General features: G+C 50.4%; 102 protein-coding genes (2 of these 102 cut by a window edge). 16 read left to right on the forward strand and 86 right to left on the reverse strand.

Going from position 1 to position 115,343, the window contains the following annotated elements; all coding sequences use genetic code 11:
- Positions 1–988: the 5' portion of an amino acid aminotransferase gene (locus KDM87_RS13945; protein ID WP_212679645.1), read on the reverse strand. Its footprint begins 206 nt before the window's first position; the window shows 988 of its 1,194 coding nt (coding positions 1–988); the start codon lies at positions 986–988; its stop codon lies off the left edge, out of view.
- A 475-nt stretch (positions 989–1,463) separates the two neighbouring features.
- Between KDM87_RS13945 and nirK the strand changes: the two genes are divergently transcribed.
- From nirK to KDM87_RS13960, 3 genes are read left to right on the forward strand one after another with little or no spacing between them, the layout of a single operon-like run.
- The gene (gene nirK, locus KDM87_RS13950) at positions 1,464–2,921 is read left to right on the forward strand and encodes a copper-containing nitrite reductase (RefSeq protein WP_408058748.1); all 1,458 of its coding nucleotides are present in this window, start codon (positions 1,464–1,466) and stop codon (positions 2,919–2,921) included.
- Between the two features lie 59 nt (positions 2,922–2,980).
- The gene (locus KDM87_RS13955) at positions 2,981–3,829 is read left to right on the forward strand and encodes a formylglycine-generating enzyme family protein (protein WP_230407793.1); all 849 of its coding nucleotides are present in this window, start codon (positions 2,981–2,983) and stop codon (positions 3,827–3,829) included.
- On the forward strand, positions 3,826–4,482 hold the full coding sequence (locus KDM87_RS13960; RefSeq protein ID WP_212679647.1) for an SCO family protein: 657 nt from the start codon (positions 3,826–3,828) through the stop codon (positions 4,480–4,482). Before KDM87_RS13955 ends, KDM87_RS13960 begins: the two co-directional genes overlap by 4 nt.
- A gap of 101 nt (positions 4,483–4,583) precedes the next feature.
- Here the strand turns inward: KDM87_RS13960 and KDM87_RS13965 are convergent, their stop codons facing one another.
- From KDM87_RS13965 to KDM87_RS13985, 5 genes are all read right to left on the reverse strand, one after another.
- On the reverse strand, positions 4,584–5,198 hold the full coding sequence (locus tag KDM87_RS13965; protein WP_212679648.1) for a hypothetical protein: 615 nt from the start codon (positions 5,196–5,198) through the stop codon (positions 4,584–4,586).
- A gap of 63 nt (positions 5,199–5,261) precedes the next feature.
- Positions 5,262–5,717 (reverse strand): hypothetical protein, encoded by a 456-nt coding sequence (locus KDM87_RS13970; protein ID WP_212679649.1) that lies wholly within the window; start codon positions 5,715–5,717, stop codon positions 5,262–5,264.
- Positions 5,718–5,814: 97 nt separating this feature from the next.
- Positions 5,815–6,132, reverse strand: a complete 318-nt coding sequence (locus tag KDM87_RS13975; RefSeq protein ID WP_212679650.1) for a hypothetical protein — start codon at positions 6,130–6,132, stop codon at positions 5,815–5,817.
- 71 nt (positions 6,133–6,203) lie between these two features.
- Positions 6,204–6,635 (reverse strand): hypothetical protein, encoded by a 432-nt coding sequence (locus tag KDM87_RS13980; RefSeq protein ID WP_212679651.1) that lies wholly within the window; start codon positions 6,633–6,635, stop codon positions 6,204–6,206.
- A gap of 461 nt (positions 6,636–7,096) precedes the next feature.
- Positions 7,097–8,218, reverse strand: a complete 1,122-nt coding sequence (locus tag KDM87_RS13985) for a DUF2855 family protein (protein ID WP_212679652.1) — start codon at positions 8,216–8,218, stop codon at positions 7,097–7,099.
- A gap of 37 nt (positions 8,219–8,255) precedes the next feature.
- On the opposite strand from KDM87_RS13985, the gene KDM87_RS13990 reads away from it, so the two are divergent.
- The 3 genes from KDM87_RS13990 to KDM87_RS14000 all read left to right on the forward strand — a co-directional run bounded on the left by KDM87_RS13990 (position 8,256) and on the right by KDM87_RS14000 (position 10,345).
- Entirely contained in the window at positions 8,256–8,522 is a 267-nt protein-coding gene (locus tag KDM87_RS13990; RefSeq protein WP_212679653.1) for a hypothetical protein, read from the forward strand.
- Positions 8,523–8,958: 436 nt separating this feature from the next.
- Positions 8,959–9,528 (forward strand): outer membrane beta-barrel protein, encoded by a 570-nt coding sequence (locus KDM87_RS13995; protein ID WP_212679654.1) that lies wholly within the window; start codon positions 8,959–8,961, stop codon positions 9,526–9,528.
- 247 nt (positions 9,529–9,775) lie between these two features.
- The gene (locus KDM87_RS14000; protein ID WP_212679655.1) at positions 9,776–10,345 is read left to right on the forward strand and encodes a cytochrome b; all 570 of its coding nucleotides are present in this window, start codon (positions 9,776–9,778) and stop codon (positions 10,343–10,345) included.
- A gap of 110 nt (positions 10,346–10,455) precedes the next feature.
- Here KDM87_RS14000 and KDM87_RS14005 read toward each other — a convergent pair whose 3' ends face one another.
- From KDM87_RS14005 to KDM87_RS14050, 10 genes are all read right to left on the reverse strand, one after another.
- The gene (locus KDM87_RS14005) at positions 10,456–13,773 is read right to left on the reverse strand and encodes an amidohydrolase family protein (protein WP_212679656.1); all 3,318 of its coding nucleotides are present in this window, start codon (positions 13,771–13,773) and stop codon (positions 10,456–10,458) included.
- Between the two features lie 441 nt (positions 13,774–14,214).
- Positions 14,215–15,354 carry a CaiB/BaiF CoA transferase family protein gene (locus KDM87_RS14010; RefSeq protein ID WP_212679657.1) on the reverse strand — a complete coding sequence of 380 codons (1,140 nt, stop codon included), beginning with the start codon at positions 15,352–15,354 and terminating at the stop codon, positions 14,215–14,217.
- Positions 15,355–15,444: 90 nt separating this feature from the next.
- A complete protein-coding gene (locus KDM87_RS14015; protein WP_212679658.1) occupies positions 15,445–16,548 on the reverse strand; it encodes a hypothetical protein in 1,104 nt (367 codons plus the stop codon).
- Positions 16,549–16,701: 153 nt separating this feature from the next.
- Positions 16,702–17,325, reverse strand: coding sequence for a HupE/UreJ family protein (locus KDM87_RS14020; protein ID WP_212679659.1), 624 nt, complete (start codon positions 17,323–17,325; stop codon positions 16,702–16,704).
- Positions 17,326–17,395: 70 nt separating this feature from the next.
- Positions 17,396–18,103 (reverse strand): urease accessory protein UreG, encoded by a 708-nt coding sequence (gene ureG / locus KDM87_RS14025; RefSeq protein WP_408058739.1) that lies wholly within the window; start codon positions 18,101–18,103, stop codon positions 17,396–17,398.
- 64 nt (positions 18,104–18,167) lie between these two features.
- Positions 18,168–18,848 carry an urease accessory protein UreF gene (locus KDM87_RS14030; protein ID WP_212679660.1) on the reverse strand — a complete coding sequence of 227 codons (681 nt, stop codon included), beginning with the start codon at positions 18,846–18,848 and terminating at the stop codon, positions 18,168–18,170.
- Between the two features lie 28 nt (positions 18,849–18,876).
- The gene (gene ureE / locus KDM87_RS14035) at positions 18,877–19,401 is read right to left on the reverse strand and encodes an urease accessory protein UreE (protein WP_212679846.1); all 525 of its coding nucleotides are present in this window, start codon (positions 19,399–19,401) and stop codon (positions 18,877–18,879) included.
- A gap of 4 nt (positions 19,402–19,405) precedes the next feature.
- Positions 19,406–21,103 (reverse strand): urease subunit alpha, encoded by a 1,698-nt coding sequence (ureC, locus tag KDM87_RS14040; RefSeq protein ID WP_212679661.1) that lies wholly within the window; start codon positions 21,101–21,103, stop codon positions 19,406–19,408.
- Entirely contained in the window at positions 21,100–21,426 is a 327-nt protein-coding gene (locus KDM87_RS14045; protein WP_212679662.1) for an urease subunit beta, read from the reverse strand. The genes ureC and KDM87_RS14045 overlap by 4 nt, the downstream gene beginning before the upstream one ends.
- A gap of 8 nt (positions 21,427–21,434) precedes the next feature.
- Positions 21,435–21,737, reverse strand: a complete 303-nt coding sequence (locus KDM87_RS14050) for an urease subunit gamma (protein WP_190480778.1) — start codon at positions 21,735–21,737, stop codon at positions 21,435–21,437.
- A gap of 479 nt (positions 21,738–22,216) precedes the next feature.
- Between KDM87_RS14050 and KDM87_RS14055 the strand changes: the two genes are divergently transcribed.
- From KDM87_RS14055 to KDM87_RS14065, 3 genes are read left to right on the forward strand one after another with little or no spacing between them, the layout of a single operon-like run.
- Positions 22,217–23,539 (forward strand): hypothetical protein, encoded by a 1,323-nt coding sequence (locus KDM87_RS14055; protein ID WP_212679663.1) that lies wholly within the window; start codon positions 22,217–22,219, stop codon positions 23,537–23,539.
- Position 23,540: 1 nt separating this feature from the next.
- Positions 23,541–23,864, forward strand: a complete 324-nt coding sequence (locus KDM87_RS14060; protein WP_212679664.1) for a DUF4325 domain-containing protein — start codon at positions 23,541–23,543, stop codon at positions 23,862–23,864.
- Complete coding sequence (locus KDM87_RS14065; protein ID WP_212679665.1) at positions 23,803–24,555, forward strand: hypothetical protein; 753 nt, start codon at positions 23,803–23,805, stop codon at positions 24,553–24,555. The genes KDM87_RS14060 and KDM87_RS14065 overlap by 62 nt, the downstream gene beginning before the upstream one ends.
- A gap of 425 nt (positions 24,556–24,980) precedes the next feature.
- On the opposite strand, the gene KDM87_RS14070 is transcribed toward KDM87_RS14065, so the two are convergent.
- From KDM87_RS14070 to cyoA, 18 genes are all read right to left on the reverse strand, one after another.
- Positions 24,981–25,907 carry an urease accessory protein UreD gene (locus tag KDM87_RS14070; RefSeq protein ID WP_212679666.1) on the reverse strand — a complete coding sequence of 309 codons (927 nt, stop codon included), beginning with the start codon at positions 25,905–25,907 and terminating at the stop codon, positions 24,981–24,983.
- 30 nt (positions 25,908–25,937) lie between these two features.
- Positions 25,938–26,636 carry an urea ABC transporter ATP-binding subunit UrtE gene (urtE, locus tag KDM87_RS14075; RefSeq protein WP_212679667.1) on the reverse strand — a complete coding sequence of 233 codons (699 nt, stop codon included), beginning with the start codon at positions 26,634–26,636 and terminating at the stop codon, positions 25,938–25,940.
- 69 nt (positions 26,637–26,705) lie between these two features.
- On the reverse strand, positions 26,706–27,548 hold the full coding sequence (gene urtD, locus KDM87_RS14080) for an urea ABC transporter ATP-binding protein UrtD (protein ID WP_230407811.1): 843 nt from the start codon (positions 27,546–27,548) through the stop codon (positions 26,706–26,708).
- 20 nt (positions 27,549–27,568) lie between these two features.
- Positions 27,569–28,651, reverse strand: coding sequence for an urea ABC transporter permease subunit UrtC (gene urtC / locus KDM87_RS14085; protein WP_212679668.1), 1,083 nt, complete (start codon positions 28,649–28,651; stop codon positions 27,569–27,571).
- Complete coding sequence (gene urtB, locus KDM87_RS14090; protein WP_230407795.1) at positions 28,651–30,345, reverse strand: urea ABC transporter permease subunit UrtB; 1,695 nt, start codon at positions 30,343–30,345, stop codon at positions 28,651–28,653. The genes urtC and urtB overlap by 1 nt, the downstream gene beginning before the upstream one ends.
- Before the next feature lie 177 nt (positions 30,346–30,522).
- Entirely contained in the window at positions 30,523–31,776 is a 1,254-nt protein-coding gene (gene urtA, locus KDM87_RS14095; RefSeq protein WP_212679669.1) for an urea ABC transporter substrate-binding protein, read from the reverse strand.
- A 689-nt stretch (positions 31,777–32,465) separates the two neighbouring features.
- On the reverse strand, positions 32,466–33,911 hold the full coding sequence (locus KDM87_RS14100; RefSeq protein WP_212679670.1) for a mannose-1-phosphate guanylyltransferase/mannose-6-phosphate isomerase: 1,446 nt from the start codon (positions 33,909–33,911) through the stop codon (positions 32,466–32,468).
- Between the two features lie 84 nt (positions 33,912–33,995).
- Positions 33,996–34,748 (reverse strand): isoprenyl transferase, encoded by a 753-nt coding sequence (locus KDM87_RS14105; protein WP_212679671.1) that lies wholly within the window; start codon positions 34,746–34,748, stop codon positions 33,996–33,998.
- A gap of 310 nt (positions 34,749–35,058) precedes the next feature.
- Positions 35,059–37,014, reverse strand: a complete 1,956-nt coding sequence (recD, locus tag KDM87_RS14110) for an exodeoxyribonuclease V subunit alpha (RefSeq protein WP_212679672.1) — start codon at positions 37,012–37,014, stop codon at positions 35,059–35,061.
- Positions 37,011–40,685, reverse strand: coding sequence for an exodeoxyribonuclease V subunit beta (gene recB / locus KDM87_RS14115; RefSeq protein ID WP_212679673.1), 3,675 nt, complete (start codon positions 40,683–40,685; stop codon positions 37,011–37,013). Before recB ends, recD begins: the two co-directional genes overlap by 4 nt.
- A complete protein-coding gene (recC, locus tag KDM87_RS14120; RefSeq protein ID WP_212679674.1) occupies positions 40,682–44,110 on the reverse strand; it encodes an exodeoxyribonuclease V subunit gamma in 3,429 nt (1,142 codons plus the stop codon). Before recC ends, recB begins: the two co-directional genes overlap by 4 nt.
- 295 nt (positions 44,111–44,405) lie before the next feature.
- Positions 44,406–44,942 carry a response regulator transcription factor gene (locus KDM87_RS14125; protein WP_212679675.1) on the reverse strand — a complete coding sequence of 179 codons (537 nt, stop codon included), beginning with the start codon at positions 44,940–44,942 and terminating at the stop codon, positions 44,406–44,408.
- Positions 44,943–44,955: 13 nt separating this feature from the next.
- Positions 44,956–46,266 (reverse strand): ATP-binding protein, encoded by a 1,311-nt coding sequence (locus KDM87_RS14130; protein WP_212679676.1) that lies wholly within the window; start codon positions 46,264–46,266, stop codon positions 44,956–44,958.
- On the reverse strand, positions 46,250–47,104 hold the full coding sequence (locus KDM87_RS14135) for an SURF1 family protein (RefSeq protein ID WP_212679677.1): 855 nt from the start codon (positions 47,102–47,104) through the stop codon (positions 46,250–46,252). The genes KDM87_RS14130 and KDM87_RS14135 overlap by 17 nt, the downstream gene beginning before the upstream one ends.
- The gene (gene cyoD / locus KDM87_RS14140; protein ID WP_212679678.1) at positions 47,101–47,559 is read right to left on the reverse strand and encodes a cytochrome o ubiquinol oxidase subunit IV; all 459 of its coding nucleotides are present in this window, start codon (positions 47,557–47,559) and stop codon (positions 47,101–47,103) included. The genes KDM87_RS14135 and cyoD overlap by 4 nt, the downstream gene beginning before the upstream one ends.
- A complete protein-coding gene (gene cyoC / locus KDM87_RS14145) occupies positions 47,556–48,191 on the reverse strand; it encodes a cytochrome o ubiquinol oxidase subunit III (protein ID WP_212679679.1) in 636 nt (211 codons plus the stop codon). Before cyoC ends, cyoD begins: the two co-directional genes overlap by 4 nt.
- On the reverse strand, positions 48,184–50,187 hold the full coding sequence (gene cyoB / locus KDM87_RS14150) for a cytochrome o ubiquinol oxidase subunit I (protein ID WP_212679680.1): 2,004 nt from the start codon (positions 50,185–50,187) through the stop codon (positions 48,184–48,186). Before cyoB ends, cyoC begins: the two co-directional genes overlap by 8 nt.
- 2 nt (positions 50,188–50,189) lie before the next feature.
- The gene (gene cyoA / locus KDM87_RS14155) at positions 50,190–51,212 is read right to left on the reverse strand and encodes a ubiquinol oxidase subunit II (protein WP_186898190.1); all 1,023 of its coding nucleotides are present in this window, start codon (positions 51,210–51,212) and stop codon (positions 50,190–50,192) included.
- Positions 51,213–51,361: 149 nt separating this feature from the next.
- Between cyoA and KDM87_RS14160 the strand changes: the two genes are divergently transcribed.
- A complete protein-coding gene (locus tag KDM87_RS14160) occupies positions 51,362–52,711 on the forward strand; it encodes an MFS transporter (RefSeq protein WP_212679681.1) in 1,350 nt (449 codons plus the stop codon).
- 119 nt (positions 52,712–52,830) lie between these two features.
- On the opposite strand, the gene KDM87_RS14165 is transcribed toward KDM87_RS14160, so the two are convergent.
- A complete protein-coding gene (locus KDM87_RS14165) occupies positions 52,831–54,549 on the reverse strand; it encodes a hypothetical protein (protein WP_212679682.1) in 1,719 nt (572 codons plus the stop codon).
- Positions 54,550–54,679: 130 nt separating this feature from the next.
- Positions 54,680–55,885, reverse strand: coding sequence for an MFS transporter (locus KDM87_RS14170; protein WP_212679683.1), 1,206 nt, complete (start codon positions 55,883–55,885; stop codon positions 54,680–54,682).
- 283 nt (positions 55,886–56,168) lie between these two features.
- Here KDM87_RS14170 and KDM87_RS14175 point away from each other — a divergent pair, with 283 nt between their 5' ends.
- Entirely contained in the window at positions 56,169–57,899 is a 1,731-nt protein-coding gene (locus KDM87_RS14175) for a cytochrome D1 domain-containing protein (RefSeq protein ID WP_212679684.1), read from the forward strand.
- Positions 57,900–57,909: 10 nt separating this feature from the next.
- A complete protein-coding gene (locus KDM87_RS14180; protein WP_186885741.1) occupies positions 57,910–58,245 on the forward strand; it encodes a c-type cytochrome in 336 nt (111 codons plus the stop codon).
- A 61-nt stretch (positions 58,246–58,306) separates the two neighbouring features.
- On the opposite strand, the gene KDM87_RS14185 is transcribed toward KDM87_RS14180, so the two are convergent.
- Entirely contained in the window at positions 58,307–58,765 is a 459-nt protein-coding gene (locus KDM87_RS14185) for an RrF2 family transcriptional regulator (protein ID WP_212679685.1), read from the reverse strand.
- 281 nt (positions 58,766–59,046) lie between these two features.
- On the opposite strand from KDM87_RS14185, the gene KDM87_RS14190 reads away from it, so the two are divergent.
- From KDM87_RS14190 to KDM87_RS14205, 4 genes are all read left to right on the forward strand, one after another.
- Positions 59,047–61,335: a nitric-oxide reductase large subunit gene (locus KDM87_RS14190; RefSeq protein ID WP_212679686.1), complete on the forward strand. Its 2,289-nt coding sequence runs from the start codon at positions 59,047–59,049 to the stop codon at positions 61,333–61,335.
- 88 nt (positions 61,336–61,423) lie between these two features.
- Entirely contained in the window at positions 61,424–61,687 is a 264-nt protein-coding gene (locus tag KDM87_RS14195; protein WP_212679687.1) for a DUF2249 domain-containing protein, read from the forward strand.
- Positions 61,688–61,705: 18 nt separating this feature from the next.
- Positions 61,706–62,086 carry a SirB2 family protein gene (locus KDM87_RS14200; RefSeq protein WP_212679688.1) on the forward strand — a complete coding sequence of 127 codons (381 nt, stop codon included), beginning with the start codon at positions 61,706–61,708 and terminating at the stop codon, positions 62,084–62,086.
- Between the two features lie 47 nt (positions 62,087–62,133).
- Positions 62,134–62,481 (forward strand): cupin domain-containing protein, encoded by a 348-nt coding sequence (locus tag KDM87_RS14205; RefSeq protein WP_212679689.1) that lies wholly within the window; start codon positions 62,134–62,136, stop codon positions 62,479–62,481.
- A 77-nt stretch (positions 62,482–62,558) separates the two neighbouring features.
- Here KDM87_RS14205 and hemN read toward each other — a convergent pair whose 3' ends face one another.
- The 49 genes from hemN to KDM87_RS14450 all read right to left on the reverse strand — a co-directional run.
- The gene (gene hemN, locus KDM87_RS14210; RefSeq protein WP_212679690.1) at positions 62,559–63,950 is read right to left on the reverse strand and encodes an oxygen-independent coproporphyrinogen III oxidase; all 1,392 of its coding nucleotides are present in this window, start codon (positions 63,948–63,950) and stop codon (positions 62,559–62,561) included.
- A gap of 108 nt (positions 63,951–64,058) precedes the next feature.
- Positions 64,059–66,386, reverse strand: a complete 2,328-nt coding sequence (locus KDM87_RS14215; RefSeq protein ID WP_212679691.1) for a TonB-dependent hemoglobin/transferrin/lactoferrin family receptor — start codon at positions 66,384–66,386, stop codon at positions 64,059–64,061.
- A 237-nt stretch (positions 66,387–66,623) separates the two neighbouring features.
- Positions 66,624–67,766: an NnrS family protein gene (locus KDM87_RS14220; RefSeq protein ID WP_212679692.1), complete on the reverse strand. Its 1,143-nt coding sequence runs from the start codon at positions 67,764–67,766 to the stop codon at positions 66,624–66,626.
- Positions 67,767–68,069: 303 nt separating this feature from the next.
- Positions 68,070–68,453, reverse strand: a complete 384-nt coding sequence (locus KDM87_RS14225; protein WP_212679693.1) for a putative zinc-binding protein — start codon at positions 68,451–68,453, stop codon at positions 68,070–68,072.
- On the reverse strand, positions 68,453–68,917 hold the full coding sequence (ubiT, locus tag KDM87_RS14230) for a ubiquinone anaerobic biosynthesis accessory factor UbiT (protein ID WP_230407796.1): 465 nt from the start codon (positions 68,915–68,917) through the stop codon (positions 68,453–68,455). The genes KDM87_RS14225 and ubiT overlap by 1 nt, the downstream gene beginning before the upstream one ends.
- Positions 68,918–68,946: 29 nt before the next feature.
- A complete protein-coding gene (gene ubiV / locus KDM87_RS14235; protein ID WP_212679694.1) occupies positions 68,947–69,849 on the reverse strand; it encodes a ubiquinone anaerobic biosynthesis protein UbiV in 903 nt (300 codons plus the stop codon).
- 13 nt (positions 69,850–69,862) lie between these two features.
- The gene (ubiU, locus tag KDM87_RS14240) at positions 69,863–70,867 is read right to left on the reverse strand and encodes a ubiquinone anaerobic biosynthesis protein UbiU (protein ID WP_212679695.1); all 1,005 of its coding nucleotides are present in this window, start codon (positions 70,865–70,867) and stop codon (positions 69,863–69,865) included.
- Positions 70,868–70,981: 114 nt separating this feature from the next.
- Entirely contained in the window at positions 70,982–71,674 is a 693-nt protein-coding gene (locus KDM87_RS14245; protein WP_212679696.1) for a Crp/Fnr family transcriptional regulator, read from the reverse strand.
- Between the two features lie 295 nt (positions 71,675–71,969).
- On the reverse strand, positions 71,970–72,617 hold the full coding sequence (locus KDM87_RS14250; RefSeq protein WP_186898203.1) for a response regulator: 648 nt from the start codon (positions 72,615–72,617) through the stop codon (positions 71,970–71,972).
- Between the two features lie 38 nt (positions 72,618–72,655).
- A complete protein-coding gene (locus KDM87_RS14255; RefSeq protein ID WP_212679697.1) occupies positions 72,656–74,593 on the reverse strand; it encodes a type IV pili methyl-accepting chemotaxis transducer N-terminal domain-containing protein in 1,938 nt (645 codons plus the stop codon).
- 60 nt (positions 74,594–74,653) lie between these two features.
- Positions 74,654–75,340, reverse strand: a complete 687-nt coding sequence (locus KDM87_RS14260; RefSeq protein WP_212679698.1) for a carbonic anhydrase — start codon at positions 75,338–75,340, stop codon at positions 74,654–74,656.
- A gap of 17 nt (positions 75,341–75,357) precedes the next feature.
- A complete protein-coding gene (gene moaA / locus KDM87_RS14265) occupies positions 75,358–76,374 on the reverse strand; it encodes a GTP 3',8-cyclase MoaA (protein WP_212679699.1) in 1,017 nt (338 codons plus the stop codon).
- Positions 76,375–76,431: 57 nt separating this feature from the next.
- Positions 76,432–77,769, reverse strand: a complete 1,338-nt coding sequence (locus KDM87_RS14270; protein WP_212679700.1) for a hypothetical protein — start codon at positions 77,767–77,769, stop codon at positions 76,432–76,434.
- A 57-nt stretch (positions 77,770–77,826) separates the two neighbouring features.
- On the reverse strand, positions 77,827–78,279 hold the full coding sequence (locus KDM87_RS14275) for a hemerythrin domain-containing protein (RefSeq protein ID WP_212679701.1): 453 nt from the start codon (positions 78,277–78,279) through the stop codon (positions 77,827–77,829).
- Positions 78,280–78,365: 86 nt separating this feature from the next.
- Positions 78,366–79,112, reverse strand: coding sequence for a peptidylprolyl isomerase (locus tag KDM87_RS14280; protein ID WP_212679702.1), 747 nt, complete (start codon positions 79,110–79,112; stop codon positions 78,366–78,368).
- A gap of 13 nt (positions 79,113–79,125) precedes the next feature.
- The gene (gene narI / locus KDM87_RS14285) at positions 79,126–79,809 is read right to left on the reverse strand and encodes a respiratory nitrate reductase subunit gamma (RefSeq protein WP_212679703.1); all 684 of its coding nucleotides are present in this window, start codon (positions 79,807–79,809) and stop codon (positions 79,126–79,128) included.
- Positions 79,810–79,821: 12 nt separating this feature from the next.
- Entirely contained in the window at positions 79,822–80,484 is a 663-nt protein-coding gene (gene narJ / locus KDM87_RS14290; RefSeq protein ID WP_212679704.1) for a nitrate reductase molybdenum cofactor assembly chaperone, read from the reverse strand.
- Positions 80,485–80,535: 51 nt separating this feature from the next.
- Entirely contained in the window at positions 80,536–82,089 is a 1,554-nt protein-coding gene (narH, locus tag KDM87_RS14295; protein WP_212679705.1) for a nitrate reductase subunit beta, read from the reverse strand.
- Positions 82,086–85,814, reverse strand: coding sequence for a nitrate reductase subunit alpha (locus KDM87_RS14300; RefSeq protein WP_212679706.1), 3,729 nt, complete (start codon positions 85,812–85,814; stop codon positions 82,086–82,088). Before KDM87_RS14300 ends, narH begins: the two co-directional genes overlap by 4 nt.
- Before the next feature lie 281 nt (positions 85,815–86,095).
- Entirely contained in the window at positions 86,096–87,478 is a 1,383-nt protein-coding gene (locus tag KDM87_RS14305; RefSeq protein ID WP_212679707.1) for a NarK family nitrate/nitrite MFS transporter, read from the reverse strand.
- A gap of 59 nt (positions 87,479–87,537) precedes the next feature.
- A complete protein-coding gene (locus KDM87_RS14310; RefSeq protein ID WP_186898211.1) occupies positions 87,538–88,782 on the reverse strand; it encodes an MFS transporter in 1,245 nt (414 codons plus the stop codon).
- A 434-nt stretch (positions 88,783–89,216) separates the two neighbouring features.
- The gene (locus KDM87_RS14315; RefSeq protein WP_212679708.1) at positions 89,217–89,438 is read right to left on the reverse strand and encodes a hypothetical protein; all 222 of its coding nucleotides are present in this window, start codon (positions 89,436–89,438) and stop codon (positions 89,217–89,219) included.
- Positions 89,431–91,389 (reverse strand): hypothetical protein, encoded by a 1,959-nt coding sequence (locus KDM87_RS14320; protein ID WP_212679709.1) that lies wholly within the window; start codon positions 91,387–91,389, stop codon positions 89,431–89,433. Before KDM87_RS14320 ends, KDM87_RS14315 begins: the two co-directional genes overlap by 8 nt.
- A 2-nt stretch (positions 91,390–91,391) precedes the next feature.
- Positions 91,392–91,775, reverse strand: coding sequence for a hypothetical protein (locus tag KDM87_RS14325; RefSeq protein ID WP_212679710.1), 384 nt, complete (start codon positions 91,773–91,775; stop codon positions 91,392–91,394).
- Positions 91,772–92,686 carry a LamG domain-containing protein gene (locus KDM87_RS14330; protein WP_212679711.1) on the reverse strand — a complete coding sequence of 305 codons (915 nt, stop codon included), beginning with the start codon at positions 92,684–92,686 and terminating at the stop codon, positions 91,772–91,774. Before KDM87_RS14330 ends, KDM87_RS14325 begins: the two co-directional genes overlap by 4 nt.
- Before the next feature lies 1 nt (position 92,687).
- Positions 92,688–93,872 (reverse strand): hypothetical protein, encoded by a 1,185-nt coding sequence (locus KDM87_RS14335; protein WP_212679712.1) that lies wholly within the window; start codon positions 93,870–93,872, stop codon positions 92,688–92,690.
- A gap of 16 nt (positions 93,873–93,888) precedes the next feature.
- Entirely contained in the window at positions 93,889–97,539 is a 3,651-nt protein-coding gene (locus KDM87_RS14340) for a hypothetical protein (RefSeq protein WP_212679713.1), read from the reverse strand.
- 1 nt (position 97,540) lies between these two features.
- Positions 97,541–97,942: a hypothetical protein gene (locus KDM87_RS14345; protein WP_212679714.1), complete on the reverse strand. Its 402-nt coding sequence runs from the start codon at positions 97,940–97,942 to the stop codon at positions 97,541–97,543.
- Complete coding sequence (locus KDM87_RS14350) at positions 97,939–101,889, reverse strand: hypothetical protein (protein ID WP_212679715.1); 3,951 nt, start codon at positions 101,887–101,889, stop codon at positions 97,939–97,941. The genes KDM87_RS14345 and KDM87_RS14350 overlap by 4 nt, the downstream gene beginning before the upstream one ends.
- Before the next feature lie 149 nt (positions 101,890–102,038).
- Positions 102,039–102,527 (reverse strand): hypothetical protein, encoded by a 489-nt coding sequence (locus KDM87_RS14355; protein WP_212679716.1) that lies wholly within the window; start codon positions 102,525–102,527, stop codon positions 102,039–102,041.
- Between the two features lie 104 nt (positions 102,528–102,631).
- The gene (locus tag KDM87_RS14360; RefSeq protein ID WP_212679717.1) at positions 102,632–103,387 is read right to left on the reverse strand and encodes a phage tail tube protein; all 756 of its coding nucleotides are present in this window, start codon (positions 103,385–103,387) and stop codon (positions 102,632–102,634) included.
- Positions 103,388–103,434: 47 nt separating this feature from the next.
- Entirely contained in the window at positions 103,435–103,611 is a 177-nt protein-coding gene (locus KDM87_RS14365) for a DUF7210 family protein (protein ID WP_212679718.1), read from the reverse strand.
- A complete protein-coding gene (locus KDM87_RS14370) occupies positions 103,608–104,066 on the reverse strand; it encodes a phage tail terminator protein (protein ID WP_212679719.1) in 459 nt (152 codons plus the stop codon). Before KDM87_RS14370 ends, KDM87_RS14365 begins: the two co-directional genes overlap by 4 nt.
- Positions 104,063–104,479 carry a gp436 family protein gene (locus KDM87_RS14375; protein ID WP_212679720.1) on the reverse strand — a complete coding sequence of 139 codons (417 nt, stop codon included), beginning with the start codon at positions 104,477–104,479 and terminating at the stop codon, positions 104,063–104,065. Before KDM87_RS14375 ends, KDM87_RS14370 begins: the two co-directional genes overlap by 4 nt.
- A gap of 17 nt (positions 104,480–104,496) precedes the next feature.
- Positions 104,497–104,739, reverse strand: coding sequence for a hypothetical protein (locus KDM87_RS14380; RefSeq protein WP_212679721.1), 243 nt, complete (start codon positions 104,737–104,739; stop codon positions 104,497–104,499).
- Positions 104,740–104,822: 83 nt separating this feature from the next.
- On the reverse strand, positions 104,823–105,716 hold the full coding sequence (locus tag KDM87_RS14385) for a Mu-like prophage major head subunit gpT family protein (protein ID WP_212679722.1): 894 nt from the start codon (positions 105,714–105,716) through the stop codon (positions 104,823–104,825).
- A gap of 66 nt (positions 105,717–105,782) precedes the next feature.
- Positions 105,783–106,202, reverse strand: a complete 420-nt coding sequence (locus KDM87_RS14390) for a hypothetical protein (protein ID WP_212679723.1) — start codon at positions 106,200–106,202, stop codon at positions 105,783–105,785.
- 72 nt (positions 106,203–106,274) lie between these two features.
- Positions 106,275–107,375 (reverse strand): phage protease, encoded by a 1,101-nt coding sequence (locus KDM87_RS14395; RefSeq protein WP_212679724.1) that lies wholly within the window; start codon positions 107,373–107,375, stop codon positions 106,275–106,277.
- Positions 107,376–107,608: 233 nt separating this feature from the next.
- The gene (locus KDM87_RS14400; protein ID WP_212679725.1) at positions 107,609–108,145 is read right to left on the reverse strand and encodes a phage virion morphogenesis protein; all 537 of its coding nucleotides are present in this window, start codon (positions 108,143–108,145) and stop codon (positions 107,609–107,611) included.
- 121 nt (positions 108,146–108,266) lie between these two features.
- On the reverse strand, positions 108,267–109,346 hold the full coding sequence (locus KDM87_RS14405) for a phage head morphogenesis protein (protein WP_230407797.1): 1,080 nt from the start codon (positions 109,344–109,346) through the stop codon (positions 108,267–108,269).
- A 53-nt stretch (positions 109,347–109,399) separates the two neighbouring features.
- A complete protein-coding gene (locus KDM87_RS14410; RefSeq protein ID WP_212679727.1) occupies positions 109,400–110,944 on the reverse strand; it encodes a DUF935 domain-containing protein in 1,545 nt (514 codons plus the stop codon).
- A gap of 11 nt (positions 110,945–110,955) precedes the next feature.
- Positions 110,956–112,614: a phage terminase large subunit gene (terL, locus tag KDM87_RS14415; RefSeq protein WP_212679728.1), complete on the reverse strand. Its 1,659-nt coding sequence runs from the start codon at positions 112,612–112,614 to the stop codon at positions 110,956–110,958.
- A 3-nt stretch (positions 112,615–112,617) separates the two neighbouring features.
- Positions 112,618–113,118 (reverse strand): DUF1804 family protein, encoded by a 501-nt coding sequence (locus tag KDM87_RS14420; RefSeq protein WP_212679729.1) that lies wholly within the window; start codon positions 113,116–113,118, stop codon positions 112,618–112,620.
- Between the two features lie 3 nt (positions 113,119–113,121).
- Complete coding sequence (locus tag KDM87_RS14425; protein ID WP_212679730.1) at positions 113,122–113,331, reverse strand: hypothetical protein; 210 nt, start codon at positions 113,329–113,331, stop codon at positions 113,122–113,124.
- Complete coding sequence (locus KDM87_RS14430) at positions 113,328–113,630, reverse strand: hypothetical protein (RefSeq protein WP_212679731.1); 303 nt, start codon at positions 113,628–113,630, stop codon at positions 113,328–113,330. The genes KDM87_RS14425 and KDM87_RS14430 overlap by 4 nt, the downstream gene beginning before the upstream one ends.
- Positions 113,627–113,854 carry a TraR/DksA family transcriptional regulator gene (locus KDM87_RS14435; RefSeq protein WP_212679732.1) on the reverse strand — a complete coding sequence of 76 codons (228 nt, stop codon included), beginning with the start codon at positions 113,852–113,854 and terminating at the stop codon, positions 113,627–113,629. The genes KDM87_RS14430 and KDM87_RS14435 overlap by 4 nt, the downstream gene beginning before the upstream one ends.
- Positions 113,847–114,416 (reverse strand): hypothetical protein, encoded by a 570-nt coding sequence (locus KDM87_RS14440; RefSeq protein ID WP_212679733.1) that lies wholly within the window; start codon positions 114,414–114,416, stop codon positions 113,847–113,849. The genes KDM87_RS14435 and KDM87_RS14440 overlap by 8 nt, the downstream gene beginning before the upstream one ends.
- Positions 114,413–115,042 (reverse strand): transglycosylase SLT domain-containing protein, encoded by a 630-nt coding sequence (locus KDM87_RS14445; protein ID WP_212679734.1) that lies wholly within the window; start codon positions 115,040–115,042, stop codon positions 114,413–114,415. Before KDM87_RS14445 ends, KDM87_RS14440 begins: the two co-directional genes overlap by 4 nt.
- Positions 115,043–115,343: the 3' portion of a putative holin gene (locus KDM87_RS14450; protein WP_212679735.1), read on the reverse strand. It continues 53 nt past the right edge of the window; only the last 301 of its 354 coding nucleotides appear in the window; its start codon lies off the right edge, out of view; the stop codon is at positions 115,043–115,045.

Genomic DNA, 115,343 nt, shown 5'->3' on the forward strand with positions numbered 1-115,343 from the left:
TCAGCACATCGTGCAACTGACGGCGCATTAACTGAATACGGTCACGCATCGCAACCACCTCTGCTTCCCACATCGGGCGCAACTCAGGGTCACTCAATACACGTGCCACCAACTGGCCACCATGCAAAGGTGGATTCGAATAATTGCGACGTATCGTCGCCTTCATCTGACCAAGCACATTCACCGCCTGCGCAGCATCCGGGCAAACCACGCTCAACGCGCCGCAACGCTCGCCATACAGGCTCATACTCTTGGAGAAGGAATTAGCGACAAAGAAGCTCAAGCCCTCATCGGCCAGCAAGCGCACTGCATATGCATCTTCCTCTATGCCATCGCCATAGCCCTGATAAGCCAGATCGAGGAAAGCGATCAGCTCGCGCTCTTTCAGCACTGGCACCAAAGCCTGCCATTGCGCCTGCGTCAGATCAACGCCGGTCGGGTTGTGGCAGCAAGCATGTAACAACACAATGCTTTTCTTTTCTGCTGTCTTTAACGCTTCCAGCATCGCATCAAAACGCAAACCACCGGTGGCAGCGTCATAGTAAGGATATGTTTTGACCGTGATTCCCGAGCCCTCAAACACAGCGCGGTGATTGTCCCAGGTCGGGTCACTTACCAGCATTGCAGAACCCGGAAAATAACGATGTATAAAGTCACCACCGACTTTCAGACCGCCACTGGAACCCACCGTCTGCAAGGTCACAATGCGACTAGCCTTGACCGCTGCATGCTCTGCACCAAACAACAAATGCTGAACCGCTGTACGAAAATTCGCCGCGCCTTCCATCGGCAAATAAGGACGTGCCCCCGCCTCCGCCACCACTTTCAACTCCGCCGCACGCACGGATGGCAGCATAGGAATCTTGCCAGCATCATCAAAGTAAATACCGATGGACAGATTAATTTTGTTTGGACGAGGATCTTTACCAAATGCTTCGTTCAAAGAAAGAATAGGATCGCCAGGATAGGCTTCAACGTGCTGAAACATGGTGTGACTCCGGATAGTTATAGATAAGAACAGCGTTGACGTGATGCAGTCTTGCAACACAAAAAAAATGCAGTCGGGCGTCATTTTGACATAAATGCGTCGCAAAACAGGATACACATCGTGTTTTTACGAGGGAAAACTGTATCTGTGAGTATGCATGGTATGCAGTCTGCCATCTGGCCGCATACCATCTGTGAGGCACATCAAAAATATGCGTTATCCCCCGTTCTATCGCACAACATACTCCTAACGGCGTATAGTTACCGCAATCACTTTGCTTTAATCTGAGATTCGGCTGGATCAGACCGGTAACCATTCCAGGCAGTACTTTTTATACCAACACCGATGTCGACACCCGTTTTCCAAAGCAGTACAGAAATGGCGGCTCCCCGGAAAACTTTGCAGCACGTCCCATCATCATTTGAAAGGTATTTCTATGAAGCTCATGATTAAAACGGCTTGTGCATTGCTGGCAATGGCCACCACCCTGATCACCGCTCCTGTTGCCGGTGCTGCAGACAACGTTAAAGCCGGTGCAAAATCCGCCGGTGATTTTGGCGCACCGCAGGGTATGCCGATTCAGGCTATATTAACCAGCCCGCCGAATGTTCCGCCGCCGATTAAAAGAAAATATCCGGCAAAAGTGATTGTCAATCTGGAAGTCATCGAGAAAGAAATGCCCATTTCTGAAGGCGTGAGCTACACCTTCTGGACATTTGGTGGCACGGTTCCGGGGAGCTTTATCCGCGTTCGTCAGGGCGACACCGTAGAATTTCACCTGAAGAATCATCCTGCCAACAAAATGCCGCACAATATTGACCTGCACGGCGTAACAGGCCCCGGCGGCGGCGCAGCGTCCAGCTTCACTGCACCTGGGCATGAATCCCAATTCTCGTTCAAAGCCCTCAACGAAGGCATTTACGTCTATCACTGCGCAACGGCTCCGGTCGGGATGCACATCGGTAACGGCATGTATGGTTTGATCTTAGTAGAACCACCAGAAGGCTTGCCTGCTGTCGATCACGAGTACTACGTCATGCAAGGTGACTTCTACACCACTGGCAAATACCGTGAAAAAGGCCTGCAACCATTCGACATGGAAAAAGCCATCGACGAAAGACCAACTTACGTTCTGTTCAACGGTGCGGAAGGCGCGCTGACTGGCGACAAGGCACTCAAAGCAAAAACCAATGAAAAAATCCGCCTGTTCGTCGGTAATGGTGGCCCGAATCTGGTGTCAAGCTTCCACGTGATCGGTGCGATTTTCGACAAGGTACGTTTTGAAGGCGGTACTAATTTCCAGAAAAATGTACAAACTACGCTGATCCCGGCTGGTGGTGCTGCGGTCGTGGAATACACAACCAAAGTTCCGGGTAGCTTCGTGATGGTGGATCACTCCATCTTCCGTGCATTCAACAAAGGTGCGCTGGCGATTATCAAAGTGGATGGTCCTGAAAATAAAGCGATTTATTCAGGCAAAGAAGTTGACTCAGTTTATTTAGGTGACCGTGCCGGCCCTAATCTGGCTGCCGTCACCAAAGCGACAGCCAACGCAGCCAGTGGCACGCTGACATTGCAAGATCAGGTGCTGGCAGGAAAAGCCCTGTTTGAAGGCACTTGCTCAGTCTGTCATCAATCCAATGGTGCTGGTTTGCCAGGCGTCTTTCCTCCTCTGACAAAATCCGATTACCTGAACGCCGATCATCAGCGTGCGATCAAAGTCGTGCTACAGGGACTCAGTGGCAAAGTCACCGTCAATGGCAGCGAATTTAACTCTGTGATGCCGCCGATGAATCAGTTAAATGATGACGAAGTCGCCAATATCCTGACGTATATCCTCAACAGCTGGGACAACAAAGGCGGCCAGATCAAGAGCGATGATGTCAAAGCCATCCGTGCGAAAAGCCCGGTAAAAGCCTCGGCTGAACACTGATCGCTAATGCGAAGCAGAGACAAATACTGACCTTGATTGACTTTCCACCGGAGAACCCGTTGAGCGCTTTGTCCAGACCAGGTACCACATCAGCTGTGCTGGCAAGCTTACGGGTTTCCTTCGGAATTCCCTTGCTGATCGTGGCATCACTGCTATCAGTCAGCGGGATAGCGCAGGCAGCATCGACAGAAAATTATCAGCTCATTCCGGCAGGCAGCATCGATAGCGTGTTATCTGCCGGACGCGGCCTCAGCAATCTTCCCGTCAAAATCAATGCGTTTTATCTGCGCACGCAGCCAGTCACAACGGCAGAGTTTTTTGCATTTACAAAAACGCACCCTGAATGGGAAAAAGCCAGCATCCCCAGCATTTTTGCGGATGAGAGTTACCTCAGCCAGATACCTGACAGCGGCCCGGACGCCAGTCAGGCGGAGACTCCGGTTACACAGGTCAGCTGGTTTGCCGCCCAGGCGTACTGCGAATCCGAAGGCGGACGACTTCCTTCCTGGTATGAATGGGAATATGTCGCCGCGGCGGACGAAACTCACGCCGATGCGCGCAAAGACCCGAAATGGCGAGCAAAGATTCTGTCCTGGTATTCCCAACCCGGCAGTTCCAGCCCGGCCAAAGTCGGCGGCGTCGCCAACTATTACGGCATTCGCGATATGCATGGCCTGATCTGGGAATGGGTGGACGACTTCAATGCCTTGCTAGTCAGTGCCGACAGCCGTAATCAGGGCGACCCTGATCAATTACAGTACTGCGGCGCCGGAGCAATCAGCCTGCAGGATAGAGATAACTTTGCCGTACTCATGCGCGTTGCCTTACTGTCCGCCATGAATGGCGCCAACACTACGCGACAACTGGGTTTTCGCTGTGCGAAAACCCTGACTCAGGAAAAACCATGAAACAACTCAACTCATTCACTACCGGCCTGCTGTTCTCAGCAAGCTGTCTTTTGCTGGCATCAACCACCTCCGTGCTGGCACAAACAACTGACGGTTCCACATCCAGTACCAGCGCCAGCGTCACCAGCACCTCCACCGCAAATGCCAAACCCCTGCCCGGCAATTCGGTTTATAAAATTGCTGCCACATTGAGCAATCAGAATAACGAATCCTTCACACTGGCAGACAAGCGCGGCAAACCTGTTCTGGTCAGCATGTTTTATAACTCATGTGAATTCGTCTGCCCGATGCTGATCGAATCGATGCGTCTGGTGGAAAAAGACCTGACCGCAGCGGAGCGCGACAATCTGTCCATGATGCTGATCACCTTCGATCCGGCACGTGACGATATCCAGGCACTGCAATCGGTTGCCAGCAAACATGAACTGAATCCAAAATCCTGGACCGTTGCCCGTACCGACCCTGCCAGCGTCCGCAAGATTGCTGCGGCGCTGGGTATTCAATACCGTCTGCTGGAAGATGGGGAATTCAATCACACCACTGCCATGATACTGCTGGATGGCAATGGCAAAATTGTGGGGCGCACACAGAAGATCGGCAAGTCTGATCCGGCTTTCCTGAAGCAAGTCAGAAAAGCCCTGCAAAATCCGTAATGGCACACGCGCTCAACACGCTCAATACACCTCGTAAAAAAACCCTGCATCAGCTGTCTGACGCAGGGCTTTTTTCTTTTGTCGGCAGGCTGACAGATACGTCAGACGACGCTCTTCGGATAGCCAATGTCGTCAGCGTCAGCATAGACTGCACTTAAATCAACATCGGAGTTCAGCGCCAGAATGAGCGCATCATCCAGCGGCTGATGAGAAAACAGCGCCTCTACCGCCGCAAGCGACACAGCAACTTCGTAGTACTCTTCCGCCCATGCTTGATAAGCGGCGGGCGACGACACGATCAGCGCAAGCATGTCATCAGAACCATCATCACTTAAACTGCTGCTGACCTTACTCCAGCCCACGTCGGCCGTTTGTCGCCAGTAGCAAAAAGTTGCGCGCTCCATAGAAAATGCCGGCTCCAGCAAAAATGACGCAAAATCCGCCGGCACCTGCGCTTGGATGTTGTGAGGAAGCCCGGCATCGTCGGCCAGTTCGTGTGCGTACCCCTTGAGCGCCGCACCGGCAGCGTCCAGCAGCAAGAACCAGTCATCGCCGCAGCCATTCCGCATCGAAGCCATTTCTTCACCCTGCCCCCAATGGCGATCAAAGCTGTAATAGCGATATTCCCATTCCGGACAAAGTATCGCATCCAGCATCGCAAGCGATTGCGCGACCCGGCGTATTTCTGGAATGGATGGTAGTAAATCAGGTGACATGTTTGGTATTTAACGTTTGACGTGAGGCCGCCGTAACGGCGAAGGAAATGGTTAGCCGCATTTTCAACGAGCCACGGAGACAAGTGAGCGAGCATCAGAATAGGCTCGTTTGAAATTTTTCTCTAGCTCCGGCGAAAGACCAACCAAGATTGTTGCGCTGCTGTCCCAACATGAGATTTCGAAAAGAGCTCCAGGGAGTTGTGGGTGTCTCTCTCTTCCGTTCCAGTATTCTTGATTTCCCTCAATGTAAGGAATTTTCGTGACCACAGTTCGGAAACCTTTAGGAACGGCGCTGAATACAGCCCAGATAAACTGTACTTCGTTTTGATCGATGAAGTTTTGTAGGGCTTCGCCATCTATCCACTGATCGTCACTTGTGAAGTCGGTACCGTAGTAATTGGTTTCGATATCACTTACAAACCAATCGAAGTCAGCGGCCGAAACGCCTAACGCGGCAAACACCAATCGCATGTTGGTAAAAAAACGAACTTGATCGGTGCGTTCGAGAATAAGGTTCAAAGGGAGACTCTTGAGCGGCTAACGTAAAACTAACAGGCGCTGCATGGCTTTTACGCGCAGCGTCCAGCGACCGAAGGGAGCGGGATTGAGCGCCGGGTTAGGCGATTTCACCGGTGAAAACCTTTCGAATTACTTGCAGGGTTTCCGATTTTGATACGTCGTCAAGGAACAATATCTCGCCGTTTTCGATCGATGCATCGGAGATTGAAATTTCAAGGTCGTACATTTCGAAGTTCATCGATCCAGCGTGTGTGGAGATAGAAAAAAGGAATCTTGACCTAGATGCGAATTTGAAACCAATAGCATCTGTTTTCTCGTTGATTTCTCCAACCCAGCGAAGTTCATCCTCAGAAAAGTTCTCGAGCAGAAAATCTGCTAGCGATTTAATTGAAAAGAAACCTGGTGTCGGATTCATGATCGCCTAACGTTTGAATTAAGGGGCTGGCTTTAGCCAGTCCCGCTTGAATGATGGGTTAGGAGTCTCTTTCACAGGCACATCCATAGCAGCAAAGGCTTGCTTTCCGCCTTAGCTCGCAATGCGAACTCTGCCAGCATGCTGACTACAGGCTGAATGTCCGAGCCAGACCAGCCTTCGAATTTCAGTTCTTCATGCGACGCCCAACGCTCGGCGACGGCGGGGACATCTGCTTCGGGTAGCCGGGAGAGGAGGTCTTTAAGTTGTTCTGGCAGCGCGAACACCCATGGTCCTTCAGGATCGGGGTTGAATACCAGCAACTCTTCACCTTCAAGTTTCTGGGCTGGCTCCTCTGCATCCAGCGCTGAGAGTAGCGCTGACAGCTTTATGTTGTCGAGCCCTTTTAGCTGTAGGCACGGCCATGCCTTGTGATGCGCTAAATCTTGACTGATTGCCTCAGCTTCTGAGGGATGTGCAATGAGTATGTCTGTGAGAAGGGACATAAGACTCCTAACTTGTTTTAAAGTGCAAAATGGCAAAATATCAGCCAGATGAAAAATAAGCAACAAGTTTCAATGCGTGGCAAGTTCTTGTCTGATCTGGTTTTTTCGTTATACTGATTAAAAATACAGTATAACAACAGGAGCCTGCCTGCGTTCGTCTCAGGCTCAAATACGTCGGGACATCACGTCAGTTGGGCGCACAGACGCATGCGCCCAAATCCTTGGGGAAAATGCTCTCATCGTGCATACTCCCCCCTGTTTTTTATAAAACACCCCAAATCTCAGCATAAACATTGGGCTTGTAGATATACCCCGGGGAGTATATTTTCGGGGTTTGAAGGGCTTGAAAAGCGCTTGGAAAGCACCTGAGGCTGCCAGCCAACGCGGTGAGCACAAAAAAATAAGAGGCAGGAAGTCGGGTGACTTGCCTGCACTCTGAAAAGATTAGTTATGAAACTCGTTTAATCCAGTGGACGGCACAGCGACAGCACATGCCCCTGATCCGGCCGGGCGGCACCGTTCAGCATCGCTTCATAGACCTGACGTACATGGTCTTCGCCATAACCGTGGCTGATTTGCATCCACGGTTTTTCAGCCGCCATGACGGGTTGCATGAAGGCTTGCCATGCGTCTGCAAGGCGTTTCTGTACGCCGCCCGGGCCCCAGTCTGTCATGCGTTTTTTGATTTGTGCCGGGGCAAAAAACAGGGTTGGCCTGGCACCCGGCAAACCGGATGCACCGCTGAGTTCGTCCCAGTGCGTGCCGCCAACGGCGCAGCTGTATTTCATGTTGTCACCAAAATGATGATGCAACTGGCTGCGCAACTGCCCGTTGCCCGCCATATCGACATACACCACGGCCTGATCGGCTGCCAGTGTGGCGACCTGGTCATAGCTGATGACCTGATCGTAAATGCCCATATTGCGGACAAATTCCAGATTCGCCGCCGAGGTCAGACCGATCACCTTGCAGGCTTTGTCCTTGCGCTGCGACAGCATGAATGCGAGGCCATACGCCGTTTTGCTGGAGGCGCTGGAAATCAGCACCGATTGCGCACCGAAAAACTGGTTGTCATCCAGAAAATCATCAATCATGAAGGATGTGATAAACAGCGGCCGCAGCAGCACTTGTACGTCTTCCGATTCTTTGGTGTAGCCGGGGTCGGTCGTGGTTCTGACGTAATGGTTATACAAGCCATGCATGGCCTGACGGTGTTCAGCGCCATCCATAAAACCGGCGTCGGAAACGCGGGTCGCATTTACAGTCAGATGCGTCGCCATCGGGTAGTAGCCGTAGAAACGTTCGCCGACTTGCACACCATCGGCTTTGGACGCGATCACGTCGGCAAAGCCCCAGACCGGAATATTGCCCCAGCCATCTTCCGTAGGAAAGAAATTCCAGTATTGCATGGCCTCGCCAAAAGCGGCGTAGGTCACGTTATTGGAGGTGAACGCAAAACGGTCTATTTGCAGCAACACCTGTCCGTCTTGCAGCTCGCCCTGCGTTGGCACACGTAAGGGAATAAATCTGGATTCGGGTAAGTGGCTTTTGTTGACGATGAATTCTTTCGGCTGGATGGTCATGTCTCGTTATCTGTTTTATTAAAAAATGCAGTATTGCATGTTTTTTGACATCTTTTTTTATTGCCCGCCGTTGCGATTCAAAAAAACCGTCTCGCCACTATCGGCGACCGCGTTTGGTCTTATTGGCAACGCAGCCGATGCCATTATTTATCCGGCTCAGGCTACAAAAGGCTTCGTGACGGGCAAATTTGGCGTGTTTCGCAAAAACCAGCACGGTGACAAAAACACCAACAACAAAATAAAAGCACAAAACGCACCAAGATGGACATTGAATATTCCACCCAAACACAAGACAGGAAATTAAAGTCGGAATGCACCAATCTGAACATCACATTGGTGCGCCGCAATAAAAATGAGTCAATCAGAGTTCGATTTCAGGAATTAAATAATCAAACGACGAAAAAAAAGCCCGCATTTGCGGGCTTAAATCCAAAACCTATGAGGTGTTGGAGGAGACAGTTCCAATATACTGCAACGCAGCAAAAATATCTACCTCAATGACAAAAAAAGACCAATATTTTTTCATTTGCGAAAATTAAGGACTCTTTAAGACAAACTAGTTGCTTCAAACATACACATTACAAGCAATGCAATGATTGTGTTTGCGACAACAATATTAAAAATGTAAAATGTTTATTGGCGTTTATTTAACGAAATTAACTTGAGTCAACGTCTGATTCTGGTGCTGCCAGATACGTTCAGGCACATCACTTACTTATTTTTATAAAAAAAATTTACACATGATTAAGAAAAATATTATCGCTGCAGCTCTGCTCGCTACTGGTTTCGCTATGAGCGCAAGCGCATCCGCACAGGCTTATGTTGGCGGCACAGTTGGTCAGGCAAGATGGAATGTAGACTGCCAGGGTGCAGCTCAGTGCGATAAAACAGACACAGCATTTAAATTGCTGGGTGGACTGGATCTGTACCCTAACATCGCGGTAGAAGCCAGCTACTTCTCCCTCGGCAAAGCAACTGCAAGCGCGAGCGGCCTCAAAGGTGAATTCAAAGCAAGCGGCGTTGACCTCGTTGGCGTATTCAAAACTACACCAGTCAATGGTTTCGTTGGTTTCGCTAAATTGGGCGTTGGCTACATCAAAGGCGAAGCAACTGTCTCCGTCGGTGGTCTGTCAGGATCAACTTCCAAAAATTCCGCACAAGCGGTTGCAGGTTTGGGTGTGACATATCAACTCACAAACAATGTCAGCCTGCGCGCTGAATACGAACGTCGCGATGCAAAAGTTGCTGACGTCGACGGCACAAAAGCAACGATCTCTAACTTCTCCGTTGGTGCGCAATACGCATTCTGATGCATTGATTGCCCCGCGCAATCCATCATAAAAAAAGGCATGCTCAGGCATGCCTTTTTTATTGAACAATACACTCACAATATTGAGTCACCCAGACCGTACTCTGACTCAGCGATGATCTTCGCGAGAAAATCGCCATCAGCGATCATTCCTTTCACATCACTTGCTGAAATACGGTGCGGTCTCAGGGCGTAGTAAATTTCAGATATGATCGCCGTTCCGAATCATTATCTGAAAGTACACAAGCATGTCGAATTCCTTTTTATCCAAAGACCAGCCAGACAGATTAAGTAAAACCAGCCGCGCATTGCATTGGCTGATCGCACTAGGCATGGTCGCGCTGCTTTGCGTTGGCATCATCATGACGGAAAATGAGCTATGGAATCTCTACGACCTGCATAAATCGATAGGTTTACTGCTGTCGGTGTTGATTATTTTTCGTGTGATCTGGAGAGCGGTAAATGGCTGGCCGCATCCGGCCGGGCACTATCGTCCGGTTGAAAAATTTTTAGGAAAAATCACGCACTGGGGTTTAATCATTGGCAGCGTTCTTATACCTGTGTTTGGCATGATGCACTCGGGTTTCAGTGGACATGGCTTTGGAATTTTCGGGCTGGAACTGGTCAAAGAAAACCCGGATCCACAACGCGTTAACGAGGTGCTCCCTATCTGGGAAGCCGGATATAAATTCGGTCAGGCAGGTCATCAGTACGTCAGTTATCTGCTGATATGCCTTCTGGTTTTACATATCGCTGGCGCGCTGAAACATCACATTGTCGATAAAGATAAAACCTTGCTGCGTATGCTGGGAAAATAAATCTCAAAAAAAAGCCGGTGTATTGCAACACCGGCTTTTTTCACTTCTTTCGCTGCCTGGAATGCCTTTCATTCACTGCATTCATTTTTTACGGAAGGCAGCCCGGCAGCTTATTCCTCTGCGTGATTATGTGAATAATCATTGGCTTCTACCGGTACGTTCACACCGTTGATACCTTCAAAGAAGAAAGGCTTGCGGGCTTTTTTGCTTGCGCCGGTTTCATTCATGCTGGCGGTATCATATAAGCGGCCATTGATCATCACCTGAGTGATGCGGTCAGACTGGCGAATGTCTTTCAGCACATCGCCATCAATCACCATCAGATCAGCCAGTTTGCCCGGTTCCAGCGAGCCGACATCTTTATCCAGCCCCAGGTAGCGCGCGCCGTTCATCGTCGCACTGCGGATCGCTTCGATCGGTGTCATGCCGCCACGCACCAGCGTCCACATTTCCCAATGTGCCGCCAGGCCTTCACGCTGACCATGCGCCCCCAGATTCACAGGCACGCCCGCTTTTTCGAGTGCCACGGCCGTTTCTGCGGTACGGAACACATTGAAATCTTCTTCCGGCGCAGTGACACGGCGCACGCTGCGCGATTGCAATACCGAACGCGGCACGTATTTAGATAGAAGTGGATGCTTCCAGACATCGGTACGCGCATACCAGTAATGTTCGCCATCCAGACCGCCGTAAGCAACGCCGAGCGTCGGGGTATAACCGACCTTGGTCTGCGACCACAACTGCTTGACGTCGTCGTAGACTTTTTCTACCGGCAGCGCATGTTCAACGCCGGTATGACCATCGACCACCATCGTCATATTGTGCTGGAACAGTGAGCCACCTTCAGGCACCACCATCATGCCGGTCTGCCGTGCGGCTTCCAGTATCTGCTGACGCTGTTCGCGGCGTGGCTGGTTGTAGCTTTTCACCGAGATCGCACCCGCTGCTTTCAGGCGTTTCAGATGCGTCATCGCGTCATCCAGACTATTCACCACAGCGCTGAAATTACCTTTTGCGCCGTACAGAATTGTGCCTGTAGAAAAAATACGCGGCGCCACCACTTCTCCGGCTTTTTGTAATTCGCTGTGCGTGAAAATATCATTGGTGTCATTCGACGGATCATGTATCGTCGTCACACCGAAAGCAAGCGACGCATAATCGATCCAGCTTTGCTGCGGAATAATGCCGCCCTCGCCCATGCCGCCATGCCAATGCACATCCACAATGCCCGGCAATATGGTTTTGCCTTTGGCGTCAATCACGGTTGCACCTGCAGGCGTTACCACCTCTGACGTTTTACCTATCTGCACAATGCGATTGTCTTTGATGACGATGCGGCCGTCTTCTATCACTTCATCGCCTTTCATGGTCGCAATCTTAGCGCCGGAAATCACAGTCACCCCGGTTGGCTTATCGGCCTTTTGTGCAAAGCCTATCTTCATGCCGTTTTCACTGAATTTCGGCAATTCCTTCGGCGCACCGGGCACGAAAGCAAAGGCATCTTTCAGATCGCGGGTGAACAATTCATCGCCCAGCGCAAAATGAATTTTCTTGCTGTCACCCGACCAGTGCAGATACTGACCTGCATTCACATCCAGTTGTTTGACTGGCAGCGCATCCATTTTCTGGCCTATCGTGACCGGTTTGCCCGCCAGCGGCAGCGGCGTCACATACGCATGAAAACGCTCACCGAACGCCAGCCATTCGCCATCCGGCGAAATCGCAAACTCACCGGCAAATTCACTCTTTGCCACCGCCTGCTCCGGCGATTTATCTAAAGGCACACGCACCAGCGATGTTGTCCAGTCGACTTCGCCGGTATATTTGGTGCGGCTCACATATACCGCGCTGCTATCTTTCGCAAACTGCGGTGCGCTGCCGTCTTCTGTCACAAGTACCGGCGCAGATTTACCATCAGTATTGGCGATATACACGCCCGTTTCGACCGCATACCACGGCGTGGTCAGGTAACCGCCTCTGGCTTTGACGAAAACAACTTGCTTACCATCCGGTGAAAAACGTGCCTGCACATATTTACCCGGTGCTTTCGTGATCACAGTGTCTTTGCCTGAGGCGATATCCAGCACTCTGACCGTACCCAGTTTCTGATCATTCCAGGTGGTGTACACCACGCTTTTACCATCGCGGGAAAAGCTGGGGAAATATTCAAAATTCTCGGTTTGTTTCGTCAGGCGACGTGGTGTGCCATTCGGTAAATCGCGGATATATAAATGACCCAGCGCCGAGTAAATCACTTTGTCACCTGCCGGTGCCACATTTACCCAGCGCAGCTGATGCACATCGAACTGATCCGGTGCGACCTCATGCGCGAAGCGTAACGCAGGACGAATTTCACGCGTATCTTTGACATGGAAAGCGATCTCATTTGCTTTGCCTGCAAACGGATCAAGGCGCCATAATTTTCCCTTGGCCCAGACCACAATTTCTTTACTGCCCGGCATCCACGCAAACGCCGGATACACGCCGTGGATCGCCCAGGCTTCCTGCATATCGCGTTCCAGTTCAGGCCAGGCGGCAGTTTCAGCGCCGGTCTCCAGATTTTTCAGGAACAAGGTGGATTGATTGCGGACGCGACGCACAAAGGCGAGGTATTTTCCATCCGGCGAAGGTACAGGACGCACCGCACCGCCGGGACCGCTGACAATGGCTTTGACTTTACCGTCCTGTAAATCTTTACGGAAAATCTGATAAATCTGCCCATTTGAATCTTTGTTATATTCAAACGAAGTGCCACCAGTCGTGTCTTGCGAATAATAGACGTAACGGCCATCCGGCGAGAACGCGGGTTCGCCCAGATCTTTTTGCCAGTTCGGTTTTTCATTCAGTTGTATCCCAGCGCCGCCGCTGGTGTGATACATCCAGATTTCACCCGAGCCCAGCGAACGCGTGCCGCTGTAATGCTTACGGGCGGCGATGTAATTGCCATCCGGATGCCAGACCGGATTATTCAACAGGCGGAAATCTTCTTTCGTCACGGCACGCGCGTTGCTGCCATCGGCATCCATGACCCAGACATTATCGCCACCACCGGCATCCGACATAAATGCAATGTGTTTGCCATCAGGCGAAAAACGCGGCTGCATTTCCCATGCGACAGAATGCGTGAGCGCTTTCGCTTCACCACCGGACACAGACAGGCTGTAAATATCGCCGAGCAAATCAAATACCACTTGATTGCCATCAGGGCTGACATCGACACTCATCCAGGTGCCGCTGCGGATATCGATATTCACCGTTTGTTTTTCACCGGGCGGATTATTCACATCCCATTTTTTCTTATCGGCATCCGCTTTTTTTTCAGCTTTAGCGTCAGCAGCGGCTGGTTTTTCAGCATCGGCTGCAAAAGACACCGCCGGAAAACACATCATGACTGCCAGCGCGCCTGGCAAGAGTCTGGAAACACGCATCAATTTTCTCCCTGTTTCTTTTTTGAATAAACGCTCAGCCGCTTGGTTTTTATTGTATCGAACCCGGCTGAGGCGCAGATGATTATCAGCGTCTGTCGGACATGGGAAAACAAGAAAATAGTTCCCGCGAAAGACGCTTTTACTTGCGACTTCGCTGACCTCAGGTTGATGCCTCATGACACATCGCTCGTGTCTGGCGTAACGCCTGAAAATGACAGCGAAAAACGAAGCCGCAGATTTGGCAGCAGCGAGAGATAAGGTTTAAAAGCAACCGTAAGAAGCGTCAAAAATGCCAAAAAAGAGCTTAAATATACTCCCCCCAGTATATTTTAAAGCCCTTTATTTATAAGGAGATAAAGGCAAAAATGGCGGATACTCCCTATTTTTCTTCATTTTTCGGGTATTTTTGGAGGGCAGACGACAGCCGGATAGTCGTTCAAATCAGCTCGCGCTTGTAGCCGGCGTGTTTGGCGTGACACCCCAGTCGCGTAGTATGTCTTCGCTGTGTTGCCCGGGCTGCGCTGGTGGCTGCGGCACATCCGGCACGCTGCGGCTGAAGCGCGGCGCCGGAGCTGGCTGCGTCACACCATCGACCTCGATAAAATTCTGCCGCGCCTGATTATGCGGATGCTGCGGCGCTTCCGCCATATCAAGCGCAGGCGCAAAACAGATGTCGCTGCCTTCCATGATCGCGCACCATTCGGTTCGGGTTTTGCTACGGAAAATCGCCGCTAATTTTTGTTTCAGATCCGGCCAGGCTGGCGTGTGCATTTGCTGCTGAAATGCAGGATCGCTGATGCCGGTGTGCTGCAGCAATAACTGATAAAACTGCGGCTCTATCGCACCGACCGAAACGAATTTGCCATCCGCGCAGGCATAGGTATCGTAGAAATGCGCGCCGCCATCGAGCATATTGCTGCCACGCTGATCATTCCACGCACCGTAAGCGCGGAAGCCATACAGCATCGCGCCGAGCAAGGCAGAACCATCGACCATCGCCGCATCGACAACCTGTCCGCGCCCGGATGTTTTTGCTTCCAGTAAAGCGCACACCACGCCGAACGCCAGCATCATCGCGCCACCGCCAAAGTCACCGACCAGATTCAGCGGCGGTGCCGGTGGCGTATCGGGGCGGCCCATTGCATGCAGCATCCCGCTCAAGGCGATGTAATTCAGATCGTGCCCTGCCACTTGCGCTAAGGGACCATCTTGTCCCCAGCCTGTCATGCGGCCAAACACCAGACGCGGATTTTTTTGCAGGCAGACATCCGGCCCGAGACCCAGCCGCTCCATCACGCCGGGGCGAAATCCTTCGATCAGCGCATCAGCTTTGCCGACCAGCTCCAGCAAAGTGGCGCGGTCTTGCGCCTGTTTCAGATCGAGTGCCAGCGAACGTCGGCCACGCGCCATCACATCGTATTTTGTGCCCAGCATGGGAAACGGATTGGCTGCACCAGCGACCGGCGGGCGATCTATACGTATCACCTCCGCCCCCATGTCGGCAAACATCATCGCCGCAAATGGGCAAGGCCCCAGCCCCACCATTTCTATGATGCGCAAACCACTTAATGGACCACTCATACTGCCTCCGGAAGCAAAATAGCTTCGTCTGAAATACGTTTCACGCAAACTATGAATAAGAACGGCACATTGATACGAGGCGAAAAAATTTCAGTGCTGCTGTCTGAAATTGCGAATCGCCTCACTATGTTCCCGCAAATCAACCTGATACAGTCCGAAAAAGCCTTGACGAACTCTGACCAAAATCAGATCATCCTCACCTCTGCTGCACCAGTATGGTCTGGCGCGATTCGTATATTCAATCACTGGCAAATTTTTTTCTTCAGGCACAAGTGCATCGCAAAACATATTTCTGTGATATTGAGCCTCCAGCATCACGCCGCCAAACATCTGATTGATCCGTATCCCCCCCACGTAACTCGCCACAGAAAACATCATACTGCTCAGCAGAGTCATGACCACGATCACACGCGAGGGTATGAGTAAACGCCGACTTGAACTGAACAACCACAGAGCTACAACGACACCAGCTGCGACGCCGGTCAGCGCATGCGGTAAGCAGTAACGCGCCGAAAAAAAAGCCCAGGATTCCGTCTGCAGTTTGGCGTCAATAAAAATATAGGCCAGCAAAGCCATCATGAGCACCAGCAGCGCCCGTGTCGCCGGATGTTTTGCTAAGTCAAACATGACGGCATCCAGATTTTTATCCGGAGGAAAACTATCCATCACACCGCGCTCACGAAGCAAATGAATCAGCGCATGTTCTTTGCCGTCAACAGTCAAAGTTGTATCGAAATTTTGTCGTTGCCAGTCTTTGACACGAATCGCCCACGGCAATTTTTTCTGTCCCATGCGTAGTTGTAATATGTCAAAGCGCTCAAGATAAGTCACATTTTCAAGATCACTCCAACACACATTTCTTTGGTAAAAACACAGCCTTGCCAATAAAAATTCTGACGTCTGCTCCAGGCGGATACCATGACCATCAACGATTAGTCTGGCTGTACGGTATGACCACCGCATCAAGCAATACGCAATTAAAAATAGCCCCCACAAACAAAACAGCAGCCAACGTTCAGCATGACGCTGCGAAAACAACATTTTCAACTTTTCGACATCCAGTAAATTCAGATAAAACAACCAGTAAAGGCTGCAAGAGATACTGATAAAAAACGCAAAAAACGCCAGCTTTTCTATCGGTATAAGCTGGCGTTTTTTCCGGGTAAAAATTGTGGTTGTCTGCACTTCTTGCATAGAGCCTTTCCATTTTCAGAGAGGTAGTTTTTCAGCGATCAGTGCGATGATGTCACGAAATTTCCTTAACAACAACATCCTCTGTGTGACTAAAACACAGAAGTGTATTTCTTTGTAAATCAGGCATATGATTGTTATATTTCCTTACAAATTTCAAGTCATCGCTGACACAAAAAACAAGCCGCTCAGCGCAATACCGGCACCGGCGATGCGGCTGAGTTTTGTACTGAGTAAGCGGTTTGCGGTGATCGTCGCCAACAAGCCGCTCAGGTGCAGCAAGGCAGTCGCCACTACAAAACCGGCAGCGAACGACAAGGCTTTACCATCTGCTGGCATTTCAACTCCATGCGCATAACCATGGGCAACCGCGAATACTGCGATCAGCGCGGTGCTGGCGGCCAGCGGCAATTTCACCGCGCCCGCAATCAGCAATCCCAGGATCAGCACAGAAGCCGCAATGCCCGCTTCCACGCCGGGAAGGATGACGCCGCTCATGCCCAGCGCAGCGCCTGCCGTCATCATCAGTGGAAATGCCAGTGGCAGCAACCAGTATGCCGGGCGCTGATGCTGCGCGGCCCAGATGCCCACCGCCAGCATCGCCAGTAAATGATCCGCCCCCATCAACGGATGCAGAAAGCCAGCCAGAAAGCCACTGCCTCCGGCGATGGAATGCATCACGCTGACATGGGCAAACGCTGGCGTTGCTGCGAACAATGTTGCGCTCAGCAAGCTCAACAATCTCAGTAACAGGCGGGATTGAACGGTGATGGATTTCATGGTTTTTCCTTCAGCTTGGGTGAATACGAATGGTACGAATTAATAATTTTCAGAAAAAATACTGCAGGACTTACGATCTGACTTCGTCCAGCATTCCCTGCTCACGGATGAAACTGACGACCGTCTCCAGCCCGTCACCAGTGCGCAGATTCGTGAACACAAACGGGCGTGTGCCACGCATGCGCTTGGCATCCTGCGCCATGATGTCGAGGTTCGCGCCGACGTGCGGAGCCAGATCGGTTTTATTGATGATCAGCAGATCAGAACGGGTGATGCCGGGGCCGCCTTTACGCGGGATTTTTTCACCGCCCGCGACGTCGATCACATAGATCGTCAGATCGGATAATTCCGGGCTGAAGGTTGCTGCCAGATTATCGCCACCGGATTCCACCAGAATCAGATCGAGATCAGGAAAATCGGCACTCATACGCGCAATCGCTTCCAGATTAATTGAGGCATCTTCGCGGATCGCGGTATGCGGGCAGCCACCGGTTTCCACACCCATCAGCCTTTCCGCTGGCAGCGCATCGGCACGCAGCAGAATTTCCATATCTTCTTTAGTGTAAATATCGTTCGTGATGACCGCCATTTCATAGTCATCGCGCATGCGTTTGCACAGCATTTCGCACAAGGCGGTTTTGCCGGAACCCACCGGGCCGCCGATACCGACACGTAAAGGATTCGGTTCGCTGTTACCGGTTGTGGCGCTGATATCTGCTGCTTGTAAATTTGCTGCGTTTAAGTTTTCTGCGTTTAAATTTTCTGTATTCATAGTCATTCTGTTCCTGTTGTTCTGATGTTGACTGATGCGGTAGCGCCGATCCTGAACTTCCGCCTGCAAATCAGGAGCGGTACAAACGGCTGTACTGCACCTCATGCTGCATGGACAACAGCGACAAACCCGGCGACCAGTTCGATAACTGATGGTCTTCCAGATGCTCTGCCATCGTCGCTGCGGCTTCCAGATCTGCACGCAAAGACAGCAATAAACGCTGCCCTGCAACCTGCCCCAACGGTATTGATTTCACACACACCAGCGCCTGATTTTCTGCCCAGGTAAATAACATGCCCAGCAAAGCCGCAGTCGCAGGCACTTCCAGCGCGACGGCGGCGCAAGCCAGCGCCGTCGGCAATGGCAATTCACTTTGCGCCTGCAAGATCGTCAGCAATGCAGGATCAGCGATCTGCAAATCACCGACCAGCTTGCCCAGCGAATATCCCATTTGTATGGTTTCTGCGCGAAACTCTGCAGTATCGCGGGCGGCGATAAATAACTCATTCCAGTACGTTACGGCAGCCAGATCTTTTTGCTGAAACGCGTGTATCAGTCGCCATAAAATCGGCGCTTCAAAGCGGGCAACCACTTCACGCAGATAGTTGGTGATCCACGCCCGCGCGGTCGCTTCATTTTTCACGCTACCGTTTTCTATCGCTGCTTCCAAACCCTGCGAATAGCTGTAAGCCCCGATCGGCAACGATGGGCTGGCGAGCTGCAACAGATGAAGTAAGGCGGCGGATTGCATGTGCTTATTGTTTTTAGTTTTTTGTTGCTTACTGCTTATCCGAAGGGCGATGTATGCGCTGTCGCAACGGTATCGGTGCCAGCGGATTATGCGGATGCATGTCATCGCCACCATGATGATGACCGCCGCCATAAGCGCCGGCCTCAGGTTCAAAACTCGCCATTTCTTCAGTTACAACCGCGTTCAGGCCTTCCAGCATTTCTTTCAGTACCGGGTCTTTACGAATACGCAAAAAACCATCGCCGAGTTGCGCCTGCGTATGCCGGTTTCCCAGATGGAATGCACAACGCAGCAGCGCAAACGCATTCGCACATTCGACCTTATAAGTAGGCTCAGCCGCCGCCAGCACCTGAATAATGCGGCCATCATTTGCCAGCATCAGATCACCATCGCGCATCACGGTGCCGCGCACGGTGAATACCGCCACGTCTTCACCGCTTTGCAAGGTCGCACGCAAACGTGATTTTTCACGTAATTCATACGGCAGGATGAGTTGGCCGTCGATCTGTGCAGCATTTTCACTGCGTTCTATTTTTGTATGGAGTGTCAGCATCATGTCAGAATAAAAAATAGCGCTGTGCCATCGGTAAAATCTTTGCCGGTTCGCACACCAGCAATTCACCGTTCGCACGCACCTCATAGGTTTCAGGGTCCACTTCCATCTTCGGCGTAAGCCCATTCAGGATCATGTCTTGTTTGCGTATCGTGCGCGTGTTCTTTACCGGAATCAGGGTTTTACTGAGTTTCAGTTGCTCCGCCAAACCGGCATCTAATGCCGCCTGCGAAACAAAGGTGAACGACTTTTTCAGGCCGCCACCAAACGCGCCGAACATCATGCGGTAATGCACAGGCTGCGGTGTGGGAATCGACGCATTCGGGTCGCCCATCTGCGCCGCCGCAATCATGCCGCCTTTCAGTATCATCGACGGTTTTACGCCGAAGAACGCGGGTTTCCACAACACGATATCGGCAATTTTGCCGACTTCCAGCGAGCCCACCGCATGCGAAATGCCATGCGTGATCGCCGGATTAATCGTGTATTTAGCGATGTAGCGGCGGGCGCGGAAATTATCGTTATGCCGACTGTCTTCCGGCAATGCACCGCGCTGCTGCTTCATCTTGTCGGCAGTTTGCCAGGTGCGCATAATCACTTCACCGACGCGCCCCATCGCCTGCGAATCTGACGACATCATCGAGATCGCCCCGATGTCATGCAGAATATCTTCGGCAGCAATCGTCTCACGACGTATGCGCGATTCGGCAAACGCGATGTCTTCTGCAATCGCGGGATCAAGGTGATGACAGACCATCAGCATATCCAGATGTTCATCCAGCGTATTGACGGTATAAGGCCGGGTCGGATTGGTCGATGACGGCAGCACATTACCCTCACCGACTGCGGCAATAATATCCGGCGCATGGCCGCCACCCGCGCCCTCGGTGTGGAAAGTATGTATCGTGCGGTCTTTGAATGCGGCCAGTGTGTGCTCTAAAAAACCGCCTTCGTTCAAGGTGTCGCTGTGAATGGCGACCTGCACATCCATGTTGTCGGCCACACTCAGACAATTATCGATGGCCTGCGGCGTTGTGCCCCAGTCCTCATGCAGCTTCAGACCTATCGCACCGGCGCGGATTTGCTCTTCCAGCGGCAACGGCAGGCTGACATTGCCTTTGCCTAAAAACCCTAGATTCATAGGAAATGCATCAGCCGCCATGATCATGGAATGCAGATGCCACGGCCCCGGCGTGCAGGTCGTTGCCGCAGTGCCGACCGCAGGCCCGGTGCCGCCACCCAGCATGGTCGTCACGCCGCTCATCAGTGCTTCTTCTATCTGTTGCGGACAAATGAAATGAATATGCGAATCAATGCCACCGGCAGTGACGATCATGCCTTCGCCCGCAATGATTTCGGTCGCACCGCCGATCGCCATATCCACACCGGGCTGAATATCAGGATTACCCGCCTTGCCTATGCAAGCGATCAGGCCGTTTTTCAAACCGATATCCGCTTTGACGATACCCCAGTGATCGAGGATGACAGCATTCGTAATCACCGTATCCATCACATCCGCATGCGGGCGCTGCGATTGCCCCATGCCATCGCGTATGACTTTTCCACCGCCAAATTTGACTTCTTCGCCATAGATTGCAAAGTCTTTTTCGATTTCAATAAATAAGCCGGTATCGGCTAGACGGATACGGTCACCCGTGGTCGGGCCAAACATTTCGGCATACGCCTGACGCGAAATTTTCATGCGTTTTTCTCCTTCGCATCCAGTGCGCCCATGACCTTACCGCTGAAACCAAACACCCGTCTATCACCCGCCAGCGCGACCAGCTCTATCGTGCGTCGCTGCCCCGGCTCAAAGCGTACCGCGGTGCCCGCAGCAATATTCAGGCGCATGCCATAAGCAGTCTGCCGCTCGAATTGCAGCGCCGGATTGGTTTCAAAAAAATGAAAATGCGAGCCCACCTGAATTGGCCGGTCACCGCTATTGGCGACCGTCAGCGACGTCGTCTGCCGCCCTACATTCAGCTCGATATCGCCGTCAGCGATCAGCATTTCTCCCGGAATCATGTGGCCTCCTATGGAATCGGATGATGAACAGTCACCAGCTTGGTGCCATCCGGAAAAGTCGCCTCGACCTGAATATCCGGAATCATTTCAGGAATCCCCTCCATCACATCGGCGCGGCTTAATATCTGCGTGCCATCGGACATCAGCTCTGCGACGCTTTTACCATCGCGCGCACCTTCCATAATCGCAGCAGTAATCAGCGCGACTGCCTCCGGATAATTCAGTTTCAGTCCACGCGCTTTGCGTCGTTCCGCCAGCAGCGCCGCCGTAAAAATGAGTAGTTTGTCTTTCTCTCTCGGGCTCAGATCCATCGTTCGCTTTCCTCATCTGCATACGCAATGTGTTGTTAGCAGAAACAGCAAGAATCAAACCAGCCGGAATGCACCACGGCCTGTTACCAACGCACTACCGCGAAATGACAGGCGCATCATATAAGTGCGGACTGATTGATTTTGGTGCGATTGGGATACAGGCAGGGATTATATTGAAGTGTTTTATAAGCTAACTTTTAAATATTCCAAATTTAGATTAACGCTCATCAACTCATTATTTGGAGATAGTGAATGAGCAAATGAGCACAGACTCAAGATAGCCCGACTACGTAACATTCATACAATTGAATTTTGGAATCGCGCGCGGAACTCCTTTTGCAGGTTATTAGCTGCATTTTTAAAAATCACATGACAGATCAAGCCAAATATATAATCAACACTTAAAATAAAACCAACATGGACATTCGTCTAAGTTGAACCTGCTTACAATAACTAAAAACAGTTCCGGTGATTTATAAATGCTGCCAATTCAAGTAGATCAACTCTTATCCAACAAACGCTTTAGAAAAACAAAGAGAAGAAGGGACAGAATCCAAATAAAAAAGAGAAAGCAGTCAATTAAAACTCTCGAACACAAGCAGCGTTTTGGTGAACGATCACACATCATTAGAATGCTTGCTAGGTCATTCAAAAAGGATGTAAAAGAAACTGGAAAAGTGTTAATCGTTGACGTACCGAAAGTTTTTTCGATTATTGAAAATCCAATTAGTTCGATCGGGCTTATTCAAAAATTTGCCAAAGTTGTCCGCGAACATAGGGTAAAGTCAATTCGAATAGATCAAACTAAACTTGAGGTGTATGACCTTGCAGCGAATGCTTTGCTAGATTTAGTAGCATCTGAGATTGTTGTAGAGGGGCGTCAAAAACGAATAAAAACGAAATTCTCTGGTTTATATCCAAAAGAAGAATCTGTTAAGCGATTTATTCGATCAATGGGCATTGTGAAACATCTCAATGTGAAGCACGAATTGCCAAACAGGGATGAAACTGCTGAGTTGAGATTATTTGATAAACGTAATCGACATTACACAGCCAAATCAGATCCTCGCAAAGCTGATTTTAAGTCTAAGACAATTCAAGAGTTTTCAGATCATATAGATACTTGTTTGGGAGACCACAACCGAAAATTGACCGCAAGAGCTCGCTTCCATCTTTGTGAATATATAGGTGAAATTTTATGCAATGCTGAAGATCACCCGGGATTTGTTGATTGGACTATTCAAGGGTATCTTGACAACTCACTTGATGACCCGATATGCGAAATAGCGATATTTAATTTTGGTAAATCAATTGGAGAAACGTTAAAAGCACTACCAAAAGATAGTTATACACGCCAGCAAATCGACCCATATTTAAAGCTGCAACATGGAGCAGGATTTTTTTCTAATGTTTGGCGTCAAACAGATTTATTGACATTAATGGCATTACAAGGACACGTAAGCTCAAAAAATACATCAAAAAATGACACAAGAGGACAAGGGACTGGCGACCTGATTGGTTTTTTTCAGAAAGTTTATAAAGAATGCGCAGCTACTAGCAAAATAAAGGCAAAAATGGCTATCGTATCAGGCGGAACATACTTTTTGTTTGACGGCAAGTATGAAATGCGCGAAAGCGCGGGACGTGGTAAAGTGATTGCCTTTAATGCTGCTAATGACTTGTACCAAAAGCCTGATTCAGAATATGTAAAGCCATTGGCGGACTTACATTTTCCGGGCACAATTATTAGCATTCGCTTTCCACTTAGCTCGAAAAGTACCATTACTTTGGCTGAGAACTAAAATGGGTAATACTGTGATTATTGATTTTGGCACTTTAGAAGGACCTGTCTTTACTGGCAGACCGAGAGGTGAACAGTTGCGTGTAAAGTTGCATGTTGATTCTTATGATGAGCAAAATGTAGAAGTAGAAGTTAATATTCCTGATAGTACTTATTCAATTAGCAGCTCGTTTATTTTGGGGTTATTTGGGAAAAGTGTAGTTAAAGCTGGAAGCAAGGACGCGTTTTACAATAAATTTCACTTTAATACTAATGAGTTATTCCATGAAGTTATTGACAGCTGCGTATCTCGAGCTTTGCAAGACAAGGATATTTTTACTAATTAGTTTGTTTTTCATCGTGCCATCAGATAGCTTTGCTGGCACAATAAAAAGCGAATCTGAAGGAAAACCCCAAACAACCCTGTCAATCTCCCCCGCTGAACAATCATCAACATCAGCTGTAATTTTAAATTCAGCTTCCCCATCTCAGCAAACTGAATTTGCTACAGAATCATTGCAAATAATTAAAGGTGATCTATCGAAGATAGTCCCGATCATTTTGTCAATCATCTCGATATTGATGTCCATTGGATTAACAATTTATAACGTTCGTAAGGATAATCGCGCACGCAAGCTTTCGATTGAGGATGATTATTGGATAAGAAAAGTTATTAGCCCAATTGCAATTGAACCTTTACTTAAAATTCTTATTGAAATGACCGCTGCCACGCCCCAGCACTATGGTATGGCAGGTTTTGACAAAACGAAGCTGCGACCATTCCACGACCAATATAAAAGTAAGCTGCTTGATTTGCAGATGAGTCTGTCGTCACTATCTCTTATTGACGGCATGTTAGCGAAGAAGGCTAAAGAAGGGTTAGACTCGATTGACGAACAATTAATTGAATTTTGCTTCTCAAATGAGCGAGGTGTGACTGGAAAACATACCACACGCACCGAATTTCAAGCACTGATTCGAGAGGAAATGATGAAAATACTTAAATTAATTAAAGACTACCAATCTCACCTAAAATAAATACACATAATAATTAGCCGCCTTTGTAGACAAAGTCAAAGAACCACGTCGTCTTACTTTTGCATTTTTATTGCTTCATTATTTTTTATACAGCGTCGCCTGAAAATAAAAAATATGCCTGATTCCTTAATACTGTAACTTCAACACACTTCTTGGTGTATTGATATCTTATTTATTGGCGACCGATCACCTAACGCTTCGCCTATTTTATTCTTCACACTTCAACAACTAACTTTAGATTTAAAGCTAAGCACAGACCATGATGGCAGCTCTGTCAAATTCAGTTCCAAATAAGTCTTATATGTTACGTATACGTCCTTAACACCTAGATATTTCCCAATATTTTTGACGAGATTGACGCTAACTTTAATGCTCAAATTAAAAGGGAGTCATATAGGTAGTGTGACAAACAAAATCTTAAAAAATCAGGTATTCCAGATGCGCGGTATACGTGCAGGTTGTCTGGCGACGACGGGGCGCAGGTGTTGCCAGACCAGTTGCATCCATGTGCGGGCGACTTCGCTGGAATTGCCGAGATAACGTGCGACAAGCACTGACTTCATTTGCGTGACGCCGCATAAAGCCTGGGGTTCGCGAGCATCCAGCAAGGCGCAGCTTTCTTCACGTAATTGCAGAAGCTGTGCGCTGCTGAGCATAGCTCCGGCTGCCAGCACCATGCCGCTGACGGAGCGACCAGCGAGTGCCAGCGGACTTTGCATGGACTCACCATCGCCCTCCAGGCAACCTTGCTCAAACCAGATCAGTTTGCCGTCGCGATAGATTTTACTGTGTTGCCAGATGCTGCCGCTGGTATAGGTTTCACCAGCAGCGGTGCGGCCAAAACACAGAATGTCGGACGCAATGACGGCGGCATTGCCACTGAGGTGAATATCCTGATGCAAGGATACGCAGGCATCATCAAAAAATATGGTTTCCTGCGGCAGCCATTCCATGACTGCACCGTCAGCGACATGCAGCACCACAGCTTGCTTAGAGGTGTAACCGTTGCCGCGATACCATTTGGCGGCGCCGGGTGTGGTGATCAGGACGTGGGTTCCAGCACCCAGCGTTGCGCTAATCTGCAATTCATCTCCACCGACCACGCCACCGGGAGGATGAATAATGATCGCGTGGCAAATCTCTGCACCTTCGGGATACAAAGGTTTTTGCACTCGCAGCGGGCCGCTGTGCTGACGTTCAGTCAGGCGTGTGGTTGCCGCATCTTTGGTGAACCCCAGTTGCAAACGTGCCTGCCAGTGTTTTTTTTCTGGCGCGGATGGTGCTGACAATGCTGATGAAGCTGATGATGCTGATTCAGGGTCAGACGCACTAACAATGATGGGCAAGCTCATGCAGACTCAATACAAAAAACAAGAACCACACTATACCGCCAGATGGCGTTTGATATCGTCGCCATCCATTAAATCCTGTGTGCCGGACGCCACGACTTCGCCGCGCGACAAGACCACAAACTGATCGGCCAGTTCACGTGCAAAATCAAAATACTGCTCGCACAGCAAAATGCCCATATCGCCGCGTTCACGTAAAAGCCGGATCACGCGGCCAATGTCCTTGATAATCGATGGCTGTATGCCTTCGGTGGGTTCATCCAGAATAATCAGCTTCGGTTCCGCCAGCAAAGCACGGGCAATCGCGAGTTGCTGTTGCTGACCGCCAGACAAATCGCCACCGCGCCGGTGCAGCATTTCCTTCAGCACGGGAAATAATTCATACACTTCGCCTTTGATCGTTTTGGCGCGTTTCGCTGGCAGCGTGGCCATGCCCATCAGCAAATTATCTTCCACTGTCAGACGGGCAAATATCTCGCGCCCTTGCGGCACATAGGCAATACCAGCTTTCGCCCGCTCATGCGGCGTCAGCTTCTTAATATTGCGTCCTTCAAATATCACTTCACCCTGTGATGCAGGCAACACACCCATCAGGCATTTGAGCAAGGTGGTTTTACCGACGCCGTTACGCCCCAGCAAGGTCAGGCATTCACCTTTATTCAAGGATAGGGAAATGCCGCGCAGCGTATGACTGGAGCCGTAATATTGATGGAGTTGAATAACTTCTAGCATAACTTTCCTGAGTGAAAACGAGCACGACCTGAATCCGGCGCTAGCAAGGAAGCGCAAAACTGATCCGCATCAGCGCCCCAGATAAACTTCGATCACACGTTCATCGGCCTGCACCTGTTGCATCGTTCCCTCTGCCAGCACGGCACCTTCATGTAAGACGGTCACTTTGCCTTGTTGTGCGATCTCGGTCACAAATCCCATGTCATGTTCCACCACCATGATCGAATGTTTGCCGCGCAGCTCGTTGAGCAGTTCAGCGGTACGCGCGGTCTCAGCGTCGGACATGCCTGCCACTGGCTCATCGAGCAAAATGAGTTGCGGCTCCTGTATCAGCAACATGCCGATTTCCAGCCATTGTTTCTGCCCGTGCGACAGCAAACCTGCGAGGCGTTTTTCTTCGCCCTGCAAACGTATCAGTTGCAGTATCGCTGCAATCTTGTCGCGCTGCTCGCCATTCAATCTGGCAAATAAAGTCGTCTTGACCCGCTTATCCATTTTCATGGCGAGTTCCAGATTGTCGAATACGGTGTGCTGCTCAAACACCGTGGGGCGCTGAAATTTACGACCAATACCGGCATGCGCAATTTCGACTTCATTCATTTTGCTCAGATCCATGGTCTGACCAAAAAATGCGGTGCCCGATGCAGGCCGGGTTTTGCCGGTAATCACATCCATCATCGTCGTTTTACCGGCACCGTTCGGGCCGATGATGCAACGTAATTCACCGACAGAAATATCCAGCGTCAGATGATTAATCGCTTTAAAACCATCAAAGGAGACAACGATATCTTCCAGATACAGAATCGCGCCATGCGTGGTATCGACACCTTGCTGCCGGACTCTGCCATAAGAAACACCCTGATCGCCGGTCGCCGATGCGTATTGCTGGCCGGGACGCAATACGCCGCTCATCACGCCGTTCATCAAGTAAGTCATGCGGCCTCCCCGCGTTTTCTGAATTTACCCGCCAAGCCTAAAATGCCTTGCTGCATAAACAGGGTCACCAGTATGAATAACAAACCCAGCGCATACAGCCAGAGATCAGGAAAAGCTGCCGTAAACCAGCTCTTCAGACCATTCACAGTGAACGCGCCGATAATCGGGCCAAGCAAAGTGCCGCGTCCGCCAACGGCTGCCCAGATCACCATCTCGATGGAATTTCCCGGTGACATTTCAGACGGATTAATAATACCAACCTGCGGCACATACAAGGCACCCGCGATGCCGCACAAGACCGCCGACAAAGTCCAGATAAACAGCTTGAACCATAGTGGATCGTAGCCGATGAACATCAGGCGGGATTCGGAATCTCTGACCGCCTGCAACACCCGCCCGAGTTTGGATTGCACGATCCAGCGACACAAAAATAAGGCGGCCAGCAGAATCACTAAGGTGGTCAGATACAGCACCGCTTTCGTGCCGGGCGCGGTAATGCTGAAACCGAGGATGCGCTTAAAATCGGTAAAGCCGTTATTGCCACCAAAGCCTGTGTTATTGCGGAAAAACAGCAGCATGAAAGCAAAGGTCATCGCTTGCGTGATGATGGAAAAATACACGCCTTTGATTCTGGAACGGAAAGCGAAATAGCCAAAAATGAACGCCAGCACACCGGGCACCAGCACCACCAGCGCCATGCAATACCAGAAATGATCCGTCAGCGACCAGTACCACGGGTAGGTTTTCCAGTCGAGGAACACCATGAAATCGGGTAAATCGCTTTGATACACACCATCACGCCCAATCGCACGCATCAGATACATGCCATGCGCATAAGCACCGAGCGCAAAAAAGACGCCGTGGCCCAAAGACAAAATACCAGTGTAACCCCACACCAGATCCAGCGCCATCGCCGCCAGCGCATAACACATGAACTTCGCAACGATACCGATCACATACGCTGACACATGCAAGGCATGCCCTGCCGGGAACAGCAGATGCAACACAGGCAGTAAGGCGGCGATCAGCGCCAGTATGATGATGCCCGCCCATGCCGGACGTGAAAATAAATGGCGCATCAGTCAACACTCCTTCCCTTGAGTGCAAACAAGCCCTGCGGTCTGCGTTGAATGAAGATAATGATAAACACCAGAATCACAATTTTTGCCATCACAGCACCTGCCACCGGTTCCAGAAATTTATTCACTTCACCGAGACCAAACGCGGCGATCACCGTACCTGCAAGCTGTCCGACGCCGCCCAGCACCACCACCATAAACGAATCAACGATATAGCTCTGCCCAAGATCAGGGCCGACATTCCCCAGCTGAGACAAGGCAACGCCGCCCAGACCCGCGATACCCGAGCCGAGGCCAAATGTCAGCATATCGATCTTGCCGGTGGCGACGCCGACGCAATCGGCCATGCGGCGATTTTGCGTGACGGCCCGCACAAATAAGCCCATGCGGGTTTTATTCAGTATCAGCCAGACCGCCAGTACAACTGCCAGCGAAAAGAAAATGATGATGATGCGGTTATAAGACAGCACCAGCGAGCCCATCACCGTGACACCGCCAGACATCCAGGCAGGATTAGCGACCTCGACATTTTGCGCACCGAACAATGAACGCACACCCTGCATCAGCATCAGACTGATACCCCAGGTACAAAGCAGGGTTTCCAAAGGGCGGCCATAGAGCCAGCGAATCACCGTGCGCTCCAGCACGATACCAACCATGCCCGACACCAGAAAAGCCGCTGGCACAGCCAGCAATAAATACGCATCAATCGCTTCCGGAAAAAAATGCCGGAACAGTGACTGACAAACGTAAGTGGTATAGGCTCCTATCATCAGTAATTCACCATGCGCCATATTGATGATGCCCATCAGCCCGAACGTGATCGCCAACCCCAGCGCTGCCAGTAACAACACGCTGCCGAGCGAGATGCCGTAAAACAGATTGCCGACGAATTCGGTGCGGGCTATGCGACTGTCGATGGCATTCAGGGTCGTCACTGCGGCAACGCGTATACTTTCATCCGGCTCGGCGTAGCTGCCATCAGCACGCTGCGCAATCATTTCCTGCAATGCCGGTCGCAGATTGGCATTCGCACTATTGACCAGCGTCTTCAGCGCCGCTTTGCGGATGGCCGGGTCTTCTGCGTGCAGATTGACGGTGGCAATCAGCATTTGCAGCAATGCGCCGATCTCAGGATCTTTTTCTTTGACATATGCCTTATTCAGCAAAGGCAATTGTTCCGGCGTCGCTTCTTTTTGCAGCGCCTGCGCCGCTGCCAGACGAACGGCGCGCTCTGGCGCAAACAGCTTCAGACCGGATAAGGCACTATCAACTGCCGCCCGCAGCCGATTGTTAATCGCAATGACATCCGCACCATCGGGTAAGACGACTTTTTTACCATCGGCCAGAGAAATAAACTGTTCACCATCAGGCAGAAAAACCTGATCGTCTTTGAAATACAATTCTTCATTTTTCAGTGCGCTCAGCACTTTGCCAGCTTCGTCATTCGCCAGCGCGGCTATCGCATTCACCGCAACGATGCGGGCATCCGGATCATCACCCGCCAGCGCCTTGAGCTGACTCGCGTCGATCGCCGCATGCGCTGTCGCTGGCAGCAATATTGCTGTCGCGATGCTGAACAAGAGGCTGCATAATCCGCCACGTAATCTGCTACGTAATCTGCTACGTGATGTTCCACCTAATGTGGCGGACATCGTGACTAGCAGGCGAGCCAACATTTTCTGGAATGTCATAGTTCTGCAGACGTGTTCATTAATCGAATTTTCGTGCAATCTGGTTGTGTACGAGAGCGGGAAAATACCGCCGCCGCAAATGAAAACCAGCCAGATTCCCCACACGCGCAAGCAACAACCTGGTCAGTCGGGAAAACACCAGGAAGTGCTCACGCAAGGAGGAAACTGCCGCGCTGCTTACAGCTTTTGCTTAGCTTCATTGCCCTGGATATACGGGCTCCAAGGTTGCGCACGGATAGGCGCTTTGGTTTTGTAGACGACGCTGAACTGACCATCCGCCTTGATTTCGCCGATCATGACGGGTTTATGCAAATGGTGATTTGTCGCATCCATCGTCAGTTCAAAACCGGATGGTGCTTTGAAAGTCTGCCCACCCATCGCTGCGATTACTTTATCGGTATCAGTGGATTTGGCTTTTTCCACTGCTTGCTTCCACATATAAATGCCGACGTAGGTTGCTTCCATAGGATCGTTCGTCACCACGGTCGCAGCATTCGGCAATTTTTTGGCAGCCGCATACGCTTTCCATTTTTTGATGAACTCGGCATTCACCGGATTTTTGACCGACTGGAAGTAATTCCATGCCGCCAGATGGCCGACCAGAGGTTTGGTATCAACACCGCGCAATTCTTCTTCACCGACTGAGAACGCCACGACAGGCACATCAGTCGCTTTCAGACCGGCATTGCCGAGTTCTTTATAGAAAGGGACATTGGAGTCACCATTGATCGTCGAGATCACTGCCGTTTTGCCACCGGCAGAAAATTTCTTGATATTCGCAACGATGGTCTGATAATCCGAGTGACCAAACGGTGTGTAGACTTCATCGATGTCGCTGTCTTTCACGCCTTTGCTATGCAGGAAAGCGCGCAGGATTTTATTGGTTGTGCGTGGATAGACATAATCCGTACCCAGCAGCACGAAACGTTTTGCCGCGCCGCCCTCTTTCGACATCAGATATTCTGTCGCCGGGATCGCTTGCTGATTCGGTGCGGCACCGGTGTAAAACACGTTTTTCTCCAGCTCTTCTCCCTCATATTGCACAGGGTAAAACAGCAGGCTGTTCAACTCTTTAAACACTGGCAGCACTGATTTACGTGACACCGACGTCCAGCAACCAAACACGACTGAGACTTTATCCTGCGAGACTAACTGTCGTGCTTTCTCGGCAAACAAGGGCCAGTTCGATGCCGGATCAACGACGACGGCTTCCAGTTTTTTCCCCATCACGCCGCCTTTGGCATTGATTTCGTCAATCGTCATCAGCGCCACGTCTTTCAGCGAGGTTTCAGAAATCGCCATCGTTCCCGACAAGGAATGCAAGATGCCAACTTTGATCGTCTCTGCTGCGAATGCCTGAGCCATCCAGCCCGATGCGGCGAGCGCTATTGCGCCTATTGCTGTTGCTTTCAAAACCGTACGACGTGTCATGATTTCTCCTGAAGGTGGTGGGTAACAAAGAAACTGCAAGCTTCACCAGCCTATGAGCAGATAGCGTGCCACGTTCGCGAAAAGCGGCAAAAATGTGCTTCCGCTATTCTTAAATAAGAAAAATCGGGGGAGTATATGCAGAAAACAGCCTTATCTCCTTATGAATATTGGGCTGTTTTACATACTGGGGGGGGTATATTTAGCGCTTGCGGAGGCTTTTTTTCAGCCTGGCGAGGCTCCGTCGCTGTGCGGGGTGCGCCAGGTTGAGATAATTTGCGGCGCGAATGCCCCGCAATGTCTCAGTGCGGACGCCGTTGCGATTGCAGATCTGAGCGTGATTCGGGCAGACAGGCATCTGCCTGAACCAGAACGGGGCGAGAAGTATCTGAATCTGAACAGCAAGGCGCTTTCTGTCATTTTCAGTGCAGCCCTGCATTCACATTGTGCGCAACGAATAAAAGCAACGCGCAAAAAAAATACGGAGACTGTCTGTTCAGTCTCCGTACCCTTGTTCTGGACGGTGGCCAATCCGCTATCTGCTGATCCGGCACACCTTGTTACCGTCATACATATCAGTTGTATGTACAGTAACTGAGATGAATCATACCAAGAAATTGTGTCATTGCCATGACATACATCAAAAGAAATGCGCTTGCTTGCTAACGCACTTTTTTTATACCTTACCGCATTTACTTCGTACGGCCATAGGTGTCTTCAAAGCGGACAATATCATCCTCACCCAGATAACTTCCGGACTGCACCTCGATGATTTCCAGCGGTATCGCACCCGGATTCGCCAGCCGGTGCACCTCACCCAAAGGAATATAAGTCGATTGATTTTCCGTCAGCAGCATGACTTTATCGCCGCAAGTAACTTCGGCCGTTCCTCTGACCACGACCCAGTGTTCCGCGCGGTGATGATGTTTTTGCAGACTCAGGCTGGCACCGGGCTTGACCTGTATGCGCTTGACCTTGAAGCGTTCTTCTTCATCAATGCTGTCATACCAGCCCCAGGGACGATACACCTTGCGATGTAATGTATGTTCCTGCCGCCCCTGCTGCGTTAATTGCGCCACAATCGCCTTCACATCCTGACTCTGACGCCTATCAGCCACTAACACTGCGTCCGGCGTTTCCACCACCACCAGATGATCAATGCCGACGGTGCTGACCAGGCGGCTGGAAGAATAAATCAGGCTATTGCTGGAATTGGTCTGTATCACATCGCCGTAAGTCACATTGGCCTGCGCGTCCTGTTTGCCAACCTGCCAGACCGCATCCCACGCACCCAGATCGTTCCAACCGGCGGCCAGCGGAATCATGCGTATGTCAAAAGCTGACCCCGGGCATTTTTCCATCACGGCGTAATCGATAGAGTCTGCCGGAATGTTGGCAAAAGCAGCCGCGCCGGGACGGATGAATTGAGCGTCACTGGATTTTTCCGACCAGGCAAGTCTGGCAGACTCCGCAATATCCGGCCGGAATTGCGCCAGCGCTTTGAGCCAGGTGCTGGCTCTGAGCACAAACATGCCGCTGTTCCAGAGATATTCGCCGCTGTCCAGATATTGCTGCGCCGTCACGACATCGGGCTTTTCGGCAAATTGCGCGACCGCAGATTCACCGAACGATGCCGCCTGCCCTGTCCGCCGGATATAACCATAACCCGTTTCCGGACGATCAGGCGTAATGCCTAAAATAATAATGGCACCATCGCTGGCGGCACGCACGCTCTGCTGCAATGCGTTGGTGAACGCGGCGTCATCCTGTATGGTCTGATCTGCCGGTGTCACCACCAGAACCGGATCATCGCCATTGGCCGTGGCTTCGAGCGCCGCCAGCGTCAACGCCGGTGCCGTGTTTTTTCCGGCGGGTTCCAGCAACAGACTGGCAGCGACGGATTTCATTTCACGTAACTGGTCGAGCGCCAGAAAACGGTGCTCTTCATTGGTCACGATCAGCGTAGGACTAAGCTGAATATCGCTGTCTGCAATCGCATTCACGCGCTGCACCGCTTGCTGAAACAGACTGGTGGTGCCAGACAGCACCAGAAACTGCTTAGGAAAACCCGCGCGTGACAATGGCCACAGGCGGGTGCCTGAGCCACCACATAAAATTACCGGAACAATTTTGGTCATGGATAATTCCCGCCTGCATCACTTCTATCATTAGCGCTAGTCAGCGCTTTGTCCTGAACCTTATTCTGGAACTCGCCTGCTGATTTACTCAGAGGATTCCAGCAATTGTTCGCTGGTTCTGCCAAAGCGACGTTCGCGCTTCTGGAACGAAGCGATCGCCTCATCCAGCGATTTACCATCGAAATCCGGCCAGTAGGTATCGGTAAAGAAAAACTCTGAATACGCCATTTGCCACAACAAGAAATTCGATATGCGTGCTTCGCCGCCGGTGCGTATCAGCATGTCTGGCGGCGGCGCGTAGGCCATCGATAATTTTGACGACAACATCTCTTCGGTAATGCTGTCCTGATCCAGCCCATCGCGAATCAATTCATTGCAGGCATTAACGATATCCCAGCGGCCACCGTAATTGGCGCAGATCGTCAGCGTCAGCCCGGTATTGGCCGCCGTTTTTTCTTCAGCGTTTTGAATCAGTTGCTTGAGTTCGGTATCGAATTTGCTCAGATCACCAATGATTTTCAGACGGATATTGTTCTGGCACATGTTGTTGATTTCAAGTACCAGCACTTTCCGGAACAATTTCATGAGCAGTGAGACTTCCTCCGGTGGACGACGCCAGTTTTCTGAACTGAACGCAAACAAGGTCAGATAACGGACACCACGGTTACAACATGCTTCCACCACTTTATTGACAGCATTCACCCCTTTGGTGTGGCCGGCAAAACGGGGCAACAAACGTTGTTTTGCCCAACGGCCGTTACCATCCATAATGATTGCGATATGTTCGGGGATGTTTCCTGATTCAGCCCTGGCAGGCTTATCTAAGTCTTTACTCATACAATTTACATTCTTTATTAGAACTGACGCAAAACCGCCCCAGCAGCGTTATGGCTCCTGGCCGTACATTTGTACTGTCTTCGTCGCCATGCCTTGCCGGAGCGGTTTTGCGTAAGTCCTGTTTTTAAATACGTCTATCCAAGATAACAACCTCCAAGAATGTCACAACGTTGATACGAGCACATCAATTTCGAAGGTATCAGTCATCAGTCCACGTTCCGGGCGACTTATCTGGTACGCGGGGGATTATAAAAGACTTCACCGGAAGCCGACGGAATAATCTGCAATCTCGTGTTAAATTTATTTTCTTTTAATTAACATTCAGCGCTGCCTGCAAGCCGCTTGCCCGCAGCGTCAGGCGCCCGATTGCATGGCTCAGTACAGCGGAAACCGGTGTCAGTAAGCTGAAATTCTGTTTTGCTCTGGTAATACCGGTATAAATCAGCTCACGGGTAATTACCGGCGATGCCTCGGCTGGCAATACCATCACCGTATGCTGAAATTCAGACCCTTGCGATTTATGCACGGTCATCGCAAATGCGGTTTCAACATGGCGCAGGCGTGATGTCAGTACGTGGCGCAATTGATCGCCATCCAGAAAATAGACTCTTTGCACCTTGTCTTTACTGAAGTCAGGCAAGGTCATACCGATATCGCCGTTAAAAACCCCGATGCCGTAGTCATTGCGGGTAATCATCACCGGCCGGCCGCTATACCATTCGGTACGGCTGTTGATGTGCCCGAGTTGATGCAGATGTTTTTCGATAGACTGATTCAAGCCACTGACACCCCAATCCCCTTCCCTGACGGCACACAGAATACGGAATGACTCAAAGGCTCTGAGAACGGCGATCACCCATTGCTGAAACTGCGCCTCATCGCTACCCTGCGGTCTTTGCGCCAGTAATTGCAGGTAAGCGAAATAACCACCTTCTGCACCAGCCCTGCCATGCAAGGCCATTTGCAATAGCGTTTTTTGCTGCGCGGTTTCTGCCCAGTACAAAACGTGCTCATCCGCGCGGCGCAAACAATCGATCGCCAGCTCGGTCTGCCCGCTATTGACTGCCAGCGCCAGCGTACCAATGGCGCCACTGAAACGGCGGCTCTTTCTGAGCATCACGGTCTGCTGCGCAATCACATTGCCATCGGCAATAAACTCAGCCGGAATCTCTTTGCCACAGGCACTGGCGATATAACGCGCCGTATCGGAAGAATAATTGCCGGATTCCGCACGATCACACAGATCGCCCAGTACTGCTCCTGCTTCTACCGATGCCAGCTGATCTTTATCGCCGAGCAAAATCAGCATCGTGGATTCGGGCAGTGCCGCTAACAGCGCCGCCATCATTTCCAGGTGCACCATCGATGCCTCGTCGACGATCAGCACGTCGATATCCAGCAAATTTCCCGCATGATGGCGGAATGCCCGTGTATCAGGGCGAGCGCCCAGCAGACTATGCAAGGTGCGCGCCGCACCGATACGATTCGTCAGCTCCGCCAGCGGCAGCGCCGGACCAATTTTCTGTGCGAGTTCAGATAAAGCATGATCAATCGCCTGTTTCAGGCGCGCTGCGGCTTTACCGGTTGGGGCAGCCAATGCGATACGCAGGCGTTCTGGCTGTGCAGACAAGGCAAACAACAACGCCAGCAGCCGCGCTACGGTGTACGTCTTACCCGTTCCCGGACCGCCGGTAATCACCGAAAAATGGCTGCGTACAGCAATCGCACAGGCCATCTTCTGCCAGTCGATCTCGTCTGAAGCATTAAATAACACATCCAGCCAGCGCGACACGGCGGCCACATCGACAGGCATCAAAGCCGACGCCCGTTGTCTGGCAGCAGTCGCTATCGCCATTTCATGTCGCCAGTAACGACGCAGATACAGGCTCTGTCTGTGCAACACCAGCGGCTCTTGTTGATCATCCTGATCCGCTTTATCAGCAGCATAAATCTGCGCAGAACTGCTAAGCAAATGCAACCAGCCTTCAACGTCGGCAGGTAAATCCATCTCCGCAACCAGCGCTTCCCACAGCGCTGCATCCCAGCCTGACAAAGCGCAAGGGTCAGCCACTAATGCATCGAGTTTGATACAACTATGGCCCAGCGCTTCGAGCTCACATAACAAGCCAACGATCAGCAGTTGCCGCTGATCATGCATGCCAAGGCTGTGCATAAAACGCATAAAAGCGACAGAAAGAAGGCGGACTTGCCCCTGCTCTGCATATTGTTTGAATCTTTCCAGCACTGGCGGTGTCGCTACCATCATGATGGGATGTCCTTTGTATCGTTCACAGACTTACCAGCAGCCGACGCTTCATCGTGGCGCATCATCTGATCGAGCCTGGCGAGAAATTCCGGGTCTGCTTCAAGTTGGTAACAACCATGCGTCTCGTCGTTAGCAATGCCGCGCATGAAGAAAAAAATCGCACCGCCAAGATGCATGGCAGGGTCATAAGTCTCGCCTAAGCGCAACTGCAACAAGCGGTGTAAGGCCAGCATATAAATCGCCCCCTGCACATCGTAACGGTGCGCAGCCATAGCAGATGCCAGAGCGGCGCGGTGATATCCCGCATCGTCCGCAGCAACAACATTTGATTTGTAATCCAGCACCCAGTATTTGCCTTGATGCTCAAACACCAGATCGGCGAAGCCCATCAGCAAACCGTGCAGATCGCGCTCAGCCAGATTATCGCGTGGCGTGCCGTCGAGAAAAAATTCCTGGCATAAGCGATCAATCTGTTGCGCGTTCACGCGCTCACACGGAAACCAGAATTCCATCTCAGGCAGAAATGTTGACAGTTCCAGCAGGCGTACATTCGCTGGCAACAAAGGCGTTGCGGCGATGCGCTTCAGCCAGAGCAGAATATCGTCGAAATGATTATCCCAACCCGCGCGCTGACAACGCGCTGCCAGTCTGGCATCGAAAGTATCGGACTCGGCGGAAACAAAGCCCTCGCCCGCCATCCATTCGAGCTGTTCATGTAAAAACAGACCCGGCATCGCACCGCGCGGAAAACGATGCCACGCGCTGTTACCCGCGGCAGGCGCCGGTGTGCCGGTGTCGTCTTCCAGCAGCTTACTGTCCTGCACCCGGGTCATATTGCCGGTGGTCGCGATACTGCGCGTCAGCGAAGTGAAGCTGCCGACAGTCCAGTCGCGCTCAAACTCGTGTTTGTACTCAGGCATTTCCACCAGGCTTTGTTTCGTCTCCTGGCGCTTGTAGATATTAACGCCCGGTAACTTTGCAACGTCAATGATGGCAATGTCGTTGCAATCATTGCGCATTTTTTGCAAAGCATCGCTCAACGCCGCAGCCTCCAGTGCCGTTTCGCCAGCCAGCAGATAACCGAACGCAGACTCGTGTATCTTGTTCTGATTCGAGGAAACACCCAGCCACAAGGCATGTACGGCGCGTGTGACCGCCACATAAAACAAACGAATGTCTTCTTCTTTTCTGACGCGGTTCACCGCATCCAAAGCTTCCTGCGACAACGCAAAATCAATTTTCCGTTCACCGGATTCATCGACATAATCAAAGAAACTGCGGTTCATCCGTGTCGTCACCCGGGTCGACACGGCGAATGGCAGATACACCAACGGATATTGCAAACCTTTGGATTTATGTATCGTAATCACCTTGACCAGTTTCGCATCGCTTTCAAGTCGCAAAATGTGTTCATCGCTGAGCTGGCTGTCATCCGCCATTTGCTCTGCCAGCCAGCGCACCAACGATTGCTCGCCATCGAGTTGCATACTGGCCGTTTCGAGTAATTCCGCCAGATGCAGGATATTCGTCAAACTGCGCTCGCCGCCAACCTCGCTGAGTAATTTCGCCGGTAATTCCAGCATATGTATAAAGCGCCGGATAGCAGCAAGGACACCCTGCCTTTGCCATATCAGGTGCAACTCTTTTAATTGCGCGGTACAGTTTTCCCACGCTTCATCATCCGATGCCAGCGTGATCAGGTGCGCGATGCTGAGTTTCGCTGTTTTGGTAGCGAACGCAGCGCGACCGGCAGTGTCATCCAGCGGATTCGCAAATGCATGCAGCCAGCGCAAAACATCGCTGGCCTCGTCGCTGTTGAGCACTGAATCTTTATCTGACAAATACACACTGGCAACATGTCGCTTTTGCAGCGCACTGCGTATCGCTTCGGCTTCAAATTTATCCCTGACCAGAATCGCGATATCTGCTGCCTGCAATGGCTGAAATCGCTGCATATCCCCGGTGTGCTGAAAGCCAGTCTGCGGGCTATTCAGTTGCGTCACAATATGCTCAGCGCAGTGTTCTGCAAAAAACGAAAGATACTCGTCTTTTTTCATGTCAGGATTTGCCGATGCCCACAGATTCAGCGCACTGACTTCGCCATCGGCATTAACAAATTTTTCTGCGCGACCATGTGCCGTGACGGCTTCAAATGGCACAGGATCAGTTTCAGCACGCCGGAACCGGAAAGCACCGGCAGAAAATGCCGCATCTTCATTTGTTTCCGCATGCAGAAACAAATGATTCACGGCACCGACCAGTGCATGCGTCGAGCGGAAATTAGTGCCAAGCATATAGTGCCGGCCCGTGGTCGCTTCGCGGGCGGCCAAATAACTTTGTATATCTGCACCGCGAAAACCATAAATCGATTGCTTAGGGTCACCGATCAGAAACAAACCTTGCGTCGCGGCGTTCTCTTGAACCCGATAAATCGCGTCAAAAATCGCATACTGATCCGGCGAGGTATCCTGAAACTCATCCACCATCGCCACCGGATATTGTTGACGGATACGCAGATTCAGTGCGGCAGCATTCGGCCCGCTGACGGCGGCACGCAGCCTTTGCAACATATCGTTGAAACCAAACTGGCGACTGCTGCGCTTGAGTGTATCAGCACGCGCGACGATCACAGAAACGGCATGGCGGTAAAGCACGTGTTTGATCGGTTCTATCTCACCCAGTTTCTGCGCGAGTGGCGCAATATCATCGAAGACCTCAGGAATCTGCGGCTCGTATCCTTTATTGCATGCACTCCGTAAGCCATCCGCTGTCAGCTTTTCTGCCGCCTTATCAAAACCGTCTGGCCAGACCAGCGAAGGCGTCTGCGCCCAGACTTTGAGTGCAGTCAGCCATTTATCCAGAGTGGCGGGCTTTAATTTCGTTGCACTGAATTGTTTGGGCGCGGCCTCTTTTTGTTCCGCGAACCATTGCGCCATCCGTTCAGCTTTATCCGCCCAACCTGCTTTTAACGTGACCAGAATTTTTTCCTGCTCAGCCAATGTCTGTGCAATCAATGCAGACAAAGGCCGGGTCATACGTGGACCAAGCAAACCGGCAAATGGCACCAGTTTCAGCACCGCGGCTGACAATGCATGCGCATCACTCCAGAACGAGGTAACCAGCGAAAACCCATTGCTATCGAGCGGATACACCTGCTGCCGCCAGTAATCCAGCGCTGCGTTTTCCAGCAAAGAAGACTCGCTGGCGATCAGCTCTTCATCAAACAGACAACCGCTATCAAATGCATGTTCTTTCAGCATGCGCTGACACCAGGCATCAATCGTAAAAATCGCCGCTTCATCCATGGCCTGCGCCGCCATACTGAGGCGATACGCCGTCTGCTGTTGTAACTCATGGGTAGGATAAGCCGACATCAGTTCGCGGATGAAATGGTCATGTGCAGGCACATCACCAGAGCGGAAATAGTCCGCAGCTTCCGTCAATCGTTGACGTATGCGATCGGATAATTCTCTGGTTGCCGCACGTGTGAATGTCATCACCAGAATTTCTGATGGATGCAAAGCGCGTTGAAATGCATTTTCATCGCCGTGCCCGAGCACCAGTCGTAAATACAGGGCAGCAATGGTCCAGGTTTTTCCCGTTCCGGCGCTGGCTTCAATCAGACGACTACCATACAGCGGAAAACTTATTGGATTCAGCAGGTGGCTCATTGCGCTTCCTCCGTTTCGGCGGCCGCATTCAGAGACGTGACCTGAATCTGACGCGCCCAATCGAATAAAGGTTCATAGAGTGTTCTGGCAACGTTCTCCCAATCAGGCTCTGCACGCAAGGCAGAAAAATCAGGCCACATTCTGGCCAGATAAGGGCTCTCCACCTCGCCGCTCATGTTATACCCGCCATCATAAATTTGTTGTGGATTATCACCGGCAATCAGCGCCAGCGCGGTCTTGCAGGCGACCGGCAAAATACCATCCTGCCCCGCCCGCCATAAACCTAGCAGGGTTTCAAGCGTCGCCGTTGCAGCAGCCGGCTCCAGCGGCGGCATGCACAGGCTGGCATCGCGCGCAACCAGATAGAAAGTCACGGAGTAATTCTGACTCGCTGCAACTAATTGCCGTATCCAGATATCGATGACTTTATCCGCTCGCACTTCATCCTTGGCATTACATACTTTGCTGGCGCTCTGCATGATAGAAACGATTTGCTCACCATCGGTACGCAGGTTTTCCAGCCAATCCGAGAGCGTGATATTCTGAAACTGAAATTGCAACGGCAGCTTCGCCGCAGGCTCGGGGAACTGGCCACATAATGTCAGCCATGCCGTCTGCACCGGCATCATTTCCGCGACCAGCAAACGCTGCCATTTTTGTCCCATGAAACCGACTGGCAGCAACCCTTCGCGTGACAGCTGCGCCGCTTTTGCACTCAATGTTGTTTCAAGGTCAGCGATACTACCCGGCACATCTCCGCTATTAATTAGCCTGTCATTCAGAAAATATTCTTGCAAAGCATCAAGATTAAAAGGCTCTTCAGTACCGGTCATTTGCTCGTCATCAGCAAATTGCACGCCCAGGCGCTGCTGAAAAAAACTGGCGACAGGTTGCCTGACAAAACGACTCAGCTGACTCAGCTTCAGAGTCAGATTTACATTAGCGTCGTCGGCCGCAAACGATGTGCTGTGTTCGTCCGCGGCATGCTGTTCTTGCGCCTGTGTCTGCAGATATGCTGCGCCCCATTCCCTCGCATAAGTCAGCGGCCTTTGTGGCCCCTCAAAAAAATAGGCGCGACTGAATGCCTGCATCGGATATTCATGTATGTGTTTTTGCAGATCAATATCCCAGCCAGCTTGCAAATAATCCTGCAGCTGCGAAACCAGCACCGACGGCGGCTGCGCGGAATTATCACGGATATTTTTTCCCGCCCAGCTGATGTACAGCCTCGATCGTGCCGCCAGAATCGCTTCCAGCATCAGATACCTGTCATCGTCACGCCGCGAACGGTCACCGGGGCGCGCCATTCCCTGCACCGCCAGCAAATCAAAATCCACCTGACTTGTCCTGCGCGGAAAATCGCCTTCATTCATACCAAGCAGACAAACCAGTTGAAATGGCATTGAGCGCATCGGCATGAAGGTACAGAAAGTCACACCGCCGGAAATAAAACGATGATTCAGCGTTGCCTCATCTATTGATGCGAGCCAGGGCTCACGAAAAACTGCCAACGGAATCGCTTCGTCAAAGCTTGCCTGTTCGCAGGCATTCAGATAATGATCGAGTGACTCATGCAGCCGTGCCAGCAACACTCTGTCGTTCTCACCGGAGGCGGCAAAGAATGTCGTCAACAATTGTCGCGCCTGTTCAGCCCAGACCAGCGGTGTTTGTGGTAAGACCAGCCTGCGCTGCCATTCGATCAGCGCCTCAACAAACTCTGCCAGACTTCCTGCCAGCGCCGATGAGAGTCCACCAACTTCCGCATACGGCTCTATGCCCTGATAATGTTGCTGAGCGCCATTCGCATAGCCAAGTAACATGCGCCGGATGCCGAAAATCCAGGAATTCTGTTCACCAGTCGCGCCCAGCCCCAGACCATCTCTGTGCTGCTGATTCAGGCCCCAGCGAATTCCGGCACCATTGATCCAGGTTTTCAGCACAGGCAAATCATCTTCATCCAGACCAAAGCGTGCCGCAATCGCGGGAACCTCCAGCAAATCCACAACCTCATTCTGCTGACAGCGTTGTTGCGGCAAGCGTAATAACCAATCCAGCGCCACCATGACCGGATTCGTTTTACGATCCGAAACGTCGCCAATCTCATACGGAATATAACGTTGATCCGTCCGTTTATATTGTCCAAATACTGCCCGGATTGATGGCGTGAACTGGGCAATATCCGGCACCATGACCACCACATCACGCGGACGTATTGTATTGTCTGTCTCTGCAAAAATCCCTAACAAACGATCATGCAAAATCTCGACTTCCCTCTGAACACTATGCGCCAGATGAAACTCTATGGACGTATCTGTCGCTGCCACCGGCAGGCGCGGATGCTCGGCCAGCGGCAGCAAATCCCGTATCGCAGCCTGCACCTGTGCCAGCAAGGTAGATCCGGCATCTTCAGAAAATAAATCAATTTTTAAGCCGGAAAAACCGGATCGCGCCAATTCAGCCTGATCAAACTCATCCAGCATACGGACGAAGTCGCGTCCCAGACGCCCCCACGCGGCCAGCAAAGGATGTGCGTGGGCATGCAGCGCCTCAAGCGGAACCTCAGATAAATCGCTTTGGTTCCGTAACTGTTGCCGCTTGAACTGCGCTTTGAACAACTCACGTCCTTCAATAATATCGCCCCAGAAATACTGGCAGGGATTGGGCACCGCGAGTATGACTTGCGTGTGATGCGCCAACGCGGATAAGGCTTCCAGCGTTTGTCTGGGCAGAGCAGACACACCGAATAACACCACCCGGCGCGGTAATGGTGCTGCGGGTGCGTTGCCGCCAGAGGCCGCCTCAACAAAGCGCCGGTGTACATTCACGCGCCCCAGCAAACGCTCAGCCTCAGGCAAATCGGCAAGAATCGCTCGCCACAATTTCGCCTGCCAGCGTTGGTCTGCAGGTATTGGCACCAGCTCGCCGTTCGCGCGACGTAACTGATCATGTCCCTGACTCCAGTCCTGCAACCAGTCAGTCCGGTACACCTGATATAAATCGATCAGGTCCGCCAGCCGGGAAACCAGTTGGTAACGCCGTTCAGCGTCACCATCGGCCAGAAATTGTTTTAGCGGAGAAAAATCACTGTCCTGCAACAACGCGGGGATCAGGCGCATCAGCCGCCAGGTCAGCGGCATTTTATCAAGTGATGATGTCGATGGTATCTCAGCTTTACCGAGCATGGAACGATAGATCGTCCACAAAAAACGCCCCGGCAATTCAATCCGGTTCGCAGCACTGATATCGAAATTTTCTGCCAGCGATATTTTCAGCCACTCTGCGACGCCGTTCGACTGCACCAGAAAAATCTCTTTCTCCAGCGGAGACAAGGGATTGCGCCTTATCCACTCGAATACGGCCGAACTCAACTGCTCCAACTGATTACTGTGCAAAATAATCAGCCCTGGCTTGATCACTGAAGACATAAAAATAGGCGAAAACTGTTATGGAATAGCAGAAACAGGAATGTCCGGCTCAATTTTCTGCTGCATTATTTTCTGCTGTATTAAAAACAGCAGATGTGAATGAACCGGACTAGCCTGTGCTGTCTGGTATTTTCACATAAGTTACTCTGTGAGATATTAAAAATTTAATGCTGGCACACATGTCCAGCAGCGGATCAACGATCAGCAATATCAAGCTAAATAGTGAGCGGAACAAAGGCCTTAATGGAACAGTATGAATGCGAAGTCACGAGTACCCTGACGCCTCATCCGCATATCATTTGACACGCTGCTTACTGAGCTTACGTGCCAATGTGCGTCTGTGCATTCCCAGACGTCGTGCGGCTTCGGAGATATTGAACTCGGACTCCACCAACACTTCGTGTATGCGTTCCCACTCCAGAGTTTTAATCGAGGTCGGACGATTCGTCAGCTCCAGATCCGTGACACCGGCAACATGGCCGAAGGCCGCCTCAATATCATCCGTATTCGATGGCTTTGCTAAATACTGACACGCTCCCAGTTTCACAGCTTCGACCGCGGTCGCGATACTGGCGAAGCCGGTCAGCACCACAATCTGCATGGCCGGCACTTGCTGGTGCAACATCTGCACACAGGCAAGCCCGGAAGCATTGCCATTTAATTTTAGATCCACCACCGCAAACTGCGGCGCATGCGACCCGAGTATTTCTTCTGCCGCTTCCAGACTTTCTGCATGCAACACGGTATAAGCACGTCGCTCAAATGAACGACACAGGGTACGTGCGAATGCAGTATCGTCCTCGACAATCAGCAACAGACGACTTTCTGACATATTCAAACCTTTTTTATAGCATTAACGCTGACAATGGCAGCTCTATCCTGACCAGGGCACCACCGTCCTGCTGGTTACTGGCAATCACCGAGCCGCCTAATTTACGTACAAAATTCACCACAAAGTAAATACCCAGACCACTACCGGGACGCCCTTTGGTCGATTGATAAGCCTGCCCCAGATTTTCCAGTATCGAAGGTAAAAAACCCGGACCGGTATCAGTCACGATGATGACCAGTACGTCCGCGTCTCTGGATACGGTCAGAGCAAGCCAGGTTGGTGAAGCTTCAAGCGCATTATCTAACACATTGCATATCATCTGCTTGAGAGCAGAATCAAACACGACAGGAACGTCCTGCTGTATTTGATTTTCAAAGATAAAAGTCTGTACCGGCCGCGTCGCGCGAAAATCGTCGACCAGTTGTTTGAGAAAGGTATTGATGGTTGTTTTGACAGAAGATTCGCCGCGCGCCTCTCCGGCGGACAATAAAATACTGCTGAGTGTCGTTTTACAGCGTTGCAACTGCCTTTCCATTTCACTCAGGTCTTCGAGTAAATCAGGATTTTTACTGAATTCAGGCATCCTGCGCCAGTCACCGAGAATGACGGACATCGTTGCTAAAGGTGTCCCCAATTCATGCGCCGCGCCAGATGCCAGCAAGCCCATTTTCACTATGTGCTCTTCTTCTGTGGATCGCTGGCGGACATCTGCCAGCTGCGCATCACGCGCTTTTAAATTACCGCTGATGCGCGTCAGAAAAAACACCAGCAAACCTGCATTCAGTAAAAAACAAATGATCATGCCATCGATATAAAGCTCAGGCATACCACCGTTGTTATCCGCAGGTAAAAGCAAGGGATGGGAAAATTTCGATAATCCAAGCAGGCAGCAACCACTGATCACGACTATCGACCAGGTTGACCATACTTCCAGCAAAACAGCGCTGAGGATGACCTGCAACAGATATAAAAAAATGAAGGGATTGGCAGTACCGCCACTCAGATACAGTTGCGCGGTCAGAATAGCGACATCGACCAGCAGTGCAAAAAACAATGCCCGATTGGATACTTTTGTTTCTTCGTGCCAGCGCAGATGGCTGGCAATATTGAAGGCAATTAACACCGCCAGCACAAACGCCATCGACAATACCGGCAAACGTATGCCGAATCCGCCGACAACCAGCGCGATCGTTGCAATCTGTCCAAATACGGCAAGCCACCGCAGATGAATCAGTTGCAACATATTTTTGTGACCAGCCGAACTCTCATATTCTTCGGCGATGCCAGCTACGATATCCCGCTGATTTTCAGTCTTGCCGAACATCCTGATGTCTCCCATTTTCACTATGATCCGGCCTCTTATTCAGACGCCAGCGGTCTTCGCGGACAACCAGATAGTATCCGCCCGCCACCATCAAAGCGAGAGCATACCAAGTAAGTGCATAGACCAAGTGATTGTTATGAAATGAGATAACGGTTAAACCGCCGACCGGTGCCGGTTCTTCGTTTGCCAGCTGGGATTTGTAGCCTGTATCAGACTGACTTTCGGTGGCATCGGCATCAATAAAATACGGCGCTACCGGCGACAAGTTATGTTTTTTGGCGATGGCAGCAACATCGCGCGAATACCAGCGGTCAGCCGCCGCATCGTTTTTACGCAAGAATCCGCCACCGGGTTCAGGCATGCGCAGCAGACCTGTGATACTCACGATTGGCGAACGCTCCTGCTGTGTTGCGGCTTTCATTTTATTCAGCGTGGGGACAAATCCCCGGTTCAGCAGTACAACGCTGCCATCCGTCTGGCGCAACGGCGTGATGACCCAGTAACCACTACCCAGCACCGTCGAAGCCTGCACATAACTAGTCTGCTCAGACAATAATTGCCCCCTGACCTGCACGTGCCGGTATTCGTCATTCGCGGCATTCACACCCGACCAAAGATGTTGATCAGGCGCGGCGATTGCCGTCGCATGTACTCGTTGCTCGACGCGGGCGATCAGATCGAGTTTCCATTGCAAGCGATAGATCTGCCATGTACCGAGAAAAATAAAGCACAAAAAAAACACCCCCGCGCACATCGCAAGAGCACGTCTTACGAATAATGAACGGGGGAAGTCTGTTACTGCAACCGGGGGCTGCGCCCCGGCATTCAGATCACTCATGGCATATTGCGCATGTTGTGCATTTCATTTGGATTCTCAGTATGTTTCAGAGATTCTGGCGTTGTTTCATGCTGCATGCCTGGCATCATATTGTTATTCAGATGATACATAACCCACAGCGAGCCGCTCATCAGAATCACCACCACCATACCGGTAAACACCAATGCCAGCATGTTCCAGCCACCTTCTGAACGTGCATTCATGTGCAGGAAATACACCATGTGAACCACCACCTGCACTGCGGCCAGCGCCAGCAAGACAAAACCTGTCGTACCTGAATTGCTGAATACTTTACCCATGACCAGCCAGAATGGAATCACCGTCAGAATGACTGCCAGCACAAAACCGATGACATAGGTTTTCAGGCTGCCATGATCCGCGTGATCGTCATGAGCGTGATGGCCATGATGACCGTGGCCCGCATCATGCGTTGTATGTTCGTGATGTGCACTCATGGCAAAACTCCCATCAGGTAAACAAAGGTAAATACACCGATCCAGATCACATCCAGGAAATGCCAGAACATGGACAGGCACATCAGGCGACGATTGTTTTCAGTCGTCAGACCATGACGTTTTAATTGGAACAGCAAAGTGATCAGCCAGACGATACCGAAAGTCACGTGCAGACCATGCGTTGCCACCAGCGCAAAGAACGAGGTCAAAAAGCCACTGCGTTGAGGACCGGCACCTTCATGAATCAGATGGATGAACTCATATAATTCGAGGCCGATAAAACAAGCACCCAGCAAGCCAGTGACCACCAGCCAGATCAGCGTGTTGTTCAGACGTTTTTTCTGCGCTTCCAGCATCGCAAAACCATAGGTAATCGATGACAGCAACAGTAAAGACGTGTTGATTGCCACCAACGGCAGATCAAACAATTCAGCACCGGTCGGGCCGCCTGCGTAGTTACGACCGAGTACGGCGTATGCGGCAAACAGACACGCAAAAATCAGACAGTCGCTCATCAGATACAGCCAGAAGCCAAGCAGCGTGCCGTTTTCCGGATGATGTTCGAGAACGAAATAGCGTGAACCAGAAGCCTGGCTCATCGCATCATGAGTAGAAATAGATTTATCAGACATGGCTAGCTAACAAACGTGTGCGTTCATTTTCGGTACGGACAACTTCGTCCGCAGGAATGTAGTAATCGCGGTTGTAATTAAAAGTATGGATGATGATGGCGGCCATCATGACGATGAAGCCCAGCCCTGCCAACAACCACATTTGCCAGATCAGCGCAAAGCCACAAACCGCGCTGAGACCAGCGATGATGATGCCAGCCGCCGTATTTTTCGGCATATGAATCGCCAGGAATCCGGAAGTCGGACGAACATAGTTGTTCGCTTTCATATCAACCCATGCATCGTTATCGTGGATGCGAGGCGTGAAGGCGAAATTGTATGCAGGCGGCGGAGACGAGGTTGCCCACTCCAGTGTGCGTCCACCCCATGGATCACCAGTCACATCACGCAATTCCGCACGGCGCAGATAGCTGACAACCAATTGAATGACGAAACAGGCAATACCGATCGCGATCAGAACTGCACCAGCGGCAGCGATCTGGAACCATATCTGCAACGATGGATCTTCAAAATGGCTCAGACGACGTGTCACCCCCATCAGACCTAATACATACAATGGCATGAACGCGAAGTAGAAACCGATAGTCCAGAACCAGAATGAGCATTTACCCCAGAAACTGTCGAGCTTATAGCCGAATGCTTTAGGGAACCAGTAGTTAATCGCCGCAAACACACCGAATACGACGCCACCAATAATCACGTTATGGAAGTGCGCAATCAGGAACAAACTATTGTGTAAAACAAAGTCAGCAGGTGGAACTGCCAGCAATACGCCCGTCATACCACCGATGACAAATGTCACCATGAAACCCATAGTCCATAACATCGGCACTTCAAAACGGATACGTCCGCGATACATCGTAAACAACCAGTTAAACATCTTCGCACCGGTTGGAATCGAAATAATCATCGTGGTGATACCGAAGAACGAGTTGACGCTCGCACCGGAACCCATCGTGAAAAAGTGATGCAACCAGACCAGATAAGACAAGATCGTGATCACGACAGTTGCGTACACCATGGAGGTGTAGCCAAACAAACGTTTGGAACAGAAAGTCGAGACGATTTCGGAATACACACCGAAGCAAGGCAGAATCAGGATATAAACCTCAGGATGACCCCAGATCCAGATCAGATTCACGTACATCATGGAATTGCCGCCCATGTCGTTCGTGAAGAAGTTGGTACCGAAAACGCGATCCAGCGACAACATTGCCAACACCGCGGTCAACACTGGGAAAGCGGCAACGATCAGCACGTTAGTGCACAACGCAGTCCAGGTGAAGACTGGCATTTTCATCATCGTCATGCCTGGTGCACGCATCTTGACGATCGTCACAATCAGGTTCACGCCTGAGAGCAAGGTGCCGACACCGGCAATCTGTAGCGACCAGATGTAGTAATCCACCCCGACATCCGGGCTACCTAAAATACCTGACAGCGGCGGATAAGCCAGCCAGCCGGTACGCGCAAATTCACCAACGAACAAAGACGCCATCACCAGCAAGGCACCGAAAGTCGTCATCCAGAAGCTGAAGTTATTCAGGAACGGGAAAGCAACGTCACGGGCACCGATTTGCAGCGGCACAACGTAGTTCATCAAACCAGTAACGAAAGGCATCGCCACGAAGAAAATCATGATCACGCCATGCGCAGTGAACACCTGGTCATAGTGGTGCGGTGGCAAAAAGCCGGCCGAGTCACCGAATGCCATCGCCTGCTGAGCACGCATCATTAAGGCGTCGGCAAAGCCACGTAACAGCATGACCAGACCGAGGATCATGTACATGATACCGATACGCTTGTGGTCAATACTTGTCAGCCATTCACGCCACAAGGTTCCCCAGACGCGGAAGTAAGTCAATGCACCCAGCAATGCCAGGCCACCGAAAACGACACCAGCGAAGGTAGCAAGAAGAATCGGCTCATGCAAAGGAATCGCTTCCCAGCTGAGACGGCCGAATATCAGCTTAGTCAAATCAATTTGGTCTAACATCTTTATTTTCCAATAGTAACTGGTGGTGTGGTACACACTTCAGCATCCGACCCGCGTGCAGCCTGCTGATTCTGAGCGAGCATAGAAACAACTTTTTCGTTCGCTTTTGATACTGGCTTCACATTCACATCCATAGACATCAATTTATCCATGCAAATCTGATCAGCACCGACACAACGATTGAGAATGGCATGAAACAGATCGGCGTCGACTGAACCATAACGACGCACCGGATCTTTGATACTTGGTTTTTCAACCTCGAGATAAGCCGCGCGATTCAGGTTCAGTTTTTCAGCTTTGGTGGTCTGCACCCACTGATTGAAATTTTCCTGCGTCATCCCATGGAATTTGAAACGCATGTCAGAAAAGCCTGCGCCGCTATAGTTAGCAGAAAAGCCATCATATGTACCAGCCTTATTGATCACGGCATTCAATTGTGTTTCCATCCCTGGCATCGCATAGATCTGACCGGCCAGCGCTGGAACATAAAATGAATTCATGACGGTGGATGCAGTGATTCGGAAATGAACCGGCACATCGACTGGCGCAATCAATTCATTCACCGTTGCCACACCTTGTTCTGGATAAATAAACAACCATTTCCAGTCCAAAGCGACGACTTCCACGACCAGCGGCTTGACGTTGGCAGAAAGCGGACGATTTTCATCTAATCGCGACAACTTTCGATATGGATCAAGAGTATGTGTAGAAATCCATGTCAACATTCCCAAAACGATGATAATCAACAGAGGGGCTCCCCAGATAATTAATTCGAGTTTGGTTGAATGATCCCACTCAGGGTCGTACTTTGCACTGGTATTACTCTGTCTGTAGCGCCATGCAAAAAACAAGGTCAGGAAAATGACAGGAATAATGATGATTAACATCAGGAGAGTAGAAATGACAATCAGCTTGCTCTGCTGAGCGGCGATATCGCCTGAAGGATTTAACACAATAGTGTCACATCCAGCCAACAGTGCAACGCATAGGAGTATTAGTCCGCGCCGAGCTAGTAGGGAAATCATGCAGGAAAGTCCAAGGTAAAGGATAAATCGTGGTAATGTACACGGACTGACTAGCATTAGCGATTGGACGTTTTGTCCCACCCTGCCATAGCTATATCGGGCAGGGCTTCAGGCGTCCGTCGATAAAAACACTACTAAGAGAGACGACTATGCCAAGTATCAGCCACAATGGTGAGCAACTCACCAGTATTCCTGTACGTCCTGACCTCCTCCCTGCCCCCAGAAACAGTCACGCTGACCATACCTCGATTTCCCCCGGAGAAATCGCCATTGGCGTCGTCATCGGTCGCGCTTCTGAATATTTTGATTTTTTTGTGTACGCCATTGCATCAGTATTAGTGTTTCCGGCAGTTTTCTTTCCTTTCGAACAAAGACTGGAAGCAACGCTGTATTCATTTGTCATTTTTTCTTTTGCCTTCATCGCGCGACCAATAGGCACAGTGGCATTTATGGCGATTCAACGTCATCTGGGGCGAGAGGCAAAACTCACGATTGCTTTGGTTCTGCTTGGCATATCCACCGCCGGCATCGCATTCCTGCCTACGTTTTCACATCTCGGTTACGCAGCTATCGTTATTCTTGCGTCGTTGCGCATAGGCCAGGGACTTGCGATGGGCGGCTCGTGGGATGGACTCCCCTCTCTGCTGGCATTGAATGCGCCACAACATAAGCGCGGCTGGTATGCGATGCTGGGGCAGCTCGGCGCCCCGGTCGGCTTCATGATCGCTGGCAGCCTGTTTGCTTATTTACTATCCAACCTGTCTCCGGAAGATTTTCTGGATTGGGGCTGGCGCTATCCTTTCTATGTCGCCTTCGCTATAAATGTCGTTGCTTTGTTTGCCCGCCTGCGCCTGGTTTCCACCAATGAATATGCGCGTCTGCTGGACGAGCGTGAACTGGAGCCGACCAAGATTGTAGAGATGAGCGGATCACAAGGGCGAAATGTATTGATCGGCGCATTGGCCGCGTTAGCCAGCTACGCCTTATTCCATCTGGTCACCGTATTTCCTCTGTCATGGCTGACGTTGTACTCAACACGCTCGCTAACGGATGTGCTTTATATACAAGTGACTGGCGCAGGATTAATGACCTTAGGCGTGATCGCGTCTGGTCTAATCGCAGATCGCTACGGTCGCCGCAATACACTGGGAACATTCGCACTATTCATTGCGATTCTGAGTGTATTTGTACCAAGCCTGCTTGGCGGTGGCGAGTCTGCTCAGAACACATTTATTCTGGTCGGGTTTGCTTTACTGGGCTTATCTTATGGTCAGGCGGCAGGAGCTGTGACCGCCAATTTTTCAGCGAAATACCGTTATACCGGCGCAGCTTTGACGTCTGATCTTTCATGGCTGGTCGGTGCCGGTTTTGCGCCGTTGGTCGCATTGGGACTATCAGCCCATTTTGGCCTTGCCTATGTCAGCCTATATCTGCTCTCAGGCGCAGCTTGCTCAATCGCGGCATTAAGCCTGAACCGGGCACTGGAAATCAAAGACTAACGCTTTTCGATATAAAAACGAAGCTCTGCAACAAGATAAGAAATTGCTTGCTGCAGAGCTTTTTTACATCCCACCTCATTTTTAAACGCTGGTAGCCCCGCCTCCTGACTGAGAACAAATCAGACGTTGACGTCAATATTGCCAGCAGTTTGAGGATTCATGGATGCACCCGTCGGATCTTCAACATTTTTTGCTTGTACGTGTTTTTTATTTCCCGCAGCTTCATTGGCGCCTTGCTGACTGGCGTGCTGCTTTAAATCCATAGCCACAGGCGGGATTTCATTACCGAACACAATTTCATCCATTTCCCCCTGATCATCGCCGGATCGCTGATGCTCAATTGCATCACTCACCTTATAAGCAGCGACGGCAGCAGAAATAGCGGGATTCACGCCACCAGGCAAAGACAATAATGCAGCAGCAACTCCGCTCAAGGTGTTTGTTGCAGCGTTTGCAATGGTCGCAAGCGCTGCGGATGAATTTGAACCCGTAGATGCCGCAGGCTCAGATACCGCCGGGGCGACCATCTCAAGCGGAGTGCTCAACCCACTGAGATTATTCAGACTGTAGCTCAAATCCGTCACCACAACAGTCGGATTCACTGACGCTTGATGAGTGATTGCCGCTTCGCTAATGGCAGCATTGATCTGATCTGTAACCGCATCGGTAGCCGCTTGCGAGGAACTCACTGAGCTCAGCACATGATCAACTGATGCGGAAGTTAAAGAATTTGCTGTCACGCCATAGCCGCCAATTTCTGCAATATCTGCCAACCCGGTCTGGATAAAACTGGCGTCGCTCGCAAGCAAAGCCCCCAGAACTTCGTCCGACAATAAAGTCTGCGCTTGCGCTGCGATCGTGGAGGCGTTATCAGAGGCAATCACTGTATTCATCGCCAACGAATCAATAACCGGATGATCAAGCGCAGGATTGATCTGAGCCGCAGCGATACTTACCGGATTCAATTCAGAAGGCGAAATATTAACAGCCGCAGATGGCGCAGACATGGGTTGATCTGCGGAAATATTGGAAATGTTGGTCGTGCTGTTTTCCCTCACCGCACTCGATTGTCCAGCAACTGTATCAGCTGTCTTTGCGGCCACGGTTTCCCGCACGGGCAAATTAGTAGAGGCGATAGGTTCCGCAACAGAAGTGATCACACCAGCCGCCGTTGTCGCCCCATTTGCAAACGAAGTGCTGCTACCGAAATTATCCGCGACAGCATTGCTGACCTCTGGATTAGTCAGATTTTGGCTCTGCGCAATCAGCGTGGTCTCGATTTGCGCCAATGCCTGTAAAGCCTGGGTCAGCAAGGTCGCCGTGGTCAGCGGTGCACTGGCGTATGCTTTTTGCAAAACAACCGGATCCAACTTGAACTGACTGTTTTCAGCGCCAACAGATGTGTCCAGAGTAATGCCTATCTGCGACAGACTTTCGAGTAAATTGTTGCCGCTATCCGCCAGCACACCGCCCATTGCATCCAGCAGACTGTTATCCAGAAAAGATGCCAAAGGATCCTGAATACTGTTGACATTACCGTTTTGAAAAGTATTGAATGCCTTGACAAACATATTCGCCAGAGATGCCGTTGTCGCGAAATTTGTTGCAGCATCACCAATTGGAGCGGCGCTGCCATTTGTCGCAATCACCTTCATTTGCTGTCCAAGTAAAGCGATTGTCGTCGCCAATGTCTGACTCAGTGAAGAAACATCGACCACACTTGCCGCACCACTGACATTACCTGCGACCGCTGTTTCGACCGATACAGAACTGACTGCCGACAAGGCCGAGAGTCTGACGGGAACGACAGCAGCAATCGCATCCGTTGAAATCACCATGATCAGTTCACTTTCCTGATAAATATCGACAACGGTTTCAGTTTAGGACGAATGAAAAACACTGCCAGTGTTTTTACAAAAACGGATTAAACTCCTGACCCAATTTAAGGGAAAAGCCCAAAGGTGTAATTTATTGATCGTGCCGCGAATTTTCAACGCGACCATGCTGATGCAATACCACAAAAACGAGGATAGCAAACAGGGAAAACGCTGCCGCAAGGACGAACACCATCTCTGGCGCGATAATCCACAAAGCACCAGCGACCAGCGAGGCAGGCAGATATAACACTCCGGTGACGAAATTATACAAACCAACTGCTGTCGCCCTGCGCTCAGGTTCAAGATCGGCGATGAAGGCCTTACTCTGCGATTCGTCTATCGCATAAAAAAGACCATAGATCGCAAATATCGCTACGACTTCCCATTGGCTGGCGGCGAAAATCAACCAAAAATTAATCAAAGCATAGATAGCATAGCCAAGCACGATGATGCGCGCACGCCCCACCTTATCGCCAAATCTGCCGATCAGGGGAGCCGCAAATACACAAGTTACGTTGAACAAGGCATACAGTAATACTGCGTTGGTGACGCTGAATCCAAGCAAATGCGCCTTCAACAAAATAAAGCCGAGACTGAAATACGCGAGTGCAAATACACCTGCCGGAATCAGAAATCGCTTGAATCCCTGGCTCAGTTGCTGCCAGTTTTTCTGTAAATTTTCACGTTCATGCGCAACACCTTGCTGATCAGGAATGCGGGTCAGCACCAGTACACCGATTACTGCCGGTATAAACGCAAGCAGGAACAGTGTTGCGTATGTGCTGCGGGACTCGCCCAGCCACGAGAGTAAACCATAAGCGACCAGTGGGCCCAGTACTGCGCCAGCCTTATCTAGCGCCTTATGTACGCCAAACGCATAACCGCGTGACTCTCTGAATGCAATCGACGAGAGCCAGGCATCTCTCGGTGGTCCGCGAAACCCCTTACCCAGACGCTCAATCACACGAAAAATACTCAAACCTGTAACTGAAGTCGAGATCAGTAATATCAGTTTCGCGATGGTCGAAAAAGCATAGCCAACAGTGGCAAACCACTTTCGCCGTCCGCTGCGATCCGACAGCCAACCCGCGAGATAATTCAGTGAGGATGCAGAGAAATCTGCCAAGCCCTCAATTAAACCCAGCAGAGCACTGGAGGCACCAGCCACGGTGGTGAAAAAAATCGCAAACACGGAAAAAATCATTTCCGAACTGAGATCAGTAAGAAAACTCACTAAACCAAGCTTGAGTATATCGGGGTGAAGTCGCCGCTTTTTATTTGCGTCTGCTTGAGCCATGAAAATTCATCTTCCGGTAAAAATTATCAGCAACATTTGAAATAAGTTTCTCGCCTAAAAAATCGATAACACAAATTCTGTTCTCACGCGCAAAACAACTGGTACAGACACCACAAAATCAACAATAAAGCTGCTGCCTTTTGATGTAACACAAACCCCGATGGGCTTCCGTAACTTCTTGACAGTGGTCAAGGATTTCAGATGGGTGGTGGCGTAGCCTCTGATCCAACAATTCAGTTCAGATTCTTCATCAGTATTCCTCACTTAATAAAAGGAAATAAAAATGAAATCATCCCGTCGCAACACCACGATACGGCCAGTTCTTGCACTGCTGGCGATCCTTCCCCTGAGCATCTCCCTCGCATTCGCGCAGGATGATAAAACCCACAGTGCTGCAGAATTGAAGTATCAGGCTGGTGGATCTCCTCTGGCAAGTGAGCCTATGCATCAGAATATCAATCCGAAAGCGCCGCCGATGACGAAAGCGGAATTCGAAGCAGGCAAGCAGATCTACTTCCAGCGCTGTGCCGGTTGCCACGGGGTATTACGTAAAGGGGCGACAGGTAAGGCTTTGACACCGGATATCACTCTGGATAAGGGTACGGATTATTTAAAAGTCTTCATCAATTACGGCTCACCTGCGGGGATGCCTAACTGGGGTACTTCCGGTGATCTGTCGGATAAAGAAGTCGATCTGATGGCGCGCTATATTCAGCAGGAACCACCGGTTCCTCCCGAGTTCAGTCTGAAGGACATGGAAGCGACCTGGAAAGAAGTGATTCCTGTCGCCAAACGTCCGACGAAAAAAATGAACAACTACAATATCGCCAATATTTTCTCCACCACATTGCGCGATTCCGGCGAAGTAGCACTGATTGATGGCGACACCAAAAAAATCATTAATATCGTGAAGACTGGTTATGCCGTGCACATTTCGCGCACATCTGCATCGGGTCGCTACCTGTTCGTGATCGGCCGTGACGCCCGCATCAACCTGATTGACTTGTGGATGGAAAAACCAGATACCGTTGCTGAAATGAAGGTAGGTCTGGAAGCCCGTTCTGTGGAAACTTCCAAATTTAAAGGTTACGAAGATAAATACGCGATTGCTGGCGACTACTGGCCACCTCAGTTCGTGATCATGGAAGGTGACACACTGAAACCGCTGAAAATTGTTTCTACCCGCGGTATGACGGTTGACAATGAATACCATCCGGAACCGCGTGTTGCGTCGATTGTCGCTTCCCACTATCGCCCCGAATTTGTTGTCAGCGCAAAAGAAACCGGCAAAATCATGCTGGTGGACTACAAAGACATCAACAACCTGAAAACCACCACGCTGGACGCAGCCAAATTCCTGCATGACGGTGGACTGGATTCCACTGGTCGTTATTTCCTCGTTGCTGCCAACGCATCGAATAAGATCGCGGTAGTCGATACCAAAGAAGACAAAATGGCCGCTATCGTTAATGTTGGAAAAACACCGCATCCAGGTCGTGGCGCTAACTTCATTCACCCTAAATTCGGTCCGGTATGGGCAACCAGCCATCTGGGTGATGAAACGATTTCCATGATCGGTACCGACCCTGTCAAACATAAAGCGCAGGCATGGAAAGTGGTCGATAGCATCAAAGGCCAAGGTGGCGGTTCACTGTTTATCAAAACTCATCCAAAATCGAGAAACCTGTGGGTGGACACGCCACTGAACCCTGATACTAAGTTAAGCCAATCTATCGCTGTGTTTGATATTGATCACTTCGAAAAAGGCTATATCACTTTACCGATCGCAGAATGGGCCGGTCTGGGTGAAGGCGCTAAACGTATCGTACAGCCTGAATATAACAAAGCTGGCGATGAAGTCTGGTTCTCGGTCTGGAGTGCAAAAGACAAAGAATCAGCAATCGTGGTCGTTGACGATAAAACACGCAAACTGAAAGCCGTGATTAAAGATCCGAAACTGATAACACCAACCGGTAAATTCAACATCAACAATACTCAGCACGACATTTATTAAGGAAAATAAGATGAAACATCAAGTCACCTTATCACTTCTCAGTGCATTGGGAATTGCGGCTCTCGCCTTCTCAGCGACCAGCTCTTACGCCGCCACCGGCGCTGAACTTGCACAAAAAAATGGTTGCATGGCATGTCATGGTGTCGACAAGAAAATCCTTGGCCCGGCCTTTAAAGATATCGCGCAAAAGTACAAAGGAAATGCCGATGCCGTCGCCAGCTTGTCCAAGAAAATCAAAGACGGTGGCAGCGGTGTATGGGGAGCAATTCCTATGCCGCCGAACGGCCCTAAAGTCAACGATGCCGACATCAAAACCCTGGCTGAGTATGTGCTGAGCACACATTAAACAGGATGCTATCAGCACCAAAAAGCCGGTTTAAAACCGGCTTTTTATTTTTGAAAATGACTTATTTTGTTTTCTTTCCCGGCACTGGCTTCATGAAATGAATTTTCCCTACCACCTCTTTTTTTGAAATCAGATCTTCCAGACTGACATCATCCAGCACCGCCAGATAAGCGCTGGTGGCACGATTCAGAACTCCTTTGAGGTGGCAGCCCAGCGAATACACGCAGGTATTACTCGCGCCATCAAAACATTCAGCCATGAAAAAATCGGTTTCCGTCGCCCGCACGACCTCACCGATATTGATCTCTGCCGGTTCCATATTCAGCTTCAGTCCACCATTTCGCCCACGCACAGTTTCCACCATATTGGACATTCCCAGTTGGTGCACCACCTTGGTCAGATGATTCTTTGAAATTGAGTGCAACTCTGCGACCTCCTGTATCGTAACAAGCCGATCTCTATGTATCGCCAGATAAATCAGGGTGCGTAAAGTGTAATCAGTGTAAGCAGTTAATCTCATGACTTATGTATTCCGGAAAATAGGCGTGAAGCTGTCACCGCATTGCAACTGACATCTTCCCTGCACAGTATATCCCCTTCGTCCACAAAGCAGATTCAGATACAAGCTCAGATCGCAGTTCAGGCTCAGGGATAAAAATAAAAAACACAAAACATACATTTAATTTGCATCTTATTATACATGCATATAAAATGCATCTTATTGAAGCGGTAAATCAGTTTTATTTTTCCCACTTCTTTAAGCAATGCACTCTTTTAACTCTACCAATAAGGAATCACGCCATGCACTCCACGCGTAAACTCTGGACCTGGCTCGCTGTGATCTGTGTCTTATCTTTTACCGTTCTCGGTTGGGTAGGTACAGAAATTTATCTCACAGCTCCACCTATCCCCAATCAGGTTGTCAGCACCCAAGGCAAGGTTTTATTTTCTGAAGGACAAGTCCAGCGAGGGCAGGAAGCATGGCTCGCCGCCGGCGGTCAGCAATTAGGTACGGTGTGGGGCCACGGCAGTTATGTCGCGCCAGACTGGTCAGCCGACTGGCTGCACCGCGAGTCGCTCGCCTTACTGGAAATCTGGGCGCAGAAAGAAAACAAACTGTCCTTTGAACAGTTAAGCACACCGCGTCAGGGCGAACTTAAAGCGCGCCTGAAAGAGGAAATGCGCGGTAATACCTACGATCAGAAAAATGGTGTTATCACCCTTTCCCCTGAACGTGCCGCTGCAGTACAACTGGTCACGCAACATTACGTCGCTTTGTTTGGTAATGATCCATCTCTGGAAAAACTGCGCGAACAGTATGCAATGAATAAAGGTTCACTGCCGGATCAGGCGGACTTACAAGCCTTGCCAGCGTTCTTTTTCTGGTCTTCGTGGGCAGCAGCAGCAGATCGTCCTGGCGAAGAAGGTCTGAGCTACACCAGCAACTGGCCGCATGAACCACTGGTTGAAAATACACCGACTGCCGGTGCCGGTATCTGGTCTATCGCCAGCGTGATTCTGATGATCGCTGCGATTGCCGGTATGATTTTCTACCATTCTGCAAGCAAAGAAGAAAGTGATCCTGTTCCTCCAAAAACAGATCCTTTATTCGACATGAAGCCAACACCTTCGATGCTGGCGACAAAAAAATACTTTTTTGTTGTGATCGGTCTGATTCTGGCGCAAGTAGGTATGGGTGTGATCACCGCTCACTACGCCGTTGAAGGACATAGCTTCTTTGGTTTCCCTTTAGCTGAGATCCTGCCGTTCACGGTCAGCCGCACGATACATACGCAATTTGCGGTGTTGTGGATCGCTACTGCATGGCTGGCAACTGGTCTGTACATCGCCCCTGCGATCTCTGGCTATGAACCTAAATTCCAGAAACTCGGTGTGAATGTCCTGTTTTATGCCTTGCTGTTCATCGTTGTCGGTTCGACCGCGATGGGATGGCTGGGCAGCCTGCAACATAAAGGCAATGAATTTGCATTCTGGATCGGTAATCAGGGTCTGGAATTCACCAGCATGGGACGCGTCTGGCAAATTCTGTTGTTTATCGGCTTGCTGTTCTGGGTGACTTTATTGGGTCGTGGATTATTACCTGCACTCAAAAAACCATCTGAAAGCCGCGGTCTGATTGCCATGGTATTCCTGGCTGCGATGTGTATCGGCGGTTTCTATGCGACATCGCTGACCTGGGGTCCACATACACATTACTCCATGATCGAATACTGGCGCTGGTGGTTGGTCCATTTGTGGGTAGAAGGCTTCTTCGAAGTGTTCGCAACCGCTGTGATCGCCCTGCTCTTCACTCGCCTGGGTCTGATCCATGCAGCAACCGCAAACAGCGCGATTATTCTGGAAACTATCGTCTTCCTGTTCGGCGGTATTCTGGGTACCTTGCATCACCTGTATTTCACTGGCACACCAACTTTTGTAATCGCCATCGGCGCCATGTTCTCAGCACTGGAAGTTGTGCCTCTGGCGATGATAGGCGTGGAAGCGTATCGCAATTATCAACGCTCGAAAGCAGCAGCGTGGGTGCAGTCTTACAAATGGTCCATTCTCTGCTTCATCGCTGTCGGTTTCTGGAACACTGTCGGTGCGGGTTTGTTGGGCTTCTCCATCAACACCCCGATTGCGCTGTACTACATGCAAGGTCTGAACATGACGGCTGCACATGGACATGCTGCTTTGTTCGGCGTGTACGGCATGCTGGGTATAGGCTTGCTGCTGTTCTGCCTGCGTGGTTTGTCTGCACGCGCTGCATGGTCTGACAAATTGCTGCAAGCGATGTTCTGGATGCTCAATATCGGTCTGGCAATGATGGTGTTCATCTCTTTGGTACCTGCCGGTATTTATCAGGCAATCGCCAGCATCACGAAAGGGATGTGGTTTGCCCGCTCACCTGAAGTCATACACTCGCACCTGATGGAAACACTGGTCTGGCTGCGCGTACCTGGCGACGTCGTGTTCGCGATCGGCACCGTCTGTCTGGCCTTGTTCGCCTTCCGTTTGCTGACGGCGAAAAAGACAGCCGACGTCAGCCTGAACAGCGCAATCCCTGCAAAAAAAACGAAACAAGCTTAATGAGATCAGAGGCCGTCGGGAAATAGTTTTTGCCGGCCTCTGCTTCACCATTCAATAGCATCAACATTATCTATTAAGGAGTTTTACTATGTCCCACGATTGCTCTATGCCCGTTATTGCTGAAGGTATTTACACATTTGATGCGCGTGGCATTGCCAAGCGTTTTCGTCATGCAGCGATCTTCGGTGCTCTGTCTGCTTTAGAACGTGGAGAAACCATGCGCTTTTGCAACGACCATAATCCCTTGCCTTTACTATCGCAGATAGAGCATCATTTCGGCTCCAGCGTCAAAATCAGTTATGTGTCGCAGGAACCGGGCGCAATTGTGATTGATTTTCTTATCTGTGATTAAGAAATAAAGGAATAAATAATGGACTACCTGACAGTCAGGCACATTCATATCACCTGTGCGATCCTGAGCGGTAGTCTGTTTTTTTTGCGCGGTATCTGGATGTGGCAAGGTTCAGCCATGCTGCAAAAAAAATGGATCAGAATCGCCCCGCATCTGATCGATACATTACTGCTGGCGAGTGCACTGACGATGGTGTTCTGGAGCAGCCAATACCCTTTCGTCGAAGCCTGGCTGACGGCCAAAGTTCTGGCGCTGTTACTGTACATAGGCTTAGGAACCGTTGCGCTGAAGCGTGGCAAAACAAAAGCTGTCAGAATCCGTACCTGGATCGCCGCCTTAGCGGTATTCTCTTATATCGTTGCAGTCGCACTGACGAAACAAGCTTTGCCGCACTGGTAACTGATCGCCGTGTGCGTATCCACCAATGAGTTTTTGGGAGACAGACAATGGCACAAAAACACTTATCCTCCGGTGACAGCATTCATATTTTGTCTTCCGGCAATAATGACACCATCCCCGCGCAAGCATTATTTAAAGATAAGCATATGGAAGTCATGCGCTTATATTTACCGGCCGCAAAGCATATCGCCGCACATCAGGTCGATGGCCCGATCACTATTTTTTGCATAGAAGGTCAGGTTGAAATACAAACCGACCACGCGAGTAAAATCTTACATACCGGCGACTTAATGTATCTGGCGGCATCAGCATCGCACGCGCTGAAAGCAATTGATGATTCCTCATTACTGGTCACTATCGCACTGCAAGGTTCTGCGCATCACGCGAATGCCTGACATAACGGCCATCGCCGGAAGCAAGAAAAAAGGAAATAAAAAAGCCCGGAATCATCCGGGCTTTTTTTCAGAAAAAATCAGATCAGCTTCGAATACGTCGCTGTCGTTACTTTCTTCAGATACTTATCGAACGTCATCGCCACCGCGCGGACAAACAACCGGCCTTTGGGGGTAACACGAATAGCATCCGCATCGATCGTGATAAAACCAACCTCTTCATACTGACGCAATTGCGCAATTTCTTCTGCGAAGTAAGTGGTGAAATCAATCCCGTAAGCAGCATTCGTCTTTGCGATAGACAAAGGCATACTGCACATCAAAGTCATGATGACATCACGTCGCAATAAATCATCCTTATCTAAGGCGATTCCCTTCTCTACCGGCAACATTCCTTCATCGAGCAACTGATAATACTCTTTGATCGTGCGCACTGACTGGCTGTACGAATCACCAACTTTACCAATCGCAGAAACACCAAAGCCGATCAGATCGCATTCAGCGCGGGTTGTGTAGCCCTGAAAATTTCTGTGCAAAGACTGATCCTGACGCGCCTTATTCAATTCATCGTCAGGGCGGGAAAAGTGATCCAGACCGATGTAAATATAACCGGCATCCAGCAAGCGGCGGGTAGACATCAGGAAAATCTGCAAGCGTTCTTCAGCCGATGGCAAATCTGCCTCAATAATCTGGCGCTGTGCCTTGAAACGGCTAGGTAAATGCGCATAGTTGTACAGCGCAATGCGGTCCGGTGCCAATGCAATCAGGCTATCGAGCGTGCGGCCAAAGCTTTCAATATTCTGTTTAGGTAAGCCATAAATCAGATCGGCATTCACCGATTGGAAATGCGCTTTGCGGCTTTCCTTGACTGCCGCTTCTACCATGCTGAACGGCTGTATCCGGTTCACCGCCTGTTGTACAGCAGGGTCAAAATCCTGCACACCAAAACTATTACGGTTAAACCCCAGCTCGGCCAATACCGCCAGCGTTTCCGGCTTCACAGTGCGCGGATCAATTTCCACACCCAGTTCAGCATCCTCCGTAAAGGTGAAATGCTGACGTATCATCGCCATTAACTGGCGCAGCTCGTCTGAACTGAAAAACGTCGGCGTACCGCCACCCAGATGCAACTGCGCAGTCAGGCGATCAGGGCCGATTCTAGCCGCCACCAGCGCCATTTCTTTTTCGAGATAACGCAAATATTCTGTCGTGCGGCTATGGTCTTTGGTAATGATCTTATTGCACGCACAGAAATAGCATAGTGACTCACAAAACGGCAAATGCAGATACAAGGACAAAGGCGGGTTATTCGTGCGTCCCGCTCTTTGTTCAAGGTAAGTGATATAAGTTTGCTCGGTGAAGCCGGTATTGAAGCGATCTGCCGTCGGATACGAGGTATAACGTGGGCCGGACTTGTCGAATTTCCGTATCAGCTCTTCAGACAGCTCAATATCGTCGATTGGTGTGGTCATTATGTTCTTTCGGTGCGTCTTGCATACAAGATTGCTATTGTATGCACGCAAAGCCAGTCTATGTCGATTTACATCAATTTATTTAGCAGAATCTGCGGGGTTCAACAGTTAAAAATCGTAGGAAACAGACATATCATAGTGGCGTCCCGGCTGGGTGTAGGCATCGATTACGGCTGAGTTTGCTGCAACACCCTGCACATCAGACCAGTTCCAGTATTTCTTATTTGTCAGATTACGTACTGCTGCATTGAGCCGCAGATTTTTCTGCAAACGCAATTGCCCCGATAAATCCAAAGTCATAGCGGAAGGAATGGTCAGCTGCGCGACCCGTGGCGGCGTCGCTGGCTTGGGCAGATACGGGCTATCCAGATCTGCCGCCATTTTCGCATCCTGATGCAGCGCCTGCAGCCTGACTTCCCAGGCGGGTTTGCCGTAGCTGACGCCAATACTGATTTTCGCCGGATCGATTGCATTCAACGGTAAGCCAGTCGTATCATCGCTGCCATGCGTGACACCGTAAGCGAATGGCATTGCCAGCTTACCACCGGCGATTTCACCCCACTGCACCTGCCCTTTAATTTCAAAGCCGCTGATCGTCGCTTTATCGACATTGACGGTCTGAAAAATCGCCGGATCACCAATCACACCTTTACCACCCAAAGGTTTTTTATCGACGATGAGGTTATCGTATTTTCCTCTGAACACAGCGATATCCAGGCTCAGTCTGTCGAGCATTGCACGTAAGCCGATTTCAATGTTGTGGCTTTTTTCTGGTTTCAGATCGGGATTCGACAATAACACTGCAGGGATCGTCGCACTATCGAACACGCCATTGATTTGTTGCGCATTCGGTGCACGGAAACCACTCGCATAGTTAGCAAAGGCACTCCATTCCGGCGTCAAGCGGTACAGAAAGCCCAGCTTAGGCGAGACCGCGGAACCGGAAAGTGATTTGGCGGGCGTTTTTGCCGGTGGCGCAAAACCAGCCTGACTGATCACATCCAGATCAAAATGATCAAAGCGCACACCGGGTGTGATAATCCATTTGCCGGCAAATATTTCATCCTGCACAAAGACAGCACGGCTGGAATCACGGGTATCCGGGAAATATTTACGCGGTACAAAATCCGCATTCCCCGGATCGACGCCATCAAACATGTTTTTAATATCGGCACGGCTGTAGTCTAAGCCGTAACTGAGGCGTTGCGACCAGCCCGCGGCCATTCTGAATAATTTATCAGTCTGAATATGGAATTGCGCACTGCGCTCGCTGTAGCTGACATCGCGTACGCGGTCGGCCAGCGTATTTCTGTGTGTCACACCGAATTCGCGTGAACTGGCATCCTGAAAACTGAGCGCCGTCTGTACATGATCGACATATGCGCTATTAAGCGTATACCGACTTTGCACACTCAGACGGTCGCGTGTCATATTGCTCGTGGCATTTTCGCCCGTGACCGCAGAGGCTGTCGTCAATGGCAGCTTTGCACGACTCGATAGCAATTCGTAGTCAGCATCTTTATTCACATGCTCAGCGCTGACGGTGTGTTTCTGATCAGCTGTTGGCTGATACACCAGTTTCACCAATACCGACTGCCCTTCATTCTTCTGCGGATTCGGGGTGGTGCGATCGACATTCGCCACATCTTTGCTGCCCATATTCTGCATGCCACCAGCATGATTCACTGCGGCACTCACCAACCACGTCAGCGCAGGGTTGATGCGCCCGGCCAGACTGGCTGACAGCGTCCGCGAATGATCGTCACCGTTATACGACAGCGATACTTTGCCGCCAACATCTTTCTGCTGATCGCCGCGCCGCTGCAGGAAATCGGCCGGTTCCAGCGTGATGAAATTCACGAGACCCGCAAGGCCATCAGAACCATACAATACCGATGCCGGGCCACGCACAATTTCCACCTGGCGGATCAGATCCAGCGATAAGGAATCCCTGCCAAATGCGTTGCTGCCATTGATGTAACTGCGCGGCAGACGCACACCGTCCACCAGCATCAGCACACGATTACCATCCTGCCCGCGGATATTGAAACCGGCATTTGTATCACGCCCGGTTGCATTGCCGACGCCAGTCACAGTAAATCTGGCGGGCGCGCGTTTGACAGAAATATTGGGTAAGTTTTTAACCAGATCATGAATATCGGCAACGTGCCCGCTTTCCATTTCCTGCCAACCAATGATGTCCATCGACAAGGGCAAATCTTCGACGAATTGCTCGTAACGGGCACCACTGATGACAACGATCTGCACTGGCACCGTGGCGTTCGCCAATAAGGTGGCGGGTACCTGCGGCGCGGTCTGCGCCTGCACATACGCTGTCAGACCCGTAGAAAAAAGACCGGCCAGCAGCAATCTCAGGGTGTGGGTTTTGATCCGGAAGCCATTCCCGGACAAGCGCGTTGCGTCTGATTTTTTCATGGTGAATACCAGCAAAGAAGAATAGCTAGCAGTCTAAACTTCCATCAACACGGGTCAATACGCATTCCGGTCAGACGACTAGGCATTCCGAACTAGACCACGGCGACATATTGCGACAGGACAAGGTCACGGAATCATCATCACCGAATCAGCAACGAATCAACACTGAATTATCACTGAATTATCACTGAATTATCACTGGCGAAACCAGTGCCGACCTAAGTATCCGTCGCAGTATCAGCCCGGCTGCCCATCTGCGCGCGCTTTCAGATAGACCGGCAACATCATGGCGATCCAGATCGTGATCAGTAACAACCAGACCGTGGCCGAGACAGTCAGTAAAGAAGGTATCACCAGCAAGCTGGCAACGATGCGCAGCATGGCAGCCAGATGCAACCCGAGATACACCATCCACAAGCTGTTCGAGACCTGCAATGGTCTGCCGCTGTGACCATAAGAAACACGGCTGACAAAAGCGACCAGCATGGTTCCCATGAACCCCAACCCAAGCGCATGAACGGATGCGGAGCCAACGGCCACACCGAGTGCGCCCGCCGCCTGCAATCCAAACACCACCGCCAGCCAGGCAAATGACAAATGTAGCATGGCCAGCATACGGTTTTGCAGGCTGCGGAAAATTCCCCAACGCCACGAAGTCAGCACAAAACTCAGGCTAAGCACGCTTGCGCTGAAGGCTTCCAGATAACGCCACCCGGTAATGCCTGCGAGTATCAGCAACCAGCATCCGCCCAGCCAGACGCCCAGCAACCAATACGGCCGCCATGCCACGTAGGGTTTCAGCACATTGCTGCTGAAAAAAGGCAGCATTCTATGACACACCGTCAGAAAAACCGGCAGCAAAAAACCAAAAAAAGAAAATTCGCGGGCGACCTGCCATGCGTCGGTGTCACCTGCACTCCAGAAAACAGCCGCCAGCAATGCCAGCATGCCGCCCAGCATTGCGATCAGGATAGAGACGGGATGTTTTTTATCGAGTGCCTTGCTGCGCCGGATCAAATCACCCCAGCGCCAGGTCACAGCAAGCCATGCCGCCAGCATCAGCACAAACCCCGAAGTGCGCAAGGGATACCAGCCTAAGCCCGCCGCAACTAAAACGAGCAGCAAGCCGCAAAAATAGGTGCCGCCGTGTAACAGAAAATAATGATCCGCCGATTCCACCGACAACCAGCGCGGTCCGGCGGTAAAAGTGAAGCCAAGAATAAACAAGGGAAATATGCCGAGCGGCATCACCAGTGCATGCAAAGGAACCGCCATTGTCTGCGATACCACTTGCCGCCACCACCAGACAAACAGTATTAGCGCCGCCAGTGCGCCAAGAAAAAAATACAAACGGTGAGGAGCAATCGCAAGACGTTTCATGAGGGTTCACCATGAGTGAAAAAGACATCAACAATAATCACAGGCAAGTGGCGATCCTGCGGAGGTAAAACGAAAAATCAGCAAACACAGCCGCAAGCAGCTGATCTGAGGCAAAAATGCGGGGAAATATACTCCCCCCAGTATGTTTTGAAGCCCTTATTTCATAAGGAGATGAAGGTGTTTTTCTCTAAAATGAGGGGGAGTATGCATCTATACCACTTAATAAACGACTGAATAACGCCCCACTATAACGTCCCACTAAACGACTTTCCAGCAATTCATCAACAACGGCTAGCAAGAAGGCTACAGTATCGCGGGTGTGAGCTGAGCTAATTCCTTCTCCACTATTTGCCACGCCAGCTGCGTTTCATCTTCCGAGGCATCCGCATGAAAACGCTTGCGTACGCCTTCCTGATTCAGAATCAGATGGCGATCAGCGCGCACACCGGCCTGCTGTAAACAAGCTTTTACACACGCCAGCGCACAGCCATCCAACGCCAGCACCGGTCGCCCCGATTGTGCGAGCCGCACCAACGAAGCGACACCGCCACCAACCCCGGCGATGCACGACATCTGCGCCCGCCCTTCCCTGTCTAGCCGGACGGCGCAAGTATTCGCAAGCTGCGCCACACTGGAACAGCCGGAACAGGCATAGACCAGAGGCAGTGGCACAGGCTCAGCAGACATCAGACGCTTTCAGGCTGTCGTAAAAACCGCTCAGCAAACCGGCTCAGCCACGCCGGACGCTCGCTGGCATCAATCCAGTATTTTACTGCGACACCTAATTCCGTATTGCCTTCGATGCGCAGACGGCGGCGGAAAAACAGGGTATCGGCATCTTCCATACCAGACGCCATCTGAAAAAAATCTGCCGAACTGGCCGACAGGCTGACATCTGCTTCGGTTTCTCTGGCGTTTTTATAGACTGGTCGGAACTTCCCCTGATCACAGTAAAAACACAGCGACAAACCTAGATCTTCCACCTGAATCCGAAAGGTTTTGCCATAAAGGGTATCGGGCGCCACCAGCAATTCCTTGCGGCGTGCAATTTCCAGCGCCAGCATCAGCGGCGCCGTTGCCAGCGGCGTCGGCATCCACTTACCTACTTGCTGAAACGGTGCGGGAAAACGAAATTGTGATAAGTCCATCATGCATACTTTCAGAAATAACGAAGCGCAACTTATTCCACCGTCAGCCATTGCATACCTGGCTTTGCCTGCCAGTAGCCATTGCTGCGTTGGGCATGTGGCGGCAGATACTGACTGCCGACTTGTGCCGCACTCAGAGACTGACGCGCGCGATCAAATGCAGCAACCACTTCTGCCATGCCTTGTGACTGCGGTTGCAAACGCAAAATATCGACCTGCATGGCAGCTAATTCAGGTACCTGCGCTCCCAGATCAAGGCAAGTCGAACTCTGCGTCTGAATACCGTTAATCGTCAGAAAATCCTTACCGTCGCGCGTCGCCAGCGGCAATCCATCAGGATATTGTTCGCAACGGAATTCGCAACTGTCTTTACGTAAGCGATGATGGCGCGCGGTGAAACAGCGCGACGAAAACGCCAGCGCCAGCCGACCCCAGACCTGCACTTCGGTTTCCATCCCGGCCGGACGTTGCGCTTGTATCGCAGCCAGATCTTCGTGTCCGAGTTCTATCGGTGGCGTAAAGCGACGAGCACCGAGTCCGGCTAGCCACTGCAAAGTATCCGCGTGATACACATTCAGATGCGGCCCGGCGACAAAGGGTCTGCCCTGCATGGCACGTACCGCACTGAAATCATTCGCCTCAATCAGCAAGCCCTGCTCCGAGGCTTTATCCACCAGCCGGTGCATATTACGGCGATCGGCTTCACTATCGATCAGGGTGAGACTGGAAAGCACAACTTCTTTGCCTGCGTTGCGTAATTCTGTAGCGACCGCCAGCCAGTCATCGAACTTCATCAGATGCCGGCGTGAGCAAGTGACTTCGCCGAGATACACAATATCGACCGGCCATTGCATTGCATCAACATAAAAACGCAGGGTCTCTTCTTTTGACCAGTAATAGGCAAGCGGTGCGAGTGAGATTTTTAATGCTGTCATGGTATGTTCAGTCTTATTTCCAGGGACGCTCAAACGCACCTTGCGTCACCTGTGCGCCTTCGGCGTGACGCGCCAGCATCGCCTGCCATTCTGGCCGGGCGGAATAACGTTCAGGATCGCGTTGTGCCGCATCAAGTGCCGCGCGCAAAGTGCCAACCACTTGCGTCACATAGCTGGGGCTGCGCTGACGGCCTTCGATCTTGATCGCTGCCACACCCATATTGATCAGTTGCGGCAATAAGCCGATCGCATTCAGACTGGTCGGTTCTTCCAGCGCATAATCAATTTCACCTTCGACTTCGAAGCGGCCTTTACACAAGGTCGGATAACCAGCGGCTTCATCCGGTGCATAGCGATCAATCAGCGTGCCGCTCAGGCGAGCATACATTGTGCGGTCTTTCTCTTCCCAGCTGACTGCATGCGCAGGCGAACATACGCCTTTATTGTTCGGCGAGTCACCAGTCACATAACTGGATAAGAGGCAACGCCCTTCAGCCATGACGCAAAGACTGCCAAAGCCAAAGACTTCAATTTCCACCTTGGTCTGACGAATGATTTTTTCGATTTCGGTCAGCGTCAGCACACGCGGCAACACCGCACGCTTGATCGCAAATTGCTCGCGCATGAGTTCAATCGCATCGAGCGTCGTTGCTGAACCTTGCACCGATAAATGTAAGCGCAGATCGGGATGGCGATCGCGTGCATACGCCATCAGACCGGGATCAGCCAGAATGACTGCATCGGCGCCCATCTGCACTGCCGTATCAATCGCGGCGCGCCATTCACCGACCGCGCGCGCCTGCGGATACGTATTGATGGCAAACAGAATTTGCCGGCCACGGCTGTGGGCATAAGCGACACCCTGTCGGATATCGTTATCGCCAAAATTGAGTCCGCCGAAATTGCGGGCGTTTGTGGCATTGCGTAAGCCGAGATAAACTGCATTTGCCCCTTTGTCTATCGCTGCTTTCAAAGCAACCAGACTACCGGCAGGAGCCACCAGATCAATAGGATTCATGACGCAAGATGGTAATGAAAATTATTTTCAAGGTCATTGTCCTGGGTCAATAAAATTTCAATAGACATCCATCGACATCAAACGCACGCCACCAAACACCTTACAGCCTGATGTTCAATGCAGGGTAACAACGCTGTGCTGATAGGTTTTCAGTGCGTCTGGCGAACCAATATGGATGGTCGAGCCACACACACGTATCAATTGCTCGTCCATTAACTGATGCAATACCCGCGATAACGTTTCCGGCGATAGATTCAGCAAAGACGCCAACAAATGCTTCTTTAATTCCAGCCGTACTTCATTGGTACTTTGCATCGCAGACGTTTGCAACAGATAGTCAATCACACGTTGGGTCGCATTCTGTAATGAATAGCGTTCCACATTGCGGATAAAACCCAGCAGACGGTAAGACAGGCCGGCCATCATCTGACGTGAAATCACGGGTGAGCGATCTAACAAACGCATCAATGCCGGACGTGGAATTTTCAGCAGCAAGGTATTTTCCAGTGCTTCCGCATAAAACGGATACGGCTCATCCAGAAACATCATCGCCTCACCCAGACTCTGACCCGGGCGGATCAATTCCAACACTTTATCGTTGCCTTGCGACGATGGGATACTGAGCTTCACCAACCCATACACGACGATGAAACAAGCATCCGCCTGATCCCCCTTGCGGAACAGCATCGTGTTTTTTTCTAATTCAGTCTTTACCACTTCTCTTTGCAATGTATGCAAATCCACTGCGGAAATATTCCGAAACAAGGCATGATTTTCCAGCAAACCAAGCAAATTAATTTTCGTCATGTTATCTCTCATGTTATTTCTCCAGCTTCTTTGACAGAAATCAAGTGTAGAAGCAGAGAAAAATACTGACTATCCGCCGAGAGAACTAGAAACGAAAAGCAAATGGAGAGAACACATGGACGAATGACGGAGAAACTCCGTCGGGATTACCGAATACGCCAATGCCGTTGATGCAACATAGAGGGAAAATGACAGAAAACACAGGTGGCAATCGGCGTCATTATTGCCACCGGGAACACGACTAAGACTGAGTAGCCATGTGGCAGCGCAACAACGCGGGGGAGTTCAGGCAGTCTTAGGACTTATCCAGACCGTGCTCAACGGCATACACGGCGATCTGCACGCGACTGCTGAGACTGAGTTTTTTCAGAATATTCTGCACATGGATTTTGACGGTGCTTTCCGCCACGTTCAGATTGCGGGCGATTTCCTTGTTACTCTCGCCGCGTGCGAGGCAGATCATGGTTTCACGTTCGCGCGGCGTGAGCTTCTCTCGTTCCGGTGTGGTGCTGAGATTATTTCCGGTGCGGAATTGCATCACCAGTTTAGCCGTCATAGATTCGGCGATCACAGGTTCACCGGCAGCCGCACGGCGGATTGCCTGCATCAGGTAATCTGCTTCAATATTTTTCAGCAAATAGCCACGCGCGCCATTTTTCAAGGCCTTCGTCAGATCTTCCGCTTCCTCAGACACCGTCAGCATCAGCACGGCCGTATCCGGCAAATCCTCAACGATCAATTGCATCGCTTCCAGCCCGGAAAGACCGGCCATATTCAGATCCATCAACACCACGTCTGGTCGCAATTGCTTTGCGCGCTTCACGCCTTCCAGTCCATCGGATGCTTCGCCGACGATCTCAAATTCGGGATTGCGCTGTAACAGCAAACGAATACCGCTACGAAAAAGCGTGTGATCATCCACCAGCAAAATCTTAATAGGCATATTTTTCAGACTCTCATTTAAAGTGATCAATGCGGGGCTCAGGCAACGAGCCGCTCCTGACGCGCTAATTGCAAGGTAATCGTCGTTCCTGCACCAGGCTGGCTTTGAATACCAAAGCTGGCTGATAAGCGCTCCGCACGCTCCCGCATGATACGCAAGCCAACATGGGCATCGCCTTTTTCATGTACGCGATCAAGATTAAACCCGGCGCCATCGTCGGTGACTGTCAGGGAAAAGTCGCGCTCATTCGCCACCACCACTTTCACATTGCTGGCGTGCGCATGCTTACGCACGTTCGACAGTGCCTCCTGCAAAATAAACAATACTTGTAATTGCTGCTCGGGTGCCAGCGGCGCCCCGCTGCCAGCTAATTGTATCTCGCCATGTACGCCAGTCTGGCGCTGAAATTTATTGACGACATTACGCATTTCCGACTCAAGATTACTGTCTTGCAAGCGGGTACGGAAATTCAGCAGCAACTCACGCACATCTTCGTAACTTTCCTCAACACCGGCGCGCAGCAGCGGCGCGATATCTTTGATTTCTTCCACGTCATTGCGCCGCAACGAGTCTTCCAGCATCTGCACCTGGAGATTTAAAAAATTCAGACCCTGCGCAATACTGTCATGCAAACCTTGCGCCAGCAGATTACGTTCCTGTGATACCGCGAATTCTTTTTCTTTGGCAATCAGGCGCTGGTTTTCTATCGCTGAACCAAGGTTCTTACCCAATGTTTCCAGCAAACGGCGTTCCTCACCTGAAATCACCCGCTCGTTCGCAAAGTGCAAAGAGAAACTGCCGATCACTTGTTCCCGCGCCAGAATCTGAAAGACTGCCAGAGAGAAAAAGCCCTCTTCCTGACAGCGATAGCGCCGCTGCTGATTCAGTTGGCGGAAATCCCTGACCAGCACGATGCCGCTGTGCGTAGCCGCACCACATAAACAGTCATGGGTTTTAATGCAGTGTTCTTCTTCTATCATCTGTTCCGAAATACCTTCGTGCACAGTGATATGCAGATGATCGCTCTTATTATCAAGAATACGCACAGTACCGCCATCGGCGTGAATTCTCAGCATGATCCTTTGCAGGAATCCACGACATAACTCTTCAATCGCATTTGGGCGCGCCAGAAATCCGGCTGTTTCGTACAGCGTGCTGATCTCGTGATTTTGCGCCTGCAATTTCGCCGTCTTTTCAGAAACCCGGTCTTCCAGCGTACGATGCACAGTTTGTACGCGATCAGCCATCTGGTTAAACGCCTGTGCCAGAACACCAAATTCATCTTCAGTTTCTATCGGCAGGCGCACACTCAGATCATCTTTGGACATGCGCGCAATGCCAGCCTGCATGCGGGTGACCGGCCCGACTATCCACAAATACAAGAGGTAAAGCAAGGCCACGCTGGCCGCCAGCGACATGAAAATCAGCGCCGTCTGACATAAGCGCAACCAGGTTGTTTTTTCCGCCAGCTCAACTTCTACCAACGACACCAGTTGGTTGATGCTTTCCACAAAATCCGGCAGTTTCTGTACATACTGTGCCAGCACGGCCTGTTGTCGTACCGGGTCGGTTTCCTGCATGACGTTCTGTGCGCCGACACGGATGTGCTGCTGCCAATCTTTCTGCACCTCGCGCATCTGCTTACGAATATTAGCCGTGACCGGCAGGAATAAGGGGCGTTTTGCGTCGCCCGCCTGCAAATCGGCCAGCGTGCGGTCATATTCAGCCAGCGACTGCGCGACTTTACTTTCAGCTGGCTTCCCTATGCTCTGTTCCAGCTCAATCGCCAGACGATAAGAACGCATGCGCAGGCTGCCAGCCTCATTGATTGCGGCTCCGCCGCCTTCCAGTTGCCACGACAACAGCAAGGTATAGGCAATCGCGGCCAGCGTTAGCGCCAGCCCGATCAGCGTCGTCAGTAATATCCGGAATGTCAGGCGTTTGCCTATCGGCAGACTTTGCGATGCATTCATCATTGGTACCTGTGGGTAGAAATATCGTACAAAGCAAGGCCTTTCACACTAAACAAGCCGGTATTATCCGCTGATATCCTGCTGTGTGTCGGGATGAGGGATACCCAACGGGCACACCATCGGTAAAAAAGTATCCGAGCGTGGCGAATAGGCGAGCAAAGCACCGTTACTCATATCGAAATACCAGCCATGCAAGGCAATTTCACCACTCGCTTCTCGCTCGGCTATCCACGGAAAACTACGTAAATTATTCAACGACATGATGATCGCACCCAATTCACAGGCACGGTTTTGTTCAGACTCAGATGACAAATTTAATTGTTGTAACACCTGTTGCTTCACCGGTTCAACAATTCTCATCCACTGCCCGATGAAATCAATTTTACGGCTAGGCTGATAACCTTGCATCAGCGCACGGATACCGCCACATTTTTCATGCCCCATAACGATGATACGTTTGACATTCAGTGATTCGACCGCAAATTGTATGGCAGCGCTGACACCATGCTGATGCTCGGATTCGTTGCAAGGCGGCACCAGATTTGCCACATTTCTCACGACAAAAATATCACCGGGATCGCAATCCAGCAATAAAGCGGGATCGACTCTGGAATCACAGCAACCGATCAGTAATGTTGTCGGGTTCTGACCATGATTCAGTTTTGCATATAAAGGATCGTCGCCGTTAAAGTATTTACTCTGGAATCGCTGAAAGCCTTCAATGAACTGGTGAATATTACGTACTTCCATTCCTTACTCCATCTATCTTAGCCGCCGGTTTGCGACATGAAACGAATGATTTTATGTGGTTGTTCGATAAATTCATGTCGTTCAGGCTTCAATTCTATCGCAGTACGAATCGCTGCATCCAGGTCGCTGTCGCTGATCCCCGCGCGCAGCAAGGGGCGCAACTCAAATCGTTCTTCCTGCCCAAGGCACATGTAAAGCGTGCCATCAACTGATAAACGCACCCGGTTGCAGGTAGCGCAAAAATGCTGACTGATAGGAGAAATGAAACCGATGGTTCCCTTGCTATCGGCGCTGGTCCAGTAACGTGCAGGACCGCCGCCCAGCTCGGTTGCCGCCGGCAGTAAATTAAAGTGTTGAACCAACTGATCCCGTATCGGGCCAATGTCGAGATACTGACTATTGCGCCCGGTTGCGCCCATGGGCATCGCTTCGATCAGCCTAAGAATAAAGCCTTCGTCAAAGCAAAACTGTGCCATACGCAGTATTTCATGGTCATTCACGCCCTGCATGACGACCATATTAAGTTTAATCGGATCAAACCCAGCCTGTTTTCCAGCCTGCAAACCCGCCATGATGCTGGCAAAGCTGTCGCGACCGGTAATTTTTTCCATACAGGCTTTGTCGAGACTGTCGAGACTGACATTGATACGATGCACACCGGCTTCACGCAAGGTCTGTGCATGTTTATGCAGTTGCGTCGCATTCGTCGAAAGAGAAATGTCGTCAAGACCGGGAATTTCGGATAACTGCGACACCAGTCGTGGCAAGCCACGGCGTAACAAAGGTTCGCCACCAGTCAACCGGACCCGGCCAACACCCATACGGGCGAAGGCCGCAACCACACGACTTATCTCGTCAAAACGCAGCCAGTTTTCCGGTTCTTCAAATCCGGAAAAACCCTTGGGCATGCAATAACTGCAGCGTAAATCACAACGATCAGTGACCGACAGACGTAAATAATTGACACGACGCCCGAAACGATCGGTCAGCGTATTGGCGGCATTAGCAGGATTGGCGGGGGCAGGAGTTTCCATGTCTGCATTGTGGCTGCAGGTGCCCGCAGGCACAATTCGCCGCCAGACCAGAATGCGCTAGTTCTTTTGGGGGATATGCGGAATATTATTGGCTTCCGGGCGCATAAGCACAGTATGCAATTCGCGACGATAACGAAACAAGGTCATCAGCATCAGCGCGCCAAATAAACCTTGCGAAGCGGCAAACACCAGGCCAGCAAAAGTTGTCAACGCCGTCGGTGCCAACGGCAACAGCAATAACAACAGCAGCGCGAGTAAGACCAGACGTGCCTGCCATAACAAGCGCTGAGGCGGCAAGATCACCTGCATGGCGGGCACACGCCGCCCGGCAGGCGTTTGTCGTCGCAGGTGCAGAAAAACAAGAAACGGAATAATTTTCCCCATCATCGCATTCACCGGCAACACGGCGCCACCAACCAGCACCAGCACACCTATCCACCAGGGAAATACCTGCACAAGCCACGCTGGCAAGGCTGCAAGAATGCTGTTGGCAGAGTCGCCAGCGTTGTACACCCCAGTCAGTAAAGCTGCTGTCGCCCAACTGATGGCCGACACCAGCCATAACTGCCAGGCCGGATCAAATCTGCGCCGCGCCCGCCAGATGGCACGCAATGCAATACTGGCAAACATCAGCATGAAAACGCAGCCAGTAAGCAAGGCCCACTGCCAGAAAAATACCGGCGTCGCCAACACTAAGGGTATCCACAAAGCTGTGGGAACAACCCGCTGCCAGCGCGCAGAAGGACGCGCACTTTGCCAGAACATGGGAACTGTCGTCGAACCAACGCCCAGCACTAGTGTCGCGATCAGACCAACCAGCCCCCAAGCAACATGCAAATTCAGCCAATGGAGAACATCAACACTCCACCAGCCCGCGAAATTACCTGCCAGCGCAATGCCGATAGCAACCACCATAGCGATGGCGACTCCGGCCCAGCGCAAAGTACGGGTAGTTGCATCCACCACCTGAATACGCCACGCGGTATGCAGCAAAGCGCACACCACCGAGCCATATAATAAAAAAGCAAGGCCCGCGGCCAACTTGAATCCGCAGATATAGCCGTATAAAAATCCGCTGGCCAGACCGGCAGCGATCAGTGCCGAACCTATCGCAACGAATGGAGAAATAAAACGCGCGGCAGCCACGGTTTGCCCGGCCACCACCGGCATCAGTTGAAATAAAGCGCCGATCATGACTGGCATTAACATGCCCAGCACCAGACTATGAGTGACGGCGAGCGTTAGTGGCGCAAACCGGTCCGGCAAACCTGAAGCGGGGCCAAATGCCAGCAATAAGCCAGCAAGCAAGCCCAACCAGGGTGCCGGTAACAGACAACCGAAGATCGTCGCTGGCGATGGCGCCAGCTCATAATTGAGGATATTGACACCGGACAAAACTGATCCTGTCTTTACAGAGAAACAGCCGTCAGGACAGACAGATCAGCCACAGGATCAGCCACAAGAACAGGCGCCGCAACAAGGGCTGCCCATACCCAGTTTATCTTCCAGATCCGGAATACTGCCACCACACATCGGGTACAAAATATTCTCTTCTTTTACATTGTGTTGCTGAATCAGTACGTTCAGCGTATCGATTGCTGCCAACGCAGCTTCAGGTTGATTTGCCTCGATCGCTGCATACGCCTCGTCGCGCAGATTACGTATCTCTGCATGCTCGCTACGCATAACGCTGGTCGGGCCATTCACCATGCCAGTTGCCTGCTCCAGCGCGGGAAAAAGTTTGTTTTCTTCCAGCGTAAAATGTCCGTTCAGCTGTTCGTTAAACAAACGGAAATTGCGTCCGGCTGAAGCCATATCACCTTTATGCAAAGCGGCTTCGCAACGGTTCAGTTGATCATCACATTCCTGATGCTGACGCACCAGTTCTTTCATTGCTTTAGACATGTTCTCACCTTAGTTGTGACAGGAATATGCAAGCACATTCCTTCGTATTTTTTTTGCAATCGCAGCCGGCTGCATGCCGGCCTGCTTTATTGCACCAGAGGGCTATCAGCACCTTGCATATCGATGCCGGAAATCTGTGCGCGCCCCACCAGTAGTTGCAGATACTGGCGCAACGCATGGTCATGACTGGCCTGATGCATCGCGTTCGCAATATCTTTTTCTACCTTATCGAACGGCAGCATCTGTCCTTCGACCTTACGCCCCACCTGTATGATGTGCAGGCCAAAGCGGGTTTCGACCAGCTTAGGAATAATGCGACCAGCTTCGGCCGCAAACAATGCCTGCTCAAACTCCGGCACGGTTGCACCACGAGCTATCTGCCCCAGGCTGCCACCGACTTCACCTGATGGACAATTAGAATTGGCCTTTGCACATTCACCAAACTGGGTCGGATTTTCCAACACATCCTCCAATACCACCGTGGCGTGTTTGCGCAAGGCATCCAGATCCACCCCCGGCGTCACCTGAAACAGGATATGGCTGGCTTCTGCCAACTCACCCACCCGGAAGTGGTCAGGGTGAGCCTGATACTGGCGCATACACTCATCACGTCCAGGTGTGGGCACGCTGACTTCCTGTTGCAACAAGGCGTCGATCAGCGCTTCTTCATCATCATTCTGCAAACCTGACTGCTGCGCCTCTTGCAGCAGAATACGGCGCAGAACCAGTGCCGTCATCGCACTTTTTACCGGGTCGGCAGCATCCTGATGTTCAGGCAACTCCCGCTCCATATCCACATCGGTGAACTCATAACCATTGACTACGACAGGCATGTTAATCTCCAAATCAGCGTGGACGAACCAGCTGCCATGCGCGGCTGATATAGGTTACAGAAGCAAAACCGCTCCAGACATGCACCAGACGGGTGAAAGGGAAAATCACAAACAAGCTCAGTCCCATGAACAAATGCAGCTTGAACAGTAATGGCGCAGCAACGATAAATTCAGCAGCATCCCCCTTGAAAGTCACGATGTGCTGTGCCCATGTCATCAGCAACACCATCATGTGACCATCGCTATGATTCGCTGATTCAAAAATCGTCGATAAGCCCAAGCCCAGCGTGATGAAAATCCACAGCAACAATACTTTGTCACCAGTTTTCGTCACAGCAGAAACCCGTGCGTCAGAGAAACGGCGATGCAACAGTATCAGCAGACCAAGCATGCATAAGGTACCGAAAATACCACCGGCAACCATCGCAATCATCTGTTTAAAACTGTGCGTGATTCCCAGCGTGTCCCAGACAACGACCGGTGTCAGCAAACCAACCAGATGGCCGAAAAACAATCCGAGAATTCCGAGGTGGAACAAAATATTGCCGGTTCTCAGATTGCCTGTATGCAGCATTTGCGACGAGTCGCTTTTCCAGGTGTATTGTTCCCGTTCAAAACGTGCGAGACTACCGAACAGAAAAATAGCCAGCGCGATGTAAGGATAAATCCCGTAAATAAATTGATGTAGATAAGTCATGATGGTATCTCCTCATTGACAAGAAGTAGCGCCGTTCGCTTTGGGCTGCTTAGGATAAAAATTGACCGGATGCGTGCCTGACAGATTCGGTTTCAGCAAAGGTTCAACACCATCGGCACCAGGGCCGAAAGTTTCCATTGCATCATCCATATCCCTTACTGGCGGTTCACCCTGTTCTTGCGGCACGACATCCGTAAACGACGTCAGCATCAAAAATGCATTCGCATAAGGGCTTTCACGACGCTGCAGACGAACACCGATGGCCGCAATCACGTGTATCGCTTCACCCAGAAGTTTTTCAGCCTCTTCATCACTGACCAGACTCAAAAATTCCAGGAACAAAGGAACATAATCCGGTAACTCACTTGCTTCCGGTTCAAATCCATGGCGACGATATTCTTCAATCAGATCCACCATGGCCTGACCACGATCACGGCTCTCACCATGGATATGTTCAAACAGGTGCAGGGCCACTGAAGGGGTCCGGTCAAACGTGCCGACATAGTTTTCCTGCAAAGGGATCAATGCCGTTGTGCTCAGATAATCCAGCAATGGTTCCAGCGATTCCAGGCTGTCCGGGTCATCAGCCAGCGCCAGCCGTATCTCAGGAACCGCCGCCTGCAATTCAGCCTGGGGATAACTCAGGAGCACAGATAAAATACGATAAATTTGCATACAATTTCCTTTAGGGCAGATCAGGTGCGACGCGCGCACCTGAAACGGCTTTTATTCAACGCTGGACATTTTTTTGCGTGATTTCGGCATTTCGACAAAAATCACACTACCCTGCGGCTTCTTGCCGAACAAAGCGCCATCGGAAACACCACCCGAGCAGCCATTACCGAATGTAAATCCGCAACTGCCTTTTTCATTGAAGCTGTCTTCGACCATTTCCTTGTGCGATGAAGGAATCACGAAACGATCTTCGTAGTTCGCAATCGCCATGGTCTGATACATGTCCTCAACCTGCGCTTCGGTTAAACCGACCTGCGCCAACACTGCTGTATCTTTCTGACCGTGCACAACTTCAGAACGTTTAAAGGCACGCATTGCCAGCATACGATCCAGGGCTCTCAAGACAGGCTCTTCTTTACCGGCTGTCAGCAAATTTGCCAGATAACGGACTGGAATACGCAGCGATTTCACATCAGGAATAATGCCGTTCATGCCCATGTGCCCTGCTTCTGCTGCCTTTTGAATCGGTGACAGAGGCGGTACATACCAGACCATAGGCAGCGTGCGGTATTCTGGATGCAGCGGGAAAGCAATCTTCCATTCCATCGCCATTTTGTAGACCGGCGATTTCTGTGCGGATTGAATCCAGCTCTCAGGAATGCCATGCTTACGTGCTTCGGCAATGACTTCCGGATCATGCGGGTTCAGGAAGCAACCGAGTTGCGCCTCGTACAAGTCTTTCTCATCCGGTACTGAAGCGGCTGCTTCTATCTTGTCAGCGTCATACAGCAAGACGCCAAGATAACGAATACGGCCTACGCAAGTTTCGGAACAGACTGTTGGCTGACCTGCTTCGATACGTGGGTAGCAGAATGTGCATTTCTCTGCTTTGCCTGAGCTCCAGTTGTAGTAAATCTTTTTGTAAGGGCAACCGGAGATACACATACGCCAGCCGCGGCACTTGTCCTGATCGACCAGAACGATACCGTCATCTTCCCGTTTGTAGATCGAGCCGGATGGGCAAGATGCTACGCACGCAGGATTCAGACAGTGTTCGCACAGACGTGGCAAGTACATCATGAAGGTTGATTCAAAGGTGCTGTACATTTCTTTTTGTACGCCTTCGAATAACTGATCACGACTACGTGAGCTGAATTCGCCACCTAAGTCGTCTTCCCAGTTCGGGCCCCAGACGATCTTGTCCATCTTTTTGCCAGTGATGACAGAAACAGGACGTGCAGTCGGTGGTGTCTGCGACAGTGGTGCATTTTGCAGGCGCTCATAATCGTAAGTGAACGGCTCGTAGTAATCGTCAATCTGCGGCAGATTCGGATTCGCAAAAATGTTTGCCAGGATGCGCAGTTTGCCACCTTGCTTAGGCTCTAATTTGCCTGCCTCATTCCGATGCCAGCCACCTTTCCACTTGGACTGGTTTTCCCATTCTTTAGGATAGCCAATACCAGGTTTGGTTTCGACGTTATTAAACCAGGCATACTCAACGCCGTCGCGGCTGGTCCAGACATTTTTACAGGTCACGGAACAGGTGTGGCAGCCAATACATTTATCCAGGTTCAGCACCATGCCAACTTGTGCGCGAATTTTCATGATGCAGACTCCTCTTCCAATTTACCCTCTAACCAATCTACTTTTCTCATCTTACGAAGAACCACAAATTCATCGCGGTTACTACCGACCGTGCCGTAGTAATTGAAGCCATATGCCAGTTGCGCATAGCCACCAATCATATGGGTAGGTTTCAAGACCGCACGTGTCACTGAGTTATGAATACCACCGCGCATACCTGACAATTCAGCACCCGGCGTGTTCACGATTTTTTCCTGAGCGTGATACATCAGACACATGCCTTTTGGCACACGCTGACTCACCACGACACGTGCTGTCAACGTACCGTTACTGTTGAATACCTCAACCCAGTCGTTATCCACCAGACCTGCTTCTTTTGCCTCGATCTCAGAGACCCAGACGTGTGGGCCGCCGCGACTCAGGGTCAGCATGCGCAAGTTGTCAGAATAGGTTGAGTGAATGCCCCATTTCTGATGCGGTGTAATCCAGTTCAGCACGATCTCTTTTTCACCGTTCGGATGTTTGTTCAACATCGGCGCAACCGTCTTGGTATCGATCGCTGGTTTGTAGACGCAGAGACCTTCACCAAAATCGAGCATCCAGCGGTGATCCTGGTAGAACTGCTGACGACCGGTCAGTGTGCGCCATGGGATCAATTCATGTACGTTGGTATAACCGGCGTTGTAGCTGACTTCTTCCGATTCCAGACCAGACCAGGTCGGAGCCGAAATAATCTTGCGTGGCTGTGCCTGTACATCTCGGAAACGGATCTTGTCATGTTCACGACCAACCGCCAGATGCGTATGATCGCGGCCAGTGATTTTCGATAAAGCATCCCATGCCTTGACGGAGACATGGCCATTGGTTTCTGGTGCGAATGTCAAAATCATTTCGCAGGCATCAATCGCGGTATCCAGACGTGGACGTCCTTTCGATACGCCCTCTTCGGTCACCACCTTGGTGATGCCCCCGATTTCATGCACTTCGTGTTCGGTGTTCCAGTTAATCCCTTTACCACCATTGCCGAGTTTGTCTAACAAAGGCCCGATCGAAGTGAACTTTTTGTAGATTTCTTTGTAGTTACGTTCCACCACAACGAAGCTAGGTGCAGTCTTACCAGGAATCAGATCGCACTCGCCTTTTTTCCAGTCTTTTGGTTCAAACGCCTGACCGAGTTCGCCCGGTGTATCGTGCATCAAAGGTTGCAAGACGATGTCTTTGCGTGTGCCCAGATAGTCACCACCGATTTCAGTGAATTTTTTAGCGATACCTTTGTAAATTTCCCAGTCGGTTTTACTTTCCCACAAAGGTTGCACGGCTTCACTCAACGGATGAATGAAAGGATGCATATCAGAGGTATTCAGATCGTCTTTTTCATACCATGTCGCTGTTGGCAACACGATGTCGCCGTACAGACAGGTCGTGCTCATGCGGAAATCCAGCACAGTCAGCAAATCCAGCTTGCCTTCGGCGGCTTTTTCACGATACTTAACCTCAGATGGCTTGACCGCTTCATCAGGATCATCAAACAGCGCATTCTGTGTCCCAAGTAAATACTTCAGGAAATACTCATGGCCTTTGCCTGAACTACCGAGAATATTCGAGCGCCAGACAAACATATTGCGCGGGAAGTTTTTAGGATTATCCGGATCATCGCAACTCATGTTCACGTGACCAGATTTCAGACTTTGTTTCAGGTATTCTGCTGGCTCCAGACCTGCAGCCACGGCCGCGTCACATACGTCCAACGGATTGGTTTCTAACTGAGGAACCGATGGCAGCCAACCGAGACGTTCTGACTTCGCATTCATATCGATCATGCTCATGTGGCTGACTTTGGATTTGTCTGCCGTTGGCGCAAGAATCTCATCGATATGCAATTTCTCATGACGCCACTGACTGGTGTGCGCATAGAAGAAACTGGTGCCATTCATCTGACGTGGTGGACGTGTCCAGTCAGACGCAAATGCTAACGGTGCCCAACCAAATTGTGGACGGAGTTTTTCCTGACCCACATAATGCGCCCAACCACCGCCGGATTGACCGACGCAACCACACATCATCAGCATATTGATGATGCCGCGATAAATCATATCGTTGTGGTACCAGTGATTCAAAGCTGCACCAACGATGACCATGCTCTTACCATGTGTTTCGTGGGCGTTTTGTGCGAATTCACGTGCGACCTGAATGACCAGTTCACGTTTAACGCTGGTGTGTTTTTCCTGCCATGCTGGCGTGTAAGGTACGTCGTCATCGTAAGAATGAGCAACCGCGCCGCCCAGACCCTGATCTACACCGTAGTTAGCCATCGAGAGGTCATACACAGTGGCGACTAAGATTTCTGTACCGTCAGCTAAGGTCACTTTGCGTGCTGGCACATTGCGCAAGACCATGTCATTCGCATCGGCACCACCGAAGTAGTTAAAGCCTACGCTCACGACTTCGTCATGCTTGGCGACTAAGCTCAATTGCGGATCGATCTCACGACCGGAACCACCATCTTTTGGCTCCAGATTCCAGCGACCGACTTTTTCACCGTTATTGACTTTACCTTCGCCCCAGCGATAACCAATAGAACCGTTTGGTGCAACGATATCGCCAGTTTTCTCATCAATCGCCAGTGTCTTCCAATCGCCATTGTTTTCTTCGTTCAAACCACCTGGCAATTGTGATGCTCGCAGCATCTGATCTGGTACGAAACTACCATTGCGCTCAACCAGACGTACCAACATAGGCATGTCGGTATATTGTTTGACATAGCTGCGGAAATAATCAGACTTGCCGCCAAGGTGGAATTCTTTCAGAATCACGTGGCCCATCGCCATTGCCAACGCGGCATCCGTACCCTGCTTAGGTGCCATCCAGATGTCACCGAATTTCACCATCTCACCGAAGTCAGAAGAGACAGCAACGGTCTTGGTACCTTTGTAACGCACTTCAGTATAGAAGTGGGCATCCGGTGTCCGTGTTTGCGGTACGTTAGAACCCCAGACCATCAGGTAAGTGGAGTTGTACCAGTCAGCAGATTCTGGCACGTCGGTTTGTTCGCCCCAGATTTGCGGACTTGCTGGCGGCAAATCGCAATACCAATCGTAGAAAGACAAGCATGCACCACCAATCAAAGACAGGTAGCGCGCGCCAGCGGCGTAAGACACCATCGACATCGCAGGAATCGGAGAAAAACCGACGACGCGATCAGGGCCGAATTTTTTGACAGTGAACGCATTCGCTGCCGCGATGATTTCCTGTGCGGTATCCCAGTCAGCGCGCACAAAGCCGCCAAGACCGCGAACCGATTTATAACGTTGCGCCTTGACCGGATCCTGACTGATCGATTCCCATGCCTGCACTGGCCCCATGGTCTTGCGCGCTTCTTGCCACATTTCCATCAGACGACCACGGATCATCGGATATTTAACACGTTGGGCAGAATAGACATACCAGCTGTACGAAGCACCGCGAGGGCAACCGCGTGGCTCATGATTCGGTAAATCAGGACGGGTACGCGGATAGTCTGTCTGCTGGGTTTCCCAGGTAATCAAGCCATTCTTGACATACACCTTCCAGGAACAGGAACCCGTACAGTTCACACCATGGGTGGAACGCACAATCTTGTCGTGCTGCCAACGGCTGCGGTAAGCGTTTTCCCACTTACGATCCTCTTCAACTACAGCACCATGACCATCGGAGAAGGTGGACTTCACCCGCGACATGAACTTCAATCTATCCAGAAAATGACTCATCGTAACTCTCCATATCAGGTGGGCGATGTACCCACAAGTTTCTTTACTTGCACACTGAGAGTGTAGAGAGTCGGCGTCAGCACGCCCATTCTTCGGTGCGGTGTGTCAGCTCAAGCATTGGCACTAGGCTGACTACTCCTTTAGAACTAGTCGCTTTTCAGGAAAAATGATTTGTATCAACAGCACGAAAAAGACATCCGGCTTCGCCAATAAAAAAGCCTCTGATCGCTATCAGAGGCTTAATTTTCAGGCTAATACCTGAGCAAAAGACGACAACTGCATCAACATGGCATCTCTGCGCCCTTACGTGAGTAGTACCACCAGGTTACCGCCATACATGTGACGTAGAATCCGATGAAGACATACAAAGCCATATCAGGCGCACCCGTCATCTTGATCGAAGTACCAAAACCCTGAGGAATAAAGAAGCCGCCATACGCACCGATCGCACCGGAAAACCCCAGTACAGCAGCAGATTCCTTGGCCGCATCCAGACGCGCCTGCTTCAGCAGCGCTTCGCCCTTACCGGCAACCGCACGCTCTCTCTCAGTCTGAAAAATGATAGGAATCATGCAGAACGTCGAGCCGTTGCCGAGTCCGGTCAGAATAAACATCAGAATAAACGAACCCAGAAACATCATGAACTGATGTGAATGCAAGGCTGGCAGAATACCAGTTGCAATCGTCAGTGCCATTGCCGCAAACACCCAGAACGTCAGACGGGCACCACCGATTTTATCTGAAATCATACCGCCGACAGGACGTGCCAACGCACCAGCCAAGGGTCCGAGGAACGCGAACTTAGCAACATCAATTTCAGGAAACTGCGCTTTGATCAGCATCGCAAAACCTGCAGAAAAGCCGATAAACGAACCGAACGTACCAATGTAGAGAAAACACATCAGCCAGTTATGTTTGCGCTTGAAAATCACCGCCTGATCTGCAAATGAAGCTTTCGCAGAAGCAATATCATTCATCCCAAACCAGGCAGCGATCGTCGCGGCAATAATCAGGGGAACCCAGACGAATCCGGCATTTCCCAGCCAATACATTTTATCGACGCCTGTTTTGGCATTGTGGAATAAAAATCCGTCACCAGAGATAGCAACGCCAAACATCGCGGACGAAATCACCAGCGGGGTCAGAAATTGCACCACAGACACGCCCAGATTACCGATACCCGCATTCATACCGGTCGCATAACCTTTGCGTGATTTAGGGAAAAAGAAACTGATATTCGCCATACTGGAACTGAAATTACCGCCACCCAATCCGCACAACAAAGCCAATACCAGCAGTGTTGAATAATTGGTGGTCGGATCTTGCAACGCAAAACCCATACCGATGGCGGGAATCAGCAGACTTGCAGTTGAAATCGCAGTCCATTTGCGGCCACCAAACACCGGCACCAGGAATGAATAGAATATCCGCAAAGTCGCACCGGATAAGGCTGGCAGCGCGGTCAGAAAGAATAACTGATCTTTCGTGAATTTAAATCCGGCCTTATCCAGATTCGCCGCCACCACGCTCCATAACATCCAGACCGAGAATGCCAGCATCAGACTAGGAATCGAAATCCATAGATTCCGGTTGGCAATCGCACTACCTTCTTTTTGCCAGAACTCCGGATTTTCCGGTTCCCAGCGTTTTAAAACATGGCTCATTATCTGCTCCTGATTTTCCAAAAAACGTTCATTACATTGAGGTGTATTCGCACCGGAATTTATGCAGGTAACGATGCCTGTGCCGCCAGCATGCCTTCACGGCGGAACTGGAAGTGCATCCAAACCAGAGAAACACAGACGGTGCCGTACAACAGCATGAAACACGAGCTGCGAATACCGGTCACATCAACGATCGCGCCAAACATGATCGGCAAAATAAATCCACCCAGACCACCGGCCAGACCAACCACACCGGATACCGCGCCGATGTTGCTGCTGTAATCATCCGAAATAAACTTGAATACCGATGCTTTACCTACCGCCATCGCAATACCGACAACAAATAAAATCATGGTGAACAGCACTGGGGTCAGACCAATATGGAATGTCTGCATGCCATTGATTGTTTTGATCGTGAAATCAGTTTGTGGGTAGGACAGCAAAAAGAATGCAACCCAGCAAACCCACATCACCCACCAGGTGACTTTGTAAGCGCCGTATTTATCTGAAAGCCAGCCACCGAAAGCGCGCAACACGCCGCCAGGTAAAGAGAAACAGGCGGCGAGCAAAGCGGCACTCTTGATATCAAAGCCGTATTCGGTGACGTAATATTTGACCATCCACAAACTCAGGCCGACGTAGCCGCCGAACACCACTGAGTAATACTGGCAATAACGCCAGACTTTGGGATCTTTCAGCATTTTGAGCTGCGCCATAAAGCTGACACTCGATTTCACGTTATGACTGGGATTTGTGGCGGAAAAAACCCAGAATATCAACGCCGCGGCCAACATCATGCCTGCGTAGACTTTTGGAACCAGAGTCCAGCCAGCTGCCGCAATCAGCACAGGAGCAATAAATTTATTGACGGCAGCACCCGAATTACCGGCGCCGAAAATGCCCATTGCCAAACCTTGGCGCTCTTTTTTAAACCAGCGCGCAACGTACGGTGTACCGACTGAAAATGAACCACCAGCCAGACCAACAAACAAACCCAGTACAAGAAAATGCCAGTAAGCCGTTGCGTAACTGATCAGGTAAATCGGAATGACTGTCGACAACATCAGGAGGAACAACACGATACGACCACCGAAACGATCAGTCCAGATACCCAACGGCACCCGTATCAATGAACCAGTCAGAACTGGCATGGCAGTCAATAAGCCAAATTCGGTCTCATTTAAATGCAAGGCCGTTTTGATCGGAATACCGATCACACCAAACATCATCCAGATCGTAAAACACACAGTAAATGCCAAAGTACTGGAAGCCAGTACTGAATAGGCTTTGCCTTCATTCGCCATGACAGCTCCTTTTGCTTTTTTAGGTGATATAAGCTTAAGGAGTGTGGGGTTATTTAGAAATTCCCCTGACGGTAGTCAATCTGACTGCAAAAGGATGGGGTCACTGGCTGAAAGAACTAGACCGGACTAGGTCGTTTCGTCATTTTCGATGCGCAAGAATCATAGGAAACGATCCGCCGCGGTTTACGACAGAAACCGAGGCGTCAAAGTGATGCCTCTGTGTAACGTCGCAGCGGATTTGTCACCGATTTGCAAAATAATTGTCTCGAACAAATAACGCTATTTGCGAGATAATTGTCACTAAAACGTTAAAGGCTAGATCCCTAGCCGTAAGCCACCGCACAATTTTGCGCATGTTTGCACGTAACTTTGAATATTACAAAACGCTAAATACCAGATACTCAGAATTATTTAACACTGCTATTGATGAGGCCTCAGACCTCAATCACCTGCACCGTTAAATTCGGTGCCTGTCCTTCAATCACGCCATCACGGATAAATACCTTTTGTCCGACTACGCCATTACCACGTACCGTTAAATACGCGCCGCCAGGCAACTGAACGACGCACTTTCCAGTTTCGACACTAACAACTGTTCCGACAAAAAGCGGGTAATCCGGTATCAGGTCTTTGAATACCTTAAATAAGTTAGCCATGAGTAAGTACCTCTATCGTTTGCCGAACCTTGGCATCATTACCTGACGCATTGATGGACACGCCTTTAACGATTCCCATCACCGAATGTGAGTCGACGTAGCGGACAAAGCTACCTGGTTCAATAATTCCTGTTTCTGCCAGAACAGGTAGGCTTAACGAGTAGAGTGTGTTCCGTCCGGTTTCGGCCAACGTAACAATTCCTCGCTGTCTTGCGGCAATTGGGCTGGTAATCAAAGCATCTGTGATCATCGGTGCTAACTTATCACCGGCTGTACCTTGGCGTTTAACGTAGCCCAGAATGCCGGCGCTGTTCGATCCACTGACATAGACAGAGTTATAAACAGGGTTATCTATCCAACTGATTGCTTCTTTAGCCACAACGGCAGATGGCAGTTCAATGTCGGGCGTCGTTCCGCCCCAGTTCCAGGGTGCACTCGGATACTTAGCGCGAACTCTCAATATTTGAGCGACAGGATCCGGCTGAATGAATGCTCCTGCGGCAGCGGCTATTTCATTAACAGCGGACATATACGTACCATAGTGGCTCCAAGCACCGGCGGGAACTACCCAATCGTAAATACGCCAGTCAACTTCCCAACCCAGTGATATGCCATTGAGTTTTAACGCATCATTCATGAGTTGCTGCGCGGTTCTATCCGTACTATTGGCAAATGTTAAAGTCGGACTATATTTTTCCGACAGCTGCGCTGATATCCCACGGCCAGACACGGAAATCGTTGCTTGGCCAAACTGCCTGTCACTTTGAATATCCTCTGCAATCAATCGATAATACTGACCATTGACCATAGCTTCCAAAATGACTGTGTCGCCGTCTACACCTGGCTCAATTAAGGAAATAGCGGATCGTGGCAACGATGCAGAAAACGACCATGTCCAGCTATCCCAGTCGATTTTGAGCTGCAAAGAGGTGGCAGGCAAGATATGATTGCCGTCGACGCGGCGCAGCTGTACGTTGTTTAACACGATATAAGTTCTCCTGACAGGAACAACAATCATTGAACCAGGGGTGACATAGGTATTACCAAAGACCAGATTACTACTTGTTGTTACAGGTTCTGCAAATACTAGATTAGCATCGCCTACATAAACGATAGGTGGTTTAACACCCGGCACATAACTGATGCCAATCGGCGGAACTATTGCCGTCTGAAATCGTTCAGTTTCGCGCACTCGGTATGCAGTTCCTGAACTGAATTTGTCAGATGTAGTTAAACGCATGGGTAGAGCTGACCGCCAGTGGCTTGGGACGGTCAACCGCTGACGTTGGCGATCTGCGAACTGAATATGTCCCATCATTTGCACGGGCCTAGCGTTGCTGAATGCAGACTTGTTTGTCGCTGCGTTTTTGTCCAAGTCACGAAAACGACTTTGTATGCGTGTACATAACGGGACGGCGTTCATCCATGTCATCGTAGCAGCACGACGCAATCGGTTTAGTTGGCGAATATCGTGCTTTGCACCAAATCGAAAACTCGTTGCGAGTGACCATTCGGTAGTTGCTCCGGATGATGCATGCCGTAGAGGCTTAACAATTGAACTATGGACTACTGCCAAAGTGGTTGCTGTGTTAAATTTTGTCTGCAATCGACTTACCAATGGCCTTGCTGTATCTGAATCATACACACCAGTTGCTACGATATTTAACGCTGGGAACGAAGACTGAAGTTCTATTTCAAGCAATGACCCGACATGTGCATCCAGCGTCAATGCCGGAAAACTACCATCGATTACAGCAGTCACATCCTGGACAACTACGATAATGGCCTGACCAGCAAACAGCAAATTACCATCAGTTGCCGCATTGTCGTTAAACAGCAAATTTCCATCATTGACAATCGTCGGACTGATTTTTACAGATACATCATCAACAAAGAGCAAATCGCCACTGGTTGACGATACCTCTGTAAATAGCAATTCAGACTGGTTCATGCTTAACTCAGGATAGCTGACAACAATACTGCTTTACCGCCCTTGTACAGCGTTGTACTCAACAACTTCAAATCACCTGTCCCAGCGTTGTCGCTGACGGTTAGATCAAATGCGACATCTCCCATACCAGTCACGACACGCGCCCAGGAGGCTATGCCGGAGTTGGAAACCAGGGCAATTGTCGATGCAGCGAGTATTAACGTTCCATTACTTACGATACCAGATGGCTTATCCAGTTTAATTTCGACCAGCATCGTCGATGTAATTACTCCAGTTATCGGCGGCGTGCCATCGTAGATCCTGATCCGGGCGTTTGCAGTTCCTGAATCCAGGTGTGTCAGCGATCCATAATGCCGAGCTTCCTGATGTGATTGAGATATCCTCATAAGACATCCGCCGTTAAATTGTCAGCGATGACAGCCTTAAACTGGTGGTTATAGTCGTAGGCGATAACGGTGTATTTTATTGCTGAACTGATGTTATTGAATGTATATGCTCCTGTGACTGGATCGCTCCATGTTTCACGCACAATCCTGCCATCGATGTCGCGTAATAATCGTACACGGCGATGGACTGCATAGTCAGGTGTTCCCTTAACTTTAGTCGTCCCAGTGATTTTTCCATTTCCACCGAAATATAAATCGTTTTCTGAGCGAATAGCATTCACGATTTTGGCGTTAGGAACAGGCTTCTCGATATCAATGTCCGGCGCGGGTGTAAAGTCGCCGGTGTATCGCGCCATCGTCGAGATACGAATATTATCGATATAACCAATAAATCCAAGACCATTGGCACTCCCGATAGCCGTAATGCTTGCAGCATTAGGTTGACTGAATGGTACCCCTATCAATGTGCCATTCACATACAGCGATATGGCACCAGATAACCGGACCATTGCAATATGGAACCACTGGTTGAGCGGTAGTGTCACATCAAAGTTATATTCACTAAAAAAATACAGCATCACTTTTTGGCCTTTGACATAAATTCCAAAATTGGATGGTAGCCCGATAGCGATGACAGCATAGCTGGATGGGTATGCCGTCATGTATGCCCATGTTTCGACTGTGAAGTCCGCAGGTAATGACACGCCCGTCGTTGACGTTAATGCGTCATTTCCACCATTCAGTTTTAAACTGGCAGTTCCTGTTTTATTTAACGTTGTTGATACAGCTGCAGTACCGATTAACGTTGAAAATAAATTACTGGCCGCAGTCCCATAGTTGATTGGCACTGAGTTATCAATACCGTTAAATGGCAACATGACTGGCGTTGAATAATAAAATGCGTCTGACATGTTATCTCCACGGTCCAGTGATCTCTATAAACACAACGCCTGCCGTGTTGTAAGTCGTGTTGTAATGGGGGATCGCTTTCGCAATACGTCCTGCCAGATTTCCGACCGTCGGTACTTTATCCAGATGGGAGAACGCAGCTCCGCCAGCGTTTTGCGGAACCGCATACATACCAGGGTATATTCCCCTGAATGATTTATTAGCGACTTCGCACAAATTGAAATTCGTCATATACAGCCCGTTATCAACTGCATTCGGAAACGGCACACCATCAGTCACATTGCCCGAATAGAAACTGGTCAATGCAGTAGTTAGCGTCTGAAATGAACGCAACAATTGCTGGGATGTTCCCAGACCAGTGTATGAACGTGCCGCATATACCGCTGCAGGACTGGGGTCTGAATAAAAATTATTGGATAGCGCCGGAATATTCCCAGACGATGCATCAGAAGCTGAACCGCTGATTACACTAGAAAATGCATCCCCTGATTTTGCTGCGACCAAATCACCAAACGTCGACAATTCGCTATGCGTCAACATATTACCGATGGGATAGCGATTAAAAATAATCGTTTTACTATCAGCGAACAAACTCCATATCCGTGGTGCGCTATCCGCAGTGCTACTTTTTGTCCAATATAAGCCTCCTGCCTGCTGTGTCTCAGTTGGAAACTTATTTGTGCCGGTGTTCACATCTGTCATGACTTCATAGCCGACGACACGAGCGAATTTTGCATTCGTATCATCGACTCGTAAAATCATCCCGGTGGCTTCGACATTCGCAGATTTAAATGCAGCGAGATTCACGTCGCTAAATATCTTTGACCAGCCAGCCGGTGCTAACTTCATGCTGATGCTGCCTGTCGCAGATTGGTCGGCCAGACCAGATGTTTTAAAGCTGATCGAATTCGCTGTGATCGCTGTAACTTTCTGCTCACCATTTAACGCTGCTGGTGATGCACCATCGATAATGACGACTACATCGACTTCAGCACTGTGTGGGCTGCTAAAATTGATGGTGGCCACATTAGCTGTAATCGTCAGTGAGTCCGCAGACTTCAGACCAAAACCGTCAACGAGACAGGCTTGTAATAGGATGAGCATAGAACCTGCCGTGCCATTCAACGGTGGAGCACTCAGCATCCCGGAGTGAAAAAACTTAACACTTGTATCAACAACTGATGCCATAAAAGCCTCTCATTAATTAGTTTGGGTTATCGATATCGCCGCGAACGAGCAACGTGAACTGATCGCTAGCAACGCTAGCCGCACCCTGCAAAATTGTCCGCACTACCCAGACTGGCGGCGAAGCTCCGATGGTGTTAAATCGTAATACGTTACCAACTTCCCATCCCAGTCCCCAGCCTAGCGCTTTGAGCGTGAAGTAAGGCACTCCACCAGAAGGATTCAGAGGAGAACAGTCAGCATTGATACTACCGGTGGCGATGATGCCGACGTGCTCACCGATGACATTGAATGTGCTTGATGATTGAAATACGACTGCCCATCGTTCTGTCAGCGCGCCTTTATTTGTTACGAGAATTGGGGCTAAAACATTGTTGTATGTCGCAACGGCATCACTACCTATTGGAGAATCAGACCAGACGTTAGTCCATGTCCCCTGGTCAAAAGTAATCGATACTCGCGCGCGCAAGTCGCCTAGAACAAGCGCACTGGACACCGTTGTTCCTGACACCGGATAGTCATGTGTCAATGGGCGTGTCAGTGCGATGGTGCCATCGATATTGACTGATCGTATTAGCGCCATATCTTCAACGCGGTTCTCTATTGAAATTGGTTGTTCATAGCCGGAAACATCGCTAAATGTAACCGTACCTGCCTCTAGGTCAGCCGTTAAACCAGTCGTGATCAGCACATTGTTTTTATCCGTGACTTTGACGCGAGATAGACGCACACGACCGGCGTTGTACACCTGGCCGTTGCTGACGATCACAGGCCCACTGGTGTGCGTATGCCCGACTACAGCGAAACTACCGGCTCTGAAAATAGGCACACGACCGTCTGATGGCAGACGTACAGGATTGAGGCCAAGAATGTTCTGATCCAGCGGCAGATAGGAATAGCCGACCGCGTTGTACCGGAATGAATCGGCCTTTGCGAATTTGGCGGCAACATACTTTAAGCCAGCAATACCGAGATAGCTAAGATCGATAACGCCCGGCAGGGTTGCTGATGTATCTGGCACTTTTACACCAAATCGCAGTGTCGCAACGCCGGTGGTATAGCGGACTGTTCCATAAATGCCGAGTGCGTCGTTGATGATATTGCCATCAGCGTTTGGTGTGACACTGAATGTCGTATCATCCTGCAGTGTACCGTTCAGTGTAAAGCCACCGTTGAACAATGGTGCGATAGCTGTTCTGAACGTGATCGCATCCACCAGCGACGATGTTCCCACAGTTCTGACACCGAGGATATTAGAAACGACTGGCGATGTGTTTGCATCCCACGTGGTCAATACCATGCCGTAACGCTTACCGACGATACCCATCGTGCCGCAAGTTGTCCCCACGCCGGTTGACGGTGAAATGTCTTTAACTATGGTGGCATCGGCTTTGACCATGTGACGCTTGCCATTGAGTATGAACCCATCCGGCACATAGTCAGATTGCAGAAACAGTTTATTAAATGGGAAAGTGATGGTCGCTGCAGATCCAGTACTTCCGGAATAACTATATTTCGCAACGCAAATATCGCTTGTCGTCCACCAGGGGGTTTTGAAATTATTAAAATTCTCGGGATTTGCCACGATAGCTATTGGTACACTAACTGTCTTATAACCTAATGGGGTATATGTTGTTACCGAACTTGTTCCATCAGTGGACTGAATATCACCAATCTTAGTGGGTGCTATTGATAAACCCAGTATTTCATACCCCGTCGTGATTTTGCTCAGCGTAACGATACCCGTTGAGTAATTGATAGAACCGACGGTGACGAATGCCGTACTATTGATGGAGGGAGTACGAATATGACCATTTCCGTCGTCAGTCAATATTGCACCTGTTTTATACCCATGCATCGCTGAGTCACCAATGTATACATCCAGATCACCAACCATACAATACACTGCCAGCATCAGCGTGGCTGGCGTTACTGCGCCTGGCAGTGCGATAGTCCAGTAGTCACCGCCGTCCGTCATCCCAGCAACATCACCCTGTACTGCGACAGTTTCCGTATTGGACAAAGTGATTACGGTGTCTGCTGGCGGCAAGATATTCGGAGAAAACTCTACCCGTCCAGTTGCATAGTCAACTTGTCCAGCGGCGTCCCCCGTCAGCTTTCCATCAAGATCCACCGACGATTTATTGACGCCACCGACAGCCCACGTCAAATGAACTGTACCCGGCTTCATTGCCGTGGCGAGTTCAACCACGCGAGAAAACCGTTTTTCTGTTGCCATCGCCCCTGTTGGCACCAGTTCGGCAATGCTGGTATCCCCATTACTCACCCACTGCACAATCAACTCACTGCCAACATCGGGCAGTACACCCAATGTCGCTGCAACACTACCTGTCGCATAATTCACCTGGCCAGCACCGACAGAACTATCGAAACCACGTAACGCGCCGGTACCATCATCAGTCAACACATACCAGTGATCCAGCGCCCGGTAGCTGACGGACACCGACCCTGCAGCGGGTACGGCATCAATCGACATGACGTAATTCAGGCGTTGACCAGCTTTTGTAACGGGAATACCAACCGACATCGTTACTTTTTCAGTCGATGACGCTGGTGTGTAGGTGTAGTTGATCTGTGTTGCGCCAGTACCGAATACATCACTCGACAGCGATAAAATACCGTTGTCGTAATCGACAGTACCCATCGACACAGTGCCGTTTTTTAACGTCCCGCCTGCATCTTTTAATGTGACCGGGCCCTGTGTGACCCGCAATGAACCTGGTAGGATTTTCCCACCGATATAAAGCTGATTGGCTGATGAAAAAACAGTAGTACGGGTTTCTGTGATATCAGATCCGGACTGTGCCAATGTTGTTTTACGTTGATTCATGCGTGAATCAACAATCGGCACTTCGATTTTTGCGCTAGGTACTAACTGTGTGAAAATAGTTGATGCATTAATGACAGAGTCACCAACGCTCACTGCACTGGTTAATAACGCTGTTCCATAGTATCTGGCAGCATCAGCGACAATCGTAGAATAGATCTTTGTTGCCGTTAAATATGCCGTTTTGTCTGGCCCTCTGCGGCTTGCTTCAAAACCGATGTAATCACTTGTCAGCGCATCGCTGATTGTCATCAGCACTTCCGCTTTTTTATAAACACCCTCTGAATCTGCGAATGTACGAATACGTGAAGTAACGTCAGTCACACGTACAAACTGTTCATATGTGTTGGTGCTACCTTCGCGCATCGTCAAACAGAATGTATCTCCAACAACAGGTAGAGGCGTATCAACGTCTTGCAATACCGTGATGGTCTGCTGGCCACCGATATGATCGCCAAAAAGGTATCCCGCCAACGCCTGAGCTTTTGATAAATACGATTCAATCCTACTTTTGGCACTTGTACGAGTATCGAACATATCCCCGGTTGAAAACAAACTCACCGATATACGTGGATCTGCCGGTGGTTCTGCGACAATGATATTTGCGCCAAAAAAACCATCCGTGTTGTCAGTCCTGACAGATGGGAAAATTTTACGCATGCTGACGCGGCCACCGGCTCTGTCCAGCTCTGAAATATCTGCAAATATGCCGTTACTTGTTCCGTCATGAATCACGACTGCCGTTGGCGAACCGCCACCCTCTGAAACATCATCCATAACTTGCGATGCAAGTAACGCTATATCACCTGAAAGAATTGTCATATTAAATTTCCATCATCTTTAAATTCACTACCCACCAACTATCCATGTCATAGCTCGCCATTTCCGTTACCGGCGTTGCCTCTAATGCAGGCGGCTCATCGTGTCGAAAAACGACGTTAAATACCCGTTCATCATCTAATGTCAGTCGCAATTGCAATCCCGGAATTGCTGCCCATGTATGCAACTTTTCAACGGTTGCTCTGGTAATCCATGCCATCTCGGCGCTGGGCGGTTGTAACGTGATTGGCCGTCCTGCTTGGCGTACTGCGTTATCAATAATCAGCGCACCTGTTAAGCTGTACTCTTTGCTTGATGAGACTGGCGACCAGGAGTGTTCATCTATCCATCGCATGTCGTGCGACAGCGTTAAACTTTCATTGGCCGTTAAATTTTTCAGGATCATGATGCAACCCCTTTGGCTTTTTTCAGTAAATCCAGAAACGCTTGCTCGTTCCCAGCCTCTGTCGTCATCGGAATATGCTTACCGTTACCGTCCGTGAAGTTGACTTGAATTGTTTTAGTCGGGGTGGTCGATCCTTTCGCAACCATCTGCTCTGATATCCTGGGCGAAATACTTGTGCTGCTGATTTGCTGAATCAACTGCCGGGATAAATCAGAAACAGAAGGGGCGCGGCGATATTGATCTGCCTCTTTTGCTGTCAGGACTTTTTCGTCTTCATGCAGCTCCGCGACATAACCGTCATATGGGACACGATCTAACCCTGTTTTATGTGACCCGATGATTTTCATGCCAAAGCCATAGCGAGTACCGCCACCGAAGCCACCAGTACCACCACTGCCATCATTGAGACCACCACCTTGCATCTTGTCTAATAACACTCTGGCGCGGTTATATGCACGCATGATTGAATCGGCACCAGCGTTGGAAAAAACACCGGAATTCATCTGGTACATCTGCAAGTTGGCAGAGGCTGCTTCATACGCTGTTTGTGCGCGTTTCAGGTTTTCCGCATTGACGGGGATATTGACGCCGTGGTCAGAGTCCCAAAGCAAGGTGGCAATATCGTTATCTGTTACGCCTGCAGTGTGATTAATTGCGTCATTTTTGCTTTGTTGAGCCTGCGTCTCACTTGTAATCCGGTTATTCCGTTGTGATACCGATTCGTACGGCTCAACATCTCTGACACCATCGACACCACCTGTTTCGCGCCCATTTCCTCCGACAGTCGTTACTCCCTTCGATACACCTTGTGCGGAATCTAATCTGTCTTGCGCTGCACGAACTCCCTGCAGAGCTTGCTCTGTTCGCTTCGCTTGGGCAGCAAATTCAGCCGCTGCTGCAGCAGCCCTCTTTTGTTCTTCAGTCATACCAGCAAACTTTTTTGTCAGTTCGTCTGCTGATTTATTCGCATCGTTCAATGATGTAACTAATGGTTTAATTGCATCTGATGCCGTACGTGCGCCGTTTGAAACATCACCTGTATTTTTTGCCAGATCCTTGGCCTGCTCAGAAGCGACTTTCACGGTATCGACAACCAGCTTTTGCTGAACTACTTGCTCTTCGACACTGAGTGTTATTTTTTGTTGTTCTGATAGCGCTTGACGCGCCCAGTTGACTGAGTTCTCTGATTCTCTAACTTGGTCAGCCAGTGCTTGCGCTTTTTGCTTTGCCTCTTCAGCGCCTTCTTTGCCAATTTGCAATTCCAACTCTTTTTCAGCATTCAACTTTTGCTGCAACGAAATCAGCAACTTATGCGATGCGATGGCGACATCGTATGTCGCCTTGGCTTCCCTAGCTTTTTCAGTAGCTAAGTCTTTATTGAGCTGTGCCAGCTTCAATTCTTCTTTTGCTAATGCTGTCCCTTCTTTCGCGTAACTTATCTGCTTTACCATCACATCCAGTGAGGCTCTGCCTAAATCTGCTTGCGCTTTGATCATATCCAGGTGGGAACGTGCAAGATCGACTTCTGACCTGGCGATCTCTGCTGCCCGTTTTGCCAAGCGCGACAGCGCCGCCTCAGCGCCATTGGCTTTTTCTTCTATTTCACGCAATGCGCGTGACATTGCATCGCCAGAGATCACGCCAGCTTTTCCCAGGCGCTGCACTTCCGCGATCAGGTCTGCATAGTCTTTATCTGTCTTTGCGACTTTTAAGGATTTCTCAAACAGCTCATCAAATTTGATGCCTGCTTCGATCAGCGCAGGCTTAATGTCACCGGTGACTTTTTTAACGTCTCCCAGCGAATCACCGATCTGCTTGAGTTCGGCTAGTGTCTTGGCGGCATCAATGCCTTTTGAAAATGCATCGCTCATGACTGATGCCGTCGTTTTCGTGCTGCTGCCCAGGGCAATGACGCTGGCTTTTGCAACGTCAAATTCTTTATTTAAGGGTGCAAGGCGATCCTGACCAGCCAGCTCGACTAGTTTCAAACCTGCATCATTGATTGCCTTGGTAAAGTTGGCAGCATCATCACTGGCCAGCCGCTGTAATTTGGCTTGCAGTTGCCCCAGTTGCGCTGTACTGAGTTGGCCAGCGGCCTGCATATCCTTTAACTTGCCATTGAGAATTTCAGATTGATCAGCGAAGTCTTTGGTATAGGAGCCGTTTTTTCTGACGGCTTCGGCCATTTTTAACACTTCTGCTTCGGCTTTACTGAAGTCAGTCACTTGCTTTAACTGTTGTGTGTACAGCTCTGCTTCACGTAAGGATTTTCTGTATTTACCAACAGCACTTTCGCCACGGGCGAATTGATCCACCGTCGTGTCTGCGAAGCCGATCATATTTTTACCAGTCTCTTGCAGACTATCGCCCACGCCCTGGATCGTTTTACCCCAATCTTTATTGATGTAGGAAACCATCTTGCCGAACGCAGAAATGATTTTCCCAACGATATCGATAGCAGCGCCGCCAAGACCGAAGATCGTCGCTGTGATAATGTCGATGCCATCTTTTAATCCGGCCAGCACTAACGCAACCGTGCCGATCAGCAATTTGATTGTTTGGCCAAGCACTGTAAATTTGTTACCGGCTTCATCGGTGTAATGACCGAGCGTTAAAATCTCAGTGGCCACGTTGATGATGTAACCAAGTAAATCCAGAAACCCTTTACCCAGCGCAGACAGAGTGGGGTAAATTTCACCAATCATGCTTAGCACTGTATTAAGTGCATTCCCCATAGATGAGCCAAACGTCGTCACACCCTCAGCAAATAAACGTGACGCTGCACCAGATCGGTCAATGCCCTGAGCTGTTGTATCGGCCACTTTCAGGAAGTTGGTGGCTGAATCAACTAATGCTCCATACGCAGGAAGTAGTTTTGAGCCGATATCGTTAGCCAACTCTTCTTGGTAACGCTTCAATGACTGAACTTTTTTACCGACGGAATCCATTGAGGCTTCATACGCGCCATTCAACTTCTCGGCTTGTCGCAATGATTCATCCATCACTGCTTGCGCTTTTTGCTTCTGTGTCAGTTGGTCAACCGTTTTACCGATTGAAATAGCGAATTGCTGTTCTGCGGCCTCAACATTGACCGTTAAACCCATGTACCGCAGGCCGACTGTATCGAGTTGCGATATGTTGGTGATCAGTCGTGTCAATGTCGCTGATGAGTTTTCACCGGTAACCACAGCCAGATCCTGTGCAGCCCGTGCCAGTTTGGCCACCTGAGATACCTGACCTTCAGCAGTCGGCCCGATCTCTAACCCAGCCTGGATCATTTGGGTAATGGATTCGCGGGTGCCCTGGGTCGTAATGCCTAAGCCTTTGACCTCTTTTTCGTATTTCCCTATCTCTTCTGCGCCGTAGCCTGCGTTTTTGGCGACAACGTTCATTGTGATGCCGAGTGTCTCGGTGCGGGCGGCATACTCTGCGGACTCTTTCAATCCATAAGCGACAGCCAGCGCTGTAAATGCTCCGATCAATGCGCCGACGTTATCCTTCACAAAACTCAATCCAGTCGATACTGCAGCTGCCTGCGGCCCCATGAGGCCGAGCGCTTTATTGAGTACGTCGCCACTTCCGGCCGCATCCGTGTTCTTTTCAGCGATACCGCGCAACTCGGCATTGAGTCCGGCTAATTTCGTCCTGGTGGCATCGGTGACGGATTGCTGCTCTTTTGCAGATAATGTCCCTGCATTCGTCAGTTGCTGATGTGCTGCCGTGACCTTGGCAATTTCCGCCCGAACCTCTGCGAATGAGCGAACACCTATCGTTTTATAGGCATCGGCTTCAGTTCGCAGCTCGGTGAATCCGGCTTTGCCAGCTGACGCACTTTTGCCTGCCGCCTGCGCAGATTCCCCGACCTGACCAAGCTCTTTAGCGAGAGCGGTGACGTTTTCCAGCCCTTCAACAAAGCTCTTGATCTTGAGTTCAAGTACAGATGGCATTTAATCTTCCAGATTGTTCAAGACTTGTTTAACACCGTCTTCTGTACCGCGATTGGCAATCAGCATGAACAGAAGCGACTCTTTACTTTTCCTGGTCGCCAGCCGGTCAGTAGCATCGGCAAACGCAATGAATTGCGACCAGGTGTAGTTCAGGATGTCGTCGTAGCGGTGCCCGGCACTGATGAGTTGCTGGAATTTATCCGACCAAGCATGCTGGTCAGCAGTGTGTTTTCTTTGATCGTCTTGCCTGTTGTGTTTAACGCTTCGATCAGTTTTGGCAAGACGCGTTGGACGAAAAAATCCAGATTGACCTCTAATAGCATCGTCAGTAGTGCAACGGCATCGTCGATATCCAGTTGATCGATCCAGGCACGCGGTCTGTCAGCTAGCACGGCCATGAGCTTCAGACAATCATCCGAGTACAGCATCAGCATGCTGCTGATATCTAATGGAGAGTTCTTATCGCGGTTCAGCAGCATGTGCGCCATCGGCTGCACAGCGTCTAACACTAAGGGCAATTTGCCGATTTTGAATTGCTGGATGTGAATTTCTTCACCGTTAATAACGATGACATTCTTCTGTGGAATGACTTTTTGCAAGTCATCAGTAGATTCTTGCTGGGTGGGTGTCGTTGACATCTTCGCTCCTGGTGTATCGCTGAATGGATGTCACCCAGTGTACGGAGCGCATAAAAAAAGCCCCAGTTGAGGGGCTTCAGTGGGATGAGTATATGTAGGCGCGTTTATGTTTGTGCGACTTGGATGATCCGTCCAAACTGGCCGAGTTCGCCGTCAGCTGGTTTGCTGGAGTCAATCAAGACAGAGGATGAGATCGCCATGTCTGCAAACTTATCAGTGATCAGAGCAAAGTCTTTCAGCGGCTCTGGATTAACTTTATAGAGTTCAAGCACAACAGGCACGCCATCCTCGCCAAGATTAATGCCTTCGTAACGAATAAATATGTCCTCAAGCTGTTTAGTGAACATCGATACGCTCGCCAATGCGGCATGTGTATAGGCGGCCTTTAACGGCTGCGTCACACCAGTTATATCTTTAAACGTGATGGTACCGAAATCAGTATCTACATCATATTTGGCAGTATCCAGCGTCGCTGGTGTAGCTGCTGAATCAGTGATGACGACGGTCGATACCTTCGGATATTTCAGCGATACACGATCACCTGCAACGAGTTCAAGAGGCAAGGCTTCTCCGGTGACTGACCCGCTGGCAAGGATAGTCGATTTACCAGACAATGCCAGAGACAGATTTTCTTTGCTGATTTCTAAGAGCGTCAGATCCAGCGTCGCTTCTTTTCCGATAACGATACTTTTAACGGTAGATCGTTGACCCGAATATGATTCTTTTTGCTCGGCCTTGGTTACCTTCAGACCGAGTTTAGCTGCAGAGACATCGCCCAGCCAGCGCTGCGCTTTCGGCTTTCCTGCCGCGTCGCGGGATGCGATATACACTTTGCCTTGCCCTAAAAAATACTGTGTCATGTTGACTCCTGTGTTGAGTTACTGAGTGCTGCTGTAAAAAAGCCGAATTACGCTTTCTTACCTTCGCGCTTGGTTTCCGGTACCTGATCAGCCTGCAGATCAGCAATTTTGTTATCGACCAGCCAGTCGGCATCTGCCTGGGAGACGCTCAATACACTGTCGACTTTGTATTTAACGCCTTCGTGCGTATGTTCTTTTTTCAGTTTGACGTTTTGATTGCTCATGATTTTCCTATCACAAAGGTTGTTTTAAAGGCGAATGGATAATAGGCAAAGCCGTTGTCATAGCCGACTTTGGGCGCGTTGATACGACGTAGTGTTGAAAAACTCTTGTTCGGTGGTTGCCATCCACTGAGCGATTTCAGCAACTGAGTGATCAGTGGTCCTGCGATCTTGCGATTGCCTTTTCCGGTCGTCGGTGTTCCTGCAAATTTAACGACCAGCACTACCATCCAGTGTTGTGTCACGACCTGGGATGCGCCCGTGCTGCCCTGACTCTGACTGCCTTCACCGATCTGGTCACCGATATAAATCACATGCGCTGCTGGTGCGACTTGCCGAGCATCCTGGACACTGGCCAAGTCTGTGGCGGTCATAACGGCACGTAAGCCAGTCATGTCGGTTTTCAGGCGATCAACCAGTACGTCTTCCAGTTGCAGATAATCAGTAGAATCAATCACCATCTGCTCCTGTCGCCAAAATCGTTACGCCCCTGACTGATCTGCACGGTGTCGACCGCTGTCGTTTTCACGCCTGCGCTATCGAGGCCTAGCGATGCCTGGCCTCGACTGATCGAGCGTAATAGTTTTGTTTGCTCAGCATAGCGACGTGCAACAGGATGATCGTTGTTGACATCGCCACAAAGGTAATAGCGGGTGATATCCATCGCGATCCGGCGCAACACCTCAGGAACAGAAGACAACGGTAGTGGGTAGCGCCCCTCGAGCCAGATGTTGATCTCTGCTTGTGCCGTTGTGATTGCGGTATTTAATACTGCATCGTCAATCACCCCGGTATTTGCACGATCAGTGACCTGGATAAGCTCAGGTTCACCGAAGGTCGTGATCATGTCATTTTTAGTGCAATACATCATGGCTCAGGGGCTTCCGCTTATTTTTTACCGGAGGATGCTGGTTTCTTTGCGTTGTTTTGCGTGTCGTCGGTTTCAGTACTGACCACTTCGTCGACTTCCGCTTCATAGCTCACCAGCGCTGATTCGCCCTGGATCGCGTCGCGCACTTCTTTTTTAATCCCATCCAGCGGAATATCTGTGGGGTCAGAAGTGAATTGATAACCGGCGCGACGAAACGAGCCGGACTTGGCTACGACGCGCAGAACTTTGATTTTTGCCATTTGAAAACTCCTGATCAATAAAGGTGGCGATAACAACTCGTAGTGGGTGAAGCGCTGGGCTTCACCCGGATACAGCTAGCGGCTTAGGAGAGCCAAGGGGTGCAGAGAATCTGCGCGGTGTTTTGGTAAATGTTGCTTGAACCGTTGGCGTTTTTCTCAGCCTGCAGGATCTGCAGAGCAGTGCCTTCCAGATTTGGCGGTACCACCAGCGTGGTTGGGCGTACGCCAAGCGGTTTGCCGTTGTCACCTTTCAAAGACATCATGGCTGCACGCGCTGCACCGTATGTCGCTGGCGTTAATTCCTGTTTGGATGCATACGCCAGCTGCCACAAACCAAAGCCAACATTGCTGCGGGCGTCCACTCCGTAGATGTACTCTTTAGCGTTAAAGACGTTGTCGTCCGTTTCTTTATCCATGGCGACAAAGTTGTAATCCTTGCGCACCTGGTAGATGATCGGTTTAACGACTTTGCTGGTATCGAGCAAATACCATGCTGCACCAGAACCACCGCCGAAGTTGGATACCGAAGACGTGGAGCCATCTGCATTTAACACTGGATGATCGGTATCGAAGAAATACTGATTGTCGTAGCATAAGGACGCGAAGCCTTGCGCCAACAATGTAAAAATCATTTCGTCTGGGTGTTGCTTGGCATCTTGTGCCAGTTGCGCAAACAATGGCTTGAACAGGCCGTAGGTGTCGTCTTCAATCGTTTCCTTGGGAACGCCTACCGTGTTTTCCCAGGACAGGTTCTTGATTGAAAAATCATGCGTCATCAGGTTTTGGACGACACGGTCACCGATCCACTGACGGAAACGGGTGTTTTGACCCAGCCAAGGATAGACCTCTTTCGCCGTTGACGATGGCACCATCATGGCGATCTTGTCCCAGTCGATCTGGGTGTTATTGAACGTTTGCTGAAAAATCAGCTTGTATGCCTGAAACAGCGCATTTAAATTGCCTTGAGTAATAATCATGGATCACTCCGATATGGTTTGTTTGTAATGAACTGAATGCGTGAAACCGCGTTAAATCAATTCGTCTTAGAACTCGACCCAGACGCCACCGACGTCGACATCGCGGATTTTCCCGGCGACGGAACGTGTGTTCGTACCGCTGGTCTTAGCGACAGTAGAGTCGTCAACGATGTAGCAGTCGGACTGGATATCGCCCAGGGTGATCAGGTCAGCACCACCGGAATTAGAAAAGCGATAGACGTTTTCAGGGCCACGGAAAACACGCACCCGGATATCACCATCTGCACCGGCGGTGTTATCGGTGAATGCCTGTGCTACGCCAGCTGCCTTGAGACCGACAGCAGTTTTGCCTGCAATGGCCAGATTATTGGCAGGGTCGATAGCGACGATGGTGCCGCCGTAAATTTTTGCACCAGCCTTTACTGGGTGCTCATATACCGAGCCATCGCGACGGACGGTATTGCGGTCTGACATTGCTGCTGTCATGGGAAACTCCTTTATTGATAGAAATAAAAACTACTGTGCGTCCGCGTTTGAAACAGTCGCTTCGTCGGTTGCTTATTCAGCCAATGATTTTTTGTAGTCTTCTTTAGATAAACCGAGGGATTTACAGATAGCGATTTGCTCATCACTCAGCTCGGCATCAGGATCACTCACAGGCGCTTTGCCTTGCGTCTGCGTTTGTTTTAACGCGGCGATGGCTGGTGCACTGGCAACGAAGGCTTTCAGCGACGCCAAGTCTTTATTACCCAATTCACGCGCCCAGGATTCTTGTGCTGGCAGGAGGCGACCTTCTTTTAATGCTACCGTGACCACGTCATTGACTTCACCATTCTGGAACTTTGCGGTCAGTGCAGCGATCTGACTCTGCATCGCCGTCATCGCTTCAATCGGTACAAATTTGGCAGGGTCTGGATTACCTGCATTGGTAGCGTTGGCTGCTTTGAGGGAGACGATCTCGGCATCTTTTGCGGTCAGCTGGTCAGCCTTTGCTTTCAAACCCACGATCTCTGCATCTTTGGCATCGATCTGATCAGCTTTAGCTTTGAGTGCAGTGACTGCAGTCATGGCGTCGGTTTCAGAAGTTGTTTCTGGCAGGCCGAGTTTGGCCAGTAAGGCTTTCAATACAGGATTCATAGTTTCCTCGTTAGGTAGTTGCAGGGAGGTTTCGAGATTTTTCAGCGCAACTGCTTGCATGCCGTCCAGCGCTGGCGTATTGGTTAATGCGACATGCAGCATCTTGATGACTTCACCCGTGGTTTTGCTGTAAGAGAAAACCGGGCTGATGTATTTGTATTCTTTAGCGGCAATGAACGCTTTGGCTTTCTCTGTCCATTCGACGTTGATAGCAAACAAGCCAACACCTTCGCGCCATTCCATGTTTTTAAACCAGCCAGCAGCGGGCGCTGGCTGGCCATTGGCTTCGGCATTCAGCGTCTGATGTTCATAGTCGATGACCAGGCTATTGGCTGCGGATGAAGCGAGTTGGATTACTCTGGCGGCGACATCTGCGTTAATGAACCAGGCAGCTACGTCAGTCGGGCGACCATCCCTGGCGCGAAAGGCACCGGATGGCGTCAGCTGCAAACCTGCCGAGCTATCAGTTGATAACTCAAACGACAGTGCAGCGATAGCGATATGGGTAGATGGATTAGGCATGCCATCACTTTGCCGACTAAATCAGGTGGCAACGAGTGGATGCACTTCAGTGGGGTCGTGATGCTTCTGGCACCAGTAATATGCGTAAATCTGATCTGGCGAATCAGATCATCATCAGACTATGCGCTTTGCAGGTAATTTAACGCCTATTTAACGCTATCAATCATTGAACGATGCCCGAATCTATATGCATGGCAAATTAAATGGCGTGGCGGCGCTGATTTTATGATTGATTATCCGCTGATAATATCGTCCAGATAGTCTTGCATGACCTGAACAATTTCAGCCTCGGCTTGTTGCATCATACTGCCATCTGTTGCAACGGGCATAAAAGGCCGCGCAGGGATATTTCCCCATAAATGTGGAAACTGCTGCTTCGTCCCACCAAACTGCTGCATCGCTGCATAGACCATGCTGTTGCTAATCGTCACGGAATCAGCTGTAGCGACGTAACTGAATTGTCGTTGTAAGTCTCTGGACTGTCCGATCAGTGGCCGTTTATTGATTGCGCGAGTTTGCCCTTTCTTTGACAGTGTTCCATCTTTTTTATAGTTTCCACCTATCTTTTCTAGATACTGCAGTATCGTGGCTTCGCTGTTCGCGGCCCACGGTGTGCCATCAGGCGAAGCAGAATTGTCAAAGCTGCGCTTGCTTATCTCCGTAACGACTTCACCAATGGCTCGCATCGCTGGCTCGGTGTTGCCAGCCGCTGCCATGATGCGTTTTAGCATCGTTTGGATATTGCCGTCGTTGTAGGTGATTTCTAACATGACTTGCCTATTATTTGTGCTATATTGTCTATTAAGGGTGAATGATCGTCAGGCTGACTTAGCCTTGCGCAAGCATGATGAGCTAATACGGGTAGCCAACCGTGGATCAGTTACCCCACCTTTATTTAACACGTACAGCATTAACAGGAACTTGTTTTCTGTCATTCCTGAACAACGTTAAAAAATAATTCTTTAACTTGTCGTTGGTTCGCTTCAATACCGCCCTGTACTGAACGTCATTAAAGTATAAGTACATCAACCGTGTATCGCCTTGTTTATAAATTTCCGTCTCTTCGCTATCGATAATCTGTTGAACCTTCAGATAATCATCCAGCGTTATTTCTGGATGTTTAGCAATATGATCTGCAATTGAGACATCAGAAATAAGTACCGTCGCATTGTCTGATTGAATTAAATCCTGATCTGCTTTACTTAACACAGCAAACGGGAATTCTCCTTTGATTTCTCCGTTAAAGAAGCGCTTAAATAAGTTGCTGCGAATCAGATACTGCACATTCTCTTTAGCAATTTCCCTATCCCAGTTTTCTAACTTGTTACGCTGTACTCGCAAAAGTTGCGTTGCAGATGACTCTCCTGGTGCATACTCAAACCCGACATCGATGCCTTCAGTGTCTCCAGCTGGCGGCGCATTGGCAGGGCCACGACCATTGGCGACGGCACGCATAAATGCTGCTTTGGTTACTGGAATGACACGGCACTGACAGCCCCAGCCATTGGGCGGATAGTGTTGTTTCCAGAATGAATGATCTGGTGGTAGCGTTAAACCGTCCCAGCTTTGATGCAGCGGTCGGGGATAAACCACGCTGTCGCTATGCTTGTACTGCCAGTACGGCATGGCTTTTAACAGTTCCGGATCATTCAACTGCTGCCAGCGGCCAGCGGCGTAACTGGTGGACATATTGGTTTGGTAGATCACTTTGGTCCGCCATGCGGTACGTGCTGCCGATTCTTCACCAGTCCAACCCGTCCAACCATGTTTGGCGACGATCTGCTTAAAGTCTTTTCTGAATGCTTCTATGCCTGTGCCAGATTCAATCGCTTTGGTGATTGCGCCTCGTAGGTCTACCAACAAATCGGCACTTTGCGCACCGGCAACCATAAACGCCTTATCGTGCGCCTGGCGCATGATGTCATCCCACGCTTCACTCGGCAGATTCAGTTTGCGTTTAAAAAAAGCCAATTGCTCTGCAAACGGCTTATTCCAAGGTGGCAGTGCTTCGTAGACTGGCATGGCTACTGACCAGTTTTAACATCAAACATGCCTGCCAGCTGTGCCAGAGCGAAGCCCTGCGCCATCACTGACTGCAGATCGTCCAATGGCAAACCACTATACGCAGCCAATAGTTGATTTTGCAGCGTTGGCAGGTCTGGTGCCTCAGCAACCAGCTGCTGTACGTGGTCGACAACCTGCGACCAGGCATCATCATTTTCTTGTTCGGTGCGTTGTTGCAGCTGATCTTGTGGATTATCTTGCGCTTTTAACGCCACACGATTCACAGCGATGGCATCTGTTTTGATTGGTGTTTTCGTTGCTACCAGCACCGGCTCACCGTTTTGCGCAGCAGGAATAGAGAGCTTGCGCTGCGCCCAGGAAACTGGGATAGACATGCCGACATTCACGAGGTTAGGCAATGCTGCGGCAATTTGCTGGAAGTCTTCCTCTTCACGCACATCAAAAAAGAAATGCGGCATGCGGCGTGGGTCGTTGACTTGCTTACCGTTGAGCATTGCCAATGGATACAACAGATCACGTGTCAACGTTGCGGCCAATTGGCGTGCATCCGATGCCAGGATCTCGCGGCGCACCTCGTTATGTATTTTGCCGAGGGCATTAGTAGATGATTTACCATCGGCTTGACTAGTCAATGTCGCACCCAGAATCGCTTTAGACTCGGATTGCTCTGCCCAGGTGATCATCGCCTGGAAAGGATCATGCGTACCGACTGCTGCGTTTTGGAAGTCGATAGACATGCTGTCTGGGATGATGCCTGCTGCGGCGTGGCCTAACATCGTCACAGCGCGGAGCAGTGTCGCCTTTTCAGCATCGCCGGTTCCTGGTGGATATTTACCCAGGCGAATCGGCAGACCATGAATCTCCAGCAGCTCGGCCAAGTCTCTGACGGCATAGTTCTTAAACAAAAACGGCCATGCCAGCATTCGATGCAGGCCAGTCCGCGCCAATGGACCCGTTCTGGCGCGGTGTTTATGCACGATCCAGCCGAAAGGATTCAACGCTGCACCGTCAGATGAGTTATCGCGCAGGCGTAGCTCATTCTGATTAAAGCGACTAACGTTAAACCAACTCGGTGGACGATGAGTGATTTCTTTTGGTAGCCATTCACTTCCCAATATCTGCCACTCTATCTCCTGACATGAATAGCCATGGCCGATGCCATCCAGCGCATCAATCAGGATCGTATCCAGTGATGCAATATCCTGCACCATCTCCGTTAAATAGGCCGTGAGGCTCTTTTCTTCTGCACTGGGATTACGTGGTGGCCGTATTTCATAGTCGATAGACAGTATCGCGCCTTTACGCTTGCTCATTTCCGCATAGATATGAGCATCTTTTTCTTCCATATCTGCAAACAGCTCGGCCTGCGCTGTCAGGTTACCTTGTTCGGCCTGCTGCATGATCGATGCCAGACGTACTGGCGTTAAACCACGACTCGGATGATTGGCATACTCCATGTGCAGCTGCTGCAACTTTGCTGTTTGCGGTTCATGCAGGATCTCGCTTTGAATCGGCTTACCCCATTGATCAACTATATTTGCCATATTATTTCTCTCTACCAGGCACCATCGCCTGAATCTATGTCGTCATCATCTTGACTGCCTGATGCCTCATTGCGACCACGCTTACCAGCTGCCTCAAATTCAAATGACGCAAATCCAGTCGTCGCCAGCATCCACAGCATTTGCAGGGCATCTGGTCCATCATCGTGATCTGCTTTAGGAAAATGTCTAAGCTGATCAATCAGCGTCGATTGGCTGGTGTGTAAGCGAATCAGTCCATTGGCCATGTGCGGCTGCATTGATTCAATCCGGAGTATCTTGTCTGTTGATGGGATCAATGCCCGTGCTGGTACGGGTATCTTTCGCGCTGCAGAGCGCTTGACCAGTTCCGTTCGCATGAATTCCTGGAACTGGACGGATTCGACACCCCAGATCAAGCACCGATAGATTTTCTGATAGGCGATCACGTCTTCTATGATCTTGTCCGGTAGGCGCTTCTTGATGCTAGCTTCGACCACATCCAGCACGCCCGTCTCGCGGTTCATACCGCCGACCAGGATAGCGGAAGGGTCACGGCTGCGGCCTTGTTTGCCCAGTGATGGATCACATGCTCCAAAGAACAGCCATTCGGCAAGGCGATTTACCCAAAAGTGAATACAGTTGGCAAACGGTGCATCTTCGCCTGATACCGGGTCATTCTGTTGCTCAGAGTCGAATGCCTCTTTACCATCCCGCGCCCGTTTGATCATCAGCTTGTAAAAGCTGGTGCCACCCGGCCAACAAATCTTGGCACCTTTGTCCATGCCTGGATTCGCCCGGTAGAAGTCCAGCGCCTCTTGTTCGCCGTCGTTTAACAGTATTTCTGTCCACGTATCCCAAATGGCCATGTTCTCTGGCCACTGCTCAACTGCGCGAAATTTCTTGCCGCGCCAGAGCTTGTTATTGATCAGTCTGGACAGTACCGAGTCGTAGTGAAGAATGGTACCGATGATGAATACGTCCAAACTGTCATCGGCATAACCGAGCGACAGCAGACTTTTTAACACCCACGTCATCAGCTTGTCGCGCTGTTCCGGAGAGCGCACGTTTTCGTCATTCTCGAGATCGTCACCGATCACCAGATCCGGACGATATGGTCCATGACGGCGACCCCGTATCTTTTTACCTGAGCCGAATACTTCAACCTTAATATCGTTCCTGGTAACGATCACACCTACTTGCCATACACGGCCTTGGCCTGTCGCCTCCGGAAAGTCAATCAGTAGGCGCGGGTTAAACTCCAGCTCGGCTTTGATTGCTTCCAGCATTGGCAATGCCTGGTCAAGCGCATCCATGACGATCAGCGGGTATTTCTTGCGGCCTGTGACGATGCACCAGAGCGTTCCGATCTGAGTAATCAGCGTTGATTTAGCATGGCCACGCGGTGCAGCGACTGCATCGTGATCACCAATCTCGTTATCTACGACCTCCTGAAAGCGGTCGTACAGGTATTCATGTACCGTTGCTGGGGAATGCTTGATGTAGTGAGGGAAGTAAGTTTGCGCAAAGAAGCGAAAGGAACCCATTGCCTGCAGGCGTCGCTCACTAATTCTGGCCGGATCAGGATCAAAGCCATCACACTGCGATTCAATCGCCAGACGCATGCCTGCAGCCAGATCAGCGACCTGGTTGCGGAATTCCTTTTTTGTGAGCGCCGGGGTTTTCTTTGCCATACTTTACCCGTATGTTTTCGCCAATTCATCACCGAAAGGCTCCAGCACCTCCGTGAAGGCATTGGCATGTTGTGGGTAGTGGGTACGAATGAAACTAGCCAGCTTTTGCACGACTTCCATTGCTGTTGCCAGCTCAGATGTCTCAGGCAAGATGCGCTTGCTGGCACTGATCGTTTTATTGAATGCATCAGCAAGGCTGGCAAGTAATTGCACTTTTAACGCAGGTGCTATTTTGTCGTTACGCGTCAGCTCATCCATTGACGCCTGGTACTGCGTGACCAGTCCTGCCAGCATCTGACGACCAATGTCTTCAATGCTGCCGCCTGAGAGCAACTGCGCTGACTGTGCTTTGTCCCAGTTGTCACCACTCTCCGCAGACTGATTTTTCCAGCGGCTGGCCGTCCCATACGAAACACCACATTTCATCGCCGCCACTTCCAGTGACAGACGATCAAAGACGTAGGCACGTCGTACCTTATCGCGGGTTTCTTGTGGGTGTGCCATGTGTTACAGACCCAGCTTGATTTTTGCGAACGAGATACCGGCGGCAACGATACCGCCGGAAATTCCGCCAGCAACCGCGCCATGCACGGCAGCAGTCTTTTTCATCGTATCGATGCGCCCATCGAGAGCATCAACTTTCTTGTCGATTTTACGCAGCAGACGCAGCTCTTCACTGACTTCAGTATCGACGGTTTTGTTTTCTGGTGGAGTCATGGCTTATCTGCTTTCATATCAAGTTTGTCAAAAAGACGATCTACTTTTGCGGCAACAACATGGATGGCTTCCATCATCTCTGTGCGGCCATTGGTGACATCGGAACGTTGTGCAAAGTCACGCGCACACTGCAACTGGTAATCGTGGAGTTCCTTGGTCAGTGAGGATATCTTTGCCGCAGCAGCATCGATGTCCGCTTGCTGCCGCGTCATCCACTGCCGGATAAAAAACGCCAGGCAAATCAGTAGCAAGTTCAGAACGATCGAAAATATCTGTGCGCCGGTTAAATCAATTGTCATCGTTTCCCCCTACGTTCTTGACGAGACTGACAACTGATGCAGCGAACAAAACCCGGCATAGCCTTGCGACGTTTTAACGGTATGTTGTCACCACAGTCATCACAAAACTCAGCACTATCTGCGAGAGTTTTACCCGTTAAATTTGCCCGTCGCGCTTGTTCATTTAACGCACGTTCACGCTCTTGCTGCTCTAATTCTGCTGCGTGGTCAAAAACATCAGTCATGTTGTCCAGCTCCAGATGGCAGATGCCAGGCGATTAATGCGTCGAGCCTGGCTTTACAGGTGCTGTATTGGGTGATGACGATGTTTGCCCAGGTGGCGATGTCAGTGTCGGTGGCTGCTTCGTCTTCGATGTTGGTATCGCTGGCAATGGTTCCACTGGCCGCAACAGGCTCGCTGACGGGCGTGGGCATGCTTGCAGTTGTACTTCTTTCGGCGGTACGGTTGTTGAGCATGCTGACAGTGCGCTGATTAAGACAAGCGCGGCCAGTCGTGTTGCGGTGGATTTCACGTTGCATCTCCGATTGTGTGATGGTTAAACGTTGTGCCGTTATATCCAGCTTTGTCTGCAATGCATCAGACCTGGCATTGGCTATCTGAATGCGGTTCAGAGCTGCTGCATTGGTTGATTCGATGTCAGTGCTACGCTGCAGTTCTAACGACTTGATTGTGGTTCGTGCATCTGCAAGCTCAGCGACATAAAACCCGTGCGTCATTAAAATTCCTATGACGAGGCCGATCAGCATGAAAATCGTTGCGGCGACTTTGTCGAATACGGAGATCATTGTTCACTCACTGTTCTGCCCCACGTTGCATATCGCTGTTGCAGGCGATTGAGGATGCGTTGTGGATAGCCTACGTTTTCAGGGCAATGGATTTTGCTGCGCCGGGCATTGCCGCAGGCGGTATCGATGGCGGCGTGATTTAACGCTGGCGTGACAGTAGCCGCTTCTTTTTGCCAATGCCCCAGACCGCCGTTGTAAGAGCGTAAGGTCGCCCACCACTTGTCGTACTCAGTATTGCCAGCAACCCGCTGGTATAGCCAGTAGTCATACCCGACCAGGGCGCGTAGTGACCATATTGGGTTGGTTGGCTGGCAATCGACAGCAGATAGTTTATTGAGGCTGCACCACCACTGTGCCGTTGCTGGCATAAATTGCGCCATACCTTTGGCTCCGACAGGCGACATTGCAGTGGGATTCCAGCCGCTCTCCTGGTGTAACTGGGCTGCAAAGACAGGAACCGGTGCATCCAGCCCAAACGTCTGCCGTGCAATACGCGTTAAATCGCCCCGGTGTTGATGCGCCGCCGTTGGTATATCGGCTGCTTTTGCAACGCTACACACGATTGCAAGCACCGCAAGGACAATAGCGATGATAGGCAGCAAATACGCTGTCAGGAGGTGCTTCATTTACGCACCCAGGCCAACAGCAATCATAGCCGCCGCCACGATGACAGCACGTCGTAGCATTGATGCAGCGAGCAGCAGATCGTTTTGCAGGAACGTTTCTAACTCGAATTGCAGCGGTGCGTCTTCTACTTCGACGGTGTTTTCAATCTCTTCCAGATCTGTGGCCATGAATGAGTCAGGGCGAGCATACGGAAACAAACTACGATCCAGCCAGTAACCAACCACACCAGCAATGGCGATCAGGTTGATTTTGTAAAGTGAGACGGGGATTTGTTGCGGTGACAGCGCTAAGATCAGCAGC

The sequence above is a fragment of the Cognatundibacterium rivi genome, from assembly GCF_018139565.1.
In the GTDB taxonomy this organism is placed as follows: Bacteria; Pseudomonadota; Gammaproteobacteria; order Burkholderiales; family Burkholderiaceae_D; genus Undibacterium; species Undibacterium rivi.

Coding starts and splice junctions, on each gene's coding strand:
- ubiV (WP_212679694.1), bottom strand. CDS start 69,849: ATGACAGCATTAAAAATCTCACTCGCACCGCTTGCCTATTACTGGTCA.
- KDM87_RS14410 (WP_212679727.1), bottom strand. CDS start 110,944: ATGGCAAATATAGTTGATCAATGGGGTAAGCCGATTCAAAGCGAGATC.
- KDM87_RS14220 (WP_212679692.1), bottom strand. CDS start 67,766: ATGAAACGTCTTGCGATTGCTCCTCACCGTTTGTATTTTTTTCTTGGC.
- urtE (WP_212679667.1), bottom strand. CDS start 26,636: ATGCTAGAAGTTATTCAACTCCATCAATATTACGGCTCCAGTCATACG.
- KDM87_RS14365 (WP_212679718.1), bottom strand. CDS start 103,611: ATGAGCAATCAAAACGTCAAACTGAAAAAAGAACATACGCACGAAGGC.
- KDM87_RS14330 (WP_212679711.1), bottom strand. CDS start 92,686: ATGTCAGACGCATTTTATTATTCAACGCCAGTCATGTTGCCATTTAAC.
- KDM87_RS14165 (WP_212679682.1), bottom strand. CDS start 54,549: ATGGTGATTTCAACGGATGCGATTGCTGCTGTCGTTCCCGTCAGACTC.
- KDM87_RS14170 (WP_212679683.1), bottom strand. CDS start 55,885: ATGGCTCAAGCAGACGCAAATAAAAAGCGGCGACTTCACCCCGATATA.
- KDM87_RS14250 (WP_186898203.1), bottom strand. CDS start 72,617: ATGCCTATTAAGATTTTGCTGGTGGATGATCACACGCTTTTTCGTAGC.
- KDM87_RS14360 (WP_212679717.1), bottom strand. CDS start 103,387: ATGACACAGTATTTTTTAGGGCAAGGCAAAGTGTATATCGCATCCCGC.
- urtD (WP_230407811.1), bottom strand. CDS start 27,548: ATGAGCGGCGTATTGCGTCCCGGCCAGCAATACGCATCGGCGACCGGC.
- KDM87_RS13985 (WP_212679652.1), bottom strand. CDS start 8,218: ATGACCATCCAGCCGAAAGAATTCATCGTCAACAAAAGCCACTTACCC.
- KDM87_RS14180 (WP_186885741.1), top strand. CDS start 57,910: ATGAAACATCAAGTCACCTTATCACTTCTCAGTGCATTGGGAATTGCG.
- KDM87_RS14355 (WP_212679716.1), bottom strand. CDS start 102,527: ATGTCAACGACACCCACCCAGCAAGAATCTACTGATGACTTGCAAAAA.
- KDM87_RS14065 (WP_212679665.1), top strand. CDS start 23,803: ATGAAGTTATTGACAGCTGCGTATCTCGAGCTTTGCAAGACAAGGATA.
- KDM87_RS13990 (WP_212679653.1), top strand. CDS start 8,256: ATGTTTTTTGACATCTTTTTTTATTGCCCGCCGTTGCGATTCAAAAAA.
- hemN (WP_212679690.1), bottom strand. CDS start 63,950: ATGACCACACCAATCGACGATATTGAGCTGTCTGAAGAGCTGATACGG.
- KDM87_RS14385 (WP_212679722.1), bottom strand. CDS start 105,716: ATGATTATTACTCAAGGCAATTTAAATGCGCTGTTTCAGGCATACAAG.
- KDM87_RS14225 (WP_212679693.1), bottom strand. CDS start 68,453: ATGTCTGCTGAGCCTGTGCCACTGCCTCTGGTCTATGCCTGTTCCGGC.
- KDM87_RS14395 (WP_212679724.1), bottom strand. CDS start 107,375: ATGCCTAATCCATCTACCCATATCGCTATCGCTGCACTGTCGTTTGAG.
- nirK (WP_408058748.1), top strand. CDS start 1,464: ATGGCCACCACCCTGATCACCGCTCCTGTTGCCGGTGCTGCAGACAAC.
- ubiT (WP_230407796.1), bottom strand. CDS start 68,917: ATGATGGACTTATCACAATTTCGTTTTCCCGCACCGTTTCAGCAAGTA.
- ureE (WP_212679846.1), bottom strand. CDS start 19,401: ATGCTGACACTCCATACAAAAATAGAACGCAGTGAAAATGCTGCACAG.
- KDM87_RS14000 (WP_212679655.1), top strand. CDS start 9,776: ATGTCGAATTCCTTTTTATCCAAAGACCAGCCAGACAGATTAAGTAAA.
- KDM87_RS14245 (WP_212679696.1), bottom strand. CDS start 71,674: ATGACGAAAATTAATTTGCTTGGTTTGCTGGAAAATCATGCCTTGTTT.
- KDM87_RS14175 (WP_212679684.1), top strand. CDS start 56,169: ATGAAATCATCCCGTCGCAACACCACGATACGGCCAGTTCTTGCACTG.
- recC (WP_212679674.1), bottom strand. CDS start 44,110: ATGTCTTCAGTGATCAAGCCAGGGCTGATTATTTTGCACAGTAATCAG.
- ureG (WP_408058739.1), bottom strand. CDS start 18,103: ATGACTATGAATACAGAAAATTTAAACGCAGAAAACTTAAACGCAGCA.
- urtC (WP_212679668.1), bottom strand. CDS start 28,651: ATGCGCCATTTATTTTCACGTCCGGCATGGGCGGGCATCATCATACTG.
- KDM87_RS14345 (WP_212679714.1), bottom strand. CDS start 97,942: ATGATCCTGAAAAATTTAACGGCCAATGAAAGTTTAACGCTGTCGCAC.
- cyoC (WP_212679679.1), bottom strand. CDS start 48,191: ATGTCTGATAAATCTATTTCTACTCATGATGCGATGAGCCAGGCTTCT.
- KDM87_RS14060 (WP_212679664.1), top strand. CDS start 23,541: ATGGGTAATACTGTGATTATTGATTTTGGCACTTTAGAAGGACCTGTC.
- KDM87_RS14310 (WP_186898211.1), bottom strand. CDS start 88,782: ATGGCGAATGAAGGCAAAGCCTATTCAGTACTGGCTTCCAGTACTTTG.
- KDM87_RS14380 (WP_212679721.1), bottom strand. CDS start 104,739: ATGGCAAAAATCAAAGTTCTGCGCGTCGTAGCCAAGTCCGGCTCGTTT.
- KDM87_RS13980 (WP_212679651.1), bottom strand. CDS start 6,635: ATGTCCCTTCTCACAGACATACTCATTGCACATCCCTCAGAAGCTGAG.
- KDM87_RS14105 (WP_212679671.1), bottom strand. CDS start 34,748: ATGAGTAAAGACTTAGATAAGCCTGCCAGGGCTGAATCAGGAAACATC.
- KDM87_RS14015 (WP_212679658.1), bottom strand. CDS start 16,548: ATGCAAGAAGTGCAGACAACCACAATTTTTACCCGGAAAAAACGCCAG.
- KDM87_RS14205 (WP_212679689.1), top strand. CDS start 62,134: ATGGCACAAAAACACTTATCCTCCGGTGACAGCATTCATATTTTGTCT.
- KDM87_RS14215 (WP_212679691.1), bottom strand. CDS start 66,386: ATGAAAAAATCAGACGCAACGCGCTTGTCCGGGAATGGCTTCCGGATC.
- KDM87_RS14305 (WP_212679707.1), bottom strand. CDS start 87,478: ATGAGCCATGTTTTAAAACGCTGGGAACCGGAAAATCCGGAGTTCTGG.
- KDM87_RS14300 (WP_212679706.1), bottom strand. CDS start 85,814: ATGAGTCATTTTCTGGATAGATTGAAGTTCATGTCGCGGGTGAAGTCC.
- KDM87_RS13965 (WP_212679648.1), bottom strand. CDS start 5,198: ATGTCACCTGATTTACTACCATCCATTCCAGAAATACGCCGGGTCGCG.
- cyoB (WP_212679680.1), bottom strand. CDS start 50,187: ATGTTAGACCAAATTGATTTGACTAAGCTGATATTCGGCCGTCTCAGC.
- KDM87_RS14425 (WP_212679730.1), bottom strand. CDS start 113,331: ATGACTCCACCAGAAAACAAAACCGTCGATACTGAAGTCAGTGAAGAG.
- KDM87_RS14440 (WP_212679733.1), bottom strand. CDS start 114,416: ATGATCTCCGTATTCGACAAAGTCGCCGCAACGATTTTCATGCTGATC.
- KDM87_RS14320 (WP_212679709.1), bottom strand. CDS start 91,389: ATGAACCAGTCTGAATTGCTATTTACAGAGGTATCGTCAACCAGTGGC.
- KDM87_RS14010 (WP_212679657.1), bottom strand. CDS start 15,354: ATGAGTGGTCCATTAAGTGGTTTGCGCATCATAGAAATGGTGGGGCTG.
- ubiU (WP_212679695.1), bottom strand. CDS start 70,867: ATGAATCCTATTGATCTGGTGGCTCCTGCCGGTAGTCTGGTTGCTTTG.
- KDM87_RS14275 (WP_212679701.1), bottom strand. CDS start 78,279: ATGTCTAAAGCAATGAAAGAACTGGTGCGTCAGCATCAGGAATGTGAT.
- KDM87_RS14005 (WP_212679656.1), bottom strand. CDS start 13,773: ATGCGTGTTTCCAGACTCTTGCCAGGCGCGCTGGCAGTCATGATGTGT.
- KDM87_RS13960 (WP_212679647.1), top strand. CDS start 3,826: ATGAAACAACTCAACTCATTCACTACCGGCCTGCTGTTCTCAGCAAGC.
- KDM87_RS14030 (WP_212679660.1), bottom strand. CDS start 18,848: ATGCAATCCGCCGCCTTACTTCATCTGTTGCAGCTCGCCAGCCCATCG.
- cyoA (WP_186898190.1), bottom strand. CDS start 51,212: ATGATTTCCCTACTAGCTCGGCGCGGACTAATACTCCTATGCGTTGCA.
- KDM87_RS14130 (WP_212679676.1), bottom strand. CDS start 46,266: ATGTTCGGCAAGACTGAAAATCAGCGGGATATCGTAGCTGGCATCGCC.
- KDM87_RS14255 (WP_212679697.1), bottom strand. CDS start 74,593: ATGATGAATGCATCGCAAAGTCTGCCGATAGGCAAACGCCTGACATTC.
- cyoD (WP_212679678.1), bottom strand. CDS start 47,559: ATGAGTGCACATCACGAACATACAACGCATGATGCGGGCCACGGTCAT.
- KDM87_RS14445 (WP_212679734.1), bottom strand. CDS start 115,042: ATGAAGCACCTCCTGACAGCGTATTTGCTGCCTATCATCGCTATTGTC.
- KDM87_RS14350 (WP_212679715.1), bottom strand. CDS start 101,889: ATGCCATCTGTACTTGAACTCAAGATCAAGAGCTTTGTTGAAGGGCTG.
- narH (WP_212679705.1), bottom strand. CDS start 82,089: ATGAAAATTCGCGCACAAGTTGGCATGGTGCTGAACCTGGATAAATGT.
- KDM87_RS14190 (WP_212679686.1), top strand. CDS start 59,047: ATGCACTCCACGCGTAAACTCTGGACCTGGCTCGCTGTGATCTGTGTC.
- moaA (WP_212679699.1), bottom strand. CDS start 76,374: ATGGAAACTCCTGCCCCCGCCAATCCTGCTAATGCCGCCAATACGCTG.
- KDM87_RS14315 (WP_212679708.1), bottom strand. CDS start 89,438: ATGGCTAACTTATTTAAGGTATTCAAAGACCTGATACCGGATTACCCG.
- narJ (WP_212679704.1), bottom strand. CDS start 80,484: ATGCAAATTTATCGTATTTTATCTGTGCTCCTGAGTTATCCCCAGGCT.
- KDM87_RS14070 (WP_212679666.1), bottom strand. CDS start 25,907: ATGAGCTTGCCCATCATTGTTAGTGCGTCTGACCCTGAATCAGCATCA.
- KDM87_RS14020 (WP_212679659.1), bottom strand. CDS start 17,325: ATGAAATCCATCACCGTTCAATCCCGCCTGTTACTGAGATTGTTGAGC.
- KDM87_RS14420 (WP_212679729.1), bottom strand. CDS start 113,118: ATGGCACACCCACAAGAAACCCGCGATAAGGTACGACGTGCCTACGTC.
- recD (WP_212679672.1), bottom strand. CDS start 37,014: ATGATGGTAGCGACACCGCCAGTGCTGGAAAGATTCAAACAATATGCA.
- KDM87_RS14125 (WP_212679675.1), bottom strand. CDS start 44,942: ATGTCAGAAAGTCGTCTGTTGCTGATTGTCGAGGACGATACTGCATTC.
- recB (WP_212679673.1), bottom strand. CDS start 40,685: ATGAGCCACCTGCTGAATCCAATAAGTTTTCCGCTGTATGGTAGTCGT.
- KDM87_RS14055 (WP_212679663.1), top strand. CDS start 22,217: ATGCTGCCAATTCAAGTAGATCAACTCTTATCCAACAAACGCTTTAGA.
- narI (WP_212679703.1), bottom strand. CDS start 79,809: ATGACTTATCTACATCAATTTATTTACGGGATTTATCCTTACATCGCG.
- KDM87_RS14045 (WP_212679662.1), bottom strand. CDS start 21,426: ATGATTCCGGGAGAAATGCTGATCGCTGACGGCGATATCGAGCTGAAT.
- KDM87_RS14195 (WP_212679687.1), top strand. CDS start 61,424: ATGTCCCACGATTGCTCTATGCCCGTTATTGCTGAAGGTATTTACACA.
- KDM87_RS14390 (WP_212679723.1), bottom strand. CDS start 106,202: ATGACAGCAGCAATGTCAGACCGCAATACCGTCCGTCGCGATGGCTCG.
- KDM87_RS14435 (WP_212679732.1), bottom strand. CDS start 113,854: ATGACTGATGTTTTTGACCACGCAGCAGAATTAGAGCAGCAAGAGCGT.
- urtA (WP_212679669.1), bottom strand. CDS start 31,776: ATGACACGTCGTACGGTTTTGAAAGCAACAGCAATAGGCGCAATAGCG.
- urtB (WP_230407795.1), bottom strand. CDS start 30,345: ATGACATTCCAGAAAATGTTGGCTCGCCTGCTAGTCACGATGTCCGCC.
- KDM87_RS14280 (WP_212679702.1), bottom strand. CDS start 79,112: ATGCCTGTCGTAGTCAATGGTTATGAGTTCACCGATGTGGATATGGAG.
- KDM87_RS14260 (WP_212679698.1), bottom strand. CDS start 75,340: ATGGAAGTACGTAATATTCACCAGTTCATTGAAGGCTTTCAGCGATTC.
- KDM87_RS14340 (WP_212679713.1), bottom strand. CDS start 97,539: ATGACAATTCTTTCAGGTGATATAGCGTTACTTGCATCGCAAGTTATG.
- KDM87_RS14430 (WP_212679731.1), bottom strand. CDS start 113,630: ATGACAATTGATTTAACCGGCGCACAGATATTTTCGATCGTTCTGAAC.
- KDM87_RS13995 (WP_212679654.1), top strand. CDS start 8,959: ATGATTAAGAAAAATATTATCGCTGCAGCTCTGCTCGCTACTGGTTTC.
- KDM87_RS14200 (WP_212679688.1), top strand. CDS start 61,706: ATGGACTACCTGACAGTCAGGCACATTCATATCACCTGTGCGATCCTG.
- KDM87_RS14135 (WP_212679677.1), bottom strand. CDS start 47,104: ATGAGTGATCTGAATGCCGGGGCGCAGCCCCCGGTTGCAGTAACAGAC.
- KDM87_RS14160 (WP_212679681.1), top strand. CDS start 51,362: ATGCCAAGTATCAGCCACAATGGTGAGCAACTCACCAGTATTCCTGTA.
- KDM87_RS13975 (WP_212679650.1), bottom strand. CDS start 6,132: ATGAATCCGACACCAGGTTTCTTTTCAATTAAATCGCTAGCAGATTTT.
- terL (WP_212679728.1), bottom strand. CDS start 112,614: ATGGCAAAGAAAACCCCGGCGCTCACAAAAAAGGAATTCCGCAACCAG.
- KDM87_RS14185 (WP_212679685.1), bottom strand. CDS start 58,765: ATGAGATTAACTGCTTACACTGATTACACTTTACGCACCCTGATTTAT.
- KDM87_RS14325 (WP_212679710.1), bottom strand. CDS start 91,775: ATGAGGATATCTCAATCACATCAGGAAGCTCGGCATTATGGATCGCTG.
- KDM87_RS14335 (WP_212679712.1), bottom strand. CDS start 93,872: ATGGCATCAGTTGTTGATACAAGTGTTAAGTTTTTTCACTCCGGGATG.
- KDM87_RS14100 (WP_212679670.1), bottom strand. CDS start 33,911: ATGACCAAAATTGTTCCGGTAATTTTATGTGGTGGCTCAGGCACCCGC.
- ureC (WP_212679661.1), bottom strand. CDS start 21,103: ATGAAAATTTCGCGTCAGGCGTATGCCGAAATGTTTGGCCCGACCACG.
- KDM87_RS14050 (WP_190480778.1), bottom strand. CDS start 21,737: ATGGATCTGAGCCCGAGAGAGAAAGACAAACTACTCATTTTTACGGCG.
- KDM87_RS14375 (WP_212679720.1), bottom strand. CDS start 104,479: ATGATGTATTGCACTAAAAATGACATGATCACGACCTTCGGTGAACCT.
- KDM87_RS14400 (WP_212679725.1), bottom strand. CDS start 108,145: ATGTTAGAAATCACCTACAACGACGGCAATATCCAAACGATGCTAAAA.